This window comes from Chondromyces apiculatus DSM 436, assembly GCF_000601485.1.
Classification (GTDB): Bacteria; Myxococcota_A; Polyangia; order Polyangiales; family Polyangiaceae; genus Chondromyces; species Chondromyces apiculatus.
Window position 1 is genome coordinate 1 of record NZ_ASRX01000060.1, and the last position, 95,655, is coordinate 95,655.

Below are 95,655 nucleotides of genomic sequence, written 5' to 3' on the forward strand. Positions count from 1 at the left end.
GGGAGGGGGGTGGTCATGGGGCTGGCACTGGGGGTGGTGGGGCGGCGGGCGCGGCGGAGGGAGAGGCTGCCGCGGGCGCGGCTGACGCGGAGGGGGGAACGGATGGGGACGAGGGCGCGGCGGAGGGGGCGGCGGAGGCGTTGGGCACGGCGCCGGGGGTGCTGGGGACGAGCAGCTCCAGGACGCGGTTGGCGTGGCGGAGCTCGAAGCGCGTGAGGAAGCTCAGGCCGAGGAGGCCGTCGACGCCAGGGCTCAGCTCGTCGACGATGACGGCGGGGACTTTCCTGGCTTCGAGGCCCTCGACGGCGACGGCCGGGAGGAGGGTGAGGTAGCCGGTGCGCTGGCCGTTGGCGGTGCGGAGCTGGACGGTCTGGGCGCCCGCGAGCTTGAGGCCGAGGCGGTCGGCGAGGGCGCGGGTGAAGGTGACGTAGCTGGCGCCGGTGTCGATGATGAAGGGGGCGGTGATCTCGCCAGGGCCCGCTTCGCCGAGGCGGACCTGGGCCTGGAAGTAGTCTCTGCCCTGGGCCATGCGGAAGACGGCGCGCTTGGCGCCGGTGGTGGCGCAGCCGCCCTTCTGTTCGTGGTCGGCGATGCGGGCCTGGAGGGCCTCCGCAGGGGCGCTGGCGGCGTGGTTGAAGAGGAGCTGGCGGAGGACGGAGGCGGCCTCGCAGTGCTTGCCCTGCTTGTCGTAGACGGTGGCGAGCTCGGTGGGGAGGTCGAAGGCCTTGGGGTAGAGGAGCAGGGCCTGGTTGAAGTCGGCGGCGGCGGCTTCGAGGTTGCCCTGCTGCTGGTAGGCGCGGGCGCGGAAGGCGCGGTGGAAGGGGTTGAAGGGCTCGGCCTCGACGAGGGGGGTGAGGTCTCTGGCGGCCTGCTCCCACTCGCCGAGGTTCTGGTGGGCCTGGGAAGAGAGGGTGCTGAGGCGGGAGTTCTGGCCGCACTTGGCCAGGAAGTCGGCGGCGCGCTGGATGACGGCGCGGTTGTCGCCAGCGTCGAGGAGGTAGCCGGCGAGCTGCTCGGCTTTCTTGCGGTCGCAGGGCTCTTTCTTCAGCGCGGCGTCGAGCTTGAAGATCTCGTTGGTGTGCTCGCCGTGGTCGAACGGGGCTTCGTAGCTGGTGGTGGCGCGGTGGGTGACGAAGGCGATGGCGCCGAGGGCGAGGAGGGCGATGGCGCCGCCCACGTACGGGGCGCGGCGCTTGGAGCGCGCGCAAGGGGCACAGGAAGCGTCCGTGCCGACCTGGATGCGGCAGATGGCACAGAGGGCGGAGTAACAGCGGACACAGGTGGTGACCGCGGGGACCTCCGTGTGGACATGGCAGGTGGGACGCTTCTTGGCCATCGCGAGGGGTCATGCCGTGAGGGGGATGGGGCGGCAAGCGCGGTGGGCGTGGGGCATGGTGGGGCGGTCCCCTGGATCTTTCGCGGTCCTCCCATGGCTCCCTGCGCGCGCGTGCCGGGCCTCTCCCCGCCCATGGTCCCCTCCCGGCCATGGTCCCCTCCCGGCCATGGTCCCCTCCCCTGCCCTCCCGGGGTGAAGTTCGCTTGACCCGTGGGGGCGACCCCATCGATGCTGCGGCGCCGACGTAAGTCCGCCCTCTACGCATCCCCGATCTCCCGCGGACCTTCGCGGCAGGAGCGCTTGCGGTGACGACAGCGAACCTCATCGACCTGAACAACCTGAAGCGGCTCGCCGAGACCGGTTCGCCAAACCTCTCGGAGACGCTGGAGAAGTTCCTGCAGCAGCCGGATCCGCAGCCGGCACAGCCGGTGCGGCAGGGGGCGCTGACGGTCGATGCGTTCCTGCGGATGCTGTCGGCAGCGCAGGCGCAGCGGACGCCGCAGCGGCGGCGCGAGAAGTCGACGGAGGCGTGGCAGCGGTTCCTGGAGCAGACCGATCCGGAGCCGCCGCCGCGGTTCCAGCTCGCAGACCTGCTGGTGAAGCTCTACGAGGACGGGGCGGAGCCGGTGCGGGCGGAGATGCTGGAGGCGTTCCAGTCGGCGCCGCTGGTGTTCGGGGCCTGGGGCGGGATCAAGCGGATCTACAAGCTGGCCGAGGCGCGGCTCGATGCGCAGATGTTCGGCGCGCTGGCGTACCGGTTCGACGTGGAGCTGACGCGGTTCGGGCGGCGGGAGGTGTCGCGGGGGACGCTGATCTACCTGCGGCGGAGGGCATGGCGGTTCCTGCGGGAGCTGGGGCGGTCGGTGCCGGAGCTCTACCCGCAGTTCGCGGTGGAGGTGCTGCGGCACTACGACACGGGGACGAACTTCCGCGCGCTGTGGGTGGCGAACCACGTCTGGGCGCACGGGAGCAAGAAGTACAACCGGCAGATGTTCTTCGCGCAGAACCCGCCGAGCGACATGGTGAAGTTCCGCGCGTACCCGGAGGCGTGGAAGCGGTCGCCCGACGCGCTGATGCTGCTGCTGGAGGTGTGCAAGAGCGATCCGGCGGCGCGGTTCGCGATCGAGGGGATGCGGAAGGACTTCCCGGAGCAGCTCCGGAACGTGACGCCGGAGTGGCTGGGGAGGCTGGCACACCGGCCGCTGGCGAGCGCGCACGAGTTCCTGGTGGAGACGCTGCTCGGGTCGCCGGAGCTGCACCAGGCGAAGCTGAGGGCGAAGGGGCTGCACGAGGCGGTGCTGGCGCTGCTCTTGTCGCCGAGCGACAAGGCGCGGACGTACGCGATCGAGTACGCGCGGGCCCACGCGCAGGACATGGAGGCGGAGCGGCTCGTGGGGCTGCTCGCGACGAGCTTCCGCGATACGCGGGGGTTCGCGGCGTCGGTGCTGACGGGGCGAGGGCCGCGGACGCTGGGGTACGCGCTGCTCGGGCGGCTCCTGTCGGTGAGCGAGGTGAACGGCTGGGCGGTGAAGGGGCTGTCGGAGTCGTTCGACAGGTCGGAGCTGCCGGAGAGTTTCCTCATCGACATGCTGTTCGGGGACCGGGCGCAGCAGACGTGGTCGCAGGGGTACCTGCAGAGCCGGTACGAGCAGGAGGAGCTGGGGCCGGAGCTGTGGAAGAAGGTGCTCGACGATCCGCGGAGCAAGCAGGTGTCGGGGGCCGCCGACCACGCGATGCGGATGCTCGCGAAGTACAAGGCGTCGCGGATCGGGGCAGCGTGGCTGCTGGAGGGGCTGGCGCGGCCGGAGATCAGCAGCAAGGTGGCGCAGCTCCTCAAGGACGCGGACAGCCTGCCAGGGCTCGACGTGGAGCGGGTGAAGGGGCTGGTGTTCAGCGCGAAGACGCGGGACGCGGCGTTCTCGGTGCTGGGGAACCGGAAGCTGGTGACGTCGCGGCAGATCGGGCTGCCATGGCTCCTGGCGCTGGCGCGGCGGGCGGATCCGCAGCTCCACACGTTCGCGCGGCGGTATCTGCTGGAGCACCTGAAGCCTGGGGACTTCGCGGAGTCGGGGGAGCGGGAGGCGGGGATCGCGCGGCTGTTCGAGCTGGCTCTGGGCGACAAGGAGCCGGAGCCGATGCGGGCCTTCGGGCAGACGTACCTCAGGTGCCACCACCCGGTGCTGGGGCCGGAGCAGCCGGAGGTGAAGGCGCTCGGGTTGAAGCAGGCGCTGACGCAGGACTCGTACACGGCAGAGCGGGTGTGGCCCGGGCTCTTCGATCACCGGGAAGACGTGCGGCGGTTCGCGGCGGCGGTGACGCGGGTGGAGCTGCGGCGGTGGGGCTACCAGGCGCGGGTGTACGCGCTGGCGGAGAGCGAGGCGCGGGAGGTGCGGACGCTGGCGTCCGATGCGCTGCGGAAGGTGGGTGAGCCGTCAGCCGTGCCGACGCTGACGCTGCTGCCGGAGGAGCTGTCGCCCGAGGCGGTGTTCGGGTTGACGGAGAGCACGAAGCGGGCCGCGCGGGAGCTGGGGCTGGAGCTGATCCAGAAGCACTACGCGCGGCTCGGGGGGCCGACGCGGCTCGGGTGGTTGATGCAGAGCGCGGACCGGGACGTGCGGACGTTCGCGGTGCGGCTCCTCTGGGAGAAGCACCGGCCGCGGGATCTGCCGGCAGGGTGGAAGCCGCGGGGAGCGCGGGATCAGGCGTCGCTGCCGGCGGACTTCGGCGAGGGGGGGACGTTCGCGGACCTGCCGGCGCTGCAGGCGTTCCTGCGGTACGTGATGTTCGGTCTGCCCGGGGGGCGGCAGGCCGAGGGGCGTGACGAGGCGGCGTCGAAGCGGAAGCTGCCGGCCAGCGTGGCGAAGCGGCACGTGGTGGAGGTGGTGCGGGATCTGGCCGTGGAAGACGCGGCGTTCGCGCAGGTGGTGGTCCCGCTCCTGTCGGAGCTCACGGGGTCGATCGCCAAGGGAGAGTGGCAGGCGTGCCTGTCGGCGCTCATGCACCTGCGCAAGGCCCACCCGGGTCTTGCCATCGAGGGGATCCGCGGATGAGCCATCAGATCGAGCATTTCGAGAAGGTCCGGGCACTCGCTGCCACGTCGCGGCTGCTGGCAGTGGGCGGGGTGCGGGCGGCAGCGCGGGGGGGCGCAGGTACAGCGAGCGAGGTCACGCTGTACGACGACCACGCGAACAAGCGGCTCCGGTCGATCGCGGTGGACGCGCACGTGCTCGGGCTCGCGTTCGTGCCGGTGGCGGGCGGCGGGGAGCCGGCGCACCTGGCCGCGGCGTGCAGCGACGGGAAGCTGCGGGTGCTGTCCGTGGCGGAGGGGAGCAGCGCCGGGGGGAAGGGCGTCGCCGCGCACGCGGGCGTGGCGCGGGCCGTGGCGGCGTCGCCACGCGGGGACCGGCTGGCGACGGTGGGCGACGATGGGTCGCTGAAGCTGTGGACGCTGGGCGCGGGGGCGGCGCTCACGGCAGGGGCGACGTTCGCGCTGTCGACGGCGCCGCTGCGCGCGGTGGCGTTCGATCCGGGGGGAGAGCTGTGCGCCGCCGCCGGGGACGACGGGGTGGTGCGGGTGGTGACGCTCGCGTCGGGCGCGGTGCGGGAGATGCCAGGGCACAAGGGGGGCGTGCTGGCGCTCGCGTTCACGCCGCGGGACGGGCGGCTTGCGTCGGCCGGGGAGGATGGGACGATCCGGCTCTGGTACCTGGTCGGCGAGGTGGAGTTCGAGAGCCGCGGTGAGGGCGGGACGGGCCACACCGGGGCGGTGAACGCGCTCCTGTTCCTGCCGCCGATCGAGGCGCAGGTGGACGGCAAGGAGGTCAGCGACAGGTTCCTGTCCGCAGGCGAGGACGGGAAGGTGAAGGTGTGGCGGCTCGAGGACCGCCGGAAGCCGCGGACGATCGAGACGAGCACGCAGGCGCTCCAGGCGCTGGCGTTCGCGCCCGGGCTGCAGCAGGGGACGGGGATCCTGTTCTACGGCGGGGACCGGCGGACGGTGTGGCGGCAGGCGGTGGACGCGGCGGGGCTGCCGGTCGATCGGAATTACGAGCTGAGCCACGGGTTCGCGTCGCTGGGGAGCGCGATGTCGGGCGCGAAGCCGGCGCGCGAGGCCGCCCTGAAGAAGGCGGCGCAGATGACGGAGCCGGAGGCGCTGGAGCTGGTGCTCCAGGCGCTGCGGCAGGACAAGGACGCGGAGATCCGGTCGCAGGCGGCGATGGAGCTCGCGGTGAACGGGGTGCGCGAGGCGCGGCCGAAGCTGCGCGAGGCGCTGGACGACGCGCACGCGATGGTGCGGCAGTCGGCGTTCGAGGCGCTGCGGGAGCTGGACAAGGACAGCCCGCTCTCGGCGCTGCGGGCGGCGCTCGCGGCGAAGTCGGCGGACATCCGCTGCAGGGCGCTGTCGGCGCTGCCGGCGCTGAAGGATGCGTCGCCGCTCGTGCCGGGGCTCATCGCGGACAAGCTCTCGGACCGAGACGCGACGGTGCGGCTGACGGCGCTGTCGGAGCTGATGCGGCTGTACCCAGGGCAACCGGAGCCGCTGCGGACGGCGTTCGAGCGGGGGCCGGCCGATCTGCGGGCCGAGGTGCTGCTGCAGGCGACCACGGCGGGGTGGCTGTCGACGCCGGTGCTGGGGCCGATCGTGGCGCGGGCGCTGGACGACGAGAACTCGGACGTGCGGCGGCTGGCGTTCGCGGCGAAGGTGATCGAGCGGCGGGCGCTGTCGCACGTGCTGGAGGCGAAGGATCCGGACCTGGGCCGGACGGTGAAGGACATCGCGCGGCGGCTGGCGCAGGCGAAGCTCGGGCTGACCAAGGGGCCCGTGGCGATCGAGGCCGCCGGCGGGGCGACGGACGCGAAGGGGAAAGACGGCAAGGGGAAGGACGGCAAGGGGAAGGACGGCAAGGGCGCGGTCCAGGTGAGCGAGGAGGCCATCGCGCAGGCGCGGGCGTCCATCCCGGGGGTGGGCGCGGCGGGCGCGGAGCCGGCGGAGGCGGACCTGGAACCGCTCTTGACGGCGATGGCGTGCCGGACGCCGGACACGGCGGTGCGCGGGGCGTGGGGGCTGGCGCAGCTCGGGGACATGCGGGCGCTCGGGGCGCTGCTCCAGCTCACGCGGGAGCAGGATCCAGGGCTGCGGCGGCTGGCGGCGATGGCGCTGTCGGTGCTGCACGACAGCCGCGCCGAGAAGCGGCTGGTGTGGATGCTCGACGACGCGGACGCGTCGGTGCGGGCGGCGGCGCTCGATGCCTTCGGGCAGCTCGCGCTGAAGGCGCGGGGGCCGCTCGCGGTGGCGCAGGTGGCGCTGCGGTCGTCGCACCAGGATATCCGGGTGCGGGGGCTCGACGCGCTGGTGAAGCTGCCGGCGGAGGGGGAGCGGCCGGCAGAGGCGGAGGCGCTGCTGGCCGACGCGGTGGAGGACGAGGCGGCGAAGGTGCGGGGCGAGGCGTTCCGCACGCTGTGGTCGTGGCACGCGAAGGATCCGGAGCGGGCGCTGGACAGGGCGCTCGCGGCGCGGTTCCCGGATCTGCGGCTGCGGGCCGTGGAGGAGCTGCGGGCCGCGGGGGACAAGCCGTGGGCGCGCGAGCGGCTGGAGAAGTCGATCGGGGACCGCGACGCGGCGGTGGCGCAGGCGGCCTACGAGGCGGTGGTGAAGCTGCGGGGGGTGGAGGTCGCGGAGCCTCACCTCGCGGCGATGGGGTCGGTGCACCCGGCGCTGCGCGTGGCAGGGGCGCGCGGGGCGCGGGCGGCGTCGGCGTCGGCGCTGCGGAGCGCGCTGCTGAAGCAGCTCGAGGACGCGGAGCCGGGGCCGCGGATCGCGGCGGTGGAGGCGCTCGCCAGGGTGCTCCCAGGCGAGAACGGGCCGATCGCGGTGGGGCTGCAGTCGAGCTTCCTGGACCTGCGGGTGCGCGCGGCGGAGCTGTGCGCGGAGCGGCGGGAGGAGCGGCTCGTCGATCCGATGCGGGCGCTGCTCGCGGACAAGGAGCTGCAGAAGCAGGCGGCGGCGATGCCGGCCGTGGCGGCGCTGCGGCGGCGGGCGTCGAGCACGCTGGCGACCCTGGGGCTGCAGCGGCTCTTGCGGTACTTCGCGACGGAGCTGCTCAAGGACGAGGATCCGGGGGTGCGGGAGCAGGCGGCGCGCGGGCTCGCCATGGCGGCGCGTCCGGGCGACGAGGGCTTCCTGCTCGATGCGCTGGGGCACCAGGATATCGCGGTGCGGTCGTGGGCCGCCGACGGGCTGGCGCGGCTCGGGGACGTGCGCGCGCTGCCGGTGCTGATCGGGACGCTGCGGCACGATCACGCGCCGATCCGGGTGGCGACGATCATGTCGTTCGCGGCGCTCGGGCCCGAGGGCTTCGGGGGGATGCTGCAGGGGCTGGAAGACCCCTCGCGGGAGGTGCAGGAGCTGGTGTTCGCGCTGGTGATGGCGCGGGATCTGCGGGCGTTCCGGCGGGGGGATCCGCCGGATCTGCTGACGAGCGCGCTGTCGTCGCAGCGGAGCGACGTGCGCTTCGCGGCGGCGCGGGCGCTGGAGCTGCGCACCGATCCGGAGGAGTACCTGGCGCACCTGATCGAGGTGCTGACGCCGCCGAAGCCCGCGGGCGCGGGGAGCAGCGTGGGCAAAGGCGCGGAGGGGCGCGAGGAGAAGGCGGACGGGGAGAACGCCGCCGGGGAAGACAAGCGCTGGCCGTCGGAGCAGGAGCGGGCGCGGATCCTGGTGGGGCTGGCGGAGGCGCTGGCCGGGGACAGCGCGGAGCAGCGGTACGCGGCGGCGCAGGTGCTGCGGCTGCGGGCGAAGGCCGGAGAGTACTTCCGCGAGGCGCGGCAGGTGGGGCAGCTCCGGGCGGCTGGAAAGCCGTACCTGGCCGACACGACGCCGCGGGGGCCGGAGGAGACGGACGCGGCGCCGCAGAAGGGGTGGCTGAGGCGGCTGTTCGCGCGGGACGACGGAGGGCGGGCCGCGGAGGCCGCGCCGGCGCCCGCGGAGGGGGTGCGCGCGAAGGTCGGCGGGATCGTGCGCAACCTGTTCGGGCGGGGGGAGTCGGCGGCGACGGCGGCGACGGCTGCGGCGCGCGAGGCCGAGGCCGGGGTGGTCTCGGTCGCCGAGCAGCAGCGGCTGCGGTGGCTGGCCTTCGGCGCGTACCTGGGGCTCCTGCGGCAGGTGTCGCCCGGGGACGACGAGGGGCACCGGGTGCGGCGGGACGCGATCGACAGGATCGTGGATCTGTGCGCGAAGGGGCACGTGAGCGAGACGGCGGCGATCCCGCCGCTGACGCGGGCGCTGGAAGATCCGAACCACCTGGTGCGGAGGGCGGCGCTCGCAGGGCTGAAGGCGCTGTTCCCGGCAGGGTCGGAGGAGCCGCTGGCGCTGGCGCTGGGGTCGTCGTCGGCCGACGTGGCGCGGGCGGTGCTGGACGAGCTTTCGCAGCGCGGTGAGGCGGCGCGGCCGCGGATCGTGCGGGCGCTGAACGCGCCGGTGTCGGAGGTGCGGCGGTACGCCTTCGAGATCCTGGAGCGGTTGAGCCCGAAGGGGAGCCTGGAGCCGCTGCTGGCGGCGCTCGGGAGCGAGCACGCGGATCTGCGGCTCGGGGTGCTGGACCGGCTGGCGACGGCGAGCGACGCGCGGATCGTGCCTGCGCTCTACAAGGCGATGGAGAGCGAGCACGACGATCTGCGCCTGCGCGCGGCGGAGCTGACGGCGCGCCGGCGGGACGACCGGGCGGTGGACGTGCTCGCGGCGTTCCTGCGCGCGGATCAGCCGGCGAACGTGAACCGGGCGCGAGAGGCGCTGGTGGCGCTGGGGAGCCCGGCGGCGGTGCAGGCCGTGGCGACGTGGATGGAGGAGCAGTCCGAGGCAGGCGCGCGGGCGGCCGGGGTGCGCGCGCTCGGGGCGATGCGCCACGTGGACGCGCTCGGGGCGTTGATCGGCCGCTTCGAGGACGAGGCGGCCGAGGTGCGGGCCGCGGCCTTCCAGGCGGCGCTCGACGTGGTGGGGGCGCCCTGGGGGGTGGACCGGCGTCGTTCGGCCGAGGAGCTGGAGTCGCCGAAGGTGCCGACGGCAGAGGCGACGGCGCAGGCGCTCCGGTTCCTGCGCGCCGCCGCGCACGCGAAGGATGTCGCGCTGCGGCTTTCGGCGGCGCGGGAGCTGGTGTTCGGGGATGACCCGGAGGCCGGCGAGATCCTGGTGCCACTGTTCGCGGATCGAGATGCGCCGACGCGCATCGCGGCGGTGAGCGCCTACGCGAAGCGGGTGATCGAGAAGCAGGCGCCGACGGGGCCCGTGGAGGCCGTGCTGCGGGCGGGGTCGCGCGAGCTGATGCTGGCGGCGGCCGAGGCGACGGCGGCGCGGGGGCTCGGGGCGGCGCTGCGGCCGCTGCTTCTGTTCTCGCGCGCCGGAGAGGGCGGGGAGCGGGAGCGGGCGCTGCTCGGGCTGGGGACGCTCGGGGATCCGCGGGCCACCGAGGAGCTGGAGACCGTCGCCGGCGGGGGGACGAAGGAGGCGCCGGTCGAGGTGTCGATGCAGGCGGCGGCCACCGAGGCGCTCGGGAGGCTCGCGGCGAAGCAGGCCGAGGGCGAGGCGCGGAGGCGCCTGGTGGGGCGCGTGGAGCAGGCGCTCGAGGCGGAAGCGAACGACGTGCGGATGGCGGCAGCGCGGGCGCTGCGGTGGCTCGGCGGGGAGCGGTCGCGGGTGCTGCTGGAGAGGACCGCGCTCAGCGAGGATGGGTCGTCCGATGCGTTGCGGGTGGCCGCCACGGTGGAGCTCGGGCACCTGGGCGACATGGCATCGGAGCCGGTGCTGGCGCGGCTGCTCAGCGAGGGGAGCGCCGAGCTGGCGCGGAGCGCACGGAAGGCGCTCGATCGGCTGTTCCCGAAGGATCGGATGCGGGTCGAGCTGCTCGCCGTCGAGAGCACGCGCGACTACATCGCGGAGCCGGCAGCGGCGTACCTGGCCAAGGAGGCGGATCCGGGAGAGGTCGTGCCGCGCCTCGGCAAGCTGAAGAACGAGGGGCTGCGTTCGCGGCTGACGATGGGGCTCCTGGATCGGCCCACGCTGCCGGTGGGGGCGCTGATCAAGCTGCTGGAGGAGGAGCACGCTTCGGCGCGGAAGGCGGCGGCGTACATCCTCGGGGCGCAGGCCGACCGGGTGACGTCGGACGCGGAGCGCGAGGCGCTCCGGGGGGCCGCGGTGGCGGCCGAGAGGAAGACGGCGGCGCGGTGGGCGAAGGTGCACGGCGCGGAGCGGGCCGTGGAGGCTGCCGCGTGGCGCGACCTGGTGTGGGCGCTGCGGGGATTGCGCGCGGTGGCTGCCTTGCCGACGCTGCGATCGGTGGCACGCGGGGGAGACGCTGTCGCTCCGGAGACGGTGCGGCGTGAGGCGGTGCGCGGGCTCGGGGCGATGGGCGCGGCAGGGGCAGGTGCGTCGCCGGACGTGGAGGCGCTCGGGGCTGCCTTGAAGGACATCGCGCCGGCAGTCCGCATGGCGGCCGCGGCCGCGCTGGCGGCGCTCTCGCCGGACAGCTCGGCCAAGGCGGCAGCGAGCCTGGTGCCGTTCGATCCGGTGGCCCTCGGTCCTCTGGCCGCGGCCGCGACGCCGGCGACCCGCGCCACGCTGACGGGAACCGAGCCGGGACGGCGCCTGGTGCTGCCCGCGGTCATCTCCCGGAAGGAGGTGGAGCCCCTCCTCGCGCTGGCAAAATCCGGCGCCGATGTGCCCTCGCGGCTGGACGCGATCCATGCGCTGGGTCGCGTGGGCGGAAGCGATGTCATGACGTTGCTGGAAACTCTGGCGTTTGATAAGCAGAAGACGGACATCGCGTTGCGGAAAGCAGCCTACCGGGCGTACCGCAGGGCGAAGCGGCGCGCGGAGCGAGAGGACAGGGCGAAGACCCTGCAGACGATGAACGCGGCGAAGAACGCTGACAGACCGGCCGGAGCGAACGCATGACAACGACCCCCGCGCGCTCGGTGCAACTTCGCTATGCGGCCCGGAGCGAGGTGAGCGCGACGGCGCTCGCGTCGGACGTGCGGGTGGCGCTCGACGGCGGGCGCGGGACGGTGGGCGTTCGCGGGCGGGTGAAGGATCCGGCGCTGTTCCGCGACACGCTGATGGCGGCGGCGGCGATCCTGCAGAGCGATCTTCGCTACAAGGGCCGGGACCGGACGGCGTACCTCGCCTACCTGATGAAGCAGGGGAAGAAGGCGACGGCGGCCATCTGGGAGGCGCAGAAGGCGTTCCTCGACAAGGCGCTCGACGAGGACACGAAGACCTCGGGCGCGCTCGATCCGGTGCTGACGGTGCACCCGGACGAGGTGTCGCTCGAGGTGTTCTCGCGCGACGAGAGCGCCTATGCGCGCGTGGCCTTCGCGAGCGATCTGTTCGAGGGGCGCGAGGCGGCGCACGGGACGACGTTCGCGGACCTGTCTCCGGAGCTGATCGCCCAGGTGGACAGGCTCCGGCCGTACGCCGCCGTGGATCTGGATGCCGGGGTGAGCGTGGCGGGACGGGCGCCGGGCGAGGATCGGCCGGTGTCGGTGCCGTACACGTGGCTCCGCGGGTTCCTGCAGGTGCAATCGGCGGCGACGCTGCCCGCCGTGACGTGCGAGCTGCAGCCGGTGGACCTGTACAACGCGCTGTTCACGCTGCGGACGCGCAAGGCGAAGACCTCGCCGCGGGGGCTCAGGTTCGAGCTGGTGCCCGGAAGGGCGCCGCGGATGATCGTGGAGCCCTGGGAGATCGTGCTGGAGAGCCACGGGCCTGCCTTCAAGGGGGCGCCGCGGGTGGTGCGCACCTTCGGGCGGCAGCGGCTGCTCACGCTGGCGCGGGTGCTCCCCCACGCGAAGCGGGTGCGCGTGCAGCTCAGGGGGCCGGGGTTGCCGGTGTTCTGGGTGATCGACCTCGGGAAGGCGACGCTCACGGCGGCGATGACGGGTTGGACCGAGAGTAGCTGGGCGAGCGCCGCGTCCTTCGACGCGCTCATGCCGCACAGCGCGGCGTCCGAGGTGGAGCTCGGAGCGCTCGCGACGCGGCTCTCGGCGCTGCTCGTGGAGCGGGGTCCGCTGGGGCTCTCGGCGCTGTCGGAAGCGGCAGGTGTGAAGACGGAGGCCGTCCGGGCGGCGATGCAGCTCGAATGCCTGCGTGGTCGGGCCATCTTCGACGTGGCGCGGGAGGTGTACCGGCCGCGGGCGCTGTTCACCGAGGCCGTGGACGAGCAGCTCATTCGCTACGGATCTCCGCGGGAAGCGCGGGCGCACCGGCTGCTGGGGACACCGGAGGCACCTGGCGCGGGCGAGGTGAAGATCACGAAGATCCACGAGATCGCCGGCGAAGGGGTGGAGATCCACGGGCAGGTGACGGATCTGGAGGCGCGCCGGGAGTTCCCGCCGCACTTCACCATGGATCTCGAAGGGCGCGTCTCCGATGCGTCCTGCACCTGCCCCACCTTCCGGCGCAGCGGTCTGCGCGAGGGGCCCTGCGAGCACATGATCGCGCTCCGGCTGGCCTATGCGCGCAAGCGTGTCGAGGAGGACGCGCTGCGGCAGACCGAGGAGGGGCGTCAGCTCATCCGGGCCGAGACGCGCACGTATGTGCGCCGGGACGAGAGCGGAGCCGAGACGGTGTACCGGGTCTCGCTCGACGACCGGGTGGTCTACGTGCAGTGGGGAGCGCGGAGCGCCACCGGCTGGTCCGGTGCTGCGGCGACGGCTCCGGTGGAGTCGCGCGCATCAAGCGTGAGGCACCAGCGCATTTGGTTTGACACGGACCGTGAAGCGCGAGACGCATACTTCCGACGTCTGGAAGATCTCGCGTCCGAAGGGTTCGTGGATGCCGACGCTGCGTCGGCGTGAGCAGGGACAGGAGGAGGACGAGGCGACCGGGGTTTCCGTGTCGCGCCACGAAGTGAGGTACTGAACGCACCAGACTCCGCGCCTTGAGCGCAGGAGCGGCGTCGCGCCGCTCTGGAGTAACCACTGGTCATTCTCAGCAAGGTAGCCTGTTCTTGGTTCTCTTCGGCGCTACGCGCTCTACGGCGCCGGGAGATCTGAGACAACGCCTCGACCGCCGTTTCTCCCGGCGCCGTAGAGCGCGTAGCGCCGGAGAACCGGTGAGGCTACCGTGCCCCAAGAGAAGAAGGTGATGCGTTCAGCGCCTCGCTCCGCGGCGCGACCCGGCACTCCCATCGCCCGTTCCCTTCGTCGCCGTCCGAGCCCCGGGAACGAGCCGTGACCGCCAAGATCGACCCGATCGTCCAGGCAGCCCAGCCAGCCATTCTTCCCGTCACCACCGCGCCCTCGGTGAAACCCGCGGGCACCCCGGAGGAGCGGCAGCGCGCCCACGAGGAGCGCGTCGCCCGCTGGAAGGCCATCACCGAGGCGGGCGGGATCGACGCCTGGGTGCAGGCCGAGCTGACCTCGCGGGGCCTGCTGGTGAGCGGCGATCCGGCGCGGATGTCGGAGCGGGAGCGCTCCCAGTGGAAGGAGCGCAAGAAGGCCGAGGTCAAGGAGCGGCGCACGCTGCGCCGGCTGGCCTGGAAGGCCTACCTGGGGACCCACATCGCGCACCTGGGCCAGGGGGTTCACTGGGAGGACAAGAAGGGCGCCGACAAGTTCGATGTCCCCCAGCGCGAGGAGCGGGCGAAGGCGCTCGGTCTGCCGCAGCTCGCAGGCGCGGAAGATCTGGCAGCAGGCATGGAGCTGTCGGTCGCGCGTCTGCGCTGGCTCGCGTTCCACCGCGAGGTGGACACGGGGAGCCATTACCGGCGCTGGACCATTCCCAAGCGCGACGGGAGCGAGCGCCTGATCACGGCGCCCAAGAAGGAGCTGAAGCGCGCGCAGCGGTGGGCACTCCGCAACGTGTTCGAGAAGCTGCCGGTCCACGGCTCCGCACACGGGTTTCTCTCGGCGCGTTCGATCGTGACGAACGCGGCCGTGCATGCTGGCGCGGACGTGGTGATCAAGATCGACATCAAGGACTTCTTCCCGACCGTCACCTGGCGACGGGTGCGGGGGCTGCTCCGGAAGGCGGGCCTCGCCGAGGGGCCGGCGACGCTGCTGGCGCTGATCTCCACGGAGGCGCCGCGGGAAGTGGTGCAGTTCCGGGGCAAGACGCTCTACGTGGCGAGCGGGCCACGGGTGCTGCCGCAGGGGGCGCCGACCTCGCCAGCGATCACGAATGCGCTCTGCCTGAGGCTCGACCGGAGGATGGCGGGGCTCGCGCGCAAGCTCGGGCTCCGTTACACGCGGTACGCAGACGATCTGACCTTCTCGTGGAAGTCTCCGGCCACCGGGGAGACCTCACGCGAGGTCCCCAGGGCCCGCGCGCCGATCGGTCCCCTCCTGCACGGGACGCGCGAGATCCTCGGGGCCGAGGGGTTCCGGCTGCACCCGACGAAGACGGCCGTGATGCGGCGGGGGGATCAGCAGAAGGTGACGGGCCTGGTGGTCAACGCGGCGGGGCCGTCCGTGCCGCCGGTGCGCGTGCCGCGGGAGAAGGTGCGGGAGCTGCGCGCGGCCATCCGCAACCGGGAGCTGGGGCGCGAGGGCAAGGGAGAGACGCTGGCCCAGCTCAAGGGGCTCGCGGCGTTCGTCTTCATGGCCGACCCGGTGCGCGGGCGGGCATTCCTCGATCGGCTCGCCGCGCTGGAGACGCGCGCGGGCGGCTGAGGCACAGGCGGGCGGAATGCGACGGCTTCGGGGCGCGGGTGGTTGCCCCCTCGACAAGCACCCAGCGTTGGTCCAGGACCATCCGGCATGGTCCCGGTGAACGACGTCAACGACGGCTCCCCTCCCCTCCCCCGCGTGGATGAGGCGGTGCTCGCGCCCTACGGGTGGGGAGCGTGGCAGCAGGAAGCGCTCGCGCAGCTCGGCAGCGGCGGCGATGAGGTGGGCCGCGTCTGCGCCGAGCATCAGGGCATGTTCATGGTGCGCCTCGCTGGTGGAGAGCGCGCCGCAGCCCTTCCAGGGCGTATGCGTCGGGCCGTCAGCCGTGGGGAGGCGGAGTGGCCCGCGGTGGGCGACTGGGTGGTCGTGGACCTGCCTCCAGGAGGGTCGGCCGTGATCCGGGCGGTGCTGCCACGAAGCACGCGCCTCGCCCGGAAGGCGGCAGGCGAACAGCGGGGGGAGCAGGTGCTCGCCGCGAACCTGGATGTGGCGTTTCTGGTGAGCGCGCTCGGGCGCGACATCAGCCCGCGTCGCCTGGAGCGCTACCTGGCGCTCACCATGGAGGGAGGGGTCACTCCCGTCGTCCTGCTGACCAAGGCCGATCTTCACGTCGACCCGAGCCATGCCGTCGCGGCGGTGCAGGCGGCGGCTCCGGGAGTGCCCGTGCACCTGCTGAGCAGCCACACGGGCCAGGGACTCGAAGCGCTCGACGCTTACTTCACGGGAGGGCGCACCGGGGTGCTGCTCGGGTCCTCGGGGGTGGGCAAGTCGACGCTGCTCAACCGGCTGATCGGCGCGGAGATGCAGGTGGTGGGGACGCTGCGGGCCGACGGAAAAGGGCGCCACACGACGACCCACCGGCAGCTCTTCAGCAGGCCCGCGGGCGGGGTGATCATCGATACGCCGGGGATGCGTGAGCTGGGCCTCTGGGATGCCGAGGCAGGGGTGAGCGGTGCCTTCGCCGACATCGAGGCGCTCGCGGAGCGCTGTCGGTTCAGCGACTGCCGCCACGAGCAGGAGCCAGGGTGCGCCGTGGCCGCCGCCGTGGCTGCCGGAGAGCTGGATCGGGGACGCCTGGAGAGCTTCCTCGGGCTGCAGGTGGAGGCGCGCCGGGCGGCTGCACGGGGAACCCAGGGGCGCGGGGAGCGCGTGCTGGGAAGGGCGCTCCTGGCACGGCTGGGGCGCCGTCGTCGCTGAGCCCTCCACCGCCGCCTCTCGTCAGGGAGAGCGCACCGCCGTGCAGGTGCTCAGCGAGGCAAAGGGGGCGCGATGTTCCCGGGAGCGGAGCCGGGAGGTGGAGACTCCGTGGGCGCCGTGGGGGATTTGCCGCTGTCCGGCCTGGATGGAGCGCCATTGCGGGGAGACGGTGAGCCATCCTTGTCGGCTGGAGGAGGATTGCTGGGGTCCGGCGGAGGGGTGCCGTTGTCAGTCGCAGGCGGCTTGCTGCCATCTGCAGGCGGGGAGCTGCCGCCCACTGGAGGTGCACTGCTGTTCCCGGGAGCCGTCCGCGCGCCGTTCCCGGGAGCGGATGGGGTCCTCGTGGTGCCCTTGTTCTGTCGCTCTTTCTCCGTCGCGGAACGCTTGTCGTTCTCCGTCGTGGAGCGCTTGTCGTTCTCCGTCGTGGAGCGCTTGTCGTTCTCTGTCGTCGAACGACTTTCTTCTTCGGCCTTGGTCGGTTGCCGCGTGTCGCCTGGAGCGATCAGCGCGGGGGTCATCTGGTTCTCTATCCCGACGAGGTCCGTCTGCGTCGCTGCGCTGTCGAACCTGGTCAGCGCCGTCCGCGCCGCGCTCGCGCCCGTGTCGAGCCGAGGATCACCCGCAGGCTCCTGGGGAACCATCTGGCGGCGATCCGTGGAGATCGTGCCGGAAATCCCGATGGTCCAGATGGTCCGCAAGCCGCCGTTGGTCTGTCCCAGAACGGAGGGAGGATCGAACGTTGCGCGAACGAACTCCAGGTCGAACGCGCCGTACATCTGCAACCCGACCAGGAGCGGAACATCCATCCGGGCCCCGGCCGCCGCCGTGATGGTGGTGAGCGTGCCTTCCAGGGAAGGAGGGACGAGGTCCGGGTCGGGGAGAACAGGTGGGTTCGCCGCGATGGGAGCGCTCCCGATCGCCGCGCGGGCGACGCCGGTCATCACCACGTCGCGGAACTTGCCCCCTTTGAGCGGCAGGAAGCTGAGCTGCGCGATCGCGTTGTGCTCCTGGCCGTACCCGATGCGCGCGCCGAGCGAGGTGTACTCGTAAGCGTAGTCCAGCATGAAGTCGTAGCGGCCTGTCGCATAGGTCAGCCCCGCGCGGGCCGCGGGGGCGACCACGGCGGCGGTGGATCCCACGATGGGCGGCGGGCTCGCGACCGTCACGCCAGCGCCGATCCGCGTGACCGTGCGGCTCCCGAACGCATGCGTCCACAGGAAGAGCGCCGTCCCTGCATGGACGTCGGCGCTGCCGCGGTTCAGGTAAATGTCGAGCAGGGCGTTGTAGTAGTGGGTGTAGTTGTATTCGAACTCGGGACCGACCGCGTCGACGTCGCTCAGCTCGTAGCTGTACCGCAGCCTCGCCAGGGCCTCGTGCGTATCGACCCCGACGGCCCTGGGATCTTCGCCACTGACGGCGCCGGTCTGCTCGTAGCTCGCGGCCATGTCGAGGAACGAGCGTCGGGAGGTGGTCACCGAGAAGCCGGGACCCGTTGCGATCGTGTACTGAAGCCGCTGCCCGTACAGGAAGGGGTCGCGCTGGGCGAGCGCGTCATCCGCCCGGACTCCAAGCCGCGTCGCCAGGTAGCCGCCGGTGTTCCACGACAAGCTCGTCCGTGGAGAGGTCTGCCAGGCAGCGCGCCCGTCGAGCGCGGCAGAGGCGCTATCGTTCGGGATCGATGGGGCAGCGCCGAGGGTGAAGTACGCGGCCCGGGCGTAGGAACCTCCGAGGGAGAACCCGTACTCGGCACGCGGGGCGCGCGCCAAACCGGCAAGGGAGCCCTCCGCGCCCGTCAGGAGCGCTCCCGTACCGATGTCGGTCACGCTGGCAGCAATGCCCTGCTCCACGGCCGCGCGCGCGGTCAGGTCGGCTTCCCAGAGCGGCAAGAGAAAGGGGAACACTCTTCATGGCAGATGCTCCAGCCCGTGCCCCCGTCGCGAAGGAGCGACGTCCGCGTCGCTCCCACCCTGCGAATGAGGTCCCCAGCGTACGCGCGGATGCGCAACCGCCTCATGGTGGGTGGCCTACCTCTGCGTAACAAAGACAACATCTTGAACCCCCAATCGCCTAGCCAAACGTCTCAGTCGCTCCGCGTCCTCTGGGTCACGCGGATCTTCCCCAACCGGGTCGAGCCTCTGGCTTGCCCCTTCCAGCGACAGCAACTCGCCGCGCTCTCACGCCAGTGCGACGTCGAGGTGCTCGCCACCATCCCCTACTATCCAGGTGCCGGGCTCCTCGGCGAGCGCACCCGCCCAGCCAGGCTCTCCGTCGTGCCCGAGCGCGACGAGATCGACGGCATCCATGTGGAGCACCCGCGCGCCCCCTACCTGCCAGGCGCCGGCAAGCTGCTGGCGGCCGTGAATGCACCCCTCTACCTCGGAGGGTTGCTTCCCCAGCTTCCACGGCTGCGAGGCCGGTTCGACGTGGTGATGGGGGCCTTCCTGTACCCGGATGCATGCGCGGCTGCTGCGCTGGCACGCCTCCTGGGTATCCCGTACGCCGTGAAGGGGCATGGCACAGACGTCAACGTGGTGGCGCAGTGGCCCTCGGTGAAACCCCTGGTGAGGGCCGCCCTCCGCCGCGCCTCCGCCGCCTTCGGGGTGAGCCGTCCCATGGTCGACATGCTCGTCGAGATGGGTGCCGCGCCAGAGCGGACGTCGCTGGTGATGAACGGGGTCAACCGGAGCGTCTTCCGCCCGCAGGACAAGCTCGAAGCACGCCGCGCCCTGGGGCTTCCCGAGAAGGCCCGGATCATCACCTTCGTGGGCACGCTGGCAGCGCACAAGGGGGTGCGAGAGCTGGTGGCGGCGCTCGATGGAGTGGCCCAGGCTTCCGGCGATGAGCCGACCTGCCTCGTCATGGTGGGCGACGGGCCCGAGCGGCACGCCCTCGAGGAGGAGGCAGCACGGCGCATCGAGGCAGCAGGAGGCCAGATCGTGATCCCGGGGCCGCGCCCGCTCGAGGAGGTCGCGCGCTACATGGCAGCGGGGGACATCGTGACCCTCCCGAGCCATGCAGAGGGAACACCGAACGTGATCCTGGAGGCGCTCGCCTCGGGGAGGCCGGTGGTCGCCACCAACGTCGGCGGCATCCCCGACGTGATCGAGCAGGGTCGCACGGGCCTCCTGGTCCCGCCGGAAGACGTCCCGGCGCTCTCGGAGGCGCTCCGCGACGCCCTGACACGGCACTGGGATGAGCAGGAGATCTCCGCGGCGGCCCCGCCATCCTGGGACGAGAGTGCCTCGCGGCTGCGGATGTACCTCGAACGCGCCGCCTTCGGGGATTCGATGCCGCTCGCAGCATGAGCTTGGGCTAAGCTCGCGCGGCCTGGATGTCGCGCCCTGCCGCCAGCCCGCCGCAACCCTCCCCTGCCCCCCTTCGCGTCGCGACGGCGGAGGGCACGTCGCTCCATCAACTCGGCGTCAGCTTTCTCGAGATCGCCGCCATGGTGGGCGGGATGGGGTTGCTCGCGGCCCAGATCCTGAAGCGCCTGGTGCGCTTCAAGGTCGACTGGGACGAGCTGAAGCGGAACATGTACAAGATGGGGGTCAAGTCGATCGCCATCGTGATCTTCACCGCGCTGTTCACCGGGGCGATCATGGTTCTCCAGGCCGCTCCGCTCGTGGAGCGCTTCGGCGCCTACGGCCTGATTGGATGGGGGGCAGGCTTCGGGACCCTGCGTGAGGTGGCGCCGCTCCTGACCGCGCTGATGATCAACGGCCGGGTGGGCGCCAACAACACGGCCGAGCTCGGGACCATGGTGGTGACCGAGCAGATCGACGCCCTGCGCGTGCTGGCCATCGACCCGGTGAGCTTCCTCATCGCCCCCCGCTTCGTGGCCATGGTGCTCACGCTCTTCCTCGCCACCATCTTCGCCGACGCGCTGGCGTTGCTCGGGGCGGCGCTCACGAGCGATGCGCTGCTCGGCGTGGCCCCTGCCGTCTTCTACAACGGGTTGACCAGCGGGCTGCTCGGGCTCGGGGACGTGATGAACGGGCTGGCGAAGAGCGTCGTCTTCGGGGTGGTGATGGCGCTCGCGAGCTGCCAGTACGGCCTGAGCGTCACGGGCGGCGCGCCAGGCGTCGGTCGGGCCGTCAATGCCACGGTCGTCGCCTCCGCGGCCGGGATCTTCATCCTCGATTACTTCGTCTCCTTCACCCTCGAGTGATTGCCTGCGCATGGCCACCTCCGCCCCTCACCCGAGCGCACCTGCGGAACGACACGTCGCCCGCACGCCGCAGGTCCCACAGGGCCCGCAGGGCGCGCCGCCACCGGCAGATCTGCCGGAGATCGCTCCCGCACCAGGCGGCGTCGCCGCGCTCGGCGCAGAGGCGATTCAGCTCTTCCAGCAGGCCTCCGGGCTGGCCTCGGTCTTCGTGCGCACGCTCTACTACTGCGTGAACGGGCGGCGCGAGCGGGGCGCGGTGCTCCTGCAGATGTACGAGATCGGCAACCGCTCGATCTTCTTCCTCTCGCTGGTGATGAGCTTCCTCGGGATGATCCTCGTCTACCAGGCAGGTACGCAGACGAAGCGGGTCGTGCCGGATCTGACCATGCTGGGCGCCAACTACCTGGAGCTCCTGGTGCGAGAGCTCGCCCCCACCATCGGCGCGCTGATGCTCGCCACGCGCGTGGGCGCCGGCATTGCCGCCGAGATCGGATCCATGGTGGTGACCGAGCAGGTCGACGCGCTGCGCATGAGCGCCGCAGACCCGATCGATTACCTGATCAAGCCCCGCTTCCTCGCCAGCATCCTGATGACCACCTGCCTGATCATCTGGAGCTCGGTCATCGCCTTCGGCGCGGGGATGGCGATGGCCTACACCAAGTTCGACGTGATGCCCCGGACCTTCGTGAACGTGAGCCTGGTGGATGCGGGGGACCTGACTGTGGGCCTCGCCAAGTGCCTGGCCTACGGCGCGGCAATCCCCGTTGTGGCCGGCCACTCGGGGCTGTCGACGTACGGCGGCAGCGAAGGCGTTGGCTGGGCGACCACGCGCGCCGTGGTGAACTCCTCGCTGGCGGTGATCATGCTCGACGTCGTCATCTCGACGGCAGGCTTCCTCGTCTTCCGCTGAGGCGCGCGCGACAACCCCGGGCTCACTCGATGGGACCTTCGGCACGCCCGTGGATGAACTGCTGCACCACGGGATCGGAGGCGCGCCGGAAGTCTTCCTGGGTCCCCAGGAGCTTCACCAGGCCCTGGTAGAGCATCACGATGCGATCGGAGATGCTGAAGATGCTGACGAGATCATGGCTCACCACGATGCTCGTCACCCCGAGCGTGTCGCTCAGCTCCCGGATCAGCTTGTCCACGCGGCGCGCGCTCACCGGATCCAGGCTGGTGGTCGGCTCGTCGAACAGCACGTACCGGGGATCGAGGGTGAGCGCCCGCGCGATGGCGACCCGCTTGCGCATGCCGTCGCCCAGCTCGGGCGGGTAGCGCTCGGCGAACTCGCGCATGTGCACCTGGTCCAGGCGCCGGCGGGCCTCGTCGAGCGCCTCCTTGGGCCGCAAGCTCCGGTGCTTGCGCAGCGGAAGCGCGACGTTCTCCGCGCAGGTCATGGAATCGAAGAGCGTCGAGTGCTGGAAGACCATGGCGCACTTCATCCGCACCGGGTACATGCGCGCCTCGTCGAAGCGGCTGATCTCCTCGCCATCGAGCCAGATCTCTCCCCCGTCCGGGTAGAGTAGGCCGACGAGGTGCTTGATGAGCACGCTCTTGCCGACCCCTGACTGACCGATGATGAAGAAGACCTCTCCATCACCCACGTCGAACGACACGTCCGTCAGCACGGTCTTGGCGCCGAAGGACTTGCGGACGTTGCGGAAGGAGATCATGGGCGACCGAGCCCCCGCCGTGGTGTCGCCTCACCACCCGGCACCACCGAACCCGGATTTCCCTCACCTCCCACCGCGCAAATCGGCCATGATCGAGGGCGCATGGCGAGCCCGCGTTCGATAGAGGTCAAGGTCGGCATCCTCATCCTGACGGCCGTCGGGCTCCTGGCCGCGTTCATCCTGGTCATGGGTGGGCTGAATTTTCAGCCCACGTACTCGATCTACATCGACTTCGACAACCCGGGCGGCCTGCAGCCTGGAGCCCCCGTGAAGATCGCGGGGGTCAAGGTCGGCAAGCTCGGAGAAGTCCAGTTCCGCGGGGAAGTCAACCCTGCCACCCGCCAGCGCGACCCCCTCGTCCGCATCGAGGCCCGCATCGAGAAGCGGTATCAGAAGAGCATCCGCGAGAACGCCGTGTTTTATGTCACCACCCAGGGCGTGCTCGGGGAGCAGTTCCTCGCCGTGGAGCCGGGCTCCGGGGACCGAGGCGAGCTCCCGCAGGGGGCCGTGGTGCGTGGGCTCGACCCCCCGCGGCTCGACATGCTCCTGGCCGAGGGTTACGAGCTCCTCCACTCCACCGTCTCCGCCATGCGCGAGAACCGCGAGGAGATCTCCGACGCCTTCGACGGCCTCCGCAAGACGCTCCGCGGCACCGGCGATTTCATGCACCGGAACCAGGACCGCCTCGACCGCATCGCGGAGAACGTCGAGCAGATCAGCCTCGATGCCAGCGATACGGTGAAGCAAGCGCGCCAGAAGTACGTGGAGAACCCGCAGATCGACCGCATCCTCGCCAACACGGAGCGCGTCACGGCCACCGCTGCCCAGGACCTGCCGCCGCTCACCGCGGACGCCCGCGTCACGCTCGCCAATGCCCGGCGCCTCTCACAGACCGTCGGGGGTGAGGCCGAGCAGGTCAAGCTGCGCAAGATGCTCGATGACGTTGCTGACATCACCAGCCGCGCCCGTGCTGCCACCACCGACGCGCAGGCCATCCTCGCTCACGTGCGGCGAGGCAAGGGCAGTGTCGGGGCGCTGGTGATGGACGAACAGCTCTTCGACGACCTCCAGGAGATGGCCCGCGATCTCAAGCACAATCCCTGGAAGTTCTTCTGGCGCGAGTGAGCTGCGAGCGACACGGCGCGCTGGACGTCCCCGAGCGCGTGCGGTGCGCTCGCTGGCTCAATCCTTCAGCCGCACCAACGCAGCCCCTTCGGTGACGGCTTGCCCCTCGGTGATGAGGACCTCGGCCACCTCCCCCTCTTCCTCGGCCTCGACGGGCATCTCCATCTTCATGGACTCGAGGATGACCACCACCGTGCCTTCTTCGACCGTGTCGCCTGGCTTCACCTCAATTTTCCAGACGGTGCCCGTGATGTGAGCCTTGATCACTTTCGCCATGGGGTCGCGACCCTAGTACATTGCGCATGGCCTGAGGAGACCGAAGCCGAGGTCGCTTTCTCCTGGACCTCCTCCCCTTTCCTCCGCTGCGGAGCTCGGTTCGTCGGGGCTTCGTGCCCTCCTGACGGCTGAGTTTCTCCCGTCCCTGCACCCCGCCCCGGGCGGCGTGTCTTTCCAGATACCAGCGCGCAGAGCGACGAAATTGGTTGGTTTACCACCAGCCCATCGCGATAATCTGCGTCGCGCGTCGCGCGGGGAGCTTCACTGAACAATTGCGCGAGAGTCGCTCTGTGCGTCACAATCCCCCTGCCTTCCGTGAATGCCAGCCCGGGCACGCTGCCGGCGGGCCCTGGAAGGAAGCCCCGCCCGGCCTCGCTGGCTGGACCTCACGCCACCACCGTTCGTAAATACGCGCCCGCTTCGAAGGAGCCACGGGTCATGTCGGAACAGAAGGAAAGCTCGGTCCTGTTCTCCCTCAAGGAGCTGATGAACCTCGAGGAGGATCGGATCAAGACCGAGGAGCACGCCAAGGCTGCCGCGGCCACGGCCGCTGAGCAGGCCCGACTCGACGCGGAGCGCCGGGCGCGTGAGGCAGAGGAGTCGCGCATCCGGGCCGAGGAAGAGCGCCGCCGCGTGGAGGAGCAGCGCTCCCGCGAGGAGGCTGCCCGGCTCGACGCGATCCGTCATGCAGAGGTGGAGCGCGCGCGCGTGGAGGCCGAGCAGCATGCGCGCATCGCGGCGCTGTCGGCGCAGCAGGAGCATGAGCAGAAGCTCGCTGCCCTCAAGCACGACGAATCGAAGAAGAAGCTCCGCAAGCTCCTGATCGGCGTGGTCTCCGGTGTCGTCGTGCTCGGCGCACTCGCAGGTTTCCTGGTGAAGAGGGAGATCGACGAGCGCGACCGGCAGACTGCGGCTCAGCAAGCAGCCATGGCCGAGGCCAACGAGAAGCTCGCCAAGCTCGAGGCCGAGCGCGTGAACTCGGAGAAGAAAGAGGCAGAGCTCAAGCGCCAGCTCGACAGCGCCAAGGACGAGGCGACGCGCCTCGCCCTGCAGAAGCAGCTCGAGGCCGAGCAGGAGAAGCAGAAGCAGATCAAGGGCGCGGCCGCAGGAGCTGGCGCTGGCAAGGGTGCCGGCGCAGGCGCGGGCAGCAAGCCCTGCAACTGCTCCCCTGGCGACCCGCTCTGCAGCTGCCTGTAGTCGCCGGAGAGCTTCGTCATGGCCACTCTCCCCACTTCCTCGCGGGACCAGCACCGCACGAGCCTCGGGGGGAGCACGCTCGACGAAGCTCGCCGTCGCATCATCTTCCCGCTGGACTACCCCTCCCTCGAACAGGCCCGCGCCGCGGCTGAGAAGATCGCCCCTTCAGTCGGCGGTCTGAAGATCGGCCTTGAGCTCTTCGTCCGCGAAGGGCCTCGTGCCGTGCAGATCGGGCGCGATCTCGGCCTCGACATCTTCCTCGACCTCAAGCTCCACGACATCCCGGAGACGGTGGGCCGCGCCGTCGCCGCAGCGGCAGCGCTCAAGGTCCGCTACCTGACCGTGCACGCAGCGGGCGGCGCTGCCATGCTCTCGCGCGCGGCGCAGGTGGCCTCTCAGTCGGAGGGGCTGCTCCTCCTCGCCGTGACCGTGCTGACGTCGCTCGACGAGGAGGATCTGAGGGCGCAGGGCATCCCCGGCGGACTGGAGGCGCATGCCCGACGCATGACGGAGCTGGCGCGCGCCTCTGGCATCCCCGGCGTCGTCGCCTCCCCCGTCGAGGTGGCTGGCCTACGTGGCGCCTTCGGGAGGGATGTCCTCCTGGTGACGCCTGGAATCCGTCCCGGCCCCCGGGATGGCCGGCGCTCCACCGACGATCAGAAGCGTGTCTCCACCCCTTCCGAAGCCATCGCGTCAGGGGCCGATCTCCTCGTGATCGGACGCCCCATCCGCGACGCCCAGGACCCACTCTCGGCCGCGCGCGCCATCGTCAACGAAGTCGCACGCACGCTGAGCGCTACCAGCTCCCACGGTAAATGAGGATCGTCTACGGGCTCCAGCCAGTGCGTGAAGCCATCCGGGCGCACGGCAACAAGATCGACTGGGTGCTGGTCCAGCAGGATGCCGGCCCCAAGCTGGACGCGCTCGCGCGTTACGCCGCCGACCAAGGCATCCGTGTGCAGCGCGGACCCCGGTCCGACCTCGACAGGCGCACCGCTGGGGGGCGTCACCAGGGAGCACTGGCGGGCGTCCCCGAGCTTCCCCTCGTGGGTGTGGATTCGCTACCGCTCGAAGACCCCCGCTCCCCCGAGGCGGGCTCCGTGTTCATCGCCCTCGATGGAGTGATGGACCCGCAGAATTTTGGTGCCGTGATCCGCAGCGTGGTAGCCCTTGGCGCCTCGGCCGTCATCTGGCCGGAGCACAGCTCGGCGCCCCTGTCGCCCGCCACCTTCCGCGCCTCCGCGGGAGCCGTGGAGCACGCCACGCTCTGCCGGGTGCCATCCCTCCCGGATGCCTTGCGAACCCTGACAGACCGCGGGGCTACCGCAGTGGCGCTGGACGCGCAGGGCCCGGTGGAACTCGGGGAGTTGAAGCTCACCGGCCCGGTGGTTATCGTCGTGGGCGCCGAAGACAAGGGCGTGCGTCGGCCTGTCCGCCAGGCCTGCCAGCACGTCGCCAGGCTGCCCATGGCGGGAACCATCGGCTCTCTGAACGCCTCGGTTGCAGCAGCGCTGGCCCTCTACGAGGTGCTTCGCCAGCGCCAGCAAGCCCAGCGCTAACGCCCCCACCGCCACCGCGTCTTACCTCGTCTCCTCCCGGAGTCGCCGCGCCATCCTCTCGTCCTCCATCCTCCGCGCCATGGCGTGATCCCGCAGACACGCTTCCTCTCCCTCCACCCTCCCCGACGTTCGCTCCGGCCCTCTTCACGCTGTCGGCTGCCCCTGCAGCACGTCCGCTGCCATCGTCTGCCCGCGCCTTCACAGGCAACGAAAGACCACGGCGGCTGGCTGTCGCAGCTCCGATGGACTCGCCTTCCTCGTGGTGGGAGTCAGGTCACCATGCCTTCCACCCACGGAGCGGTGAAAGTCAACCAATTCAATGACTTAGCCAACAGGATGAAAGCCTCTTTCGAGCATACGCCGCCTTCCTCGGACGTGCTGAACGCAAGGGCAGCAATACGCCCCTGCCAATCCATTGAATGGATTGTGACTCGGCGCTGGGGGCGTCTCCGAAAACAGGAGACGATTCATGGGTTTGTACTTGTGGATTCGCCCTGAGGAGCCTGCTTGAACGAAAGGCTTCGGGCAGTGGTTGAACAACGCCCCGAGGGCACTCAAGTGCGCGTCAACGCAGTGATTTTCCCTCGACTCAGGAGAGGGGGCCCCCGCGCGCGAGCACGCGGGACCAGCGCTGCAGCGCTTCCATAACCTCTTCCAGATGGGTGTCCTCCCCGAGCGACACCCTCACGGCGGAGGATGCCCGCTCTGGACCCACCATCGCGGTGAGGACCGGTGATGGCTCTGCCGTGCCCGCGGTGCATGCCGAGCCGCTGGAGACGGCGACCCCCTCCAGGTCGAGCGCTGCGCAAAGCTCATCGCCACGCCACCCTGGCCACGACAGGTTGCTGACATGGGGCGCGCGCTCGGCCGTCCCGTTCTGCACCGGCTCCCTCCCCACCGCACGCCCGAGCCTCACCAGCTCCTCCTCCAGCCGATCGCGCAGCTCCCGCAGCTCGGCATACCGGCTCGGCGTGGTCAGCGCCCGTTCTGCTGCGACTGCAAAACCTGCCGCCGCGAGGGGATCCTGCGTCCCTGGCCGCAGCCCTCGCTCCTGAGCGCCTCCCCGGAGGATCGGCCGCACCTGGACCCCAGGCCGGGTGACGAGCGCCCCGATCCCCTTCGGCCCCCGGAGCTTGTGGGCGGCCACCGTCACCAGGTCCGCCCCCTCCCAGGCTGCCGCCGGAACACGACCGACGGCCTGGACCGCATCCACCAGGAGTCGCGCTCCCCGCCCCCGCACGATCGCTGCCACCTCGCCCACGGGCTGCAGGACCCCTGTCTCGTGGTTCACGGCCTGAAGCACCACCAGCCGAACCGGTGCGTTCCTGGCTGCCCGGTCCACCGCGTCGACCACCGCCTCCGGGCTGACACGGCCCGAGGGCCCCGGCTCGGCCCACGCCACGTGGATGCCCTGCTCGGCCAGCGCCTCTGCCGCCCGGCACACCGACGGGTGCTCCAGGCGGGACACCACGAGCGCCCCAGGCACCCCTGGCGGAAACGCATGGGCGATGGCCAGGTTGTTGGCTTCCGTCCCGCCGGACGTGAGGATCACATCCCGCGCATCCAGCCCCACCAGCGCGGCGACCGCCTCACGCGCCCGCTCGAGCCAGGCCCGCGCGCGCCGTCCGGGTCCGTGGACGCTGGCAGGGTTCGCCCAGGCGTGTTCGGCGGCCTGACGCATGGCCGCCAGCACCTCGCGATGAGGGGGCGTCGTGGCGTTCCAGTCGAGGTAGATGGTGCTCCGGTCGGGCATACGCAGACATGCGTGCCGCCCGCCGCGCCCTCAGTCAACTTGCCGGATGATCGGCCCATCGATGAGCGGGGCTCGCTTCGCCACGGTCAGGTAGAACGCCGAGCCACCGAGCCGCACCCCCTCGATCACCTCGCCCGAAGGCGACGCCACCCGGATGTCGCCCCCCAGCCCCTGCGCCGTGCGCCGCGCGATCGCCAGCCCGATCCCCACCCCTCCATGGGCCCGGGTCGCCGACCCGTCCACCTGGTAGAACGGCTCGAAGATCCGCACCACCCGCTCCGGGCTCACCCCGGCACCCGTATCTGCCACGCAGAACTCGTAGTGGTTCGCGAGCACGCTCACCCGCACGCCGGCCGTCCCGCCAGCAGGCGTGAACTTCACCGCGTTGTCGAGGATCTGCGTCATCGCCCGCTGCAGGCGCCCCGAGTCCCCCCACCCGGGCAGCGGCCCTCGGGGCAGCTCCTCCACGAGCTGGATCTTCGCCTCCGCGAACCGGTCGGCCACCTGCGCCACGGCCCGCCGCGTCGTATCGAGGAAATCGTACTCCCCGTGGTTGAAGCGCATCCGACCCGTCTCGATCCCGGTCACGTCGAGCAGGTTGTCGATGAGGCTCCGCAGGCGCCGCACACACTCGTCCATCGCCCGCAGCGCCTTCTGCTGCGACTTGTTCAGCGGCCCCAGCTCCTCGTCGGCGAGCAGCTTCACGTACCCCACGATGGGCGTCATCGGCGTCGCCAGCTCGTGGGAGATGTTGCGGTAGAACTCGGTGCGCGCCGCGTCCAGATCCCGCAGCCGCACGTTGGCCCGGCTCAGCTCCGCCACCTTCTCCTCCAGGTGCGCCACGATGCGCTGGCTCTGCTCCCGGAGCCGCTGGGAGCGCAGCGACCCTGGGGCAACCTCCCGTACTCCCTGGAGAAACCCGGCGATGACCGCCGAGAACGACCGCGCATCGATCGGCTTTTGCAAGAAGCCATCGCAGCCCACTGCGAGGCTCGTCTCCCGGTCGCCCTCCGCGGTGATCGCCACGATGGGCACCCCCGCGAGCGACGGCTCCCCCCGCAGCCGCAGCGTCACTTCGAAGCCATCCAGCCCGGGAATGTTCAGATCGACGAGCACCAGATCTGGACGAGCCGAGCAGGCAATGCGCACCCCTTCGAGCCCATCGGCCGCTTCGACGACCTCGTGCCCTGCGTTCTGGAGGAGCTTGCGGACGAGGAGACGATTCGCAGGATCGTCTTCGATATGGAGGATCTTCGCCATCCGATCTGGATCTTACCCTCATGAGGCCCCCATCCCGCCACCTTCCAGCAGGCCAAGTCGGCGTTGAGCCTCGCTTTTCTGCGGACACGCGGACACCAAGGGCAGTTGACGGGGGGGCGCCATACCTTCATAGGGGTCCAACCATGCGGTTTCTGCCTTCTGCAGCGCACACACGCCACCCTGCGCCCGTACGGCCCGTCCGCCTCGCGCCCATGCTCACCCTGCTCGCAACCCTGAGCGGCTGCCAGAGCGGGAGCGGCGCTGACCCCTCCGCCTCTCCCGCTGCCTCTGGATCTCCACCCGCATCCGCGATTCCTCCGGCCGCGAGCGCCTCTGAGCCACCCCTGCACAACGGCACGCCGCCGACGCTCACCACGGCCGAGGTGCCCGAGATCATCGGCGCTTCCCAGATCCTCATCGCCTACAAGGGCGCCGAGCTCGCCCCACCCACCGTCACCCGCTCCCGGGACGACGCACAGAAGCGCGCCACCGAGGCGCTGACCCAGCTCGAACAGGGCAAGACCTCCTTCGAAGACCTGGCGCGGACCTGGTCCGACGACACCTCGAAGACAGTCAACGGCGCCATGGGCAACTTCAAGCGCGGCGTCTTCCCTCCTGCCCTCGATGACGCAGCCTTCAAGCTCAAGGTCGGCGAAACCTCGGGCCTCGTGGAGACCCCGCGCGGCTTCCACATCCTGCGGCGGAGCCGATGAACACCCCTCCCCGGGCCCTCCCCTCCCGCATCCTCTCCTCCCGCCCCCTCCCTGCCCGCCCTGCCTACGCGCTCGCCGCGCTCTCGGGCCTGCTCTACTTCCTCGGCTTTCCCGGCGTCGACCTCTGGCCCCTCGCCTTCATCGGCCTCGCCCCCCTCATCGTCGCCCTCCGGGGCCAGACTCCCCGGCGCGCCGCGGGCCTCGGCTGGATGGCCGGCTTCATCATGACGATGACCGGCTTCTACTGGCTGCTGAACATGCTCAAGGTGTTCAGCGGCTTTCCCACCGCGCTCTGCTTCGTCTTCATGATCCTCCTCTGCGCGTACCAGGGAGGTCGCATCGCCCTCTGCGGCTACCTCTACGGCCGTGCCGAGACCCGGGGCTGGCCTCCGGCGCCCGTCTTCGCCCTCGCCTTCGTCGCCAGCGAGCTCGTCTACCCCCTCCTCTTCCCCTGGTACTTCGGCGCCTCGGTCCACAATGCCCCCGTGTTCCTCCAGGTCGCCGACCTCGGCGGCCCCTACCTGATCGGCCTCGTCCTCGTCGCCGCCAACCTCGCCGTCGCCGAGATCGCCAAGGCCTGGCTCGACCTCCGGCAGGAGCGCCTCGCACCCGCTGCCGCCTCCGAAGCCCTGCCTCCCGAGGATCGCGACGCTCGCGGCCTCAAAGCCGCCCTCCGCCGCCGCCCCGTCCTCCTCGCGGGTGTCGCCATCCCCGCGCTCGCCGCCCTCTACGGCCTCTACCGGATGCGCGCCGTCGACAGCGCCGCGGCCGTCGCCGAGCCCATCAAGGTCGGCATCGTCCAGCCGAACCTCGCCCTCTTCGACCGCAAGAACGCCCTCCGCATCCACCAGCAGCGCACCCAGGAGCTGAAGTCCCAGGGCGCTCAGCTCGTGGTGTGGAGCGAAGCCTCCATCCCCCGCATGTTCCCTGAAAAGGGCCACGAACTGGCCGTCCAGCGCGACATCACCAGGCGGCTCGGCGTCCCGGCCATCATCGGCACCCTCCTCCACCGCCCTGGCCCCACCCGCACCGATCCGGGCTTCAGCTACAACACCGCCCTCATGGCCGACGAGGAGGGCAAGATCGTCGGCCGCTTCGACAAGCACTACCTCCTCGCGTTCGGCGAGTACCTCCCCCTCGGCGACACCTTCCCCAAGCTCTACGAGCTCTCACCGAACTCGGGGCACTTCAACCGCGGCACCTCGCTCGACCCCCTCGTCTGGAAGGACCACAAGATCACCGCGATGATCTGCTACGAGGACATCCTCCCCGACTTCGTGAACAAGCTCGTCGCCCAGGGAGATCCGGACCTCTTCGTCAACCTCACGAACGACGCCTGGTTCGGCGACTCCACCGAGCCCTGGATCCACCTCGCCCTCGCCAAGCTCAGGTCCGTCGAGCACCACCGCTACCTGGTCCGCGCGACCAACAGCGGCGTCAGCGCCATCATCGACCCCGTGGGACGCGTGGTCACCCATGGCGGCACCTTCCGCGAAGAGACCGTCTTCGGCGAAGCCCGCTTCATGCGTTCCCGCTCCCTCTACAACGTGATCCGGGACGTCCCCTGGTACCTGGCCACCCTGGCGATCCTCGCCATGGCCATCGTCTCCCGCCCCCGTCGCCCCTCGGCGCCCCCTGCCCCTGCCGTCACAGAACCTGCCTAGAGCCGTCCGGCAGGCACCGCGCGGCGCCTGCCCAGCTCAGACCTTCAGCTTCGAGGAAACCCACGGCGAGAGGTCCTGCCCAGGGGCTCTGCGCGGTAGATGGCGCGGGCGGTTCGCGGGGAGTGGGGTCCCGACGGGATTCACGCCCGGCGGGGCGAGGGGACGCGCGTCCCCTCGTGGAGACTCTAAAGCTTCAGCGCCTTCTTGAAGCGCTTCGCATCGGCGAACATGTCCACGTTGGTGAACACGTACGTCGCGTCGCTGTGCTTCGCGCCCCGCGCAATCTCCGCCAGCCTGTCGATCGCCGGGTCCTCGTAGCGTGATTTGTGCCCTGCCGGCCCGTGGAGCCGGTAGTACGCCACCTTCAGCTTCGAGAGCCCAGCCGTGAGCGGATCGCGGGCCGCCAGCGCCCCCACGTCGCTCACCAGCTCGTCACACTCGTCGGGGTCCCACCCCTGCGGCGGCTCGAACACCACCCGCTCGAAGCGCTTCTTCACCCCACCCAGGAACTCTCGCAGAATCCCCTTGTTGGCCTTCGTCGCCGCGAACTCCGGCGGCCCCACGAACACGGCACACTTGGCAAGCAGCTCCTCGGCGACGGCCTCGATGCTCTTCAGTGCCGTCTCGATCACCTTTCCGTCCCTGAAACCCTCCTGACCGATCTCGCGCGGTCCGAGCAGCGCGAACTGAAAGCCCTCGGGTGCTTCGCGGCGCCATCGCCGCACAGTCCCAGGTCCTGGAAGGGACACATGGGTCTCCTGCACCTCGACAAACATGAACTCGCGGAAATACCGCGTCGCCGGCACGGGAAACCCGGCGCAGCCGACGGTAACATTGGCCGCCATCGCCGCACACCCTAGCCCACCACTGGCCAGGCGAGAAGCGGCGCCTGTGTATTTTCCACATCAAGCCGTCGGATCAGAGCGCAGCCTTACCCTTCCTGGCACGCCATCGCGCTTACCTTTCCTGGCACGCCATCGCGCTTACCTTTCCTGGCACGCTCTTGCGCGTGCCCTCGCACTTGCCCCTCGCTGGCACGCCCTTCCTGGCACGCCCCGGCTTCCACGCCGGCCCGGCCCTCCTGGCACACAGCGCGGCACACCCTCACTCCCTGGCCAGCCTGGCACACCTCACCCACATCGGCCCAGCCCCGGCACGCCCTCTCGCTCGCCGCTCAGGGCACCTGCCGCCTGCGCCCCCCGCGCCGACTCCCGCCACCCTCGGCCCCTGCCACAGAAGCAGCCCGCGTCGCCACCGCCCCTGCCGCGCGCTCCATCTTCTTCTGCAGCCGCGCCTTCCGCCGCTCCTGCGCCGGATCCGTCTCCGCCGTCCCTTGCTCCACCATCTCCAGCGCCTTCGCGAACGACCGCACGTGGTGCTCGTAGAGCTTCGCCAGCGCGAGCCGCACCCCCGCATCGTCCACCTCTGCCGCCAGCGCCTCGTAATCCTTGAGCGCCCGCGCCCGGTCTCCCCGCGCCCTGGCGATGTCCCCCCGCGCCCGCAACGCGGCCGCCCCGCCCCCCTGGGCCACCGCGGCCTCTGCCAGCTCGGCCGCGCGCTCCAGCGCCCCTGCCCGCCGCAGCGTCGCCGCCACCCCGGCCAGATCCTCCCCGATCAAGCTCCCCAGCGGCTCACCGTACAGCCCCACCAGCGCCACCATCGCCAGCACGTCTGCCGCGTTGTGCTCCACCACCCCCAGCAGCGCCCCCTCGTCCCCCGACCGCAGGAAGTGCGCGTACGCCTGCACGATCTCCCCGCCCGGCGTGTCCCCCACCCGCACCCGCCCGAGCACCTCGTGCTCCAGCGCGATCAGCGTCCGCGTCTTCAGCCGACCCTTGTGGATCCGCCGCGCCATGTGCACCAGATCCAGGTGAGGCACCTCGGGCGGTGGCGGCAGCCGGTTCATCACGAACCGCGTCCTCAAGAGCGGCATGTCGAACGCCTTGCCGTTGTACGTCACGATCATCGACGCCTTCTCCAGCCGCTCCCGGAGCCGCCGCAGCATCGGCCCCTCCTCCCCCAGCCGCCGCAGCAGGAACTGCTCCACCACGAACCCGCTCCCCCCTTCCCCGGACACCTCCTCGTCGAACCACGCCAGGCCGATCAGGAACGGCACCGTCCCCGTCCCGCCCGCGAGCCCCGTCGTCTCCGTATCCAGGTAGAGCGCCCGCCGCACATCGCAGCCCGCCAGCGCCGGATCCAGCGCGAGGAGCGCCAGCATCGCCCCCTCCGCGTCGCGCGCCGCCACGAGTGGCGCCCGCCCCACCCGCGCCGCCGGCAGGGACCGCACCCGGTTCGTGTAGAGCGGCCCCTCTTCCGTCTGCTCCAGGAAGAAGGGCAGCTCCTCCCGCGTCGGGTCTGCCCGCGGCGTGGCTGGCATCCCGCGCCCCACGATCCGCGCGATCCGCTCCCGCAGCTCGTCCAGGCTCGGCCTCTCCGGCGCCACGGGGGCCACGGGCATCACGGGGGCCACGGGCGTCACGGGGGCCACGGACGTCACCCTCGCCGCCGCCTCCTCTGCGCCTACGGGCGTCACCAGCGTCATCGCCGCCGCCTCCACCGCGCCTCCCGCAGCACCTCCTGCAGGAACCCCGGTGCCCTCCTCGATGGGAGCCTCATCGATGCCCGCCCACCTGCGCGCAGCCCCCGCGGCGGCGCCCTCCGGCTCCCGCGTCACCACCCGCAGCGGCCCTGCGGCTTCCTCTGCGGTTTCCTTGTCCCCGCGCGCTTCCCCGGGCGCCCCTCCTCGGGACATCCCCCCGCCCATCGAAGGAAGACGCGACAGCTTGGCCTTGAACGACGACATCGGCCCACCGCGACCATCCCATGGCCCTCACTGGACATCAAGTCAGTGCCCCGGCCCCGTCCGCTGGCGCGCGGAGGCGTGCCCGAGACCCAGGGACGCGGCGCGAGGGGATCGAGGAAGAGCGCCTCTTCGCTGCCTGGGCGGGCTACCCGCCCGCCGCCCGCTGAAGCTGCAGCGCCTTCCAGCGCGTCTCCTCCAGCTCCCGCTCCGGATCCGAGTCCGCCACGATCCCGCCGCCCGTGAAGTACTCCCCCTCTCCCCCTGCCAGCACGGCTGTCCGGATCCCCATCGCCAGCGTGAAGCGCCCCCCGTGCGCCACGCACCCGAAGGCCCCCGTGTAGAGCCCGCGGCGCCGCGGTTCGAGCCCCGCGATCACCTCCATCGCCCGCACCTTCGGCGCCCCCGTCACGCTCCCGCTCGGCAGCATCGCCTCCAGCACCGCTTCCCGCCCCAGCCCGGCCCTGGCCTGCGCCGACAGCCACGCCACCCGGTGGTGCACCGTCCGGTGCGTCACCACCCGCGGCGCCCCCAGCATCCGCACCGACCCGAACGCCGCCACCCGCCCCAGATCGTTCCGCTCCACGTCCACGATCATCGTCAGCTCGGCGCGCTCCTTCGGGTCCCCGTCGAGCTCCACCACGAGCCCCGCGTCCTCCTCCGCGCCCTTCCCCCGCGGCCGCGTCCCCTTGATGGGCGCCGTGTACATCCGCCCGAACCCCTCGTCGCCCATCGCGGCCATCGCCGCGCGCGCCCCCTCCTCCGCGACGCCGACGCCTCCCCGCTCCGCCCTGCCCCGCCCTGGCTCGGCCAGCAGGAACAGCTCCGGCGACGTCGACGCCACCCACACCCCCGCCTCGATCTCCAGCAGCGCCCCCAGAGGACTCGGCGCCCCCTGCGCGAGCTGCTCGTACAGCCCCAGCGCGTCCCCCTCCCGGAGCGCGAGCCGCAGCCGCCGCGCCAGGTTCACCTGGTACAGATCCCCTTGCCGGATCAGCTCCAGCGCCGCCCGCACCCGCGCCACGTGCCGCTCCGGCGCGTCATCGTCCTCCACCGCGACCCGCACCCCACGCCTCCCCGGCAGCACCCCCCGCCCTTCACGAAGCGCATGCCGAAGTGGCTCCAGCAGCCCCTCCAGCGCCTCCCGCGACACCCCCACCCCCCACACCTGCCCCTCCCGGTGATCCACCCCGATCACCGCCGGATAGCGCCGCCACACCACCTCCTCCACGAGCGCCGCCGGCCGCGTGTCCACCCCGCGCCACCCGGGCCGCTCCAGCCCCCGCCGCGCCTCGTACGGCAAGACCCCGATCCACCGCGGAAACCCCGCGAGCCCCACCGGCACCGCCTTCTCCGCCGGCGCCGCCTCCAGCGTCTCGCGCTGCCACTCCGGATCGTCGCCCAGCGGATCCAGCCGCGCGCTCCGCCGATCCGGCTCCGCCGCCACGAACGACCACCGCCCCAGCCCTTCCCCGAGCGGCGCCGTCACATCCCCCCGCCCGGGTCCCTCCGCCGCATGCAGCAGCGCCAGATGCCGCGCCCCCGCCGCACTCAGCACACGGGCCAGCGCACACGGATCAGGCGGGAGCGAAAGTTGCCGGGCGACGAGCACCCTCCGCCTCTAGCACCCTTCCTACCCGCAGCACCCCACCTTCCAGAAGGCCCTGCCCCCCGTAGAAGAACGGCAGGTTGCGCGGCCCATGCCCCACGCCCACCCCGGTCACGATGGGCACGCCGAGGGGTGCCATCAGGTCCACCAGCAACTCCTCCAGCGTCCACCCCGCCTCCGCGGGCGCCGCGCACCCCACGAACTCCCCGAGCAGCACCGCCCGCACCCCCGACAGCGCCCCGCTCTCCACGAGCTGCACCACCATCCGATCCAGCCGGTACGGCGCCTCGTTCACGTCCTCCAGCACCAGCAGCGCCCCCTCCGCCTGGAGCCGCCACCGCGTCCCTGCCAGGCTCGCCAGCACGCACAGATTCCCCCCGAGGACCGGCCCCTCCACCCCCTCGGTTCCCCCTCCCCGCACCTCAGCGCGCACCTCTCCCCGCAGCACCGTCTCCCGTCCCCCGGCCAGCACCTCGCGCACCGCCTCGCGCGTCGCCGCGTCCGACTTCGTCGCCAGGTAACCCAGCGTCGGCGCGTGCACCGCCACCGCCTGCGTCCGCTGGTGCAGCGCCAAGAGGAGCGCCGTCACGTCCGAGAACCCCACCACCATCCGCCCCGGCACCACCTCCGCCCAGGGGATCCCCGGCAAGAGGTGCACGCACCCGTACCCCCCGCGCGCCACGTACACCGCGTCCACGTCCGGCGACGTCAGCGCCCAGCGGAGGTCCGCCCCCCGCTCTTCCGCCGTCCCCGCCAGGTACCGGTGCTGTGCCCGCAGGTTCGGCCCCAGCACCGGCACGTACCCCCACGCCTCCAGCAGCGCGGCTCCTGCCTCCATGTCCGGCATGCTGGGCATCCCCGCCGGCGCAACGACCGCGACTCTGGCACCTCGGTGGAGCATGGTTGACCGGGCACACCCTACGATCGCCCTCACACCCCGGTCAAAGAAGCCCGCGCTCCCTCCTGACCCGGCGCTGGCCTCGGGCCACGGGGCAGGAGTAGAACCCCCAGGGTGACGCTCCGCCTCCTCCGCTTCCTCGCCGCCGCCTCCTGCCTCCTCGCCGCTGCCTGTGGCGACGACGAGACCCGCACCCTCACCCTCGACATCGTCACCGGCCACGAGACCACCGCCCTCCGCGACGACCCCCCTGTGGTCGACGTCCAGATCGTCGCCACCGACACCACGGGCGCCGCCGTCGCCACCGCCTCGGCTCCGCCCGGCGGCACCTTCGACTTCGGCGACCTCGCCACCGACGTCCCCCTCACCTTCGACCTCACCGGCACCGACGCCACGGGCGCCCCCGTCGTCCGGGGCCGCTCCCTCTCCGGCATCGTCCTCGGCCAGATCCAGAGCGACGCCCTCCCCCTCTTCGTCCAGCGCCTCGGCGCCTGGTCCCGCCCCCCGGACACCCTCCCTTCCACCCGCCTCGGCGCCGTCGCCGTCTCCATCGCCGAGCGCTACCTCGCCCTCACCGGCGGCGCCTTCGAGGGCGACGACGATCCCGACAGCTCCCTCGCCTACGACCTCCTCGGCTGGTACGGCGACCGCGCCGTCCCCCTCCCGCGCGTCCCCCGCTCGGCCATCTCCCGCGGCACGGCCATGCTCGCCATCGACGACAGCGGCGCCACCCGCATCGATTTCGCGAGCGGCGTCGTCACCGAGATCTCCCCGCCCGAGGGCCTCACCTTCGCCGACGTCGCTGGCGGCGTCCCCCTCGAAGCCGCCGACGGCCGCACCTTCCTCGTCGGCGCCACCCGCCCCGAAGCGCCCACCACGGCCGTGCTCGTCGTCGACGCCGACGGCTCCTTGCGCGCCGCCTCCCTCGCCGCCCCGCGTGTCGCCGCCGCCGCGGTCTGGCTCGACGGCGTGGGCCTCGTCATCGCGGGCGGCAACGCCACCGCCCCTGGCGTCGAGGTCCTCGCCGCCGAGGCCACCACCGCCACCTCCCGCCCCTTCCCCCCCGATCCCACCGCTGGCGCCGGCGCCGTCGTCGGAGGCCTCGGCGACGTGGTCCTCATCGGCGGCCTCCTCCCCGGCGGCACCCCTGCGCCCACCCGCCGCCTCGCCCCTGCCTGTGCCACCGACTGCGCCCCGGCGCCCCTGGACACCGCCCTCCTCCCGGCCCCCCTCGCCGACGTCCGCGCCTACGCCTTCCCCGCGGGCCGCGCCCTCGCCCTCGGCACCGACGCCACCCCCGACGCTGGCGCCCACACCCGCTCGTTCCTCCTCGACCTCATCACCGGCGCTGCCTCCGAACTCCCCCTCCGCGAGCCCCGCGCCGGCGCCTCCGTCATCCCTGCCCCCAACGGCACCCTCGCCCTCCTCGGCGGCGTCCTCGACGACGGCTCCCCCGCCCTCACCCTGGAGATGCTCTTCCCCGAGTGACGTCGACGAGGAGCGTGGAGCCGTCCAGCCTCCCGAGCAGCGCCGGAAGGGAGCGGCGCTCCATGCTCACGCAGCGCGCTGCATCGCGACGCGCTGCACGATCTCTCGGCGGGCGTTGTCGTTCGCGGCCTCGTCCGTCAGCTCCCAGGGGATCTGCGCCACGTCCACCGCGGCGTGCTGATCGTACCGCTCGCGGTACCGAGGAATCCGCGCGTTGAACGGCGCCAGATCCAGCGCTCTCTCCAGGAGGTCCTCCACGAGCGGCGGTGGAGAGCCGAGCATCACCACGGAGACCACCATCCACTCGTAAAGCGCGGCGCGGAGTCGCTCATCCTCCGTACGCTCCAGGCCGGTGCGGCAGAGTTCGAGGCATCGCTCGTACTCTGCAGTGTTCAAGGCATGGAACGCCAGGTGGAGGTAGGGCCAGATCAGCGGTGTTCCCCGGGCGACGGCGCGCTCGAAGTCCTGCATCGCCAGGGCATCCTCGGCGCGGGCCACCCGCAGCCTCCCGCGCGCCGTCAAGGCGGCGTCATTGTCTGCGTCCACATTCAGCGCCTCGGAGTAGGCGTGAAGCGCCCGCTCCGTGTCCCCCAGGTGCTCGTGACAGACCCCCATCTCCACATACCCCTGCACGAGAACCGACTTCCGTTGCTGCGCCGGGACCGCGCTCTCCAGCATGACTGCGCGCTCCAGGATCTCGATGATCTGCGCGTAGACCTCCCGGCCGGCAAAGCCGGGTTCCCGCTGCGCGCCCACCAGCAGCGCGTGACCCGCTGCAAACAGCGCCCGCGACGGTGCAGCACCTGCCCCTCACGTACGCGACCATGTACGGAGGGGAGTTCGGCACCTGCACCCGCCGCAGCAGGTGCAGGACCAGTTCACAGTCCTTCGCCTGCTGCCTCCAGGCCGCGTCCAGCAATCCCACGTTGCAACGGCGCACTCATGAGAATTTCAACGGAGGAGACGACAATGCATGATGCTCGACGACGGCTCCCCCGCCCTCACCCTGGAGACGCTCTTCCCCGAGTGATCTCCTCACATCTCCTGCCGATCGCTCCTCCTGCCGAGCCCCCACGATGCGTCGCCTCACCGAGCGCACCTTCCAGAGCCTCTCCCTCCTCGCCTTCTCCCTCTGCGTCGCCTGCACCGTCGCCTGGGTGGTGACCGGCAGCGGCCCCTACCCGTTCTTTCGCTCCCTCCAGCTCGACGTCGACCCTGAGCGCAACGACGCCACCGCCGCGTTCCTCACCTTCCTCGCCACCTTGCTCCCCGGCCTCGCCCTCATCCTCCTCCTGCACCGCCACGCCGACGTCCCTCCCCTGCGCGGCAAGCGTGATGCGCCCGCCCCGCTCACGTTCGGACAGCGCCCACAGGCGCGGGACGATGCCGCCCGGGACACCGAGCGCTTCGCCATCAACTTCGGCCTCGCCGCGGGCGGTGGTGTCGCGGGCGCCAGCGTCCTCGCCGGCTGGTATCCCGACTGGTTCGGCGACGAAGCCACCCTCCAGCAGGCCCTCTGCTTCGCCGTCCCCCTCGCGATCCTCGCCGGCATCCGGCAAGGCCGCACCTGGAGCGCCCGCATCCTCTACACCGTGGCGTTCTGCGTGGTGTCCGTGGGGTGCCTGCCCACGACCTCCATCTACCTCACCATGCGCCCTGACCCGGTGCTCACCGCCGAGTTCCTGCTCCCGGTCATGATCGGCGGCCTCCCCGGCGGCCTCCTCGTGCTCCTCGTCCACAGGTGGACCAGGCGAGAAAAGTACCCCGGCCGCTGGGACACGCCCCCACCTCGATGAGTGCTCGCGCAGGGTGCACGCCGCACAGCCCGCTCCGGTCCGGTAGCATCCCTCCCATGCTCCCTCGCCACCTGCTCCGGGGCGCCTCGGCCGTCTCTTTCCTCCTCGCGCTGTGCCTGACGGGGTGCCTGCCCATCCCCCACACCATGCGCGAAGCCCCTGCGCTTCACGGCACCCTCCAGCACCATGGCACCCCGCTCGCCAGGGCCCTCGTCCGCCGCAGCATCAACCCGCCGTACGCGCAGCAGGACTGCGCTGGCGGCGAGGAGACCCGCACCGCTGCCAACGGCACCTTCTCCTTCCCCGAAGAGCGCTACTTCACCCCGGTGATCATGTTCGGCGACCGACGCGACACCTGGCGCCTCTGCATCGCGCTGCCCGGCGGAGGCGAGGCCGTCTGGCAAGACGACGCCTGGTGGGGCGGCCCTCCGGAGCAGCGCCTCACCTGCGAGGTCGGCGCCCCCTCGCCCATCGCTGCCGCGCCCCCCAGCGCCACGGCACCCTCCACGTCTGCGGCGCCGTCGTTGATTGCCGCGCCCTCGTTCGCGACGCCCCCGCCCGCCACGAGCGCCACGAGCGCCACAAACGCCACGAGCGCCACGGACGCCACGAACCGTCCCCCTCCGGCCAAGGCGGTGGCTTTCACACTGAAGCCGCTGCCCCACGTGACCCACCTCGAGGCGAGCACCGCAGGGTGCAGGGTCGCGGAGGTCCGCTGATGGCCCGCCCTCCCGAGCCCACGCCCACGTTCGCGGCGCTCCGGGACCACCTCGCCGTGTACGCCGGTCCCATGGACGCCGTCTGGCTCGACGACGAGCGGGTCACCCCCCAGCCCGGGGGCTTCTACGGCGGCTGGATCACCGCGGAGCTGATCGGCCCCTTCAAGGGCGGTCCGGGCACGCTCGGGTGGTAGGGTTCATCCCAGCAGGATCCGGCCCTTTGACTGCACCTGCACGCTCGCGTCGCCTTCGAGCTGCACGGCCGCGTTGGAGCGGAGCAGCGCCTTGTCGTCGGTCAGCTTGAGGAGCGTTGCGTCCTTGCGCAGCCGCGCCATGTCGCTCCGGACGCTCACGCCCGAGGTGGGACCACCCAGCTCCACGTACTGGTTCTTGAGGGCGAGCTGCCACTGGGTGCCCCCCAGCTCGAGCCTGCCGTTCGCGCCGTCGACCTTCAGGCCCCACGGCGCGGCGGCGCCTCCGGCGAGCAGGCTCGCGGTCCGCGCCGCCGTCAGCTCGAAGTCGTCGTGAGCATTGAGGGTGGTCGTCCTCTGCGCCTCGTCGAGCTTCAGGAACTGCTGCGCGGCGGTCTTCAGCTCCACGGTGCCTTCCGAGGTCCCGGCGGCGGTGGAGACGGTGATGGTGGCCTTCGGCGCCTCGTTCGGATCGCAGGCCGAGAGCTTCAGGGCGTCGGCGTCCATCTCCACGCTGGTGCGCACCTTGTCCTGAGCTGCCACGCGCTCCACCGCCGAGAGCTTCACGCTGCCCCGCGAGAGCAGGTCGACGAGCGTGGAGGAGGTGAGCAAGAGCCGCTCGCCCCCGGCGACCTCGGTGTCCTTGCGGGCGTGAATCACCGTCTGATCGCTGGAGGTGACCACCACCTTGTCCTTGGAGGAGAGCGTCGCGTGGTCCTGCCCGGCGAGGAACAGGCTCTCCTTCCCGAAGACCACGGTGTGCCCCTCGGAGCCCACGATCTGCCGACCCTCCTTCCACTGCTCGGAGCTGGCGAAGCCGAGGAGCCCCGAGCCCGCGGCCTGCTTGAGCGCGGGGATGGCCGACCAGTCGATGCGCGAGATCTGCCCGAGCGCGTCGAGGGGCTCCGGGGCGCCCGTCTTGATCTTCACCGACTTGTCGGAGTCGGCCCACTTCACCCGGGGAATCGCGCCGATGTCGAACTGCCGCTTGGCCTCGGTGATGAGCAGGTTCGAGCCGAGCGCCGCGTACGCATCCAGCCCCGTGCCGGTGGCCAGCGCATAGATGCTCCACAGGGCCAGCCCATTGCCGGCCGTCGCGGCGATGAGCGAGCGGGTGTTCTCGATGCTGTCCTTCGCGTAGCCGACGTTGACCATGCCCCCGTCGCCCTCCAGCGTGTCGGCGGCATCCTCCTCCTTCGCCTTCGCCGCCTCGAAGTCCGCCCGCGCCGAGGTACTGCCCTCGTTCGCCGTCTTGTACGCGCCGATCGTCTCTTCCACATCGAGCGTCGTCGACTGCCCATCCTCGGGGTAGTCGGCGACCGTCACCGATCCCTTGCAGGTCGCCTTGGCCTTCTCCAGCGCCTTGGCGAGGTCCTCTTGCGCCTTCTTCAGCGCCTCCCGCCGGAGCTGGAGCTTCCCCTTCTCTGCCTCCTCCTCGCTCTCGCGGGTGTACGCCTCGATGGGGTCGTCGTAGGTGGCCGCGACGGCGAGCTTGCCCTCCTCCGCGGCCGCCTCCTGCTCCGCTTCGAGCGCCGCGAGGGCAAGCTCGTCCTCTTCGAGCCCGAGGAGCGCGGCCTCCTGCGCCGCGATGGCGTCGAGCAGCGCCTTCGCGGCCTTCCCCTCGGGGGAGTCCGGGTCGTAGGCCGCCGCTTCGAGCACCCGCTTGAGCTTCTCCAGGGCCGTGGCTTCGTCCTCTGCCGCCTCGTCGAACCTGGACTTCATCCTGGTGCGGTGCAGCTCCAGCGAACTCTGGACGAAGTTCGCCCCCTCCTGCGCCGCTTCCAGCGCGCCCGACATGATCCCGAGCCCGGTGTCGATCCCCGAGACCACGGCTTCCACCACCATGGGATAGGTGAGCTTCCCGGCGATGCTCGTCACGTGGTTCGCCATGGTGTTCACGTAGATCCCGAACATGTTGCCCATGGAGGTCAGCGTGTTCGCGGAGGCGCCGGTGGCGGCCGTGAAGTTCGTGAAGGCGGAGATGCCCACCCCGTCCTCCGGGGAGTTGGGCGCGCCGAGCTGGAGGGTGGCGCTGCTGCGCGGGGTGGAGAGCTTGATGCGCTCCGAGCCCTCGGTGTCGTCGAGGTTGATCTCGTTGCCCGAGCCCGTGCGGAGGATGTTGCGGGGGGCGTTGTCCGCGCCGACGGGGCTCGGGGTGGTGGGGTTCGGCAGGGTGCCCATGATGATCGGGCGATCCGGATCGCCATCGATGCAGGTGAGCGCCACCTCCACCCCCGGGCGCAGCGGGAAGTGCATGCCGTAGCCGGGCCCTGCGTGCGGCTGGGCCATGCGCACCGGGCGCGAGGCTTGCCCCGCGGCGCTGTCCCAGGTGTCGAAGATGAAGCGGACCCGGTAGCGCCCCTCGCCGTCCACCTGGGCGTACTTCTCGCTGCGATCGGCGGCATCGATGGCGCCCGTGAGCACGCCGTGGACGCGCGGCTTGGGCGTGACCCGGGGGGGCCGGTACGGCGTCGCGTTGCGGATGGCGCGGAAGGTCGCCGTGTAGGGCTCCGCGGTGTCGACGCCGCCCGCGAGCGCCGGGAGCCTCGCGGCGTGGACCACCTCGGTGAAGAGCAGCATCACATCGCCGAACGGGTGCCCCTCGATCTTGCAGGTGGCGCCCGCCGCGAACGCCGGCAGATCGGCCGCGCCCTGGAACACCTGGCGCTCCGCCGCGCGCTCCTCGGCCCGGAGCCGGGCGATGCGCGCCCCCTCCTCGGGCGTCTTGAAGTGCGAGCCGTACTCGATGACCCGCCCGCCGTGCCCGCTGTCGACCTCGGCGAGGGCGGTGAGATCGAGCTGAGGCGTGCGGTAGTTGTAGTCGCGCACGACGTACTGCGAGGGAATGAGGCGGGTCTCCGTCTCCAGCCGGTAGACGTCGCGCTGCTCCCCGCGCGCCCTGAAGTCGGCGACCCCGCTCTCCTGGAAGGGCTGAAAGCCGCCGTTGTGATCGGTCACCACCAGCACGTCACGGCCGCTCGCGTGCTCGAAGAAGAAGCTCATCCCCAGGTGCTCGAGCAGGCGGGAGACGAAGGCGAGATCGGTCTCCTTGTACTGCACCACGAAGTCCCGGCGCGGGTACGTCTCCCGCAGGCGGAAGGTGAAGTCGCGGTCCTTCGCGAGCCCGATGTACTCCAGGATGTGGGTGACGATCTCCGGGACGCTCAGGTCCATGAACACGTCGAGCGTCTCGTGCAGGGTGAGCTGGTAGGCGCGGGGGACCAGGGTGACCCGGTAGGTGACGTGCTTCGACTCGGTGTCGAGCTGATCGCGCACGAACGAGATCATCCCGTGGACGCGGCGTAGCTCCTCGCCCCCCCGGGAGAAGACGAGCGTGGCCTCCGCGCCGGCCAGCACGTCGCTGTCGATCCCCTGCGAGGCCTCCGCGACGAGCACGACGTCGAAGCTGAAGAGCTGCGAGATCACCTCGCGCCCGCGCAGCTCCGCGACGCGCACGGCGCCGGGCGCGAGGGCGTCGGACTCGAACTGAATGTCCACGTATCGGTCGTCGCTCATGCTGCTCCCCTCCGATCAGGGTGCGTGGAGGTTCCTGGGAGCAGCAAGCATAAGCGGGGCCCGGGTGCGCCGTTCGCCCTTTCTGCGCGCCCCGATGCGCTGGACCGGCCGTGTAGCGCCGCGCGCAGGAGCGCTTCGCCGCTGGCGCGCTTCGCCGCTGGCGCGCTTCGCCGCTGGCGCGCTTCGCCGCTGGCGCCCTTCAGGGCATGCAGCCTTCGAGCGTGGCGAGCATCACCCAGAAGGCGCGCGCCTTGTTCTCGCAGCTCGCCTGGGTGGCGTGCGAGTAGTTGTAGCCGTTGGTGTCGGGCGCGTTCCAGTCCGGGTGCTCCATGGGCACCTCCACGCCGCCGAGCATCAGGCTGTAGCGTTCATCCCCGGACCAGGCGTCCAGATCCTCGTGGTCGTAGAGGATCTTCCCGTTCGCCTGGGCGTAGCTGCGGATCTGCTGGTTGCGCGCCTTCCGGTTCGCGCCGTTGTACGTCTCCTCGGCCGTGCCCGTCATGTAGATGAAGGTCACATCCGGGAACTCCTGCTCCAGGCTGTTCATGGTGGTGAGGTAGTCGTCGATGGTCGCCTGGGTCTGCGAGGAGATCTCGAAGGACCAGGCCCACGCCGAGTAGCGGATGGAGGGGTTGTTCGTGAGGATGGTGCGCAGCTCGTTCAGCCCGGCCTCCGAGTCCCAGTACTTCGCGGCGCTCACCGCGTCGGTGGTGACCATCCCGGCCCACACCCGGAGCGCGCCTGGGGTGTTGGGGATGCCCATGTAGCCGGTCTGGAAGCCGTATTTCGCGTCCTTGTTGCGGAGGCTCTTCGCGCCGTGGGTGATCTGCGATCCGTGCGACCGGTGCCCGTAGTGAACGATGACGTTCGCCTTGAGGTGGTCGAGGCAGCTCTGGGGGATGTCGGCGAGGTCGACGTCCCCGTGATCGAAGGTGCGCAGCGCGGCGGGATCGGAGGGCGAGAGCGCGCTCGCGGCGGCGTGGAGGTCGTCCTCCGGGCCGGGGAGGGCCGCGCCATCGGCGCTGGCGACACAGCCCGTGACACCGGCAGAGAGGAGGCCTGCGACGAGGGTGAAGGATTGAGAAACTTGGAGGCAGTTCATGGGTTCACCCCCGGCCCTAGCAGCCTCCTTGCCAGCGCCCCGGGCGGCTGACGGGGGGGCGGGGCTGGCGGCCGCGCGCCTCACCGGCCACCACTTGCAGGCGGCGACGCTCCTTCGAAATCGGTCGTACGAGCCGCTCTGACCGCCGGGCTTGTCCGCGATGCCGAGCCGACTCACCTCCGCCGCGATCCGAGGGGCGTCAGCATCGGTGTACCCGCGGAAGCCGCCCCGCCCGGGCTTGGCGCCTCTGGGGACGACACGCCGCTTCAGCTCCTCTTTCGCGTCCCGGATCATGCCCACGTTCTTGCCGAGGTAGTCGTCCGGTTTGCGCCAGCTCTGGTTGGCGGCCTTCACGGCGTCGGGCCACAGGAACCACCACGCTTCCATTTCCCTCCCCCCGCGGCTCAAGGGTTGCCCCCCAGCGTGCCGCTGAACCACAGCTCGCCGAGCCCCATCTTCCCGGCCAGCTTCTCCTCGATGCGCTGCACTTTCTCCGGATCGACCGCGGGCATCCGGGTCGCGCCAGTGTCCTGATCGCGCTCGACGACGATCAGCTCCGAGGCGTTCAGCCGGTTCACCAGCGCGGGCGAGTGGGTGACCACCAGGAACTGCGTGCGCTGCGAGGCCTCCCGGAGAAGCTCCACGAGGCGGTCGAACACGTACGGGTGCAGGCCGTGATCGATCTCCTCGGCGCAGGTGAGCTGAGGCGGCTCCGGATCGTAAAGCATGGCCAGGAGAGCGAGGACCCGGATGGATCCGTCGGAGGCATCCGCGAGTGAGGTTCGGCCCTGGAGGCCGCGCTCTTCGAGCTCCACGGCCACGCCCTCTTCAGCGCCGCCGATGGAGCGGAAGTGGATCTGCACGAGGCCCGGGATCATCGCGCGCGCATCCTCGACGAGGGCACTGAAGGTCTCCTGATCGCCGGCGAGCTTGCGGAGGAAAGGCGCCAGGTTGCTGGCGTCGGAGTCGAGGCGCTCGCCGCGCCGGAGGGGCGCCGGGAGACGCGCAGCGTTCACGTTGACGTCGAAGACACGAAACGTGGAGAAGAGCTGCGCGATCTTGCTCACCTGCTCACCGCCACGCTCGGGCGCGAGGCGGGGCAGCGTCGAGAGTCCCAGCGACACGCTGGTTTTCTGGGGATGGTGAGCTTCGACGAATCTGCGGACAGGATCTTCCTGGAACCTCAGGGTGTAGACGTCCCTGGCAGCGTTGCTCGCGTGCCTGGTGACGCGTGCCTCGATGGTGATCTCGATGCCGCGCTTCTCGTCTCCTCGAAAGCGGACGCGCTCGTAGCCTCCGCGCCTCTCCAGGGCGGGCCGCAGGTCCTCGCGCACGGCGTCGCCGAGGAAATGGATGAGGTCCAGGAAGTTCGACTTGCCGCTCCCGTTGGAACCGACGAGGACATTCAGCGCCTGCAGCGCGACGTCGACGTCGCGGAGGCTGCGGAAGTTCCTGGCGCGCACCCTGAGCAGAGGCCGCATCCGTGCCACCCTACTTCGCTCCTGGAAGGCCCGGCCAGACTTCTGTGGCGTTCGGGGTGCAGGACCATGAGCCAGTGACGTTCGGTCACCGATTCCCGTATCGCCTGCGTGCCCAGTCGACGATCCGCACCAGGAGCAGCGCGCCGAGCACCGTGCCGTAGATGGCGGGCTCGGTGACGTCCTTCTTCACGCGCATCACGAAGTGCACCACGCCGAGCGCGGCGGCGAGGTAGGCCATGCGGTGGATGCGCTTCCAGCGCGCGTTCCCGAGGCGCTTCATCATCCGTGCGGTGGAGGTCACGGCGAGGGGGATGAGCAGAAGCAGGGCGGCGACGCCCACGAAGATGAAGGGGCGCTCGGCGATGTCGTCGGCGACGGCGGCGAGGTCGAGGCCCTGGTCCACCGCGGCGTACACCAGGAAGTGCGCGCAGGCGTAGGCGAAGGCCAGGAGGCCCAGGGTCTTGCGGATGCGGATGGGCCAGGTCCAGCCGGTGACGATCTTGAGCGGGGTCGCGGCGAGGGAGGCGACGAGCAGGGCGAGGGTGAGGATCCCGAGCTGGTTCATCACCTCGGCGACGGGGTTCGCGCCGAGGGCGCCGCGCGCCGCCGCGAGGGCCAGGGACGCGGCCGGGATGAGACCGCCGGTGATCACGGCGGGGACGAGCCAGCCGAGGCGCGCAGGGCGCGGAGCACCGGGTGCGCGGGGGCGGGTCTCCGGGGCGGCGGCAAGGGAGAGATCGCGCATCAGTAGTTCTGCCGGAGGTCCATGCCGGCGTAGAGGCTCGCCACCTCCTCGGCGTAGCCGTTGAAGGGGAGCGTGGGGCGGCGGCCGAAGTCGCCGATGCGCCGCTCCGTGGCCTGGCTCCAGCGGGGGTGCGGGACGGCGGGGTTCACGTTGGCGTAGAAGCCGTACTCGGTGGGGGCTGCCTCGTTCCAGGTGGCGCGCGGGCGCTGCTCGGTGAGGGCGATGCGCACGATGGATTTGATGCCCTTGAAGCCGTACTTCCAGGGCACCACCAGCCGGAGGGGCGCGCCGTTCTGGCCGGGGAGCGCCTTGCCGTACAGGCCCACCGCCAGCATCGCCAGGGGGTGCATGGCTTCGTCGAGGCGGAGGCCCTCCACGTAGGGCCACTCCAGCACGGGGTTGCGCTGCCCGGGGAGCTGCTGCTGATCGAAGAGGGTGGTGAAGGAGATGTACTTCGCGCGTGAGGTGGGTTCGAGGCGGCGGATCAGGTCGCCAAGGGGAAAGCCGAGCCAGGGGATGACCATCGACCAGGCCTCCACGCAGCGCATGCGGTAGATGCGCTCCTCGGGCGCGAACCACCCGAGCAAGGTGTCGATGTCCACCCGCCGGGGGGTCTTGATCTCGCCGGCGAGCTCCACGGTCCAGGGGCGCGGGTGGAGGGTCGCCGCGTTCTCGGCGGGGTCGCCCTTGTCCAGGCCGAGCTCGTAGAAGTTGTTGTAGGTGGTGACGTCGCCGAACGGCGTCGGGGGCTCGTCCGTGGAGAAGGGGCTGCGGGCGCTGGCTGCGCTGCCCGGCGCGCCGGGAGGGACCGCGGACGGAGGCAGGTCCGGCAGCGCCGAGGCAGCAGGCGGGGGGGTGGCGCGGGAACCCCCGCTCAGGGCGATGAGGCCCGCACCCATCGCCGAGGCGGTGCCCGCGAACAGGGCGCCGCTCTTGAGGAACTCGCGCCGCCGCAGGTAGAGCGGCTCGGGCGTGATCTCGCGCGCGGGGGGCGGCCTGGGGAGCTTGGGCATGGGACCTCGGCGCCTCAGTGTAGACGGTGGGCCCGCAGAGCACACGTCGAGGCCGTGACGGCTGCGACGACGCGACGGGCACGAGGGCCACGACCTCGGGGGGCGCGAACCGGCTCCCGTCGCGCCCAGGATGTTCGTGGGGTCGACCTCCCTGTGCAGGAAATCCCGCTGTGCTGTTCGTGGGTCGCACTTCCTGTGCTCCCCGAGCCGCTGTGCTGTTCGTGGGTCGCACTTCCTGTGCTCCCCGAGCCGCTGTGCTGTTCGTGGGTCGCACTTCCTGTGCAGGAAATCCCGCTGTGCTGTTCGTGGGGTCGACCTCCCTGTGCAGGAAATCCCGCTGTGCTGTTCGTGGGTCGCACTTCCTGGGCTCCCCGAGCCGCTGTGCTGTTCGTGGGTCGTGCTTCCTGGGCTCCCCGAGCCGCTGTGCTGTTCGTGGGTCGTGCTTCCTGGGCTCCCGGAGCCGCCGTGGGCCTTGCCCACCAGATTTCGCGCACTTGCAGGTGGACGCGCGAGGTCGCTCACAGGTCGTCGACCAGCACCTCGGCGGCGCCGAGCCGCACGCCTGGCAGGAAGGCGTCGCCCTCTTCTCCTTCTACGTCCACGTCCCGGCGCTCCACGTCCCGGCGCTCCACGTCCAGCCGCTGCCGGGGAATCTGTACCGGTCCCGGTCTCTCCACGCCCGACGGCTCTCCGTCGGACCCCGCCGGGACGACCGCGTACCAGAACGCACCCCCGAGGTTGCCCCCGGCGCGGTGACGCCCCGCGGGGGTGAGCACCACCCAGCCCTCGGGCGTCGGCAGCAGCCAGGCCAGGCAGCGCTGCCGGGGCACGTCCCACAGGCCCACGGTACCGTCCTCGGAGGCCGAGGCGAGCAAGCGCCCGGCGGGATGGAAGGCGACGCAGGTCACCGGGCCCGTGTGGCCGCGGAGCACCCCGAGCGCTTCGCCCGTGCCGGGATCCCAGAGCCGCACCGTGGCGTCGTCCGAACCGGAAGCCAGGAGCGCGCCGTCCGGGCGCCACGCCACGCTCGTCACCCAGTTCTCGTGCCCCTCCAGCACCCGCAGCCGCGCTCCCGTGCGCGCGTCCCAGAGCTGCACCGTGCCGTTCCCGCTGGCCAGGGCGAGCCATGCCGCGCCGTCGCGCCCTTCCTCGCGCCCTCCGTCGCGCTCTCCGTTGTCTCCGAAGCGCGGGCTGAACGCGAGGCCGAGCCCCCAGGCCGGGGGGCGGCAGGAGAGCACCGCGCCCGCCTCGCCGGTCCGCGCGTCCCACAGCCGCACGGTGGCGTCCTTGGACGTGGAGGCGAGCCACGCGCCGTCGGGGCTGAAGGAGAGCGCCGTCACAGCCTCCGCGTGGCCGGTGAGCACCGCGCGCTCCTCGCCGGTCCGCGCGTCCCACAGCCGCAGCAGGGCGTCGTCGGTGCCCGTGGCGAGCCACGCGCCGTCGGGACTGACGGCCACGCACCGCACCCAGGTGCCGCGCCGGGGCAGCGTGAGGCACACCTCCCGCGCGCGCAGGTCCCAGACCAGGGTGGACCAGCCGAACCCCCCGCTGACGAACCGCTCCCCGTCCGGGGAGAAGACCACGGGGGTCGTGACGCCGGAGGGCTCCGTGGAGAGCTGGGCGAGCGCCTGCCCTGCGCGCGGATCCCAGAACCGCGCGGTGAAGTCGGTGACGCCCGAGGAGAGCGTCGCGCCATCGGGGCTGAAGGCCACGCTGCGGAGGCCCTCCAGCGGGGGTTCGAGCACCCGGAGCGTCGCGCCGGTGCGCGCGTCCCAGATCCGCACGGTCATGTCGAAGGAGGCCGAGGCGAGCCATTCCGCGTCCCCTTCCCCTCCGGCGTCCCCTTCCCCGCCCGGATGCCAGGAGAGGTCGCGGAGGTCGTCGTCGTGGCCGGAGAGGACGTGGAGCGTCGCGCCGGTGCGCGCGTCCCAGATCCGCGCGGTCTTGTCGAAGGAGGCCGAGGCGAGCCGGGTCCCGTCCGGGGACCAGGCGACGCGGGTCACCTTCTCGCCGTGGCCGCGCAGGACGAGGCGGGTCTCGGCCGAGCGTGCATCCCAGATCCGCACGGTCGCGTCCTCCGAGCCCGTCGCCACCTCGGCGCCGTCCGGGGACCAGGCGACGCTCGTCACGTCGGCGTCATGCCCGGCGAGGACGTGGAGCACGCGGCCCGAGCTGACCTCGTGGATCATGGCGGTGCGGTCGCGCGAGGCGGAGGCGATGCGGGCGCCATCGCCGCACCAGGAGACGCCGAGCACGGCGCCGACGTGCCTGGCGCCGTCGTGCCTGGCGTCGTCGTCGCCGGGCTCGTCGTGACCGGCGTCGTCGTGGCCGGAGAAGACCTGGAGGAGCGTGCCTCCAGGCGCGTCCGCGCCTACGCCCGCGCCCGCGCCCGCGCCTACGTCCGCGCCTACGCCCGCGCCTACGTCCGCGCCTATGTACCAGAGACGCATCGTGCAGTCGTGCGACCCCACCACGAGGCGCTCGCCCCGCGGGCTCCAGGCGAGGTCCGTGACGCCGAGGGCATGGCCGCGGAGCACGCCGCGGAGCGCGCCCGTGTGGCCGTCCCAGAGCCGCACCTCGCCCTCGTCGTCCCCCGAGGCGAGCCACGCGCCGTCGGCGCTCCACGCCACGCAGACCACCTTGCTCCGGTGTCCACCGAGCACCCGGAGGCCCGCGCCGGTCGCGGGGTCCCAGAGGTGCACCCGGCGATCCAGGTCCCCCGTCGCGAGGCGCCTCCCGTCGGGGCTGAACGCCACCGCGAGCACCTCGGAGCGCACCATCCAGGTCGGTACCGCCAGGCGCGTGGTCTCGTCGAGGTCATCCATGCACCCACCCTACGTGAGGGCACCTGGGTGCCGGTAGCGCCTGCGGAGCCTGCAGAAAACCCAGGCGGTGGGACGCAGGGCGGGAGGCGTGTCCGCATTGCGGGGCGGGGGGCGCGTCCATTGCGGGAGGCGGGGCGCGGGCGGGGGTACGCGTGCATCACGGCATGCCAGGAAGTGCTCCCGGAGCCGCGCGTCCCGCTAGAACGGCATCGATACGTGCCGGATCCCGCTGCCGGCGATCGGGGTCGTGTGCATTCATGGAGGAATCTTCGGCGGTGAGCCGCACGCGGGCAGCAGGGCCTCGCGATCTCGCGGCCTCACAGCCTCGCGACCTCGCGGCCGGGCGGGGCTTGGCAGGAAGGGGCGCGACCGGGCAGGTCGGCAGCGAGATGGCCTCTCCAGGGGATCACCGCCGAATGGGGTGGGACCGAGGCGGGACACAATGGGTAGGGTGTGAATGAGGTGTGGCGCACAGGGAATGCACGAATGAGGGGAATGCATGGCCGGATGAGGGAATACGGGACGGCAACACGTAAGGCATGAATGGTCCGGGGCGCGCGGGGTGGGCAGGGTGCAATGCGGGAATGTACGTGGACGAAGGGCGGGACTGAGGTATGCGTGGGAGACGCGCCGTGCATTCCGTGCCGGGCTGCGCTGCGTTTTCTGGCCGCGGACACCTCATTAGAACGCTGCATGAGGAACATGCACATGCGCGCATCCGAGCCTTGTTTTCAACGAATCCCCCGGCCATGCTTTTTCGAAGAGACGACCCGAGACAAGGCAAAGGAGACCTATGTCCAGTCATGACGTCCTCGACGAGAACCTCGCCCAGCAGTTCCTCTGGCGGATCTCGATCCCGGATCTGGTGGCGCTGAAGGAGGCCCGCCCGAAGCAGTTCGTGGCCCAGGTGCAGGTGCGGGAGGCGCCCGCAGGCGAGGTGCGCGCGCGCTGGGAGCGGGTGGGACGTGATTGCGCGGATCTCGCGCAGCAGGTGGCGCGGGCCTGGGAGATGGCCGGGGGCGCGCGGCAGGCGGCAGCGACGGGGGCGATGCTGTCGCGGGTGCGCCGGATGGGCTTCGACGTCATCGGGATGAGCGCGCACCCGGAGGAGATCCTGCGGCTATGGCGGCTCGTCGCCCGGCACCACGGGGCGCTGCCGCGCAAGGGCCGCAAGGACGGGATCCACGCGCTGAGCTTCGTGCCCATTCCGACCGAGTCGCCCGAGATGCCCGAGCTGCTCGTGGAGGCCGCGATTGCAGGGGACGAATGGCTGGCGTTCCTGCTGGAGCAGTCGCTCCAGGACGAGAACCCGGACCGCCGGTACCCGGGGGCGAGCGCGAGGCTCGCCGAGGTGCTCGACGTGGGGCCGACCTGGAGGGCGCAGGCGATCGCAGGGCGCTTGCTCTTCATGTTCGGCGAGGTGGAGGCGGCCATTCCGGCGCTGCGGCGGGCGCTGCGGCGGCCGCACGCAGGGGTGAGGACCATTGCGATCGAGGCGCTGCTGGAGCGTGCGCCCGAGGCGCTGACGGCAGACGACGTGCAATGGCTCCTGGAGGACGCGGTGAAGCACCCGCCGCCTCCGGGGCGCGGGACGCGCAGCCTGGAGATGATCGACGAGTACGGGCAGGCGCTGATCGCCGCGGTGGGGCGGGTGCGTCCGCCGGAGGGCTTCCGGCCGCTCGGGATCCTCGCGGACGGCGGCGGGCTCGATGCGCGCGGGCAGCGGGCCGGGCTCGATGCAGGCTGGGCGATCCGCGCGCTCGCGGCGGGGTATCCGGAGCGGGCCGTGCTGTGGATCGATCGGGCGCTCTACGGGTCGCGATCGTGGCGCCGGTACGATGCGGTGGAGGCGGCGGGGGCGCTGCCCGAGGAGCTGGCAAGGCCGCGTCTCCTGGAGGCGGCCGCAGGCCCCGGGCGCTACCCGGTGGAGCGGGCGCAGGCGCTGTGGATGGAGCGGTTCGGAGAGAGTTGCCCGGTCGATCCGCTGGCAGGCCTCTGCGTGGAGATCCTCGCGGCGCCGCCGAGCGAGAAGCTGCTCGGGAGGCTTTCCGTGCTGCGGAGCGGCCCCGACGAGGCGCGGGGGCGGATGCTGGAGGCGCTGCTCGCCGAGGCGCCGGTCGAGGCGCTGGTGGAGAGGTCGGGCGCGAACGGCGTGGGAAGCGGCGCGAGCGGCGCGAACGACGCGAACGGTGGAAGCCTCGACGCGGAGGCGCGGGAGACGCTGGCGCTCCTGGTGTTCAACCTCAGGGATCCGGCGGTGTCGCCGCGCGTCCCGGAGCTGCCGGTCTCCGAGGAGGCGTGGGCGGAGCTCTTGCTGCGGCGCTTCGGAGCAGCGGCGTTCGAGGGGCTCGCGGCGCTGGCGCTGCGGGGAGCGCGGGTGGGCGCGGACCACGAGTGGCTGGAGGTGCTGGCGGGGCTCGACCGGAAAGGGCTGCTCTGCGAGGCCTTCCGGGAGCGGCTCCGGCAGATCGCGCGGGAGGCGCTGACGTCGCCGCGCTACCAGGAGGGGACAGGGCCGCTCTTCGCGCTGAGCTGCCTGGGCGCGCCGGCTGACCTGGCGGACCGGCTTTGGCACGCGGCGGTGGAGCGGACGGCGGAGCGGGCGTCCTGCGAGGACGAGGGGCGGTCGTCGTCGGCGTGCGCGCTGCCGTACGGGGCCTACTGGGCCGGCGAGGCGCTGGCGAAGGTGAAGGGCGCGCCAGGGCTGGAGGCGCGCATCGCCGAGGAGGGCGAGGCGGCGCTGCGGGCCGGGGATCACCGGAAGCTCGAACGCATCGTGCGGATCGGGTGCCAGCGCAGGACGCCCGTGGCAGCCCAGCTCGGGCAGCGGCTGCTCGACGGGGTGGACGCTGCCGAGGGGTCGGTGGAGGCGGCGGTGCTGTGCGGGTACGCGCTGCACGCGGCAGGGAAGCTCGACACCGGGTGGGTGCTCGCCGCGCTGCGGGCGCCGGAGTCGCTGCGGTTCTCGGTGGCGGCGCGGCTGTGCAAGCCAGAGGCGTCGGCCGAGGTGGTGGCGCTGCTGTCAGCCACGCTGGGGTCGAAGGCGCGGGGCGGGGCGGCAGCCGCAGAGGCAGCCGCGGCGCTCCTGTCCCTGAAGGCCCTGGCGGTGGAAGACAGCCGGCTCGACGGGATCCTGCGCGAGGCAGCCGGGACGCCGGCGGCGAGGAGCCAGCTCGCAGGACTCCTGCTCAGGCTGGGGGCGCCGTTCGCACAGCTCAAGGGGCATTTTCTGGAGCTGCTCGTAGGGGTTCCGGCGGCCGTGAGCACGGGGAATGGAGCGAGCGCGGTGAGTGCGGTGAGCGCGGCAGGGGCTGCGGCCGTGAGCGCCTACGGGGTGCTGACGACGCAGGAGCCCGAGGGGCTGCGGGAGCTGCTCGGCGCCGCGTGGACGGCCGGGCCACACCCGGAGATCCGGCAGCGGCTCGGGAGAGAGATCGGGGAGCTGGGCGAGGCCGAGCGCTACTGGTGCCACGACGACGAGGACGAGACCGTCGACCCCGATGACGGCTGCGCGTTCGACGACGAGGACGAGCTGGATCTGGATCTGGAATGATCCCGCGCCTCCCGCGCTGACTCAGGGAGCGTCGTCGCCACCCTTGGCGGCGCTCTCGCCGCTCCCGCCACCCTCGCCACCCTCGCCACCCTCGCCACCCTCGCCATCCTTGCCGCTCGCGGCGGCGGCCATGGCGGTGGCCGAGGTGTCAGGCTCCCAGAGGACCTCGGGGGCACCGAGGAGGAAGGAGGCCCAGCGGCTCCAGACGAAGAGGGCGTCGCTCAGGCGGTTGAGGTAGCCGACCGGGTAGGTGTCCCCCGCTTCCTGGCGGTGCAGGGCGACACAGAGGCGCTCGGCGCGGCGGCAGACGGTGCGGGCGAGGTGGAGGTCGGTGTTGAGGCGGGCGCCGCCAGGGAGGACGAAGGAGCGCAGGGGCGCGAGGTCCTCCTGGGCGAGGTCGATCTCGGCCTCGAGGCGCTCGATCTCTGCCTGGGTGACGCGGGGCTGCCTGGGGTGCACGTCCTCGGGCAAGGTGGCGAGGATGGAGCCGAGGTTGAAGAGCTCGTGCTGGACCCGGTGGAGGGAGCGGCCCAGGCCTTCGAGGCGGTCGCGACGGTCAGCAGCCACGGTGGGCAGGGCTTCGAGCAGGGTGTGGCGGGCAGCGCCGATGAAGGCGTTGAGTTCGTCGACGGTGCCGTAGCTCTCGATGCGGAGGTCGTCCTTGGGGAGCTGCTGGCCACCCACGAGGCGGGTGAGGCCCCCATCCCCATGGCGGGTGTAGACGCGGTTGATGGCGATGCGGGGGGCGCTGAAGGTGCGTTCCTGGGTCACCCGGATGCGGTAGAGCCAGCCTGGCCTGCGGTCAACCCGAGGTCAGGGCGCGATGGGGGCCGGCCGGGAGGGAGGTGCCCCCCGTGCGTGCGGTACGCAATCGTCCGTCGCGAGGTTGACGATGATCGGGCGCCGGTGGGAGATTGCCGCTCATGTCCTCCCTGGAAGTGCGATCTCGTTGCAGCATGGTCCGTTCCGCGCTGGCCGCCGCGCTGGTGCTCGCCGCGTGCGCCGGGCCTATCGGGTGCGGTGAAGAGGCGGTGGTCGGGAAAGATCCGGCGGGGAGCGCAGACGCGGCAGAGCAGGCGCGCATCGAGAGCAGCCGGAAGAAGATCGACGAGGCGTCGCTGGCGACGGACGAGAAGCGGTACGCGGACGCGAACAAGCTGCTCAAGGAAGCCGAGGCGCTGAACATCGAGTCGCACCGGTTCGAGATCCAGGAGGCGCGGGAGAAGCTCGACAAGCGCGAGGCGAAGCTCTGGTCGAACGAGGTGTCGGAGCAGCTCGACGGCAAGCAGTGCGCGGAGGCCTTCGCGTCGCTGTCGAAGGAGTTCGAGGCGCGGAAGAGCGAGATCTTCAAGGCCGAGGTGAAGAAGCTGGTGCACACCCAGGCGGTGGCCTGCACGAGCGGGAAGCTCGATGAGCTGGCCACGGCCGGGAAGTTCGGGGAGGCGCGGAGCTTCCTGGGGAGCCCGAGCACGAAGGTGGTGCTGGGCGAGGCGGCCTGGAAGAAGCTGTCGGCAGAGACGGAGGGGACGGCCACGGAGGCGATGGCCGGGCAGCTCGCGGAAGATCTGCAGGCGAAGCGCTGGGCAGCGGCCGCCGACAAAGTGGACGCGGCGGTGAAGCGGGGAGACGTGACCGAGGCGGCAGGGCAGAACCTGATGGGCCGGGTGCGGGCCGCAGCCGCGCCCGAGCTGACCGCGAAGGCAGCACAAGCGGTGGGGTCGCGGAGCGCGGCGGCAGATCTGAAGGACGTGGACGCGCTGATCGCGCGGCTGGGCTGGGAGGTTCAGGCCAGCGATCTGGCAGGGATCGCGAAGGACAAGGCCATGCCCGAGGATCTCGGGAAGAAGCGGGCAGCGCTGGCGACCTACGTGGAGACGCAGCGGCTGAAGCTGAAGCCGCTGAAGAAGGCAGAGAAGCGCTGGATGCACGGGCTGGTGCCACTCGCGCCCGCAGGGAGCGCAGAAGGGGCGTCGCGGCGCGATCTGAAGCAGGGGACCGCGGTGTGGGTGCTGGGTCAGACGAAGGACGTGGCGCTGATCACGGAGGCAGATCCGGGCGGGGCAGCGTTCAACGCGGCGCTCGATCTGGCCGCAGGCTGGGTGCCGGTGCGGACGCTGGCCAAGGAAGACACGGCAGAGTGGCTGCCCCCGAACGATCAGTTGAAGGGTCTGCAGGTGTGGGGGCCGCTGCGGGAGAAGCAGGCGTTCCTGGAGCTGGGGACGGTGACCGAGGTGAAGGGCGAGGAGGTGACCGTGACCCGGCTCGCCGACGACGTGGCGGTGAAGACGACCCGCGACAAGCTGCGCAAGGGTCAGCTCGTGAAGGGGATGAAGGTGCTGACGCTCTGCGATCAGGAGAACCAGCCCGCGACGATCTTCGAGCACATCCAGGGGATGCGGGTGGCCCGGGTGCAGTGTGACAGCGGTCTGCAAAAGGAGCAGCCGCTCTCCTCCCTGCGAAGCCGGCCCGACCTGCTCCCCGCGAGCAAGTGAACACGCCGGCCCCTTAAAGGAGCCACGATGACCACGTACAGCGACATGATGGCGAGCGTCCGGGCGTCGATCCGGGAAGTGACGCTGGGTGACCTGAAGCGTCGGCTGGAGGAGAAGGAGCCGCTGACGCTCCTCGATGTGCGCGAGAAGGAGGAGTTCCGGGCGGGGTCCATCCCGGGGGCGATCTCCATCCCGCGGGGGTTCCTGGAGATGCAGGTGGAGCAGAAGGTGCCCGATCGGTCGGCGAAGATCGTGGCCTACTGCGCGGGAGGGACGCGCTCGGCGCTGGCGGCGAAGACGCTCGCGGACCTGGGGTACACCAACGTGGAGAGCGCGAACCCGGGGTTCACGCGGTGGAAGGATCTGGGCTACCCGGTGGAGACGCCGCCCTCCCTGACGGACGCGCAGCGGGAGAGGTACTCGCGGCACCTGCTCCTGCCCGAGGTGGGCGAGGCGGGGCAGGCGAAGCTGCTCGCGGCAAAGGTGCTGCTCCTCGGAGCCGGAGGGCTCGGGAGCCCGGCGGCGCTGTACCTGGCAGCAGCCGGGGTGGGGACCCTGGGGCTCTGCGACGCGGACGTGGTGGATGCGTCGAACCTGCAGCGGCAGATCCTGCACGCGACGTCGCGGGTGGGGACGCCGAAGGTGGAGAGCGCGGAGCTGGCCATCCGGGATCTGAACCCGGACGTGAAGGTGGTGAAGTTCCAGGAGCGGCTCGACAGCGCGAACATCGATCGGATCTTCGAGGGGTTCGACGTGATCGTGGACGGCTGCGACAACTTCCCGACGCGCTACCTGGTGAACGATGCGTCGGTCTGGAAGAAGAAGCCCGTGGTGCACGGGTCGATCTTCCGGTTCGAGGGGCAGGTGACGACGTTCCTGGCAGGCGCGGGGCCCTGCTACCGGTGCCTGTACCCGGAGCCGCCGCCGCCCCACCTGGCGCCGAGCTGCCAGGAGGCAGGCGTGCTCGGGATCCTGCCAGGCGTGGTGGGGGTGATCCAGGCGACGGAGGCGATCAAGTTGATCCTGGGGCGGGGGACGCCGCTCATCGGTCGGCTGCTGACCTACGATTCGCTGCGGATGAAGTTCGGGGAGCTGCGGCTCCGGCGCGACAAGAACTGCCCGGTGTGCGGCGACAACCCTTCGATCACCGAGTACATCGACTACGAAGGGTTCTGCACAATCCCGAGCTGAGGGCGGCGCAAGGCGGCCATGGCGATGGCCAAGATCGCGTCCGCAAAGCGTGCGTCGAGGGGGCCGTGCTGGAGGAGGCGGCGGTGCCAGATGGCGCCGAAGATCATGTCGAGGAGCACCTCCACGTCGACGCCGTCCGCGATCTGGCCCGAGGCGCGGGCAGCCGCGAAGCGCTCGCGGACGAGCATGCGGCGGCCCTCGGTGAAGCTGTGGAAGAGGACGAGGAAGTCCGGGTCGAGCTGGGCCTCGGCCATGAGCGCGCGCAGGAGGTGCGCCGGCGGCTGCTCGTGGTTGCTCAGGGAGAAGATGCGGGTGAGGAGCTGCCGGAGGTCCTCTTCGAGATCGCCCGTGTCGGGGAGCGGGACTTGCTCGTCCGTGGCCTCGCTGAGCGCCTGGAGCAAGACCTCCGCCTTCGAGCGCCACCAGCGGTAGATGGTGTGCTTTCCGACGCGCGCCTCACCGGCGATGGCGTCGATGGTGACCGCGGCATACCCGCGCTCCGTGGCGAGCTTGAGGGCCGCAGTGAGGATGGCCGTCCGCGAGGCCTCGCTCCGCTTGCGGCCGACACGGGGACGCTCCGACTCCGACATCGGCGCATCCTGCCAGAAACCCCCATTCTTCTTGACGGCACTGGTCGTGTCGTTATGTTTCGGCACTGTTGGTGCCGAAACTCGGCGGGGCCTCTCCCTCAGGCTGGATCACGGCTGCGGAGGCCTAGAGGAGCACATCCATGCGCGTTCTGATGTCGTTCGTCGCGGCCCTTCCCCTGTTTGCGCTCGCCTGCGGCGGGGACTCCGGGGACGGCGCGGGAGATACGGGGAGCGGCGCGGCGAGCGCCGGGTTGCCTTGCGACGTGGACGCGGTGCTGGAGAAGAGCTGCCGCTCCTGCCACGGCGACGCGCCGAAGTACGGGGCGCCCTCGCCGCTCGTGACCCACGCCGATCTGCAAGCAGCCTCGCTGAGCGATCCGTCGCGGAAGCTGTTCGAGCTGGTGCGGGAGCGGATCCACGACGAGGTACGGCCGATGCCGCCGGCGCCGGCCTCTCCGCTCGACGGCGCGAGCGCGAAGGTGATCGACGACTGGGTGGCCGCAGGGGCGAAAGCCGGCAGCGAGAGCTGCGGGGATACGGGAGGCGGGGACGAGGACGTGCCGGCGCTCGGATGCACGCCCGACATGACGATCGCGCCGGCAGCGCCGTACGAGATGCCCAAGGAAGTGGAGGACGAGTACGTGTGCTACGGCGTCGACCTGGAGGTCGGGAGCAAGCGGCACATCATCGGTCACGCGCCGCGCGTGGACAACAGCACCATCGTGCACCACATGCTGCTCTTCCTCGCCGACGCGGCGTATCCCTCCACGCCCCAGCCCTGCGCAGGCGGCAACATGGGGCGGCTGATGGGGGTGTGGGCGCCGGGCGGTGGAGGGATCGAGCTGCCGGAGGAAGCGGGCTTCGCGATCGAGGGGACGGCCCACTTCGTGGTGCAGGTCCACTACAGCAACCTGATGGGCCTGTCGGGGGAGAAGGATGCGTCGGGCTACGCGCTCTGCACGACCGATCAGCTCCGGGCGAACGACGCCGACATCCTGGCCTTCGGCACGAACCAGATCGCCATCCCTCCCAACGGGACGCAGGACGTCACCTGCGGGCTGACCATCCCCTCGTACTTCCCCTCGGTGACGACCATCTCGGGGATGCCCCACATGCACAAGCTCGGGACGCACATCTCCACGACGCTCACGCCGGAAGGCGGAGGGACGGCCGTGGATCTCGGGACGGCCGATCCCTGGAACTTCGATCTGCAGGAGTGGACGAGCGTGCGCACCACGCTGAAGCCCGGCGATCACGTGGAGACCCGCTGCGCCTGGGCCAACCCGACGCCGCAGCAGGTGACCTTCGGCGAGGACACCAGCGACGAGATGTGCTTCGGGTTCGTGATGTACTACCCCAGGATCGAGCACCCGCAGTGGGTGTGGGGGCTGCCCGCGGTGATGTCGTCCTGCACCCCCACGCCCTAGAGACCTGACCAGTCAAGCCGCAAGCCGGAGCTGCTGGTCAACTACCGCCAATCCGAGCTTGCGTGCCTTCGGGTTGTCCCCGTCAAAGAGGCGGTGTCGAAGCTCCCGGAGGAACACGAACACACGCCTCTTGGCGCACCGTTTGACGATCTTTTGCTCCCGCGACGACAGCTCAACCGGCGGCTTCCACAGGGTCGGCATGCACCACCTCCGCCGCCCTTTGAGCAGATGCAAAGGGCGCCGTCGATCCCCTCACGCGGAGGTGCTTGTTCTTGCCTGGCTCTTCGCTGATCAAGTCTCTAGGATCCGGGGCGCGCAGGATCGCGATCAGGAGAGGGTCTTGCGCTGCGCCGAGGCGCGCTTGCCGGCGGGCGCGGGGTACGTGAGGACGATGCGCTTCTCGGGGCGCTCGATGCGCTCGATGCGGCTCGTGACGATGTGCTGCTCGTGGCCGTCGGTGTCCTCGCGCGTGAAGTAGATGGAGGCGCCGACCCGGGGGCCGTCGCAGTCGGGCATGGGGAGGCCGTGCGGTCCGCTGCGCACGGCGCCTTCGAGGCGGAGGTTGATGGCGATGTGGGAGGCGCGGAAGCCGCTCCCCTCGCGGTCCCGCACGGCGACGCAGATGCCGTCGCGTACGTGGTACTCGGTGTTGCGGGTGACGAACACCCGGTGCCTGCGTCGCTCCGGCCCGTGGAAGTCGAACATGGGACAGCTCCTCCTCTCGTGCGTGTCGCCCGCCATGGTGGGCACACGTGGGATGGTGGCAAGGAGGCGCCCGTACGGCCAAGTTCGGAGGCGTTCACGCAGGGACCTGGGCCAAGGGGGCGCGCGCTCGGCACGATCGCGGGTCAATGAGCGAGCGTCGAACGAGCGAGCGTCGAACGAGCGAGCGTCGCCTGGTGGGCCCTGGTCTGTCGAAGAGCCGTCCCCCCTCCATCCTGCGCAGGCGGGTGGTGGAGCTCTGGTCGACCACGGAGGGAGAGGTGCGGGCGCTGTTCGAGGCGGCCGACGTGGTGAGCGAGGGGGCCGCGCGCGTGGAGGGGGACGCGCTCGTGTACTACGGGAGCAGCAGCGTGCTCCTCGTGCCCCCGGATCCGGCGACGATCCGGCAGCTCGGGTACGTCCTCGCCCAGGATCCGCACGCGCGGGTGCGGGCGCTGCGCATCGCACACCGGGAGGCGAGCGCGCGCGCCGGCGGGACGCTGACCCGCGTGCAGGCGGAGATCTCCTTCGGCGAGGGCCCGGGGCAGGTGCGGATGTCGCGAGGGCGGCCCGCGCTGGCGATCGGTGTCGACGTCTCCGCGGTGGTGATCGCTCACGGCGCGAAGGCGCGACATGCGTGACGGCGGATCTCGCGACGGGGACGATCCCCTTGACGCCCGCATGGACGTGGAGAACGGAAAGTTCCCGGTCCCCCGGGACCGGTCGCGCGTGATGAGCAACAAGGAACGACCCAAGTCCGGCACTTCCGACAAGGTGATCCATGTCGTGTTCGGGCCGGGTGGCGGGCGCGTGGCAGCGCCTCACCCGCCGCGGCCGCGGCGCCCGCAGGGAGGACAGGCAGGGGCAGCAGGGTCAGGAGGGCCGGAGGCGCCGGAGCCGCCGTCGAGCAAGGAGCCGCTCTCGGACCTGTTCACGACGAGCGAGGTCGCGAAGCTGCTCGGGGTGTCGGCCGGGCGGCTGCGCACCCTCGACCGCGCGGGGATCGTGGCGCCGAGCGGGCGGCGGAAGGGCCGCCGGGCGTACACGTTCTCGGATCTGATCGCGCTGCGCGCGGCGCGGGATCTGCTGGGGCGCCGGGTGCGGCTGCGCGACGTGGCGCGCGCCATCGAGAACATCGTGACGGCGCTGCCCCGGGTGACGCGGCCGCTCAACGAGCTGCGCATCGTGTCCGACGGACAGGCCGTGGTGGTGCGGAGCGCGGCGGGGTCGTTCGAGCCGCTGACGGGCCAGATGGTCCTCGACTTCGAGGTGAACGAGCTGCGCGACGACGTGGTGCGCGTGCTGCGCCCCCGGGTGGAGAAGGACAGGTCGCGCACGGCTTACGACCTGTACATGCGCGCCAGCCAGCTCGATGAGGACCCGGAGACCATGGACGACGCCGAGGCGCTCTACCGGCGCGCCCTGGAGATCGATCCGTGGCTGGCGATCGCCACGACGAACCTCGGCAACATCTGCTTCCGCCGCGGGGACGAGGCGCAGGCCGAGGTGCTGTACCGGAAGGCGCTGCAGATGGATCCGGAGCAGCCGGAGGCGCAGTACAACCTCGGCTACGTGATGCTCGATCGGGGCCAGGCGCCGGAGGCGATCGCGTTCTTCAAGGGCGCCATCGAGAGCGATCCGCGCTTCGCCGACGCCTACTACAACCTGGCCATGGCCTACGAGCAGGTCGGCGAGTCCGCGAAGGCGCGGCCCTGCTGGCGCAAGTACCTGGAGCTCGAACCGACCGGGACCTGGGCAGAGATCGCGCGCAAGCACCTGTGAGCCACGCATCTCCGCGGCGCCGCAGCGTCGACGCCGGTGGATGAGAACGACGTGCGTCGAGGATTTCTCACGATGCCGTTGATCTCGCGTGGTCGTTGTACCGATACTGCGTGCCCATGAGCATGAATTCTCCGCCTGGCGGCGGCGCGTTTGGCGGCGGTCCGCCTGGTGGCTTTGGTGGCCCGCCGGGTGGCGGCCCGCCTGGTGGCTTTGGTGGTCCTCCTGGTGAAGCGCCTCCGGGTGGGGCGTTCGGAGGTCCGCCTGGACCGCCTGGACCGCCGCCCGGTGGGGCGTTCGGAGGTCCGCCTGGGCCGCCTGGACCGCCTGGACCTCCCGGCGGTGCGTTCGGTGGACCGCCTGGGCCGCCTGGACCTCCCGGGGGATTTGGTGGACCGCCTGGGCCGCCTGGGCCGCCCGGTGGATTCGGTGGACCTCCCGGCGGTGGGCCGCCCGGTGGATTCGGTGGACCTCCCGGCGGTGGGCCGCCCGGGGATCCAGGTGGCTACGGTCCCCCGCCCGGGGGCTTCGGTGGGCCGCCCGGCGGACCGCAAGGGGGAGGCTACGGGCCGCCTCCGGGAGGCTTCGGGGGCCCGCCCGGGGGCTTCGGTGGACCGCCCCAGCAGGGCTTCGGTGGGCCGCCCATGGGTCAGCCGCAGAAGAAGGGGCCCCCGGTGGGGCTCATCGTCGGCCTCGGCTGCGGCGGCATCGTCCTCATCGGGATCATCGTGTCGGTGGTGCTGTTCTTCAAGGCGAAGAGTGCCGCCGAGGAGATCCTGAACTCCCCCGAGATGAAGAGCCTGGGTGATCCCGGCATCGGGGCGCCGTCGGACGGCAGCCTGAAGGCCGAGCTGCGCGACCTCCGGAGCTTCAAGGGCAGCCTGGGTGGGAGCCGCTACTTCGTCGGCGAGATCCACAACACCGGCACGGCGAACATCGGCTTCCCGATGGCCAAGGTGACGCTCTACGACGCCTCCAACACCGCGGTCGAGAGCGGCACCTGCATGAGCGTGGTCCGCGCGCTCAGCCCCGGCGAGAAGGTGCCCTGCACCTTCATGGTCACCGGCAACAAGACCTGGAAGAGCGAGAAGGTCGAGATCACGCCGCAGCGCGCCTTCCTCACGGGCGAGGTGGCGAAGCTCGACATCACCGACGTGAAGTTCACGCCGAAGAAGCAGGCGTACAGCGCGCACGACATCTCGGGCAAGGTCACGAACCAGTCGTCGTTCCTCGCCAAGAACGTGATGGTGATCGTGTCGCTCTACGACAAGGCCGGCAAGATCGTGGGCGCGACCCAGGCGCCAGTCGCCGGCAACAACCTGGCGACGGCCACCTCGGCGCGCTTCGAAGCGAAGATCTTCGACGTCGCCGAGACGCCCGACCGCTGGCAGGTGATCGCCGTCGGCTACAGCGAGTGATCCGGGCCACCGCCGCCGTGGCCACCTCTCCCAAACCGTGTAAGCTGCTCGCTCTGTGAGCGAGCAAGAGTTCTCACGACACCTGGCGTCGCGTGTGGTCGATGCGCTGAGGGCGCGGGCCCGGATCGCGGTGGTCAAGGGGGGCGCGGCAGCGCTGCTGCGCGAGCTTCACCTGGTGATGGTGGAGGACGTCGCGGCGCTGTTCCGGCTGGCGCGCACGGGAGGACGCGCCGCGCTGGCGGAAGGAACCGGGGCGCTCGGGGAGCGCATCGGCCAGACGCTCCGGGACTCCGAGCACGTGGAAGACATCTTCGTCGACGGGCCGACGCTGCGTCAGGAAGCGGCAGAGGCGCTGCGGAAGGCGCTGGAGGAGGCCGTGCGCGCCAGCGCGGCAGCCCAGGCCGAGGCGGCGGCGATGCCGGCTGCCACGACAGAGCGCTCGGGCCTGTCGCCGGTGCAGGTCCGCCTCGACACGCTGGGTTACGTGGCCGCCACGGTGAGCAAGCGGGCCCCGGAGGCGTCGCTCCGCGAGGCGCTGGCGAGGGCTGCGGACGACGTGGGCGGCGCGCTCATGGCGTTCGATGCGGCCGCGCGCGCGGCGTCCTTCGCGCTGGACGAGGACGATCCGGACGCGCGCCTGGAGCTGGAAGAGGCGATCGAGGACGAGCTGAGCGCGTTCGTGCAAGGGGGCCTGGTGGCGCTGCCGACGGTGATCCGGCGGGTGGACCTCGGCAGCCCCGTGGCGCCCGAGGAGCGCGCGACGCTGCGGCGGCGCTTCGATGCGGCCGCCGCGAGGACCCTGCTCCGGAGCGGGTGCGGCGCCGCATGGGAGCTGGAGGACGCGCGGACGCTCAAGGTGACCCTGACCCCGCTCTCGGAGCAGGACGCGCTCCACGCGGACCACCACGTGAGCCTCTTCGCGCGGGAGATCGCGGCGCTGCCGTCGTTCGAGGGGAGCAGGCGCAAGGAAGACGAGCGCGCAGGGAGCGATGTCGACGCCCCCGCGTACGGCGAGTCGGGGTTCGAGAGCGTGGAGGAGACGGTGGTGACGGGCGGGGAGGCCCCGCACGCGCCTGGGTATGGCGCGCCAGAGGCCGAGGAGGCCAAGACGGACGCGACGACCACCGCCACGAGGGCGCCCACGCAACGCGGGGCGCGGAGAGCGTCGGAGAAGGACGAGGGCAAGGGGGCGCCGAAGAACGGTGGGGCGGGATCCGAGGTGGGTCCGGGCAAGCCCGCAACGCGCCCGCGCTGAAGGGCTGAGGGTCCGTCAGGGGGGCTGGCCGTCTGGCGTGGGGCGGGCGGCGGGCGGAAGGCGGGTGGCGCGGTAGACGAGGACCACGGGCACGCCGTCGAGGCCGCCCACGTGGGCAGGGCGGGTGGTGCCGAGGGCGACCCAGGCCTGGTAGGCCTGGTCGAGCATGTGCTGCTCGTGGTGGTAGAGCGCGAAGTCGGCGCCCGCCACGGTGCCGACGCCGCGGATGTCCCTCCGGAGCCGGCCGTCGCGGATCAGCATCTCCCAGGAAGGCCAGAGGGTGTCGTGGATGTAGACCGTCCCGCGCTGCGGCACCTCGGCGTTGAGGTAGTCGACCACGGAGCCGGTGGTGTAGCCCCAGAAGGTGCGGTTCAAGCCGAGCGTCGCCGCGCCGGGCGCGCCGCCCACGAGGGGCGTGTAGGCCGAGAGCGCGAAGGGGTGCGCGTGGAGCGTCTCCACCACGGGGGCCGCGATCACGGCGGCGGCGAGGAGGAGAACCGGTAGAGGGCCCCGGCCGAGGTGCGCGCGCACGGTGTCGCGGCCGGCGCGACGGAGAGCGATCGCGGCGCGCCGGGCGATGGCGGCGAAGGCCGTGCCGGCGAACAGGGCGAGGAACGGGTAGGCCGTCATCCAGTGCTTGGTCCCGCCGAAGATGGGCGTCTTCGGGGAGAGCCAGGCCGCATAGATGGCGGCGATGCCGAGGAACCAGAGCAGCTCGGTGGCGGCAGGATCTGCAGGGGGGCGGCGAGGGCGCGCGATGCGCGACCGGACCCACGCGATGCTGTCGCCGAGGCCGAGGCGCGCGGCGAGGCTGACCAGCGGGAACCCGAGCCGCGTCCGGGCGGCGGAGAGGAGGCCGAGGGCCGCGAGGACCAGGGTGATGGTGGGCACGGTGGCCGCGGTCATCACCGGCGCGTAGGTCCTCGGCATCGGCGGCGTCCAGTAGGTCACGCCGAGGAACTCCATGTTGTAGTAGTCGTGCTGGAGGTGGAACAGCGCGTACTCGCGCAGGCGCGCGAAGGTGTCGCGCCAGATCCACGGCCAGGTCGCGATCAGCACGGGAGGGCCGATCAGCGCCATCGCGCCGAGGGCGGCGAGCGCGCGGCGGCGTGGCTCCTCATGGTCCTCGCGGGTGATGAGGGCGCGGAGCTCGAGGGCGGCGGCGTGGGCACCGCAGACGATGGGCAGGAACCAGGAGTTGTGCTTGGTGTTCAGCGCGATGCCGAAGGTCAGCCCGCAGAGCAGGGGCCAGAGCGTCCCGCCGTCGCGGAGCGAGCGCCAGTAGCAGTAGGCGCACAGCATCCACACGGTGACGACGGGGGCGTCGAAGCAGGCGAGGTGCGCCTGGTAGAAGTACCGCGGCATCATGGCGAAGAGCGCCGCCGCGACGAGCCCCGCGACGCGACCCCGCGCTGCCGCGCCCCAGAGGTAGACCAGCGCGACGCCGAGCCCGGACAGCACCATGGCCGGGAAGCGGTAGCTCGTGCCCGGCATGGCGAAGAGGCCGAGCTTCTTGTGGAGGTAGTGGCTGGAGAGCGCGAAGAGCGACTTGATGAAGGCCGGGTGCTCGTGGTTCACGGACCACGCGGCGTCCACGGCGCGCGGGGCGACGGCGGCGCGCGGGTCCGAGGCGAGGAGCTGGAACCAGGCGGCGTACCGGTCGGCGGCGTTGAAGTAGAACCCTTCGTCGCGCGCGTAGCCGAGGTCTCCCGCGGTGCCGAGGAGGAGGGCCACGAACCCGAGCGCGAGCGCGGCGGCGATGGCTCGGTCCACCCAGGGTGAGCGCGGCGGCTGGGTCATCGGGAGTCCGCCTCGAAGCAGAAGTGACGGTGCTGGTAGTCGCGCGCGCTGACGGCGAACTCCACCTGGGCTTCGGTGGCGCCGGCGTGGGCGCCGAGGGGCATCTCGAACGCGGCCCAGCCATCGCCGTCGCGGTGGGTGGCGCGGCCGATCTCGTCGCCGTTCACCCGGACCGTGAGGGTCACCGGGGCGCCCTTGCGTTCGCGCTCGACGAACCAGGACATGCCGGAGTGGCCGCGGATCACCTGGCCGAGCGGCACGCCGTGGAAGCGGGTGATGATCTCGCCGCGCGCGAAGGGGTGCGACCAGATGCAGCGCCGGGGTCGGAAGTGCTGGTCGGGGATCACCGTGACGCCCACGTTGAAGAAGACGCCGCCGGGGCACTCGAAGCGCGCGGCGGGGAAGGTGGGGTGCCCGCCGAGGCCTCCAGCCACCACGCGGGCGCTCGGGTTCCAGGGGCAGGTCAAGGGCGGCTCGGTGCCGCGGACGTCGACGCGCGCCGGGCGGAGGCCCTCGACGAAGTCGAAGGCCACCCGGGTCGCGGCCGGGTTTTCGAGGCGCCGGACGAGGAACTTGCCGCGCTCCTGGCGGGCGACCTCGCGAAAGCCCGCGAGTTCGTCGGCGTGCTGGCCGAGGATGGAGATCTCGACGGCTGCGGGGTAACGGCTCTCGTCCGGCCTCGCCGCGTCGCGGAGCGGCATGAGCGCATCGCCGAGCGCGCGGCGCGCCAGCGGGTCGGCCCAGGGAGGGGCGACGACCACCAGGTCTCCGGGCTGCTTCAGGGCCTCGACGGGGGCGCGCACGGCAGCCCAGTCGTCGAAGCGGGGGGCGCGGTGGCTGGCGTAGACGTGGCCCCCCAGCTCGGCGAGGCCGAGCACGGGGATGAGCGTGAACCCCCAGCGCGCCCAGCGCCCCCAGCGCATCCAGCGCGTCCGGCTCACGCGGCGGCCTCCCCTGCCCTGCCGCGGAGGCGCGCTTCGCGGCGCCCGAACGCGAGGAGGCCGAGCACCGTCACGGCGCAGAGGATGAGCCCCGCGCCGAGGCCAGGGGGCGTGTAGCGAAGCCTCACCCGCGCGGCGCCCTCCGGCAGCACGAGCGCCACGGAGGCGTCGTGGTTCACCACCCGCCCGTCCTCGGAGTGCCAGCCTTCGTCGTAGTTCATGTTGTACACCAGCAGGTCTCCGGCCCGAGCACCCGTCACCTCCACCGTCGCGGTGTTGAAGGTCCACCCCACGATCTTCGCCTCTCCCCTGCCCTCCACGAACACCTCGCCGCGGTAGGCCGGGTCGCTGGTGGCGCGGGCGCCTTTGCGGCCGAAGGGGGGGGTGCCGTAGCAGTTGATCACCCCGGTGTTGCCGAGCATCGCCGGGTACAAGGGGCCCGCCCAGTCGCGCCGCTTGTACTGGTACGGGGGCTCCTGCGAGAAGCTGAAGGGCTGGCCCTCGCGGATGCGGTCGGGGAGGACCATCCACATCGCGCTGCGCATGGGGAGCTGGGCGACGCGGGCGATGTCCAGGGCCAGGGCGAGGACGGCGAGCGCCGCCACGAGGTCGAGCCAGGGGCGCCGCAGCGCGTGGCGCATGAGGATGCGGCCGAGCGCGGAGGCGGCCACCACGCCGAGGATCAGCGCCGCCGGGTAAAGGAAGCGCGACGGCACGTGCTGGGAGCGGAACACGGGCAAGAAGCGGTGGAGCAGGGTCCACGGCGCGAGCGGGTGGAAGGCGCCGAAGCCGAGCAGGACGAAGAGCAACCCTGCGGCCTTGAGCACCCGCTCCCGCGGCCCGGCGCGGAGGGCGACGCCGACGGCGAGGACGAGGAGCCCAGCCCCGCCGAGGTACATCCCCCACTCGTGCCAGCCGTATGGCGAGACCCGCGCCGGGCGGTCGGAGAAGCCCTGTTGCGGGGAGATGAGCATCTGCACGAAGGCGCCGAGATCCATGGTCTCGGTCGACTCGATGAGCCGCGGGGCCTTGCCGAACCCATCGAGGAGCGGCAAGAGCTTGGGCGCGGAGAGCCCGATGCCCGCGGCGCCCATCACGGCCAGGGTGACCAGCGGGCGCGTCGAGCGCTCGGAGACGGCGAGCCCGGTCGCGTAGAGGCCGAGCAGGAGCGCCGTGTGCGGCAGCGGGTAGATGCCGCCGCTGTAGACCAGCATCGCGAGCGCGCCGGCGCCGAGGGCGAGATCGCGCGCGCGTCGCGGGTGTCGCGGGTATCCGCTGGAGGGGTAGGCGCTCCGGGCACCTTCGTAGAAGGCGAGGCACCAGGGCATCCAGGCGTAGGCGAGGTGCCAGGTGTGGCCCGCGGCGGTCTGCAGGCCGAAGCGGCCGTTCACGGCCCAGAGCGCGATGACGAGGGCCCGGGCGGCGTAGCTCCGCGTGAACCTGCCGGCGAGCACGTAGGCGCCGAGAGCGCCGATCAGCGCCATGCCCAGCGTCTCCAGCCGGAGCGCGACGCTCATGGGCAAGGTGAGGTAGAGCGGCAGCCAGGGGGAGACGAGGAGGGTCGCGCCCTCCACGTAGCCCCACGCCGGGAAGCCCCCGCACGCGAACGGGTTCCACCAGGGAAGCTCGCCGTGCTGGAGGAGCCCGCGCCGCACCAGCTCGCGGTGGGAGGTCTGCACGTCCCAGTCGTGGAACCCGAACGTGCTCCAGGCGCGCAGCCAGGGGGCCATGACCAGAAAGACCGCCGCGAAGAGGACGAGCAGCGCGGTGAGCTGGGCCGCGTGCTGCAGGACGAGGCGGCGGCGGCGAACGCGGTCTGCTTCGGTGGAGCCCTCGGTCACGGGGCGCGGACCATACCACTGCCCCTCACGCTTGCGGCTGTCCGCGCTCTTGGCTGGTCGCCGCGCGCTCGAGGGGGAGCACGCGATCCGCGGCCCACGGCCCGCCCGGGCGCCACGTGAAAACCTTCACATCTGGTGGCCTGAGGTAACCTACCCCTGTGACTGCTCCGGCCCCTAACCCCTCGACGACCCCTGGCTCTTCGCCGCCCGACGCGGGACCCCCTGGCACGCGCACGTCGTCCGGGTTCTTCAAGGTGGCTTCCGCCCACGCCCGGGAGGCGGTCGAGACGGTGTACGCGGCGCGCCTCGCTCCGCCCCTGGACCCCTCACCCGTGGCCCGCCTGGCGTACGGAGCTGGCCTCCCGCTGGCCGTGGCGAGCGCGCTCCTCGCCCACCCCGAAGCCGGCCGCAGGTACCGGCGGGTGTGCTTCACGCAGGCGGCGCTCGTGCTCGGGATCAGCGTCGCCCTCGGCGTGAGCTGGGGCCACGTCACGAAGCTGCTCGGGCTCCTGGGGGAGACGAGGATCCAGATTTCTTCGAGCGGCGACGTGATCCGGCAGAGCGCCAAGGTCACCCTCGATCAGGGGCTCGCCTTCTGGTCGTCGCTCTACGCCACCCTGTGCGCCGTCGAGTGGGCGGTCATCGCGCTCTCGCGGCAGTACCACGACGCCATCGCCCGCGATGCAGCGCTCCTGACCGGCGCGATGCCAGAGGACCCTCCCCTCACCCCGCACGTGAGCGTGGACATCCCCTGGATGTGGACCCGCGGGAAACGCTACCTGCGGGGGTGGATGGTTTTCCTGGCCGGCGTGCCGGCGCTGTCGTTGCTCCTCGTCGTGCCCGGCGTGGGCCGCACGCTCTATGCCATCGCCTCCGCGGTGTGGGGTGTCTACTGGCTGGCGGTGCTCGTCGCTGCCAAGAGCGCCTATGCCTGGAGAGAAGAGGGCACGGCCCCGGCGCCGTGGTTCGTGCGGGGGTGGGACTGGTTGACCAGCTCGGTGCTGCTGTTCCAGTGGGGGTTGCCGCGGCTCTACGGTCAGATGCTGCGGAAGTGGACGCAGCAGGTGTTCTCGCCTGCCGCGCGCTTCGAGCGGTCGCCGTGGGAGCTGTCGGGCGTGGCCATCGCGCGGGTGCTCGGGGGGATCCCCGGCTTCTACCTGCTGGTGCGGCCGCTCATCCCGGTGGCCGCGCAGCACGTGCTGCGGGCCCAGGACGAGCGGTCGTAGGCGATCAGGGCAGCTCCACGGATCAGGGCAGCTCCACGGAGTAGACCAGGGTCCCCTTCGGGCTGCGCAGGGCTCGCTCCTGGATGACCGCGCGCAGGGTCTTCCAGGGGCCATCGCGGTCGACGTAGGCCTCCTTCAGCTTCAGGGCTGCCGCCTTGTCGCCGCGGGCCTTGATGCCGAGCACCTCGCGGGCGAGCTGCTCGACCGCGCCGGGGAACTTGGCCATGTCCATGGTGAAGCAGCCCTTGTCCTTGCCGTTGGCGGCGGCCTCCTCGGCGCGCCAGGTGAGCACGCCCTTCTCCAGGAGCCTCCCGGCCTGGATCGCGGCGAGCTGCGGGTAGGGCTTGGCCTTGCCGTCGGAGGTGGTCATGCCCTGGGAGATCTGCCCGAAAGCCCAGAGCACGTCCCCGGCCAGCGCCCGCTCCGCCGTGGTCTGGTCGATGACGCTCCGGTCCTTGAGCCAGCTCGCGAAATAGAGCGCCGAGGTCTGCGCCTTCAGCTCCTCCAGGGTGGCGGCGAGAGGCCCGCCGAAGGACTCGTCGTCCGTCTTGCCGTTGGCGCGGTACTCGTGGGAGGGGCCGAGGTTGTGCGCCGCCTCGTGCAGCACCGTGCTCATGGTCTGCATCCCGGGCTGGACCGTCAGGAACCGCACGGCGTCGCGGCAGATGAGGGACTCCACCGTGGCGCGGGTCGCGTCGAGGCTGTCCTCGTCCTCGAAGAGGTTGGTCATCGCCACTGTCCGCCCTCGCCCTTCGTTGGCCACCTTGCCCCAGTTGGGCAGGCTCTGCCCCACCGTCGCGCCGGAGGGCGAGCGCGAGTCGCCCGCGTTGATCACGATGTCGATGAAGTCCGGCAGGTGGAACGACACCTTGCGCGCCTTGTAGGGCGCTCCGGCGAGCTTGGCGAGCGCCTCCTCCATCTCGGCCTTGCGCGGGTCGAGCTTGCGCTGCCACTCGAGCGATGCCTGGTTGATGCGGGCAAAGCTCACGTGGAACCCCGCCTTGCGCGAGCAAGGGTCGGCGTACGTCTCGTCCGGGCCGATGCGCAGATACCAGCGCGAGTTCTCGGCGTTCATGCGGGACCAGGCCTCGTCGGCGAGCTCCCAGCGGTTGTCGAGGAACGCCTGCGCCGCCGCCAGGAGGTAGGCTTTGAGCGCGGCCTCGGACGGGCTCTGGATCGCCGCGGCCGCCGCCTTGAGCGCGCCGCTCACGGCGGTCATCTCTTCGCGGTAGGCCTCGGTGTAGGGTACGGCCTGTAGCTTGTTGCCGCCTCCGGGGGCCTCGGTCACCACCGTGAAGGGGCTGAGGAGCGTCGCCTGGTCGGGCCGCTTCTCCAGCGCCTCGCAGAACTTGCCGCCTTGCTGCAGCGATGCCGGGTACATCCCGGCGATGCGCGGGGGCCGCGAAGGCAGGGCGCTGCAGTCCGGGTTCTGCTCGGTGCGCGGCTGCGCGCACCAGGGGCCCTGGTTGCGAAAGAACAGCGTGCGGCTCGCCGGATCGACACCGGCCAGGTCCGCGGCGAGTCCCGCCGCGCCGCGCTGCTTCAGGTAAATGCGCTCGATCGTCGCGGCTGCCGTGAGCACCTGCCGCACGAGCGCCTGGTCCTCTGCAGATGCCTGGCGCAGGTCGGTGCGCACGAGCGAGGGGCGCCCCTGCGCGAGTTCCTGCTCCACGGCCTCGCGACGTCGCCGCTCGGCATCCGGGAGGCCGGCGCGGTCCAGCCCCTTCTCGTGCACCCGCGCGATGGCGGTGTAGGCGTCGCGGAACCGCTGGGTGAAGCGACCCCCCTCCACCCACTGCGGAGGAGCGCCGCGCGTCCACAGGCCGACCACCTGGGAGGGCTCCACCTTCCCCGGCGAGGCGCTGTCCGAGACCCAGAAGAGCGGCAGATCAAGTTCCTGAGCGATCTCGTTGAAGGGGAGCCGCGGGACCGCGTTCAGCGGCGCCTCCGCGGTGGCGGGCCCCGGCGCCGGAGCGCTCACTGCCGTGTCGGGCGGCGGATCTGGCGCGGGGGGCACCTCGGGCGGCGAGGTGGGCGTGCAAGCCGCAGCGGTGAGGGTGGAGAGGGCCACGAGGGTGGAGCACCCGCGGGTGAGGAGACCTTGAAAGGCACGCAACTGGCGCATCGCGCGCATCGTTGCCGTCTCCACGGCGCGGGCGCAAGGTTCCGCGGCGCGGGCGCAAGGTTCCGCGACGCGGGCGCAAGGTTCCGCGACGCGGGCGCAAGGTTCCGCGACGCGGGCGGAAGGTGAAGAGGCACCGTGGTACGCTCCCGACGAATGAGCACGGAAGCCCCTTCCTTCGAGCCCTTGCTCCAGTTCTGGCTCGGCGACCCTGGTGGCGATCCGCTGGCCAACTCCAGGCGGTGGTTCGCGACCGATCCCGCCTTCGATGCGGAGGTGCGCGAGCGCTTCGGTGCGCTGCTGGCACACGGAGAACGGGGCGCGCTCGAGTCCTGGCGCGCGACGCCACGGGGATCCCTCGCCTACGTGATCTTGCACGACCAGATCCCGCGCAACGTCTTCCGGGGTACCCGCGGCGCGTTCAAGCTCGACGCGCGCGCCCTGGAAGCGACGCGGGTGGCGATGGCGCGCGGCTTCGAGGACGCGCTAGGGCCGATTGAGCGCTGGTTCCTGTACATGCCCCTGATGCACGCCGAGGATCTCGACTGCCAGGAGCGGTGCGTGGAGGCGTTCACCCGCCTCGCGCACGAGACCACGGGCCCCGTGCAGGAGGCCGTACGTCAGAGCCTCGGGTTCGCCGAGCACCACCGCGCGATCATCGCGCGCTTCGGGCGCTTCCCGCACCGGAACACCAGCCTCGGGCGCACCTTCACCGCCGAGGAGCTGGAATTCTTGCAAGCGGAAGGCGCAGTTCCCTAGACACGCGGCAGACGCGCGGCAGACGCGCGGCGCGGGCGCGCCTCGACCTGCGGAGCACCGTTCGCGAGGAGGTGGCTCAAGGTGCAGGCGGGGGCAGCGCTCCGTCGGCAGGAGCCACGCCGACCGCGACCGCAGGATAGGCGGGGTCTTCGTCCACGCGCTGGTTCGCGAAGAGCAGCGAGAGGCCGGCGTGGGTGGTGACCCACGGGGCCGAGGCGAGGACGCTGGCGCTGCCTCCGAAGACCGGGGCGATGGCGCGAGAGAGCGGCGCGTCATTTCCGGCACCGTCGAGGAAACGCGCGGCGAGCCCGATGGTGGCCCGCCCGGCGCGGCTCGTCGCGGCGTGATAGACGCGGAGGATTGGCCTCCCCGTCGCGGAGATGGCGAGCGCGGGCGCCGGTGCTCCCACCCCGGCATCGTCGTACGGCGACTCCTCCCCTTCTTCGGCAGGCGGGGAAGGCGCGAGGGCGGGAGCGTTCCCGAGGCGCTCCCACTGGATGCCGTCCGCCGATCGGGCCTCACCGATGGCCATGCCCGAGGGCAGCGCCACCTCGTAGAACATCCGGAACGATCCCTCGGGGAGGCGCACGACCCCCGGCGCGGCGGGGACCACCCCCTGCTCCCAGCCCCCCGGCGCAGCGACGAGGACGGGGCCCTCCTCGCGCGTGAAGGCGAGGCCATCGCTGCTGCGCGCGAGCCCGATCCCGCCCGCGGCGGCGTAGTAGAGCCATACCTCCCCCTCGACGCGCAGCGCCGAGGGGGCCCCCACGGAATCTCCCTCCCACGCAGCCTCCGGCTCCAGCACCACCGTGGCGCGACGTCCGAAGGACCGCCCGTCCTCTGCCTGGTGGTGGACCACGGCATTCGGCGGCGCTGCGGGATCGGCCGTCTCTCCTTCGGGCACCCGGGTGGCGGAGAAGTAGCCGCTCGCGACCGCCGTGCCGGGATCTCCGTCGGCGTCGACCACCGACGGGTCGCGGGTGAAGCTCGTGTCGTCGTTGATGGTGAAGGGAGCGACGCGCGTGGCCCCGAGCTCTTCCTGGGCGATGGCGCGGAACGGGCCGGCCGCGGCATTCGGCAGCGCGTCATCACCCGGGCTCGTGGAGGGCAGCGTCGCACAGCCGGCGAGCGCCACGACGAAGGAGCAGACGGCGATCCGAGGTGACTTCACGGTGGAAGGATACCCTGACCGCGGCTCAGGAAGGCGTCCGCGGTGAGGCGGCACTGGCTGCGGGATCGGCGGCCATCCTCGTGGCCCGCGCCTCCACCCGGAGCGCGGCGAGGCGCCCCAGCGCGCCAGCGAGCGCCGGGTACACCCCCGCGAAGACCTCGCGGTAGAGCCGGTCGTAGATTGCCTGCTGCGGGCCCGGGGTGAACGTGGCGCCTCGCGAGGTCATCGCGTCGACCGCCGCCCCGAGGTCCGGAAAGAGCCCGGCTGCCCACGCTGCCAGGATCCCTGCGCCCAGCGCGCTCGCCTCGCTCGCGCCCGCCCTCACCACCGGCTTGCCAGTGACGTCGGCGAGGATCTGGCACCACAGATCGCTCCGCGATCCACCGCCCATCACCAGCAGCTCGTCGATGGCCCCCGACGCGGCCTCCACAGCTTCCGTGTGGAGCCGCTGCTCCAGCGCAATCCCCTCCAGGATCGCGCGGTAGAGGTGCGCCGGAGCGTGGCCGCCGTGCCACCCGAGGGTGATGCCGGTCGCGCCATCGTCCCAGTAGGGGTTCATCACGCCGTTCCAGTACGGGACGAGCAGGAGCCCATCGGCCCCGGGTGGCAACCCTCGCGCCTCGCGCTCCAGGCCCCCGAGCACCGCCTCCGCATCGCCTGCCGCGCGCCCGAGGAGCCGCTCCACCAGCCAGGAGAGCGTGAACGTGCCTCCCTTGAGATCGGTCTCCAGGAGGTAAGCGCCCGGCGTCGCCGCGTACATGGTGCGGAAGGCGCGATCGATGCGGTAGGCGGGCGACACCACCCCGGACACGATGGCCGTGCCCAGGTTGAGGTATGCCGCGCCGGGCCCGCGGAGTCCGGCCCCGAGGGCAGCAGCCTGGCCATCGCCGGCGCCTGCCACCACCGGCACACCCTCGGGGAGCCCGAGCCTCGCGGCGGCATCCGCGCTGAGACCGGCGATGACGTCTCCGGGCGCGCACAGCGCCGGGAGCTGGTCGCGCACGAGCCCTGCGAGCGCCAGCAGCTCCGGCGAAAACGCGCCGGCCTCCATGTCCATCAACCCCAGCGGATCCGCGCTCGCCCGGGAGGTCGCGACCCGGCCCGTGAGGCGCCACGAGAGCAGCGCATGGACGTCGAGCACGCGCGGAGAGCGCGCGCGGAGCGACGGCGCGCCGCGACCGAGCAGGAACAGGAGCTTGTAGAGCGACGGCGTCGTGCACGGAGGCTTGCCGCTCACCGCGTGCAGCCGCGCCTCGCCGAGGACCCGCACCGCCTCGGCCACCTCTGGCCTGCAGCGGGCGTCCATCCACACCAGCGCGGCATGCAAGGGTACGCCGTGCTCGTCGGTGACCACGAAGGTCTCCCGCTGGTGGGTGATCCCCAGTGCCCTCACCCGCAGCGATCCGTCAGCGCCGAGGCCCGCGACGGCTTCGCGCGTGGCCGCGGTGGTCGCCTCCCACCAGGCCTCCGCGTCCTGCTCCCAGGCATCGGGCCCCGGGTTCATGAGCGCGATCGGCGCCCGGCCCGTGCTCACGGCCCGCCCCGCGGCATCCCAGGCGATGACCTTGCAGGCCGTGGTGCTGCAGTCGATCCCGAGGACGACCGCGTCGTCGCGCTGCGCGCTGCTCAACGAGCTGCCCGGAGCGCTGTCCAGCGCGCTGCCCCCCATCCCCCGGTCCACCATGACGCGCCTCCTATCCTGCGAAGAACCGCTCGAACGGCATCTCGAGAGGCGCCCCGTCCAGCGCCACCGCCATCATCTGTCGGAGGAGCGGCAGCTCCCCGGGCTGCAGCTCCCCGCGCGCCTCGTAGACCGCCAGGCCCTTGCGCATCACCGCGAGGATCTCCAGGCACTCGAGGGTGGCGCCCTCCATCCGCTCGATCGACGCCGCGACCCCGAGGCCGAGGCCGAGCCATCGCCCGAAGCGCCCCGTGCGCCCGCCGTTCATGGTCACGTCGAGATCCCCGACTCCCGGCAGCCCGGTCACGGTCAGCGGATCGCCGCCGAGGAGCGCCACGATGCGCATCATCTCCCGGATGGCCTGAGCGAAGACCGCCGACTCCCAGTTGTGCATGGCCACGCTCCCGGGGGCGCCGCCGGCCTTCTCGTGGAGCCCCGCGCCGAAGGCGACTCCCATGGCGTAGGCATTCTTCAGCGCGGCGCACACCTCGGCGCCCACCACGTCGGCGCAGGGGAACACGTGGTAGTAAGGTCCGCGCAGCACCTCGGTGAGCCGCGCCAGCGTGGCCGCGTCGCGCCCCGTGACCACCACGCAAGTCGGCACGCGCCGCGCCAGCTCCCCGGCGATGCAGGGCCCGGCGATGGCCGCAGGCACCACCGCCCTCCGCACCGCCTCGGGCAGCCCTCGCTGGACCGCGTCGGGCAGCACGGCGAGGCGCCCCTCGTGGAGCCAGAGGCCCTTCGTGATCATCACGATCGGCACCTCTGGCCGCGCGAAGGGCGCGATGGTCTCGGTCGCCCAGCCGATGCCCGCCGAACTCACCCCGAACACCACGAGCTCCGCCCCCTCCATCGCCGCAGGCAGCTCCTCCGCCGCGTAGGGCCGGATGGCGGCGGGCAGCTCGAGCCGCAGCGTGGGGTGGACATGCCTCTCCTTGAGGCTGTCGATGATCGCGGTGTCGAGGTGGGTCCCCACGAGGCGGACGTCGTGACCACGGTCGACGAGCGGCACGCAGAGCGCGCTGCCCATCATGCCCGCGCCGAGAACGGTGATGGTGGCCATGGCGGCGGGAGGGTAGCGCACTGCGTGCCCCAAATCAGGGCCCCACCGCGCGACGGCGCGGAGACGTGCCTACGGATCCACGTAGTCCACACCGGAGATGACGGCCTCGACCTCGGCCTCGAGCGGTGATCCATCATCCATGAACCCGGTGGCCCAGAGCCTGACGCGGTGCCCGACGTGGGCGTGTGCGTCGGTGGTGTTCAGGAAAGCCGTGAGGCCAGCGGCCAGGCGCCAGCCGTTCACCTCGTCGAGGACCTCGAAGCTCTGGATCCCGCCCTGAGGGGTCAGCGCTTCGCCCGTGTCCAGGTCCTCGACGCCGTAGGTCAGCACCATCTCCGGCCCGCACGAGCCGCAGCGGACGCTGATCCAGATGTGGTAGCCCCCCTGTCGACCCCCGATGATGGCGAGGGGAGCCCCGGGCTGCACGGGCTCGAAGTCATCCTCTCCGCTCCCCACCTCGAACGCTCCGGGGTCGGCTGGCTCGAAATCCCCGGCTCCCATCGCGTCCGCCTCGACGTTGCCGCACGCTGCCGAGAGCAGGAGCAAGAAGGGGATGCAGGAGCGCAGCGTCGCGGTGGAGGTCGGGTGCGTGGGGGGCATGGGCGCAGGACGGGAGGCGGAGGCCCCCACCAGCGTCGTCACTATGCAGCAGGCACGCCAGGAATGTGACCGCTCCGAGGCACCGCTTCATGCCTCCGCAGGCGCCAGCAAGCGATGATGTGAAGGGATCTCGCCGGAGAGGCTGACAGAGATGCCGTGCGTAGAGACGTGCACGGCGCCCTGGGCTCACGCGGGCTGGGGCTCGTTCGGGGCCTGGAAGAAGCCCGAGTCGAAGGGGTCACCGCCGCTGTCGAACGTGCTTCCACTGTCGAACGGGTCTGTCCCGCTGTCGAACGGGTCACTGCCATCCTGTCCGCTGTCGAACGGGTCTGTCCCGCTGTCGATGGGACCCGAGTCGGGGATGATGACGCCGCCGTCGAGTCCGATCACCGGACCGCGGGGCGCGGGCTCGCAGCCCCATGCCGCCGCGGTCCCCAGCGCTGCCAGCACCACCACCAGGCAACGCGCGACCCTCGTGACCGTCACTCCGCCGTGTCGTTCGTCGCTCATTCCACGCCCAGTTTACCGCCAGGATGCAGGTGTGCGAGGCAGGCGAACCCTGAATTCGTCGAGGCAATCTCCCTCCGTCCCCGTACGCCTCTGCCCGCTTTCGGCAGCATCACGACGGCATGCGCAGGTATCGAGCGCGTGCGGGCCCTGCTACGAGGCGCTCATGACGCAGCCCTCGCCACCTCCGCCATCTTCGCCCCACACGGCGACCACGCCCGCGCTCCGCACCGCCACGCTCTTCGTGGAAGGTGGCGGCCTCCGGGGCGCCTTCAGTGCGGGCGCGCTGGCGGAGCTGTCGCGGCCCGGCGGACCGCGCTTCGACGACGTGGTGGCGGTGTCCTCGGGCGCCCCCACCGCGGCGTACATGGTGGCGGGGCAGATCGACGACGGTCTGCGCATCTGGGAGGACTACACCCATGGCACCCAGCTCATCTCGCCCCTCAACTGGCTGCGCGCCTCACCCCTCATGGACATCGAGCGCCTCGTCGGGGTCTTTGCGCGGGTCGTACCTCTCGACGCGGGGCGCCTCCGCGACGCGCACGCGGCGCTCTGGATCGTGGTCACCAACTGCCACACCGGACGCGCCGAGTACGTGCGCGCGACCCCGGAGAACACGCTCGGATTGCTCCAGGCCACCATGGCCATCCCCATCGCTTACGGCAGGGTCGTGCCGGTCGGCGGGATCCCCTACATCGACGGCGGCGTCGCCGACGCCATCCCCGCGCACCACGCCCTCTCGCTGAAGCGTGATCTCACCGTGGCGGTGCTCACCCGCCCGCGCGGCTACCGCCGCACGAACCAGCCAGCCCTCACCTACGCCATGGGCCGGACTTACCCAAGCCACCCGGAGATCGGCCGCACCCTCTCGACACGCTGGAAGGCCTCGAACAACGCGCTGGAGCTCATCGAGGATCTCGAACGCAGGGGCGAGATGGCGGTCATCCGTCCTCCGGGCCCGCTGCCCGCGGGTCGTCTCAGCACCCGGCGGGAAGACATCCTCGCGACCATCGAGGCCGGGCGAGAAGCCGCACGGACCTGGCTACGAACCCTGGTTCGGCGCTGACGGACCTCATGGATCCGGTACGCTCGTTCGATCGTGCGCGTGAGGCCCTCCAGACGGAGGCGCCCGTCCCGCGCCGATCACGTCAGGAGGCACCATGACCACGACCGTCGCCCGCCGAAGATTTCTGCAAGGCTCCCTGGCCATCGCGGTGGTCGGGTTCGATCGCGGTCGCGAGAGCTGGGCCAGCGGCCCGGGAAGCGCGAACGTCGTGGCCATCCCGCAGCTCGATGGCCAGCTCTTGATGAACCCCGCAGTGCTGGCCGCCGCGGCCGACGACTACGGCCACATCGTCCACCGCACCCCGCTCGCCGTCCTCGTGCCCGGGTCCATGAAGGACATCGTCAAGCTCGTCACCTTCGCCCGCCTCCACGGGATCCAGGTCGCCGCGGCGCGCGGCGTGGGCGAGAGCCACAGCACTGCCGGGCAGGCGCAGGTCGCCGCCGGGGTGGTGATCGACATGTCGGCGCTCGCGACCATCCACGAGATCAACGGGAACGACGCCCTGGTCGACGCGGGGGTCAGGTGGATCGACCTGCTCGAAGCGACCTTGCCCCGCGGCAAGAGCCCGCCGACGCTCACCGACTACATCGAGCTCAGCGTCGGCGGCACGCTCTCGGTCGGCGGCGTTGGCGGTCAGGCCTTCCGCCACGGGCTCCAGGTGGACAACATCCTCGAACTCCAGGTGGTCACCGGAAGCGGCGCGCTCGTCACCTGCTCCCCCTGGCAAAACCCTCTCCTCTGGAACGCGGTGCGCGCCGGCCTCGGCCAGTTCGGGATCATCGTCCGGGCGCGGGTCCGCCTGGTCCCCGTCAAGCCACGGGTCCGGGTCTACAGCGCGACCTACACCGACCTCGCGGCTCTCACCGCCGATCAGGAGCTGCTCATCGAGGATGGCCGCTTCGATTACGTCGAAGGCTCCGCCTCGGCAGATGGGAGCGGCGGCTGGATCTACGCGCTGGAGGCCGCCTCGTATTTCAACCCGGGGAGCCCCCCGAACAACACCGCCAAGCTCGCAGGCCTTCGCTTCGATCCTGGCACGAGCGCCACCGTCGACCAGAGCTACTTCGACTTCGCCAACCGGCTCGCGCCGACCATCGCCTTCCTGGAGCAGATCGGGGTGTGGCAGCTCCCCCATCCGTGGCTGAACCTGTTCCTGCCCGGGCCCGAGGCGCCAGCGTTCATGCAAGCCGTGCTCGACGCCACGACCCTGGACGACACGGGCCAGGGCCCGATCGTGTTCTATCCGTTCAAGCGTGCGCTCCTCGGCGCGCCGTTCGCGCGGGTGCCGGACACACCGCACGTCTTCATCTTCTCGCTCCTCCGCACCGCGATCCCGGCAACCCCGGAGCACGTCACGGATCTCATCGCCCAGAACCGACAGATCTATGAGGAAGCCCGCGCCATTGGCGGCAAGCGCTACCCCATCGACTCGGTGCCCATGAGCCCCGCGGACTGGGAGGCGCAGATCCATCCCCTCTTCCCGCAGTTCTCGCTCGCGAAGCTCCTCTTCGATCCGCTGCACGTACTCACCCCCGGGCAGAAGATTTTCACGTAGAGGTGCCGGATGAAGCGAGCCCGCAAGCGAGGAAGTGGCACGCAGGATCTCGACGCAGAGATCGACGCCCTCTACGCCCTCTCGCCGGTGGCGTTCACCGCCGCCCGCAACGCGCTGGGAGCGCGCTTGCGCGGGGAAGGCCACAAGACGGAGGCGACCAAGGTCAAGGGCCTCAAGCGGCCCGGCCCCACCGCCTTCGGCGTGAACCTCCTTCACCGGCAGCGCCACGACGATCTTGAGGCGCTGCTCGAAGCCGGGGACGAGGCGCGCGCCGCCCAGCTCTCCGCCCTCAAGGGTGAGCACGTGGAGGATCTGCGCGCAGCCCTGGACGCCCGCAACAAGGCGGTCACGGACGCGACGCACCTCGCGGCAGAGCTGATGCGGGAGGCCAAGGTTTCCGTGAGCGCGGCGGTGGAGGATCGCCTCCGCCGCACCCTGCAGGCGCTCGCCGACAGTCCGAACGGGCGTGATCTCCTGGCGGGGGGACGGCTGCTCACGGACGTGGATCCGCCTGGTCTGTCGGTGCTGATGGGGCTGGAGGCGGCGCTGCCGACGCGCCCACGCCGCGCGGGTGACCGGGATCGGGAGCTTCGCAAGAAGCAGGTCGAGCAGCAGAAGGCCACCGCGCGCAAGCTCGCCGAGGCCAAGGCCCGTCGAGAGCAGCATGCGGAGGAAGACCGGGAGCGCGCCGAGGCGAAAGCGCGGGCACGCGCCGAAGCCGATGAGGCCCAGACCAAGGAAGAGGCGGCGCAGGCGCGGGCGCGCAGGAAGGCCGAGGCCGACAAGACGCGTAGCGAGAAGGAGGTCGAGCAGCAACGGAAGCGCCGCGAGGCCGAGCAGCGGCGCAAGCAGCAGACCGCGGAAGCGAAGGCGCGCAAGCACCAGCAGGTCGAGGAGACCCGGCAGATCGCAGCCCTGCGCCGGCGCGTGAAGGCCGCCGAAGGTGACGCCGCCGAGGCGCGGCGCGCGCAGACTGAGGCCGAGAGGGCCGCGGCGCGCGCCCGCAAGGAGGCCGAGCGGACCGCCCGCCTCGCGGAGAAGGCCGAGCAGGGCGCCCGCAAGGCAGAGGCGAAGGCCACGAAGGTCGAGGAGGATCTCGCCGACCTCGAGCGGGAGCTGCGTGACGCCCTGCGGTGAGCGCTTCGGGTCACCCCGCCGAGGAAATCAGGGGAGCGGCTCTCGGGATCGTAGGGAACCACGCGGTCCCTGATCTACGGTACGCACCACCGTGACCGGAACGCGCATCGCCACCGGGCTCGCCCTCGGCGCTTACTTCCTCGCACTCCTCGGCGTCGGAGCCCTCGCGGCCCGGCGCATGAAGAGCTTCCGCGACTACATCACCGGCGGGGGCAGCATCCCCGCCTGGATGCTCGCGGTGTCCTTCATGGCCAACTTCGTCAGCGCGAACTCCTTCGTGGGGCACGCCGCGAAGAGCTACGAGGTGGGCCCCGCGTTCTGCCTGGTCGGCGCGTTCCTGGTCGCCGCGTGCGCCCTGTCGTTCCACGTGTTCGCCCCGCGCTTCGCCGACTTCGCGCGCGAGCACGGCACCACCACCCTGCCCGACTTCTTCGAGCGCCGCTTCGGCTCCCGCCCCCTCGCGGTGCTCGTGCACTGGGTGGTGGTGGCCGCCACGCTGATCTACATCCTCGCCGTGGTGCGCAGCACCGCGCTCGTCGCCGCCGCGGGCCTCGGCCTCGGCTACCCCACCGCGCTCGGCCTCATCTACGTGATCACCGTCGCGTACTGCGTGCTCGGAGGCCTGTGGGCCGACGTGTTCACCGACGTCATCCAGAGCGTGGTGCTCGTCGGCGGCGCGATCGCGCTCTTCGTGGCGGTGCTCGTCGCCTCTCCCGATCCTGCGGCCGGCCCCCCGCCTCCCCTGCGCCCCATGCCGCTCGGCGCGCTGCTCGCCATTGGCCTGAGCGGCTCCGTCAAGCTCCTCGTCGACCCCAAGCAGGTCCTCGTCTTCTTCGCCTTCGGGGATGGCCAGGCCGCGCGGCGCTTCCGCTGGCTGGCGCCGCTGTCGCTGCTCCTCGTCCTCGGGTGCCTCTTTCCCGTGGGCTACCTCGCGCGCGGCCTCACCCCTGCCCCCTCCGAGGTCGACGCGCTCGTGCCGACCCTGGTCTTCGAGCACCACCTCCTCGGAGCGGGTTTCGGCGTCCTCTTCTTCATCGCCATCTTCGCGGCGTCCATGTCCTCTCTCGACTCGGCGCTCCTCGTCGTCGCCTCGTGCCTGGAAAAGCACGTCGCGGCGCCGCTCGCGCGCACCGCGCCCAGCGCGACGCGCGCCAGGGTGCTGCTCCTCGCGGTATCCACCGTGGTGCTCCTGATGTCGTTCTGGCCCCTGGGTGGCGTGGTCGAACTCGCGACGCTCTCGGGGGCCCTGCTCGGCGCGGCGCTCCTGCCGACCATCTGCGTGGGCCTCACCAGGCTGGAGGTCCCCGCCTCGGCCGCGCTCGCGTCGGTCCTCGCGGGCCTCGTCGGTGCGCTGGGTGGCAAGCTGCTCCCGGCCGCGCTGGGCATCCGGTCCCCCTGGCTGCAGGACGTGTTCGTGGGAATCGCCGCTTCCACGCTGGTGCTCATCCCGTGGCTCCTGACGCGGCCGCGCGCGGCGTGAGCCTCGCGGCGCGCCCCGGCCTGCGCCGGGGTCACACTGCCAGCGCCGCGCCGCCCAGCATCGTGCGGCGCTCTGCGATCCATCGCTGCGCCTCGGCCTCGTCGGGCAGGAAGACCACCGGGTGGTTGTGCGCCCCCGTGAAGAGCTGGAGCGCGCCCGTGACCAGCGTGGACAGGATCCGCGCCTGGAAGCTGGCGTTGTAGATCACCGTGCCCCGCATGGGGATGTCGATCCCGGCGCAGAGCGCCTTCCTCGCGTCCGCGTTGATGCTGCCGAGCCGCGACACGTCGGCCATCACCAGCACGTAGCCATGCGCCTCGGCCGCGAGGCGGTACTGGGCGAGCATGCGGAGCACGTCGTCGGCCGAGATGTCGCCCTCGATCACCAGCCTGACCACATCCGACGTTTCGAGCACGATGGTGTGGCGCCCGATCGGCACCCTGGACCGCGGCGCCACCTCCAGCTCCGAGATCTCTGGTGGTGGTGTGAGACGCCTGATGGATGTCTTGAGCATGCAGCCTCCCCTCGGGGAACGAGGCCTGCAGCCGGTGCACGCCAGAGCGCTGCTCTCGTCCACGGCTCATGCCGCGCCGCGAGCCACCAGCCGTCCGCAGTGCTGCGGACATCCCCACCTCCCCGGGTCGAGAATATCACGAGGTCCAGGCCCGTGAACCACGTCGCGCAGGGAACCTGCCCGTCACGGATCGTCAGGGTGCGGAAGCCCCCGGCACGGCGCCGCTGTACTCGGGACGGCAAAGGACGCGCAGGAAGCCGGTGGGCAGCGGGATGTACGGCGGGTGCGGGGCCGCGTGGGCCTCGGTCATCTGCTCCAGCATCGACTGCCCCCAGGTCGCCGTGAACCCTGTGTCCGTCGCATACACCGGATCGGAGAGCGCCTCGTCGAGCGAGACCCACCGCACCCCCTCCTTCTCGTACGCGGTGAGGAGCCGGTCCATGGCCCGCGCGTCGAACGCGCCCACGTGAAGGAGCAGCACGTGCTTGATGGGTCGACCGTAAGTCTGCCTGGCCGTCGCGTCGGACCACTGGAGGGACGCTCGCCCGTAGTTCACGAAGGCCCGCTCCAGCACCTTGATCGCCTCCTCGTCGCGGCGCTCCATGCAGCGCGTGTAGGGCTCGTTCCACGCCCAGTCGGCAAAGTCGATGGTCACCTGCGCGATGCGGTAGCCGTGACCCGCGAGGTGGGCCCGGATGGCGTTGCGGCTCGGCAGGTCGTGGCCCTCCTTCAGGAACGGATACCGGAACACCTTCCATGTCCGCTCGTCGGCCTTGCCCATCAGCGCGCGCAGGAGCGGCTCGTTGCGATCGATCTCGCCGAGGTAGGCGTCGAGGCCGATCTGCTCCAGGTGCGGATGGCTGTAGGTGTGATTTCCGAGGGGATGTCCCGCAGCGACCCAGGCTTCGAGCGCCGCGCGATCCTCCGGGTGCTCGGCCAGCTTCGCCGCGTTGAGGAAGCCGTACACCTGGGGCACGGCGTGCGCGCGAAACACCTTGAGGAACTCCTGATGGATCGCGAGGCGGGTGACGCCCGCGGGCACGGGACCGTGGGCGGGCAGGTCGTCGACCGTCACTGCCACCTCGATCGGACCTGCGCTCCCTGGCCTCGCGGCCGCTCGACTCACGGCCAGCGCCTGGTTCGCCGACCGGGGCGCCACGGGTGCGGCGGTGGTGACGGGCGTCACCGCCACCGGAGGGGGCCCTGACGCCTGACCCGGCGCCACCGCGTCGCCCGGCCCTGGAGCGCCGCAGGCAGCGACGGCGAGCAGCGCCACGTGAAAGATGCTCCCGGAGCGGCTGGACGGCATGGCCCCCTCTCGCTCCATACGCCCTGGCGTGCAAGGCGAGCCTGCGCGGGCATGCCGGCGTCCGGTTCGGGAACACGACAGGCCCCTCCGGCGTCACAGTCTCACCGCCATGTCTTCCCGCCGCTCCCTCGCCGCGACCTCCTCACTCCTCGCCGCGCTGCTCGCCGGCATCGTGGGGTGGTCCTGGTCGCACCTCCTCGCCTCCCCGGCCGTCGGCCATGCCAGCCTTTCCCACCGCCTCACCGCCGCCACCTTCGCCGCAGCCATCTTCGCCTTCGTGGGCTGGGCCCTTGCACCGACGGCCCCCACCGACGACGGCAGGCCCCCGCGGCCTTCCCCGCTCCTCCTCGTCGTGCTCGTCCTCACCGGAGGCGCCCTCACCGGCGCCCTCACCGCCTCCATCCACCAGGACGACATCCTGTCCTCCATGTTCCTGGGCATCCTCGGCGCAGGCTTGCTCCTCCTCCCGGTCGCCGGGCTCGTGGTGACGCTGCGGCGCGCCATCCAGGTGCGCCGCGGCTCGGTGGTCGCCAGGGCGGAGGGGCGCGCCGCCCTCGCGCTCCTCGCTGCGGTCCTCGGGTGCAGCACCACCCTCCTCGCCCCGGACTGGCCTGCAATCCTGGCTGGCCTGGCCGTCTCGACGCCTCCCGTCTTCGCGCTGATGGTGGTGTCCGCGGCGCTCGTCGTCGGCGTCCTCCTCGCCGACCTCTGCGCCCTCGCGCGCGTGCAGCACCTGGCTTCCGCGGGCGACGTGCCCGAAGGCTCCCCGGGAGCACCGCTGGCCAGGATCAGGGGCGACATCGACCTCGGCGTGGGCGACGCGATCGCCGCGCACCACGGGCCAGGGACCGCTTACCGGGGCGGCGGCCGCCTCCTCGTGCGCGTGGCCGGCGATCCTGACCAGGCGGCGCTCGCGCTGGGACGCTGCATCCGCCGGGGCGCCTTCCTGGTCGCGCTCCTCGAAGCGGTGGCCTTCCTGCACGGCGCCGTGCGCAGCCTCGATCTCGCGGCCGACCTCGGCGCCGAGCGCTGCGAGCACGGCGACGTGCACGCCTGCCGCGAGGCGGCGCTCCTCGCGGAGCGCGCCGGCAGACCCCTCCCCCTCGCGGCGGGGCTCCACGAGCGCGCCTGCAACCATGGCGAGGAACAGAGTTGCCTCGCCGTCAGCCTGATCCAGCGGCGCGCCTCGGCGCCCTGACGAGGCACGCTCACTTCGGGACGGGGACCTCCGAGCCGATCTCGCCGGCCGGCAGGACGCGGATCGTCACGTGGCTCGGGTGCGCCCCGTCGCGGTGCACCCGGTGCGTCGCCTGCACGAAGTCGAGCTCATCGGCCTCGAAGATGTTCGGTACGAACGACTGCGGGTTGCGGTCGATGAACGGGAACCACGTGCTCTGGACGTGGACCATGATCCGGTGTCCCTTCTTGAAGGTGTGCATCTGGTCCCACAGCGTGAAGCGCACCCGCGTCACCGTGTCGGGCTCGAACGGCGCCGGCTGCGCGTAGCTCTCCCGGAACCGCCCCCGGAACGCCTCTGCGCGCACCAGCCGGTGGTAACCGCCGAGGTCTTTGCCCCCGTCTGGCGTCTCGCCGACCTTGCCGGGGTGGACGTCGATCACCTTCACGACCCAGTCGGCGTCGGTGCCGGTCGTGGAGACCCACAGCTCAGCCTCCACCGGCCCAGCCAGGGTCAGGTCCTCCTCCAGTGGCTCGGTCTGGTACACGAGCACATCGGGGCGCCGGCTCGCGAAGCGCTGATCCTCGACCATGTACTTCTTCGCCCAGCCTGCCGTGACCTCCTCGGTGTACGGCACGGGCTTCGCCGGGTCGCTCACGTAGCTGTCGAAGGCGTCCCCCTTCCCCGTCGGCGCCGTGAACGCGAGGCGTCCCCCCTCCTGCATGTAGAGCGTCAGCTCCTTTGCCTCGACGGGAGGCCAGGCGTTGAAGCCGCGCCAGCGGTTGCTGCCCGTCTCGAACACCAGTGCTTCCGGCAAATTCGGCGGCGGCCCGCCCTGGAGGTGGTGACGGAAGAACGGCCACTCCACGTGCTCCCGGAAGTACTCGGAGGTGTTCTGCCCGAAATCGATGTCCCCCATGCTCTGGAACGAGGGCGACCTCCAGCCGCCGTGAGACCAGGGGCCGAGCACCACGGAGTTCTGGAGACCCGGGTTCTCGCGCTCCGTCGTGGCGTACGTCTTGAGGGGCCCGTAGAGATCCTCGGTGTCGTACCACCCCCCGACGGTGAGCACCGCGGGGCGCACGTCGTGCAGGTGCGGCAGGATGGATCGCTCCTGCCAGAAGGCGTCGTAGTTCGGGTGGGCGACGATCTCGTTCCAGAAGGCGATGCGGTCCTGGAAGAGGAGATCGTTCACGTTCCGCAGCGAGCCGAGATCCAGGAAGAACTGGTAGCCATCGGGGGTGCCGTGCTCGAAGGGCTCTGGCCACTCCTTGACCAGCCCCTCGCGTGCCTGCCCGAACGTGGCGAAGAAGTTGAACGCGAGCGGCAGCACGAAGGCGCCGTGCCGGTGCATGTCGTCCCAGAACCAGTCGGCAATGGGCGCCTGGGGTGAGACGGCCTTGAGCGCCGGGTGCGCGTCGATCATGGCCATCGAGGTGTAGAAGCCCGGATACGAGACACCCAACTGACCGACCCGGCCGTTGTGGCCCTCGACGTTGGCGAGGAGCCAGGCGATGGTGTCCCAGGTGTCGGTGCTCTCGTCCACCTCGCCAGCCGCCTTCCCGGCCCGGTGAGGCCGCACGTTGACGAACTCGCCCTCCGACATGAAGCGGCCCCGCACGTCCTGCGCGACGAAGATGAAGCCCTCCCGCACGAACGCCTCGCTCGGCCCGAGCCCTCTCTCGGGGAACTTGTCCTCGCCATACGGCTTCACGCTGTAGGGGGTGCGCTGCATCAGGATCGGAGAGGGCCCCTTCGGATCACGCGGCGTGTAGATGGCCGTGAACAGCGTCACCCCATCGCGCATGGGGATGCGCACCTCGCGCTTGCGGTAGTGCTCCTCGACGTAGCGAAGCCGCTCGCGCTGGGCCTCTGCCTCGGGGTCGGACGGCGCCGCATCACGGCCGCAACCCGAGACGTCGGCCGCGAGCAGGGCGGAGAGCGCGAGGAGGACACAGCGCAGCGCGGTTCGCATGGGCCCGCGAGCATAGTAGGCTCGGGGCATGTCCGGCGGCCTGATGCTGACCGACGGGGGTGCCGGGGGCGCTGCGCGCTGCGTGCGCTGCGGCGCCGAGGCGGCAGGTCCTTGCGCGCGCTGCGAGGCGCCGGTGTGTGGAGACTGCTGCGTGCTCACCGAGGGAGGCGCGCGGGTGTGGGCGATCTGTCTACGCTGCGACGCCCGCGGCGGACGCTCTCTCAGGGGAGGGTGGTGGATGGTGATCTCCTGGATCGCGCTCCCCATCCTCGCCCTGGCGGCGGCGGTGGCGCTCCTGGAGTGGCTCACCCGCAGGTGACCCCACGGAACCAGGCCCCTCCAGGCTGCTGAAGCATCCGACGATCTCAGTGGCGCCACGTGGGCGCTCGCCGCTCACCCCTCTACCGCGTGCCCTCTCCGGAGGAGGCTCTCCAGCACGTCGAGGAACGCGATCGGGTCCACCGGCTTCGGCACGTGCATGTCGAACCCTGCCCGCAGCGCCCGCGCCTCGTCCTCCCTCCGCGTGTACGCCGTCAGCGCCACCGCCAGGGTAAGGCCACCGTCCTCGGGCGGGAGCGCGCGCACCTTCCGGATCAGCATGTAGCCATCCTCGCCCGGCATGGCGATGTCGGCCACGAGCAGGTCGGGGCGCGTCCGCTCCACCGCCGCGAACGCCTCGGCCGCGCTGCCGGCAGCGACCACCCGCGCGCCGCAGCGCTCCAGGATCTCGACCAGCACCTCGCGGGCGTCCGCCTCGTCGTCCACGACCACCACGCTCTTGCCGTGCAGCGCGGGAGGGCGCTCCACGTCGGGCGCCGCGGACGCAGGCAGCCCCGCGAGCGCCTCCGCTTCCGCCTGCCGCGCCTTCACGAACGGCAGCCGCACCACGAACGTCGATCCCTGCCCTTCCCCTTCGCTGAGCGCCTGGATCGTGCCTCCGTGCAGCTCCACCAGGCTCTTCACGATCGCCAGGCCGAGCCCGAGCCCCCCGTGGGCGCGCGTCGTGCTCCCCTCCGCCTGCCGGAAGCGCTCGAAGACGTGCGGCAGGAACTCCGGCGAGATCCCTCGCCCGTCGTCCTTCACCTCCACCGCCGCGAACGCCTCGTCCCGCCCGATCCGGACCTCCACGTGCCCGCGCTGGGCGGTGAACTTGATGGCGTTGCTGAGCAGGTTCCAGATCACCTGCTGCAGGCGCGCCGGGTCTCCCAGGATCACCGTCGCGCCGCTCCCGAGCGACGGCGTGAGGGTGATCTGCTTGGCCTCCGCGGCGGGCCGCACCGTCTCCAGCACCGCCTCCACCACCGTGCCCAGGTCGAGCGGGCTCGCCTCCAGGCGGAGCTTGCCGCTCACGACCCGGGAGATGTCGAGCAGATCCTCGATGAGCTGCGTCTGCGCCCGCGCGTTGCGCTCCACCGTCTCCAGCGCCCGCTCCTGCCGCTCCGCGGGCAGGCGGGTCGTGCGCAGGATCCGCGTCCACCCCAGGATCGCGTTGAGCGGCGTGCGCAGCTCGTGGCTCACCGTGGCCAGGAACTGATCCTTCAGCTCACTGGCCTCCTCGGCCGCGGCGCGCGCCTGCTCCGCCCGCGCGAGCAGCAGGTTCCGCTCGGCCTCGTGCTGCTGCTGCTCGCGCAGATGCTCCTCCGCGAGCGCCTCGCTCCGGCTGCGCGCGAGCACCCGCTCCGTGACGTCGATGAAGACGGCGATGATCCCGTCGATCTCCCCCGCCTCGTTGCGCATCGGCTGACAGACCAGATCGGCGTACACCGTGGCGCGGGTGCTGCCGTCGCGGACCGGAAGATCCAGGTGTATCTCCGTGCGGGAGAGGGGCTCGCCGGTCCTGTACACTTGATCCAGGTCCTCGACGACCCCCTGCACCGCCGACCCCTGCACGATCTGCCCCACCGTCTTGCCGATGAGGTCCAGGCCCTGGAAGGGGCTCGCCACCAGCGGGTTCGCCAGCTCGTAGACATGGTCCGGACCGCGCAGCATCGCGATCGCCACCGGCGCCTGCTCGAACACCTGCGCGAGCCGCAGGCGCTGCCTCTCCGCCTCCCTGAACAGGCGCGCGTTGTCGATGGCGAGCGCCGCCCGCTCCGCAATGGCTTCGAGGAAGACCACGTCCTCGGGGCTGTAGTCGCGGCCCGAGGTGCTCATCGCCGCGGTGAGATACCCGAGCTGCCGGTCGCGCACGCACAGGGGTGCGAAGAGGATCGCCTTCACGCCCACCTCGCGCGTCGCCACGACGTACGGGTCGTCCGCGGGCAGCCCCGCGAGCACCTCCCGGTCGTAGTCGGCGAAGTACCGCACCCTCCCCGTCCTCAGCGTGTCCTCGATGATGGGCAGCAGCCCGACCGGGACCGGCATCCGCCGCGCCCTCCGGACCGCCGCGCCCTGTCCATCCGTCGCGGCGTCTGTGAGGCGCTGGATCCGGCCTTCCTCATCGAGGATGCTCACCGCGCTGGCGTCCGCGAAGGCGGGCACGATCAGCCGCGAGAGCGCCTGGAGCCGGCTCTCGTAATCCAGCGAGTCCCCCATGACCACGGACACCTTCGCGAGGAGCGCGAAGCGGTCCCGGGTGGCCTTCACCTCCTCCGAGAGCCGCACCCCCTCCCCCTCGGCCGCGGCGAGCGCGCTCCCCGCCTGCTCCCCGAGCACCACCGCGAGCTCGTCGAGCGCGGCGTGCACGAGCGCGCCCCCTCCCCCCTCCAGCGGGATCCCCCCCCGGGCGCAGCCGCCGCACAGGATCGCGCGCAGGTGCCCGATCTCGCGCAGCGCAGCCGCGAGCCCCTCCCCGCCAGCGCCCACGCGCTCGCCGCGCTCGACATCGCCGCGCTCGACGTTACTGACGCGCGCGATCTGACGGCCTCGCCGCGCGGCCTCTTCCTCATCCTCCGGGCACCCCTCGAGCGCCCCACGGAGCTGGTCGAGGAGGCCCCCGATCCGCCCACCCAGCGCCGGCCCCCCCTGCCCCTTCGCCTCGGGCGCACCTGCGGCGTCCACGACCCGCTGCGTCCATGCCGCCAGGAGCACGTCGCGCTCCGCGTGCAGAAATGCCGCGAGACGACGTGTCGGAGAAGAGCCAGGATCGAGCGGGACGATCATCCGGTGCGACTCAGTGGCGCTGCATCCGGAGAGCGGTCACGGAGAGCCGTCACGGAGACGCAGGGCTCGAACAACGACTCCAGGGAACCACCGCGGAGCGTGACGTTACTCCGCGGCCGGGGGCGACACCACCCCTGGACGCATGCCGCTCTCGTGACCTAGACTCCCGCCCGCTGGCCGGGAATTTCGAGGAGGGCGAGATCATGCCGACAGGCAAGGACGACAGCAGAGCCAGCGCCGGCGGCGCCCCCCCAGAACAGGCACGCAGCGGATGATCCTCCACCCTGGCACCCTCTTCCACGAGCGCTACCGCATCGTTCGATCCATCCAGGTCGGCGGCATGGGCGCCGTGTATGAGGTGCTGGACGAGAAGACCGACAGCGGCCGTGCCCTCAAGGTGCTCCTCCCCGGCACCCTCCAGAGCGCCGACCTCCGCGCCCGCTTCGAGCGCGAGGCCAAGATCACCGGCGGCATCGAGAGCAACCACGTCGTCCGCACCCTCGACGCTGGCTTCGACGACAGCACGAACGCCCCCTTCCTGGTCATGGAGCTGCTCCGCGGCGAGGAGCTCGGCGCCCTCGTCACCCGGCAGGGCCGCCTCTCCCCGAGCGAGGCGCTGCTCTTCCTGCGCCAGGCCGCGCTCGGCCTCGACAAGGTGCACGCCGCCGGCATCGTCCACCGCGACCTCAAGCTCGGCAACCTCTACGTCGTCACCCAGGACGACGGCACGCCCTGCCTCAAGATCATCGACTTCGGCGTCGCCAAGGCGATGGCCCCCGTCGGCGGCGAGGCCGGCCGCACGCGCCCCCTCGGCACGCCGCTGTTCATGGCTCCCGAGCAGATCCGCGGCGACGGCCGCATCGGCCCCACCGCCGACGTCTTCGCCCTCGCCCACGTCGCCTACGTGCTCCTCACCGGAGAGCCCTACTGGACCGAGGAGGCCGACGAGGCCGGCTCCATCCACGGCTTCATCCTCGCCATCATCCAGGGCGCCACCGATCCGCCGACCTCCCGCGCCCTCCGCCGCCAGGGCGTCACCCTCCCCGCCGCCTTCGACGCCTGGTTCTTCCGCGCCACCGCCACCCGCCCCGAGGACCGCTTCACCCGCGCGAGCGAGACGGTCGCGGCGCTCGCCGAGGTGTTCGGCCTCCCTGGCGGCGTCCGCATGCCGAGCGCCCCGGCCTGGCCCACCCCCCCGAACGCCCCCGCCGCGTCGCCCTCCCTGACCACGCCCCTCTCCATCTCCGCGCCCCTGCTCTCGCCCGCGCCCCCGCACGCCTCCCCCCTCCCACGTCCCCCTTCATCCCAGATCTCTCCCGTTACCGGCGCGGTTGCCATCAGCACCTCGGCCCTCGTCCACGAGTCCCAGGCCGTCCCCGCGAAGTCGAAGGGCCCCCTCCGGCTCGCCCTCGCCGCTGGCGCCGCCCTGCTCGTGCTCGTCCCCGCAGCTTTCTTCCTCTTCGGGCGTGGAACCGACCCTGATCCCGCGCACGGCACCGGCACCCCTGCCACGGCGGATCCTGCCGCCGCTGCATCGAGGACCGATCTCTCCCCGAGCATCGCGCCCTCTCCCACGCCGAACGTCGCCAGCCCCACCGGTGCCGTCGCGACCCCGGACCCTTCCGCGAGCGCGGCTGCGAGCGCGGCTGCGAGCACGGCTGCGACCGTACCTCGCCCCCCCACATCCAAGACCTCGGCGCCGCCCCGACCGCGGCCCTCCACCTACCATCCCGGCATCGACTGATCCCTAGATGACGACCTCGCCCTTCTCCCCACCGGCAGCTTCCCGCACCTCTCCTCGCCGGGTGACCCTGGCAAGCGTGGCGGCCCTCGCCTTCGCCCTCATCGCTACCCCCGCGCAGCCCGCGCACGCGGACGCCAGCGACACCCAGCGCCGCGCCACCAGCCAGACCCTGTACAACGAAGCCGTCGCCGAGATGGAACGCGGCGACATCGCCAGCGCCTGTCCCAAGCTCGAAGAGGTGGTGCGGCTCGAACCCTCGGGCCTCGGCGCCAAGATCACCCTCGCCCGCTGCTACGAGAAATCCGGCCGTCTCGCCAGCGCCTGGGCCATGTACGCCGCGACCGAGGAGGGGGGCCTCCGCGAGAAGCGCGCCGACCGCTGGCGCCCCGCCCGGCAGCGCAAGGAAGCCCTCGAACCGAAGCTCGCCCGCCTCACCCTCAACGTCGACGACGCCGTGAAGGACCTCCCGGGCCTCACCATCGAGCGTGACGGCATCCCCGTCGGCTCCGGCCAGTGGGCCGTCGCCGTCCCTGTCGACCGCGGCAAGCACGTCATCCGCGCCACGGCCACCGGCAAGGAGCCCTGGGAGCGCACCATCGAGATCAAGGAAGACGGCGAGCGCGCCGAGCTCCGTGTCGACGCACTCCGCGACGCGCCCGAGAGCCCGGCCGACAAGCCGGCGCCGCCCCCCACCCCCACCCCCACCACGCCC

68 protein-coding genes and 2 pseudogenes are annotated in these 95,655 nt (G+C 71.6%); 36 read left to right on the forward strand and 34 right to left on the reverse strand.

Annotated features, from left to right (window positions below):
- Positions 1–13: 13 nt before the first annotated feature.
- A complete protein-coding gene (locus CAP_RS45905) occupies positions 14–1,336 on the reverse strand; it encodes a retropepsin-like aspartic protease (RefSeq protein WP_052376369.1) in 1,323 nt (440 codons plus the stop codon).
- Between the two features lie 305 nt (positions 1,337–1,641).
- Here CAP_RS45905 and CAP_RS30950 point away from each other — a divergent pair, with 305 nt between their 5' ends.
- The 5 genes from CAP_RS30950 to rsgA all read left to right on the forward strand — a co-directional run bounded on the left by CAP_RS30950 (position 1,642) and on the right by rsgA (position 16,192).
- Positions 1,642–4,386, forward strand: coding sequence for a hypothetical protein (locus CAP_RS30950; RefSeq protein ID WP_044247441.1), 2,745 nt, complete (start codon positions 1,642–1,644; stop codon positions 4,384–4,386).
- On the forward strand, positions 4,383–11,282 hold the full coding sequence (locus CAP_RS30955) for a HEAT repeat domain-containing protein (protein WP_044247443.1): 6,900 nt from the start codon (positions 4,383–4,385) through the stop codon (positions 11,280–11,282). The genes CAP_RS30950 and CAP_RS30955 overlap by 4 nt, the downstream gene beginning before the upstream one ends.
- The gene (locus CAP_RS30960) at positions 11,279–13,183 is read left to right on the forward strand and encodes an SWIM zinc finger family protein (protein WP_044247444.1); all 1,905 of its coding nucleotides are present in this window, start codon (positions 11,279–11,281) and stop codon (positions 13,181–13,183) included. The genes CAP_RS30955 and CAP_RS30960 overlap by 4 nt, the downstream gene beginning before the upstream one ends.
- 375 nt (positions 13,184–13,558) lie before the next feature.
- The gene (locus CAP_RS30965; RefSeq protein ID WP_044247445.1) at positions 13,559–14,998 is read left to right on the forward strand and encodes a reverse transcriptase family protein; all 1,440 of its coding nucleotides are present in this window, start codon (positions 13,559–13,561) and stop codon (positions 14,996–14,998) included.
- An 87-nt stretch (positions 14,999–15,085) separates the two neighbouring features.
- Complete coding sequence (gene rsgA, locus CAP_RS30970; RefSeq protein WP_081865443.1) at positions 15,086–16,192, forward strand: ribosome small subunit-dependent GTPase A; 1,107 nt, start codon at positions 15,086–15,088, stop codon at positions 16,190–16,192.
- Between the two features lie 50 nt (positions 16,193–16,242).
- Here the strand turns inward: rsgA and CAP_RS30975 are convergent, their stop codons facing one another.
- Positions 16,243–18,093, reverse strand: a complete 1,851-nt coding sequence (locus CAP_RS30975) for a hypothetical protein (RefSeq protein WP_052376370.1) — start codon at positions 18,091–18,093, stop codon at positions 16,243–16,245.
- 150 nt (positions 18,094–18,243) lie between these two features.
- On the opposite strand from CAP_RS30975, the gene CAP_RS30980 reads away from it, so the two are divergent.
- From CAP_RS30980 to CAP_RS30990, 3 genes are read left to right on the forward strand one after another with little or no spacing between them, the layout of a single operon-like run.
- Complete coding sequence (locus CAP_RS30980) at positions 18,244–19,497, forward strand: glycosyltransferase family 4 protein (protein ID WP_044247520.1); 1,254 nt, start codon at positions 18,244–18,246, stop codon at positions 19,495–19,497.
- A 26-nt stretch (positions 19,498–19,523) separates the two neighbouring features.
- Positions 19,524–20,360, forward strand: coding sequence for an MlaE family ABC transporter permease (locus tag CAP_RS30985; protein ID WP_081865444.1), 837 nt, complete (start codon positions 19,524–19,526; stop codon positions 20,358–20,360).
- A 10-nt stretch (positions 20,361–20,370) separates the two neighbouring features.
- Positions 20,371–21,270 (forward strand): MlaE family ABC transporter permease, encoded by a 900-nt coding sequence (locus CAP_RS30990; RefSeq protein WP_081865445.1) that lies wholly within the window; start codon positions 20,371–20,373, stop codon positions 21,268–21,270.
- A gap of 22 nt (positions 21,271–21,292) precedes the next feature.
- Here the strand turns inward: CAP_RS30990 and CAP_RS30995 are convergent, their stop codons facing one another.
- On the reverse strand, positions 21,293–22,033 hold the full coding sequence (locus tag CAP_RS30995) for an ABC transporter ATP-binding protein (protein ID WP_044247446.1): 741 nt from the start codon (positions 22,031–22,033) through the stop codon (positions 21,293–21,295).
- A 102-nt stretch (positions 22,034–22,135) separates the two neighbouring features.
- Here CAP_RS30995 and CAP_RS31000 point away from each other — a divergent pair, with 102 nt between their 5' ends.
- Entirely contained in the window at positions 22,136–23,158 is a 1,023-nt protein-coding gene (locus CAP_RS31000) for an MlaD family protein (protein WP_044247447.1), read from the forward strand.
- Positions 23,159–23,215: 57 nt separating this feature from the next.
- Here CAP_RS31000 and CAP_RS31005 read toward each other — a convergent pair whose 3' ends face one another.
- Entirely contained in the window at positions 23,216–23,434 is a 219-nt protein-coding gene (locus CAP_RS31005; protein WP_044247450.1) for an acyl-CoA carboxylase biotin carboxyl carrier protein subunit, read from the reverse strand.
- Between the two features lie 438 nt (positions 23,435–23,872).
- On the opposite strand from CAP_RS31005, the gene CAP_RS31010 reads away from it, so the two are divergent.
- From CAP_RS31010 to rlmB, 3 genes are read left to right on the forward strand one after another with little or no spacing between them, the layout of a single operon-like run.
- Positions 23,873–24,631, forward strand: coding sequence for a hypothetical protein (locus tag CAP_RS31010; protein ID WP_044247451.1), 759 nt, complete (start codon positions 23,873–23,875; stop codon positions 24,629–24,631).
- Positions 24,632–24,649: 18 nt separating this feature from the next.
- On the forward strand, positions 24,650–25,450 hold the full coding sequence (gene pyrF, locus CAP_RS31015; protein WP_081865446.1) for an orotidine-5'-phosphate decarboxylase: 801 nt from the start codon (positions 24,650–24,652) through the stop codon (positions 25,448–25,450).
- Entirely contained in the window at positions 25,447–26,190 is a 744-nt protein-coding gene (rlmB, locus tag CAP_RS31020; protein ID WP_044247453.1) for a 23S rRNA (guanosine(2251)-2'-O)-methyltransferase RlmB, read from the forward strand. Before pyrF ends, rlmB begins: the two co-directional genes overlap by 4 nt.
- Positions 26,191–26,779: 589 nt before the next feature.
- Here the strand turns inward: rlmB and CAP_RS31025 are convergent.
- Entirely contained in the window at positions 26,780–27,943 is a 1,164-nt protein-coding gene (locus tag CAP_RS31025) for a cysteine desulfurase family protein (RefSeq protein WP_044247455.1), read from the reverse strand.
- A 30-nt stretch (positions 27,944–27,973) separates the two neighbouring features.
- Positions 27,974–29,203, reverse strand: coding sequence for a hybrid sensor histidine kinase/response regulator (locus tag CAP_RS31030; RefSeq protein WP_044247456.1), 1,230 nt, complete (start codon positions 29,201–29,203; stop codon positions 27,974–27,976).
- A 212-nt stretch (positions 29,204–29,415) separates the two neighbouring features.
- Here CAP_RS31030 and CAP_RS31035 point away from each other — a divergent pair, with 212 nt between their 5' ends.
- The gene (locus CAP_RS31035) at positions 29,416–29,916 is read left to right on the forward strand and encodes a peptidylprolyl isomerase (protein ID WP_052376371.1); all 501 of its coding nucleotides are present in this window, start codon (positions 29,416–29,418) and stop codon (positions 29,914–29,916) included.
- The gene (gene lnt / locus CAP_RS31040; protein WP_052376372.1) at positions 29,913–31,580 is read left to right on the forward strand and encodes an apolipoprotein N-acyltransferase; all 1,668 of its coding nucleotides are present in this window, start codon (positions 29,913–29,915) and stop codon (positions 31,578–31,580) included. Before CAP_RS31035 ends, lnt begins: the two co-directional genes overlap by 4 nt.
- A 185-nt stretch (positions 31,581–31,765) precedes the next feature.
- Here the strand turns inward: lnt and CAP_RS31045 are convergent, their stop codons facing one another.
- From CAP_RS31045 to CAP_RS51185, 4 genes are all read right to left on the reverse strand, one after another.
- Positions 31,766–32,425 (reverse strand): DUF72 domain-containing protein, encoded by a 660-nt coding sequence (locus tag CAP_RS31045; RefSeq protein ID WP_044247457.1) that lies wholly within the window; start codon positions 32,423–32,425, stop codon positions 31,766–31,768.
- 329 nt (positions 32,426–32,754) lie between these two features.
- A complete protein-coding gene (locus tag CAP_RS31050) occupies positions 32,755–34,386 on the reverse strand; it encodes a ribonuclease H-like domain-containing protein (protein ID WP_231511780.1) in 1,632 nt (543 codons plus the stop codon).
- A gap of 145 nt (positions 34,387–34,531) precedes the next feature.
- Entirely contained in the window at positions 34,532–35,995 is a 1,464-nt protein-coding gene (locus CAP_RS45910; RefSeq protein ID WP_081865448.1) for a chorismate-binding protein, read from the reverse strand.
- Positions 35,961–36,893 (reverse strand): S66 peptidase family protein, encoded by a 933-nt coding sequence (locus CAP_RS51185; protein ID WP_044247459.1) that lies wholly within the window; start codon positions 36,891–36,893, stop codon positions 35,961–35,963. Before CAP_RS51185 ends, CAP_RS45910 begins: the two co-directional genes overlap by 35 nt.
- A 111-nt stretch (positions 36,894–37,004) precedes the next feature.
- Between CAP_RS51185 and CAP_RS51190 the strand changes: the two genes are divergently transcribed.
- A complete protein-coding gene (locus tag CAP_RS51190) occupies positions 37,005–38,378 on the forward strand; it encodes a hypothetical protein (protein ID WP_044247460.1) in 1,374 nt (457 codons plus the stop codon).
- Between the two features lie 66 nt (positions 38,379–38,444).
- On the opposite strand, the gene CAP_RS31070 is transcribed toward CAP_RS51190, so the two are convergent.
- Positions 38,445–39,134 carry a tetratricopeptide repeat protein gene (locus tag CAP_RS31070; RefSeq protein WP_044247462.1) on the reverse strand — a complete coding sequence of 230 codons (690 nt, stop codon included), beginning with the start codon at positions 39,132–39,134 and terminating at the stop codon, positions 38,445–38,447.
- Between the two features lie 320 nt (positions 39,135–39,454).
- On the opposite strand from CAP_RS31070, the gene CAP_RS31075 reads away from it, so the two are divergent.
- From CAP_RS31075 to CAP_RS31085, 3 genes and pseudogenes are all read left to right on the forward strand, one after another.
- On the forward strand, positions 39,455–40,174 hold the full coding sequence (locus CAP_RS31075) for a hypothetical protein (protein ID WP_044247464.1): 720 nt from the start codon (positions 39,455–39,457) through the stop codon (positions 40,172–40,174).
- Between the two features lie 56 nt (positions 40,175–40,230).
- A complete protein-coding gene (locus CAP_RS31080) occupies positions 40,231–40,893 on the forward strand; it encodes a transthyretin-like family protein (RefSeq protein WP_044247465.1) in 663 nt (220 codons plus the stop codon).
- 11 nt (positions 40,894–40,904) lie between these two features.
- A pseudogene (locus tag CAP_RS31085) lies at positions 40,905–41,087 on the forward strand (DUF427 domain-containing protein); the annotation flags it as partial.
- 3 nt (positions 41,088–41,090) lie between these two features.
- On the opposite strand, the gene CAP_RS52730 reads toward CAP_RS31085, so the two are convergent.
- The 6 genes from CAP_RS52730 to CAP_RS31115 form a co-directional block, all read right to left on the reverse strand.
- Positions 41,091–44,600, reverse strand: a complete 3,510-nt coding sequence (locus CAP_RS52730; protein WP_063748780.1) for a type VI secretion system Vgr family protein — start codon at positions 44,598–44,600, stop codon at positions 41,091–41,093.
- Positions 44,601–44,799: 199 nt separating this feature from the next.
- Positions 44,800–46,089, reverse strand: a complete 1,290-nt coding sequence (locus CAP_RS31095) for a hypothetical protein (protein WP_052376375.1) — start codon at positions 46,087–46,089, stop codon at positions 44,800–44,802.
- Between the two features lie 17 nt (positions 46,090–46,106).
- Positions 46,107–47,183 carry an AAA family ATPase gene (locus tag CAP_RS31100; protein ID WP_044247467.1) on the reverse strand — a complete coding sequence of 359 codons (1,077 nt, stop codon included), beginning with the start codon at positions 47,181–47,183 and terminating at the stop codon, positions 46,107–46,109.
- A gap of 85 nt (positions 47,184–47,268) precedes the next feature.
- Complete coding sequence (msrQ, locus tag CAP_RS31105; RefSeq protein WP_081865450.1) at positions 47,269–47,928, reverse strand: protein-methionine-sulfoxide reductase heme-binding subunit MsrQ; 660 nt, start codon at positions 47,926–47,928, stop codon at positions 47,269–47,271.
- Positions 47,928–48,941, reverse strand: a complete 1,014-nt coding sequence (gene msrP, locus CAP_RS31110) for a protein-methionine-sulfoxide reductase catalytic subunit MsrP (RefSeq protein WP_044247469.1) — start codon at positions 48,939–48,941, stop codon at positions 47,928–47,930. Before msrP ends, msrQ begins: the two co-directional genes overlap by 1 nt.
- A 518-nt stretch (positions 48,942–49,459) precedes the next feature.
- Positions 49,460–51,766: a WD40 repeat domain-containing protein gene (locus CAP_RS31115; RefSeq protein WP_052376376.1), complete on the reverse strand. Its 2,307-nt coding sequence runs from the start codon at positions 51,764–51,766 to the stop codon at positions 49,460–49,462.
- Between the two features lie 793 nt (positions 51,767–52,559).
- On the opposite strand from CAP_RS31115, the gene CAP_RS31120 reads away from it, so the two are divergent.
- On the forward strand, positions 52,560–55,319 hold the full coding sequence (locus CAP_RS31120; protein WP_044247471.1) for a hypothetical protein: 2,760 nt from the start codon (positions 52,560–52,562) through the stop codon (positions 55,317–55,319).
- A gap of 21 nt (positions 55,320–55,340) precedes the next feature.
- Here the strand turns inward: CAP_RS31120 and CAP_RS31125 are convergent, their stop codons facing one another.
- Positions 55,341–56,090: a cob(I)yrinic acid a,c-diamide adenosyltransferase gene (locus CAP_RS31125; RefSeq protein WP_231511781.1), complete on the reverse strand. Its 750-nt coding sequence runs from the start codon at positions 56,088–56,090 to the stop codon at positions 55,341–55,343.
- A gap of 185 nt (positions 56,091–56,275) precedes the next feature.
- Here CAP_RS31125 and CAP_RS31130 point away from each other — a divergent pair, with 185 nt between their 5' ends.
- Both CAP_RS31130 and moeB read left to right on the forward strand, forming a co-directional pair.
- Positions 56,276–57,811, forward strand: a complete 1,536-nt coding sequence (locus CAP_RS31130) for a hypothetical protein (RefSeq protein ID WP_044247472.1) — start codon at positions 56,276–56,278, stop codon at positions 57,809–57,811.
- A gap of 27 nt (positions 57,812–57,838) precedes the next feature.
- A complete protein-coding gene (moeB, locus tag CAP_RS31135) occupies positions 57,839–59,002 on the forward strand; it encodes a molybdopterin-synthase adenylyltransferase MoeB (RefSeq protein ID WP_044247474.1) in 1,164 nt (387 codons plus the stop codon).
- Here moeB and CAP_RS31140 read toward each other — a convergent pair.
- A complete protein-coding gene (locus tag CAP_RS31140; RefSeq protein WP_044247475.1) occupies positions 58,972–59,592 on the reverse strand; it encodes a TetR/AcrR family transcriptional regulator in 621 nt (206 codons plus the stop codon). The two genes, moeB and CAP_RS31140, sit on opposite strands and share 31 nt — an antisense overlap.
- Positions 59,593–59,732: 140 nt before the next feature.
- On the opposite strand from CAP_RS31140, the gene CAP_RS31145 reads away from it, so the two are divergent.
- Entirely contained in the window at positions 59,733–61,019 is a 1,287-nt protein-coding gene (locus CAP_RS31145; protein WP_081865451.1) for a monooxygenase, read from the forward strand.
- A 12-nt stretch (positions 61,020–61,031) separates the two neighbouring features.
- Here CAP_RS31145 and CAP_RS52735 read toward each other — a convergent pair whose 3' ends face one another.
- Both CAP_RS52735 and CAP_RS31155 read right to left on the reverse strand, forming a co-directional pair.
- On the reverse strand, positions 61,032–61,220 hold the full coding sequence (locus CAP_RS52735) for a hypothetical protein (RefSeq protein ID WP_044247477.1): 189 nt from the start codon (positions 61,218–61,220) through the stop codon (positions 61,032–61,034).
- Between the two features lie 126 nt (positions 61,221–61,346).
- Positions 61,347–61,724 carry a hypothetical protein gene (locus tag CAP_RS31155; protein WP_156041306.1) on the reverse strand — a complete coding sequence of 126 codons (378 nt, stop codon included), beginning with the start codon at positions 61,722–61,724 and terminating at the stop codon, positions 61,347–61,349.
- Between the two features lie 146 nt (positions 61,725–61,870).
- Between CAP_RS31155 and CAP_RS31160 the strand changes: the two genes are divergently transcribed.
- The 4 genes from CAP_RS31160 to CAP_RS31175 all read left to right on the forward strand — a co-directional run bounded on the left by CAP_RS31160 (position 61,871) and on the right by CAP_RS31175 (position 66,173).
- Positions 61,871–62,362 (forward strand): hypothetical protein, encoded by a 492-nt coding sequence (locus CAP_RS31160; protein WP_044247479.1) that lies wholly within the window; start codon positions 61,871–61,873, stop codon positions 62,360–62,362.
- Between the two features lie 91 nt (positions 62,363–62,453).
- Entirely contained in the window at positions 62,454–63,503 is a 1,050-nt protein-coding gene (locus CAP_RS31165; protein WP_044247545.1) for a tetratricopeptide repeat protein, read from the forward strand.
- Positions 63,504–64,144: 641 nt separating this feature from the next.
- Positions 64,145–64,918 carry an FxLYD domain-containing protein gene (locus CAP_RS31170; protein WP_044247481.1) on the forward strand — a complete coding sequence of 258 codons (774 nt, stop codon included), beginning with the start codon at positions 64,145–64,147 and terminating at the stop codon, positions 64,916–64,918.
- A 55-nt stretch (positions 64,919–64,973) separates the two neighbouring features.
- Positions 64,974–66,173 (forward strand): hypothetical protein, encoded by a 1,200-nt coding sequence (locus CAP_RS31175; protein WP_156041307.1) that lies wholly within the window; start codon positions 64,974–64,976, stop codon positions 66,171–66,173.
- A gap of 15 nt (positions 66,174–66,188) precedes the next feature.
- Here the strand turns inward: CAP_RS31175 and CAP_RS31180 are convergent, their stop codons facing one another.
- From CAP_RS31180 to CAP_RS31190, 3 genes are read right to left on the reverse strand one after another with little or no spacing between them, the layout of a single operon-like run.
- Positions 66,189–67,973, reverse strand: a complete 1,785-nt coding sequence (locus CAP_RS31180) for an ArnT family glycosyltransferase (protein WP_044247484.1) — start codon at positions 67,971–67,973, stop codon at positions 66,189–66,191.
- Complete coding sequence (locus CAP_RS31185; protein ID WP_231511782.1) at positions 67,970–68,914, reverse strand: hypothetical protein; 945 nt, start codon at positions 68,912–68,914, stop codon at positions 67,970–67,972. Before CAP_RS31185 ends, CAP_RS31180 begins: the two co-directional genes overlap by 4 nt.
- Positions 68,911–70,755, reverse strand: coding sequence for a putative glycosyltransferase family protein (locus tag CAP_RS31190; protein ID WP_044247487.1), 1,845 nt, complete (start codon positions 70,753–70,755; stop codon positions 68,911–68,913). The genes CAP_RS31185 and CAP_RS31190 overlap by 4 nt, the downstream gene beginning before the upstream one ends.
- Positions 70,756–70,913: 158 nt before the next feature.
- Between CAP_RS31190 and CAP_RS31195 the strand changes: the two genes are divergently transcribed.
- Positions 70,914–71,981 carry a hypothetical protein gene (locus tag CAP_RS31195; RefSeq protein ID WP_197041436.1) on the forward strand — a complete coding sequence of 356 codons (1,068 nt, stop codon included), beginning with the start codon at positions 70,914–70,916 and terminating at the stop codon, positions 71,979–71,981.
- Between the two features lie 22 nt (positions 71,982–72,003).
- On the opposite strand, the gene CAP_RS31200 is transcribed toward CAP_RS31195, so the two are convergent.
- Positions 72,004–74,106, reverse strand: coding sequence for a hypothetical protein (locus CAP_RS31200; protein ID WP_231511783.1), 2,103 nt, complete (start codon positions 74,104–74,106; stop codon positions 72,004–72,006).
- Between the two features lie 153 nt (positions 74,107–74,259).
- Between CAP_RS31200 and CAP_RS31205 the strand changes: the two genes are divergently transcribed.
- Positions 74,260–74,862, forward strand: coding sequence for a DUF924 family protein (locus tag CAP_RS31205; protein WP_044247488.1), 603 nt, complete (start codon positions 74,260–74,262; stop codon positions 74,860–74,862).
- 76 nt (positions 74,863–74,938) lie between these two features.
- On the opposite strand, the gene CAP_RS31210 is transcribed toward CAP_RS31205, so the two are convergent.
- The 5 genes from CAP_RS31210 to CAP_RS52740 form a co-directional block, all read right to left on the reverse strand.
- Positions 74,939–76,033, reverse strand: coding sequence for a glycoside hydrolase family protein (locus CAP_RS31210; RefSeq protein WP_156041309.1), 1,095 nt, complete (start codon positions 76,031–76,033; stop codon positions 74,939–74,941).
- Positions 76,034–76,058: 25 nt separating this feature from the next.
- Positions 76,059–77,717 carry an FGGY-family carbohydrate kinase gene (locus CAP_RS31215; RefSeq protein ID WP_063748782.1) on the reverse strand — a complete coding sequence of 553 codons (1,659 nt, stop codon included), beginning with the start codon at positions 77,715–77,717 and terminating at the stop codon, positions 76,059–76,061.
- A gap of 10 nt (positions 77,718–77,727) precedes the next feature.
- Positions 77,728–78,777: an NAD(P)H-dependent glycerol-3-phosphate dehydrogenase gene (locus CAP_RS31220; protein ID WP_044247490.1), complete on the reverse strand. Its 1,050-nt coding sequence runs from the start codon at positions 78,775–78,777 to the stop codon at positions 77,728–77,730.
- Between the two features lie 69 nt (positions 78,778–78,846).
- Positions 78,847–79,377: a hypothetical protein gene (locus tag CAP_RS31225; RefSeq protein WP_044247492.1), complete on the reverse strand. Its 531-nt coding sequence runs from the start codon at positions 79,375–79,377 to the stop codon at positions 78,847–78,849.
- Between the two features lie 186 nt (positions 79,378–79,563).
- Entirely contained in the window at positions 79,564–79,887 is a 324-nt protein-coding gene (locus CAP_RS52740; protein WP_197041437.1) for a hypothetical protein, read from the reverse strand.
- A 163-nt stretch (positions 79,888–80,050) separates the two neighbouring features.
- Here CAP_RS52740 and CAP_RS52745 point away from each other — a divergent pair, with 163 nt between their 5' ends.
- The 4 genes from CAP_RS52745 (at position 80,051) to CAP_RS31250 (ending at position 85,122) form a co-directional block, all read left to right on the forward strand.
- Entirely contained in the window at positions 80,051–80,950 is a 900-nt protein-coding gene (locus CAP_RS52745; RefSeq protein ID WP_044247500.1) for a patatin-like phospholipase family protein, read from the forward strand.
- Positions 80,951–81,044: 94 nt separating this feature from the next.
- Complete coding sequence (locus tag CAP_RS31240; protein ID WP_044247501.1) at positions 81,045–82,505, forward strand: FAD-binding protein; 1,461 nt, start codon at positions 81,045–81,047, stop codon at positions 82,503–82,505.
- Between the two features lie 9 nt (positions 82,506–82,514).
- The gene (locus tag CAP_RS45915) at positions 82,515–83,642 is read left to right on the forward strand and encodes a hypothetical protein (protein WP_052376378.1); all 1,128 of its coding nucleotides are present in this window, start codon (positions 82,515–82,517) and stop codon (positions 83,640–83,642) included.
- A 91-nt stretch (positions 83,643–83,733) separates the two neighbouring features.
- Positions 83,734–85,122: a sodium:solute symporter family protein gene (locus CAP_RS31250; protein ID WP_044247503.1), complete on the forward strand. Its 1,389-nt coding sequence runs from the start codon at positions 83,734–83,736 to the stop codon at positions 85,120–85,122.
- 31 nt (positions 85,123–85,153) lie between these two features.
- On the opposite strand, the gene CAP_RS31255 is transcribed toward CAP_RS31250, so the two are convergent.
- Positions 85,154–85,636: an STAS/SEC14 domain-containing protein gene (locus tag CAP_RS31255; protein ID WP_044247505.1), complete on the reverse strand. Its 483-nt coding sequence runs from the start codon at positions 85,634–85,636 to the stop codon at positions 85,154–85,156.
- A gap of 193 nt (positions 85,637–85,829) precedes the next feature.
- Positions 85,830–86,945, reverse strand: a complete 1,116-nt coding sequence (locus CAP_RS31260) for a polysaccharide deacetylase family protein (protein WP_052376379.1) — start codon at positions 86,943–86,945, stop codon at positions 85,830–85,832.
- Between the two features lie 109 nt (positions 86,946–87,054).
- Between CAP_RS31260 and CAP_RS31265 the strand changes: the two genes are divergently transcribed.
- Complete coding sequence (locus CAP_RS31265; RefSeq protein ID WP_044247507.1) at positions 87,055–88,143, forward strand: hypothetical protein; 1,089 nt, start codon at positions 87,055–87,057, stop codon at positions 88,141–88,143.
- Between the two features lie 10 nt (positions 88,144–88,153).
- Here the strand turns inward: CAP_RS31265 and CAP_RS31270 are convergent, their stop codons facing one another.
- Positions 88,154–90,097: a CocE/NonD family hydrolase gene (locus tag CAP_RS31270; RefSeq protein ID WP_044247509.1), complete on the reverse strand. Its 1,944-nt coding sequence runs from the start codon at positions 90,095–90,097 to the stop codon at positions 88,154–88,156.
- 28 nt (positions 90,098–90,125) lie between these two features.
- On the opposite strand from CAP_RS31270, the gene CAP_RS31275 reads away from it, so the two are divergent.
- Positions 90,126–90,416, forward strand: a complete 291-nt coding sequence (locus CAP_RS31275) for a hypothetical protein (RefSeq protein ID WP_044247510.1) — start codon at positions 90,126–90,128, stop codon at positions 90,414–90,416.
- A 74-nt stretch (positions 90,417–90,490) separates the two neighbouring features.
- Here CAP_RS31275 and CAP_RS45920 read toward each other — a convergent pair whose 3' ends face one another.
- Positions 90,491–93,199: a hybrid sensor histidine kinase/response regulator gene (locus tag CAP_RS45920; protein WP_052376380.1), complete on the reverse strand. Its 2,709-nt coding sequence runs from the start codon at positions 93,197–93,199 to the stop codon at positions 90,491–90,493.
- A 271-nt stretch (positions 93,200–93,470) separates the two neighbouring features.
- Here CAP_RS45920 and CAP_RS31285 point away from each other — a divergent pair, with 271 nt between their 5' ends.
- Both CAP_RS31285 and CAP_RS31290 read left to right on the forward strand, forming a co-directional pair.
- Complete coding sequence (locus CAP_RS31285; protein ID WP_044247511.1) at positions 93,471–94,943, forward strand: serine/threonine-protein kinase; 1,473 nt, start codon at positions 93,471–93,473, stop codon at positions 94,941–94,943.
- A gap of 7 nt (positions 94,944–94,950) precedes the next feature.
- Positions 94,951–95,655 (forward strand): annotated as a pseudogene (locus tag CAP_RS31290) (hypothetical protein); the annotation flags it as partial.

Coding starts and splice junctions, on each gene's coding strand:
- CAP_RS45905 (WP_052376369.1), bottom strand. CDS start 1,336: ATGGCCAAGAAGCGTCCCACCTGCCATGTCCACACGGAGGTCCCCGCG.
- CAP_RS30955 (WP_044247443.1), top strand. CDS start 4,383: ATGAGCCATCAGATCGAGCATTTCGAGAAGGTCCGGGCACTCGCTGCC.
- CAP_RS30960 (WP_044247444.1), top strand. CDS start 11,279: ATGACAACGACCCCCGCGCGCTCGGTGCAACTTCGCTATGCGGCCCGG.
- rsgA (WP_081865443.1), top strand. CDS start 15,086: ATGGTCCCGGTGAACGACGTCAACGACGGCTCCCCTCCCCTCCCCCGC.
- CAP_RS30985 (WP_081865444.1), top strand. CDS start 19,524: ATGTCGCGCCCTGCCGCCAGCCCGCCGCAACCCTCCCCTGCCCCCCTT.
- CAP_RS30990 (WP_081865445.1), top strand. CDS start 20,371: ATGGCCACCTCCGCCCCTCACCCGAGCGCACCTGCGGAACGACACGTC.
- CAP_RS30995 (WP_044247446.1), bottom strand. CDS start 22,033: ATGATCTCCTTCCGCAACGTCCGCAAGTCCTTCGGCGCCAAGACCGTG.
- CAP_RS31000 (WP_044247447.1), top strand. CDS start 22,136: ATGGCGAGCCCGCGTTCGATAGAGGTCAAGGTCGGCATCCTCATCCTG.
- CAP_RS31005 (WP_044247450.1), bottom strand. CDS start 23,434: ATGGCGAAAGTGATCAAGGCTCACATCACGGGCACCGTCTGGAAAATT.
- CAP_RS31010 (WP_044247451.1), top strand. CDS start 23,873: ATGTCGGAACAGAAGGAAAGCTCGGTCCTGTTCTCCCTCAAGGAGCTG.
- pyrF (WP_081865446.1), top strand. CDS start 24,650: ATGGCCACTCTCCCCACTTCCTCGCGGGACCAGCACCGCACGAGCCTC.
- rlmB (WP_044247453.1), top strand. CDS start 25,447: ATGAGGATCGTCTACGGGCTCCAGCCAGTGCGTGAAGCCATCCGGGCG.
- CAP_RS31025 (WP_044247455.1), bottom strand. CDS start 27,943: ATGCCCGACCGGAGCACCATCTACCTCGACTGGAACGCCACGACGCCC.
- CAP_RS31030 (WP_044247456.1), bottom strand. CDS start 29,203: ATGGCGAAGATCCTCCATATCGAAGACGATCCTGCGAATCGTCTCCTC.
- CAP_RS31035 (WP_052376371.1), top strand. CDS start 29,416: ATGCTCACCCTGCTCGCAACCCTGAGCGGCTGCCAGAGCGGGAGCGGC.
- lnt (WP_052376372.1), top strand. CDS start 29,913: ATGAACACCCCTCCCCGGGCCCTCCCCTCCCGCATCCTCTCCTCCCGC.
- CAP_RS31045 (WP_044247457.1), bottom strand. CDS start 32,425: ATGGCGGCCAATGTTACCGTCGGCTGCGCCGGGTTTCCCGTGCCGGCG.
- CAP_RS31050 (WP_231511780.1), bottom strand. CDS start 34,386: ATGTCGTCGTTCAAGGCCAAGCTGTCGCGTCTTCCTTCGATGGGCGGG.
- CAP_RS51185 (WP_044247459.1), bottom strand. CDS start 36,893: ATGCTCCACCGAGGTGCCAGAGTCGCGGTCGTTGCGCCGGCGGGGATG.
- CAP_RS31075 (WP_044247464.1), top strand. CDS start 39,455: ATGCGTCGCCTCACCGAGCGCACCTTCCAGAGCCTCTCCCTCCTCGCC.
- CAP_RS31080 (WP_044247465.1), top strand. CDS start 40,231: ATGCTCCCTCGCCACCTGCTCCGGGGCGCCTCGGCCGTCTCTTTCCTC.
- CAP_RS52730 (WP_063748780.1), bottom strand. CDS start 44,600: ATGAGCGACGACCGATACGTGGACATTCAGTTCGAGTCCGACGCCCTC.
- CAP_RS31095 (WP_052376375.1), bottom strand. CDS start 46,089: ATGGAAGCGTGGTGGTTCCTGTGGCCCGACGCCGTGAAGGCCGCCAAC.
- CAP_RS31100 (WP_044247467.1), bottom strand. CDS start 47,183: ATGCGGCCTCTGCTCAGGGTGCGCGCCAGGAACTTCCGCAGCCTCCGC.
- msrQ (WP_081865450.1), bottom strand. CDS start 47,928: ATGCGCGATCTCTCCCTTGCCGCCGCCCCGGAGACCCGCCCCCGCGCA.
- msrP (WP_044247469.1), bottom strand. CDS start 48,941: ATGCCCAAGCTCCCCAGGCCGCCCCCCGCGCGCGAGATCACGCCCGAG.
- CAP_RS31115 (WP_052376376.1), bottom strand. CDS start 51,766: ATGGATGACCTCGACGAGACCACGCGCCTGGCGGTACCGACCTGGATG.
- CAP_RS31120 (WP_044247471.1), top strand. CDS start 52,560: ATGTCCAGTCATGACGTCCTCGACGAGAACCTCGCCCAGCAGTTCCTC.
- CAP_RS31130 (WP_044247472.1), top strand. CDS start 56,276: ATGGTCCGTTCCGCGCTGGCCGCCGCGCTGGTGCTCGCCGCGTGCGCC.
- moeB (WP_044247474.1), top strand. CDS start 57,839: ATGACCACGTACAGCGACATGATGGCGAGCGTCCGGGCGTCGATCCGG.
- CAP_RS31140 (WP_044247475.1), bottom strand. CDS start 59,592: ATGTCGGAGTCGGAGCGTCCCCGTGTCGGCCGCAAGCGGAGCGAGGCC.
- CAP_RS31145 (WP_081865451.1), top strand. CDS start 59,733: ATGCGCGTTCTGATGTCGTTCGTCGCGGCCCTTCCCCTGTTTGCGCTC.
- CAP_RS52735 (WP_044247477.1), bottom strand. CDS start 61,220: ATGCCGACCCTGTGGAAGCCGCCGGTTGAGCTGTCGTCGCGGGAGCAA.
- CAP_RS31155 (WP_156041306.1), bottom strand. CDS start 61,724: ATGTTCGACTTCCACGGGCCGGAGCGACGCAGGCACCGGGTGTTCGTC.
- CAP_RS31160 (WP_044247479.1), top strand. CDS start 61,871: ATGAGCGAGCGTCGAACGAGCGAGCGTCGAACGAGCGAGCGTCGCCTG.
- CAP_RS31165 (WP_044247545.1), top strand. CDS start 62,454: ATGAGCAACAAGGAACGACCCAAGTCCGGCACTTCCGACAAGGTGATC.
- CAP_RS31170 (WP_044247481.1), top strand. CDS start 64,145: ATGGGTCAGCCGCAGAAGAAGGGGCCCCCGGTGGGGCTCATCGTCGGC.
- CAP_RS31180 (WP_044247484.1), bottom strand. CDS start 67,973: ATGACCCAGCCGCCGCGCTCACCCTGGGTGGACCGAGCCATCGCCGCC.
- CAP_RS31200 (WP_231511783.1), bottom strand. CDS start 74,106: ATGCGCCAGTTGCGTGCCTTTCAAGGTCTCCTCACCCGCGGGTGCTCC.
- CAP_RS31205 (WP_044247488.1), top strand. CDS start 74,260: ATGAGCACGGAAGCCCCTTCCTTCGAGCCCTTGCTCCAGTTCTGGCTC.
- CAP_RS31215 (WP_063748782.1), bottom strand. CDS start 77,717: ATGGTGGACCGGGGGATGGGGGGCAGCGCGCTGGACAGCGCTCCGGGC.
- CAP_RS31220 (WP_044247490.1), bottom strand. CDS start 78,777: ATGGCCACCATCACCGTTCTCGGCGCGGGCATGATGGGCAGCGCGCTC.
- CAP_RS31225 (WP_044247492.1), bottom strand. CDS start 79,377: ATGCCCCCCACGCACCCGACCTCCACCGCGACGCTGCGCTCCTGCATC.
- CAP_RS52740 (WP_197041437.1), bottom strand. CDS start 79,887: ATGAGCGACGAACGACACGGCGGAGTGACGGTCACGAGGGTCGCGCGT.
- CAP_RS52745 (WP_044247500.1), top strand. CDS start 80,051: ATGACGCAGCCCTCGCCACCTCCGCCATCTTCGCCCCACACGGCGACC.
- CAP_RS31240 (WP_044247501.1), top strand. CDS start 81,045: ATGACCACGACCGTCGCCCGCCGAAGATTTCTGCAAGGCTCCCTGGCC.
- CAP_RS45915 (WP_052376378.1), top strand. CDS start 82,515: ATGAAGCGAGCCCGCAAGCGAGGAAGTGGCACGCAGGATCTCGACGCA.
- CAP_RS31255 (WP_044247505.1), bottom strand. CDS start 85,636: ATGCTCAAGACATCCATCAGGCGTCTCACACCACCACCAGAGATCTCG.
- CAP_RS31260 (WP_052376379.1), bottom strand. CDS start 86,945: ATGCCGTCCAGCCGCTCCGGGAGCATCTTTCACGTGGCGCTGCTCGCC.
- CAP_RS31265 (WP_044247507.1), top strand. CDS start 87,055: ATGTCTTCCCGCCGCTCCCTCGCCGCGACCTCCTCACTCCTCGCCGCG.
- CAP_RS31270 (WP_044247509.1), bottom strand. CDS start 90,097: ATGCGAACCGCGCTGCGCTGTGTCCTCCTCGCGCTCTCCGCCCTGCTC.
- CAP_RS31275 (WP_044247510.1), top strand. CDS start 90,126: ATGTCCGGCGGCCTGATGCTGACCGACGGGGGTGCCGGGGGCGCTGCG.
- CAP_RS45920 (WP_052376380.1), bottom strand. CDS start 93,199: ATGATCGTCCCGCTCGATCCTGGCTCTTCTCCGACACGTCGTCTCGCG.
- CAP_RS31285 (WP_044247511.1), top strand. CDS start 93,471: ATGATCCTCCACCCTGGCACCCTCTTCCACGAGCGCTACCGCATCGTT.